Genomic DNA, 115,343 nt, shown 5'->3' with positions numbered 1-115,343 from the left:
AACTCTACTTCAGTTTTCCCTTTTTGAAGGAGCTTTGCAATTTCATCCACAGACTTCCCGCTACGATAATATTTTTTTACCGTTTCTTCCATTGTTAATGGTTTGGGCTGTTCCATGTTTACGGCCAAATGATCTTGAAAAGTTGCTTTTGGCGTATTTTTTTTAGTATTTTTTTGGTAGGCCTTTGCCACGCTATTACGTGGCATTTTAAAGTTATTGAAGCTGCTTTCTTCTACTAGAGGGTGGTCCTTCTTCTGACCTTCTTTTTCATTGCTAGTTCTGTTTTCAAACGTTTGATGTGTTTTGGTTGCCAACTCTGCAATGAGACGGTCATTCTCATCTCTTATCTCCGCTAAATAAGCACCAAGGGAAGCCTCCAATTCATCTCTGACTTTTGTCTGATGAGTTTCTATATCTCTTAAACGAGAAATTTTGACATAAAGTAATGCAATAAAATAAAAGCTTAAAACTTGAGTGATAAACAAAAAGACTATACCTATTACCATATTTTTACCTACCCTTTAAAATCTACTAAATGTCCTGCAAAAGGATGCGTTAAATCATTGATCTTAGCGCTGTTTTTTTCATTATTTTCCTGGGAGGCAGACTCAGTTCTATGAGCGACAGCTTCCTTTTTAGCTTTTCCAGTTGGACTGGATTCTGAGACAGATGTCCTCTTTCTAGCTTCTTGTTTTTGATGTGCTCTGCTTGCTAATTCCTGTCCTAGCAGGGCTTGTTGCTGGTGTTGTTCCGATATTTTGCCTGCTTCAAAGGTTTTAGGCAAGGCTATTTGCAACTCAACAAATTTCAAACTCATCCTACTGTCCCCTATCGGCTATTCATTTGGCATTTCAGCAGATAATATTTTGCGCAACTTAAAGATTGCTTTTGAATGGATTTGTGAAATGCGGGAAGTGGAAAGATGAAGCATTTCCCCAATTTCAGTAAGTGTCAGTTCCTCTGTATAAAATAAGCTGAGGACTTGCTGTTCCTTTTCATTTAATTTTAAAATACTTTCAACCAAATCCTGTAAAAGTTCTGTTCGTACTGCTTCCTCTTCAGGGGTTTTTGTAAGATGGTCTCTTATAGCAAAAGACTTAATCTCAGTATCGTCTTGGTCAGTATTATGTTCGTCAATTGACAATATATTAGACATAAAATGTTCTTGCATCGTCTGATACACATCATCAACATTTATATTTAATTGCTCTGCAACTTCTTCAGGGGTGACATGGCGCCCTAATTGTTGCTCCATTGCCTCAATTTGCAACTCCATTTTTTTAGACTTTTCCCTCGCAGAGCGTGGAAGCCAATCTTCTTTTCGTAGGCCGTCAATAATCGCGCCACGAACACGAAAAGAGGCATATGTATCAAACTTTAAATCTCTGTTAATATCAAATTTATTAAGTGCATCAAACAACCCCATCATTCCAAGACTCGTTAATTCATCTTTTGAGATATTCTTTGGTAGATTTGTACCTATTCGCTGTACATGATACGAAACGAGGGGTGTATATTTTTTTATTAGTAGATCACCTGCATGAGGATCGCGTGTTGCTGCCCAGTTTTGCCAAAGTTTCTGTTCTTCTTGTGTGGTTGTTTGCATTTCGTATCCCCCCTAATATTTAACCATATTATATCAAATACTTACTATAAAAGGGAGCCAAATTATATGCTCCCTTTTTAATATTATTCATCTTGCGCCATCATACTCTTCACTGCTTTCGCCAGCTCCTCTGCTTGGCTTTCTGTATTTACTTCTAGATCAGCTTTTTCCATCTCTTCATTGACTTCAATATGTTCATTGCTTGGATTTTCTTCTTGTTCAATTTCAGTGGGTGTGTACATAACAAAAGCAATCAAATAACGTACAAGAAAAGAAGCGATAAAAACGACTAACGCAATGATAAATGTTTGGATAAGAATTTGAGTGGGTGTATCACCCGATTGAAGGTTGCAAAAAAAGTAAATCGTGAAAGCAGCTAGTGCTGCCCACCAATTGTAAAAAATAGAACCCGCCATTAAATCTCCTTCACTCCTTGGTTGACCGTGCGAATCTGCAATAATGAATTGGCTGTATCAAACTCAATCGTTCTGCCGCTGTTACCGCCTGTATCCTCAGCTACAATAGGAATAGAGAAATTTTTCAGTTGTTGTTTGACTGCTTCTACATTTCTTGGCCCGATTCGCATTGATTCTCTATTTGTAGCGAATTGAAACATTTGGGAGCCTCCTGCAATTTTAGCCTTTAACCGAAAAGGATGAACGCCCTCTCTTTTTAACTGCTCAAGCATGGCCGGTATTGCCGTATCAGCGAATTTTGCTACATTTAGAGAATCGCTTCGTGAAAGGGATGAATCCGGCAACATTACATGGATTAACCCAGCAATACCCTTAAATTCATCGTATAAAACGACGCCAACGCATGAACCTAGGCCTGATGTGCGGATCGTGTGAGGCGACTTGACTATATCCATTTGTGCAATTCCAACTTTTATTACGGTGCTCACGCTTTCTATCATTTTACAAAACCCCTAATGCACTAAAGATTGTTTCGAAAGATTCAGGATCCGGTAATAAAAAGAAATGTCCATGTACGGATTCTGAGCCTTCCATATGTTCTTCAAAAATCGTCGTATCAATGACTATTGCATGGTCACCGATTTGCGAAAGTTCAATTAACCCATAACTTATAATGGCACCGAACATATCTACTGTCAGCGCAGGTGGGGTAGGCTGAATCTTTAACCCTGTAAAATCAGATAAGGATGATAAATAAGAACCTGATAATATGTTGCCAAGCTCTTGCATAGCTGAAATGCCCATATCCGATACATTTGTATCTTGAAAGTCAAATTTGTCATCATGTATTAATTTGCGAATAAAATGGTTGGCTTGTTCAACTGATAGGATGAAGAACATCCCTCCGGTTGCATCGCCTTCGATTCGAAGATAAATGCTTACAACAACACTTTCTGCACCGCCAACAAATTCCATAATTTCATTAAATGAAGCCATTTTAACATATGGAACTTTCATATCTATCTTTGTATTCAATAAATTAGAAAGAGCAGTAGCTGCATGCGCTGCTCCTATATTTCCAATCTCTTTCAATACATCTAAATGAACGGAGGTGATATTATTTTTAAAAGACAAGAAAATGCCCCCTTATTTTAAGGTATGAAGTACTTTCTCTAAATTTAATAGAATAAGAAGCCTTTTATCTGTCTTTGCTACGCCTGATATAAATTCTTCCTCGAATGAGCCGACCACTTCAGGCTGAGGTTCAATTGAACTCGTCGGGATATCCATCACATCATTGGCAGCATCTACAATAAAACCTACTTCCATATCATCTAGGGATATAATTATAATGCGTGTATCATCATTTTCTACCGTTGATTTCACGTTGAACCGGTCGCGCAAATCAATAATGGGTGTTACCACACCTCTTAGATTAATGACACCTTTAACGTAGCTGGGCGTTTTAGGTACGCGCGTAATATGCATCGCTTTTTCAATGCCTTGCACTTGGTTCACTGGAATGGCATACTCTTTTTCCCCTAATTGAAACACAATAACTTTCACACTATCCAAATCTACTGCTTTTTCCAAAGTGCTCACCTAACCTTCTAAACATTATTTAATTAGTGAATTACAGTCTACAATTAATGCTACTTGGCCGTTTCCAAGGATAGTAGCCCCCGAAATGGCAAATACATTTGTTAAGTAATTTCCTAATGATTTCAACACAATCTCTTGCTGGCCTATAAACGAATCGACCACTAATCCTGCCATTTTTTCTCCTTTTCGCACAAGAACTACAGAATGGAATTCATCATGCTTTGGTTCTGGGCGAGGTACATCAAAGAATTCATCAAGGAATAATAAAGGCACAACTTTCCCGCGAAAATCGATTACTTTTTGATTATGCGCATTCATAATGTCAGAATTCCGAATAATTGATGTCTCAATAATAGATGAGAGCGGAATAGCATAAATTTCTTTTTCAATTTCAACAAGCATCACTGAAATAATCGATAGTGTCAGTGGTAACTGTATAGAGAATAATGAACCTTTGCCTTCTACAGATTCAATCGTAATATTACCGCCTAATGACTCGATTGTAGATTTAACCACATCTAAGCCTACTCCACGACCAGATATATCAGAAATAACTGAAGCTGTTGAAAAGCCTGAAGACAAAATTAATTCATTCACTTGTTGATCTGACATTGATTCTGCAGCTTCAGCTGTAACAATTCCTTTAGCAATCGCTTTTTCTAAAACTCGTTCTCTATTGATTCCAGCTCCATCATCTTCAAGCTCGATAAATACATGGTTACCACTATGATAAGCGCGCAAAACGATATTACCTTGTTCTGTTTTGCCAGCTTTCTTACGTGCTTCTGGATCTTCTACACCATGATCTAAAGCATTGCGAATTAAATGGACAAGCGGATCACCTATTTCATCAATAACTGTTCTATCCAATTCAGTTTCTGCACCGATGATTTCAAGATTAACTTTTTTATGCAAATCGCGGGCTAACTGACGCACCATTTTTGGGAAACGATTGAATACTGTTTCAACTGGCACCATGCGCATGGTTAAAATAATATTCTGCAAGTCGCCAGAAATGCGTGCCATTCTTTCTACGGTTTCATTCAACTCGCCATGATTCAATTCACCAGCAATTGATTGTAAACGCCCACGATCAATTACAAGCTCTTCAAATAAGTTCATCAAAATATCCAATCGCTCAATGTTAACGCGGATTGTTTTACTACCTTGGGCACTTTTCTTCTCTGTGACCTTATTATTTGGTACTGAGTTTGCTGCTTTTTGGACTGGAGTCTCTTTGGTTGTTTTTTCATCTTTAGAAACTACTTCTGCTGTTTCTTCTGCCGTTGTAGCTGCAGCCTCTTCATTAGCCTTTGATTCATCAATTGGCGTGATAGTAATCCGTTCAACTTCAGAAACCTTCATTAGCTTACTTTGTAAGTCGTTAATTGGCTCTTTGGTTATAAAGGCAACGTGGAATTCTTGGTCGAATTGTTCTTCTTCCAATTTATCTACAGATGGCGAAGATTTCACCACATCACCCAATTTTTCAAGAATATCAAATACCATATAAACACGGGCAGCCTTTAAAAGACAGTCAGCACGTAGCATGACGGCAATCTCATATGTATGAAAACCTTGCTCGCGAGATTGCTGAAGCACTGTTAATTCAAATTCATCAAATTGCAAAGCCTCATTTGAAGATGGTCCAGATTCTTGTACTTCCTCTTTCGCATCAGAAGCTTGTACGATTTCTTCACCGTTCTCAATCATTTTTAATTTTTGTACAGTGCTCGTAACATCTCTTTTCCCATCACCTCCGCCAGAGATATCATCAATCATTGCTTCAAGATGATCCACGGATTCAAATACTACATCTAGAATTTCTGGCGTTACTGTAATTTTTTCATTGCGGATACCATCTAATACGTTTTCCATCTTGTGTGTTAAGTCTGCTAGGTCTTCAAATCCCATTGTGGCAGACATCCCTTTTAGGGTGTGGGCATTCCGAAATATTTCATTTACGATAGCTAGATCATGTGGATTTTGTTCTAGAGCCAGCAAATTTTCGTTACATGATTGAAGATGTTCTTTACTCTCATCAATAAAGACCTCTAAATATTGATTTGTATCCATGAAGAGTCCTCCCTTAAGTCAAATATTTCATTATTGTTTTTGAAATATCGTGTAAATCTGCTACTTCATCTACCAAACCTGTCGCATAGGCAGCTTTAGGCATTCCATATACAACACTTGTATTAGCTGATTCGGCGATTGCTTTCACATTTCCGTTTCTTTTCAGAGCCTGCAAGCCCTTTGTCCCGTCAGAACCCATACCAGTCATGATAACAGCTATTTTGTCGAGATCATTAAACTGGCTAACGCTATCGAACATAATATCGACAGAAGGACGATGACCTCCATTTGGTGGTTCTACATTGTCCAGTTCAATTGCATATGTTTTTGCGACTTTCCGAAGGCGAAGATGATAACCTCCAGGAGCTATATATGCTACACCATTTTGCAAAATGTCTCCTTGCTCTGCTTCCTTCACTCGAATTTTGGACAATTGATCCAACCGGTTAGCCAATGATTTGGTGAAGCCCATCGGCATGTGCTGAACGATAATGACAGGTGCTTTCATATCTTGAGGCAAGTAGGGGATGACCTCTTGCAGTGCACGCGGTCCTCCTGTTGAAGTGCCAATCAATACGATTTTTTTAGCATTTGTATGCCAACTTTTTTGTGTTGATGATGTACTCGTTTGGGTTTTAACATTTGATTCATTTAAAGGCTTTACTGTTTTTTGATCTCCCAATAAATTTTTTGAAATGTTGAACTTTTCATCTATTGGTGCTCTTTTTTTCGTCAACTTAGACACATGGACAGTAGCTGCATTTTCTACAATACGGATAATGTCCGATTTAATATCCTTTAAGTCAAGTGAAATAGCGCCGCTTGGCTTTGGAATAAAATCTACTGCACCGGCATCCATCGCTTCAAACGTGCTTTTTGCCCCACTTTGGGTTGCGCTAGACAACATAATCACAGGCAGTGGATGGTCCTTCATAATAACTTTTAAAGCTTCAAGGCCATTCATTAATGGCATTTCAATATCCATTGTGACAATGTCAGGCTTCAACATTTGAATCTTCTTTATTGCATCCATTCCGTTTCTCGCTGTGCCAACAACCCGAATATATGGATGATCTGCAAAAAAGTCAGACAACAACTTTCTCATAAATGCTGAATCATCGACAATTAATAATGATTTGGAATGAATAATAGACAACTAATCACGCCCTTTTAAAAAAATACTTCTTAATTTAGAAATAAACTTATTTGGCTGTTGCGTTATAAGGCCGTCATAAGCATGCCCTTCTATATATCTCTTCGTAATATCTTCCATTGTTTTAGCAATCTTGCTATTGGGATATAAGATTGTAAAAAGCTCTTGTTGTTTTACAGCTTTCGGAACTATAGGATCTTCAGGCAAGGATCCTAATATAGTTACGTCTTTTGACAAAAAACGCGCCATTGTTTGTTTAAGTCTAATTAATGTATCGGTTCCTTCCTCATTTGTTATTACTCTATTACAAAGCAAATAGAAATTTTTTTCTCGATCTTTAAAATGAATATACTTCATCATAGAATATGCATCTGTTATGGATGTCGGCTCTGTGGTAGAAATGACAATAATGTCATCAACAGCATTTAGTAAGTCTAAAGACCAGTTAGTGGCGCCAGCTCCCATATCAAATAAGATATAGTCGTAGTCTTTCTGTAGTTTTGCAAAAGCAAGAAGCAGACGATCAACCATTTCATCTGTCCATTCTAAAATGCTTGCTAATCCCGTCCCACCAGAGACATAATTCAAATTATTGGGTCCATCATATATCACTTCTTCAAGTGTCACTTCGCCTTGCAAGTAATCTTTTAAGCTATAGCGAGCACTTCTACCTAATAAAATATGGACATTTCCCATTCCAATATCCATATCAATAATAATCACTTTTTTTTCATAGGACATTAGCATATTAGAAAAGTTAGTAGTAAAATTGCTCTTTCCTACCCCACCTTTTCCGCTCACAACGGCAATTGATTTTCCTAACCGGGCATTTTGCTGCATTTTCATTCTTAATGATTGAGCTTGATCTTTCATAACTAATCTCCTTGAATGAGCAATTCGACTATATTTTCAGCAGTAGCTTCCTCAATATCCTCTGGTACTTCCTGACCATTCGTATAGTAAGCAAGTCCCTTCTTATATTTAACCATTAAATTGATCATTGAGCCAATGGAAATTGTCTCATCCATCTTAGTAAATATGAACTTTTCAATAGGAATCTCTGAAAATTGATCTATAATCTCTGTCATATCCTGTTCTTTCGCTGTCAATGAGAGCACCAGATAATTTTCCATATTATCTCCTATATCTATTAGTTCACGTAAATCATTGATATATTTTGCTTCTCGATAATTTCTTCCCGCTGTGTCAATAAAAACAATATCCAATGAATCAAACTTGACTAGTGCTTGTTCATAATCTTCTTTGCTATAAACTATTTCTACTGGTGATTGAAGTAAGTTCGCATAGACTTTTAATTGTTCAATCGCTGCAATTCGATACGTATCTGTTGTTATAAAACCAATTTTCTTCTTTTTCTGCAAAACAGCAAGTGCTGCCATTTTCGCAATGGTTGTCGTTTTGCCGACGCCAGTCGGACCTAAAACATTGATATATTTCTTGTTATACGAAAGTCCTCCAAATGGGAGCCCTTGTAATAATTTAATAAGCTCTTCTTTAGCTAGCTCTTTATAGTCCTCTTTCGCTAATTTCTCGTTTCCATTTTTCTTCACTTGAAAGAGCTCATCACCTACTGCTGTGATGAGCTCAGGATTTAGCTCTTGCTGCTCTAGTCGTTGAATGATTTCCTCATATTCATCAGGATATTGGTAACTGACCGATTGTCTTTGTATTGTTTTAACTAATGATTTTAAATCTGCCAACTCTTTATTAATTTTCTCTGAGTGTTCATTAGGAAGTACTGCATCTTTCGGCGAATCGTCTAAAGCAGGAATAGAAACGCTTGTAGTCTTTCTTACTGGTTCCTTACCCGCGATGACTTCTATACTCTTTTTTTTAAACATTCCTAAGAAGCCCTTTGAATAGACAACTTTCGAACTTACAATGATTGCATCATCACCTAAGTCTTGCTCCACTTTTTTCATTGCAAGAGCCATCGTTGATGCCGTATATTTCTTCATTTTCATTCTACATTCACCACCCCAACGCTTTGAATCTCAATCGATGCTTCTAATTCGTTATATGATAGGATTGGAATTTGTGGAAAATATCTTTCTGTTAGCTGCCTTACATACATGCGTACAGCAGGCGAACAAAGGATAAGAGGTGATTGCTCAAACAAGGCAATACGTTCCACTTCTTTTGCAATGGACTCTAAAATAGCTTGAGAGTCATTTGGATCCATTGCCAGATAATTCCCATGGTCTGTTTGTTGGATACTATCTGCAATCATTTTTTCTACTTTAGCTGAAACAGTCAACACTTTCAGCTCTTGTTCGCCATTTGAATACTGCGTCGTAATCTGTCGTGCTAATGACTGCCTTACATACTCTGTTAATACATCCACATCAGATGTTAACTTGGAGTAGTCAGCCAATGTTTCAAATATAATAGGCAAATTCCGTATAGATACATTTTCCGCCAAAAGCTTCGCTAATACCTTTTGGATCTCGCCAATAGACAGCGGACTTGGCGTTGTTTCTTCAACCAAGATTGGTGCTGTCTCTTGTAAATGGTCTATCAATTGTTTAGTCTCTTGTCTGCCTAATAATTGAGCTGCATTTGCTCGAATCACTTCAGTTAAATGCGTAGAGACAACGCTAGGCGGGTCAACAACTGTATAACCAAGCATCTCAGCCTCTTCCTTCACTTGTTCTGTAATCCATTTAGCTGGTAACCCAAATGACGGTTCTACTGTATCAATTCCTTCAATCGAATCATCATCGCCTGGGCTCATTGCTAGATAATGGTCAAGAAGCAATTCTCCATGTGCCATCTCACTGCCTTTTATCTTAATTCGATATTCATTAGGCTGAAGCTGAATATTATCGCGAATTCGGACTACTGGAATGACAATCCCTAATTCAAGGGCCAATTGCCTTCGAATCATAACAACACGATCTAGTAAATCTCCACCTTGCGTTGCATCAACAAGAGGAATCAACCCATAACCAAACTCAAATTCAATGGGATCTACATTTAATAGATTAACAACATTTTCAGGGCTTTTTAAATTGTCTGTTGTTTCTACTTCTTCGATTTGTTCTAATTCTTCAATATCTTCTTTATGTGCATTTTTCAGTCGATAGGCGATAAATGCAAGAATAGCAGCCACAGGAACGGTATAGATAAATTTTATCGGCGTTACTAGGCCTAAAGTAAAAATAGTACCAGCTGCTATATAAATCAATGTAGGATTTGTAAAGAGCTGTCCAGTAATATCTGTACTTAGATTACCCTCTGATGCAGCTCGAGTAACAACGATACCAGTCGCAGTTGAAATCAATAATGCTGGCACTTGCGAAACTAGACCATCACCAACCGTTAAAGTCGTAAATAAATGGACTGCATCCGAAAATTCCATATCCATTTGTACAATACCGATTACTAATCCGACAATTAAATTGATCATTACGATGATAATCGCTGCAATGGCATCACCTTTTACAAATTTAGTGGCACCATCCATTGATCCATAAAAGTCAGCTTCATTACTCACTTTTTCACGGCGTTCTCTTGCATCCGTTTCAGAAATTAAACCTGCATTCAAATCAGCATCAATTGCCATTTGTTTACCAGGCATTGCATCTAATGTAAAACGTGCTGCTACTTCTGATACACGCTCTGAACCTTTTGTAATAACAATAAACTGAATAATAACTAAAATAACAAATACCACTAATCCTACCAGAACATTGCCACGGACAACGAATGTTCCGAAAGTTTCTACCACATTCCCTGCATCTCCACCAGTTAGAATAGCACGTGTAGTGGAAACGTTCAGTCCTAATCGGAATAACGTTAACAATAATAAGAGCGAAGGGAAGATAGAAAATTCTAATGCTTCCTTCATGTTCATAGCTGTTAACAGAACAAGTAATGCAAGTGTTATATTCACAATGATTAAAAAACTTAATAACCATGGCGGCAAAGGGATGATGAGCATCGCTACAATCATAATAACCGCTGCTAATACCGCAATATCGCGAAATTTCATATTATCTCTCCCTCTGGCCCTTAAATTTTTTGCTTAATTCGATATACATACGCTAACACCTCAGCTACGGCCTTAAAAAACTCATCTGGAATATGCTTTCCGATTTCTACTTGATCGTACATTGCACGTGCGAGCGGGCGATTTTCTACCATCACAACATTATTTTCTTTCGCGATTAACTTAATTTTTTGGGCGATCAGATCTGTTCCTTTAGCAATGACTTGCGGGGCATCCATTGTTTGGTCATCATATTTTAATGCAATAGCATAATGTGTCGGGTTAGTAATCACCACATCAGCATGCGGTACTTCTTGCATCATCCGCCTCATAGCCATTTCGCGCTGTCTTTGCTTAATTTTGGACTTAATAAGCGGATCACCTTCTGAATTTTTATATTCATCCTTAATGTCCTGCTTAGACATTTTTAGGTTTTTTTCATAGTCAAATTTCTGATAAAGATAATCAAGTATAGCTATAATTAATAAAACAGCAGAAGCAGCAATCCCCATTAGTACAGTCAGTTTTGCTATTGTTCTTAAGGTTGCTCCTGGCGATTTAAAAGAAAGACTTAATACTTCATCAATATTCATCCAGAGAATGGCTGTTGTTACTGAACCAATCAAAGAAATTTTTAAAATAGATTTTAGTAATTCAATTATTGATCTCACGGAAATAATTCTTTTTAAACCTTTAATAGGATCTAACTTTGTTAAGTCAAATTTTAATGGCTCTGTCGTAAAGAGTAGGCCAAATTGCAAAAAGTTTCCTACTACGCCTGCTACAACAGCAATGGCCATAATCGGCAATAAAACATATGCCATTTCGACTACTACATCTTTATAAATCTGTACGGCAACCTCTATTGATAAAGAATCCATAAGCATGTATTTAGAAAAGGTTTGTTTAAAAAAAGAAAGGATTCTATCGCGCATGGATCCAGCACCAACGAGTAGAAATAGAAAAACAGATAGCAGGACAATAGCGCTGGTAACATCTTGGCTCTTTAGGACTTGTCCTTTCTTTCTGGCATCTTGTCTTTTTTTTGGTGTTGCTCTTTCCGTTTTTTCACCTGCAAAAAATTGCAAGTCTAATTGAAGCCATTCCATTCTATCCACCACCTAATAACGCCATAAATTCCCGCATTGCGATAAGCATCATATTAAATAGCCTTTGCATAACCATAACCATTACGCTCATCGTGACAATTAATACAATAAAACTTACCCCTATTTTAATTGGAAAACCAACCACAAATATATTTAATTGTGGAACAGTCCTCGCTGTTATACCTAAGGCAATATCTACAAGAAATAGGGTAGCTACAATTGGAATGGACATTTGAAAAGCAATCCCAAATGCACTTGCGAATGTTTTCATAATAAACACCGGCGTATTATTTCCTCCGAAATCGGGCCACACACTATCCATCGGTATATATTGATAACTATAATAAATTCCGTCTAATATTAAGTGATGTCCATTTGTGCCGATAAGAACTAGGAGTGCAAGTGTATTAAAAAATTGTCCCATCAGAGGTGTTTGTGCACCTGTTTGAGGATCAATGACATTCGCGATTGCAAAACCCATTTGAAAATCGATAAAACCGCCTGCAATTTGAATTGCCGTCATTATTATATAAGCCATTAGACCTATAGAAAGGCCGACAACAGCTTCTTTTAAAATCAGCAATATATAGTCTCCATTAATCTCGAAAGGCTTAATGTCCATGGTGTAATACATCATCCATGAAAGTACTAATGCAATAGCAATTTTTACTTTTGCAGGAATTGTGCGATAAGAATAAAAAGGCACAATCATAAAAAAAGAAGATATCCGAACAAGTATGAGCAATAATACGCTTATTTTAGGTAATAGTTCTTCCATCAAATCACCCTATAAAGCGGCCGAGATTTGCAATAATGTCTTTCGTAAAGGATGTCATTTTTGTAAGCATCCAAGGGCCAAAAAAAATAATGGCCACTAATACAGCGACAATTTTCGGCACAAAAGCTAGCGTTTGTTCTTGTATTTGGGTTGTAGCTTGAAAAATACTAACCAAAAGCCCTGTCACAAGTGCTACAAGCAAAAGTGGTCCAGAGACGAGCAATATGATTTTAATTGATTCTTCTGCTACTTTAATCACCATTTCAGCCGACATATATACTCATCCCCTAAAAACTTTCTAAAAGCGATTTTACTACCAGGTACCAACCATCTACCAAAACGAATAACAATATCTTAAATGGCAATGAAATCATAACTGGCGGTAACATCATCATCCCCATGGACATTAATATACTTGCAACAATCATATCAATAACTAAAAACGGAATGAAAATCATAAAACCCATTTGAAAGGCTGTTTTTAATTCACTGATGGTGTAAGCAGGCACCATTGTTGTAAGCGGAATATCCTCAATCGTTTTTGGACGTTCTTTCGCACCAGAATACTTTAAGAATAGGTCTAAATCTTTCTGCCTCGTATGCTTGCTCATAAACTCTTTAAATGGTTTGCTAGCTTTCGAGTATGCTTCATCTAATGTAATCTTTTCATCAAATAATGGTTGCAATGCATGTTTATTAACATCTTGAAATGTAGGAGTCATAATGAAAAAAGTTAAAAATAGCGCTAAACCAACAATCACCTGATTTGGTGGCATTTGTTGTGTGGCTAGAGCTGTACGCACAAACGATAAAATAATGACAATCCTAGTAAAGCAGGTCATTAAAATTAAAATGCTTGGTGCTAAAGATAAAACTGTCAGCGTAAGCAATAGCTTCACAGAAGATGAAACATTGGAAGGATCACTATCGGAGAAATAATGGATAAAATCATTCATTTTTTCTACTCTCCTTTTGCTTCCATTCTTCTAGTTGTTGATTGCGATGCTCTTTCATTTCTTGCAACTGTTCTTCTAATTCTCCTTTGAAGTCCAGATTTGCAAGATCCTTTTGATTGTTATTTTTCCGTCCCTTTTTTTTGTTTAAAAGTTCCAGTATATATGGCATTTGTGAGGAACGTTCCTGCCGTTCATTGTATAGTTCTAGCAGACGTTCCTTCTCATTTTGGTCCGTCACTTCTTTCAGCATATTAACATTTTCACCAACGCCTACAATATAGAGCGCTTGTCCAACTTTTAAGAGCTGAACAGACTTTTGCTGCCCCAATGAAATGCCACCTAAATTTTGCATAAGTTGATTTTGTTGATATTTACTATTTCGACTGTTCACAAGCTTTAGCACCCCGTAAAGGAGAACTACTACAAAGCCGAGAGCTAGCATCATTTTAATATACTCCCATGCCGACAAACCGACAGCTGTCCCGGAATCATCATCCGAGACAGGCGCCAAATTATCATCCTTACATGTATCCCGGTTTTTCAAACAATCATCAACTGAATCATGCGAAGCTGCATGAACAATAGATACATGTGGCGTAGTAAGGTTTGTAATTAAAAATAATGCCGTCAAACATAACATTATTTTTAGAAGTAACTTAGAGCGCATTTACTTAACCTAACGCTTTTTGGATAGCTTCTATTACACGATCTGCTTGGAAAGGCTTAACGATAAAGTCTTTTGCACCCGCTTGAATTGCATCGATTACCATAGCTTGTTGTCCCATAGCTGAACACATGATAATAATGGCACTAGGATCTTTTTGTTTAATTTCTTTCAAAGCAGCAATACCGTCCATTTCAGGCATTGTAATATCCATAGTGACTAAATCGGGTTTTAACTCGGCATACTTTTCGACAGCTTGTGCTCCATCTCCAGCTTCTCCGACAACCTCAAATCCATTCTTCGTTAGGATATCCTTGATCATCATTCGCATAAATGCTGCGTCATCTACAATTAAAATACGTTTTGACATTCTTATTCCCCCGTTTACTTCTATTTCAGATTATTGAGCCGGTCTGCTTTGCTTAAGATATCTGTAATACGCACACCGAAATTCTCGTCAATTACAACTACTTCTCCTTTTGCAATTAGACGACTATTGACTAGGATATCAACTGGTTCACCAGCTAATTTATCCAGCTCTATAATGGAACCGCTAGCTAGTTCTAAAATTTCCTTTACAGAACGTTTCGTACGACCTAATTCAACAGTAACTTGCAATGGTATGTCAAGCAACATATCTAAATTTCTAGCTTCTGATTGTTTCAAATTCGTATTTTCAAAGCTAGCAAATTGTGCTTGCTGTACGTTTGCAGGTTGTCTCTGTTCTCGCGTTTGTATCATATACGGCTCTTCTTGTGTCTGCTGATGATTCATCGGCGGTTGTGTATTTTGTTGTACTGGTCGTTCTTCTTGCTGTGTTTTAACTGGTGCAGCAGGAATTTCCTCTTGCTGATGCTGCATCGTTGTTTCGGGAAGTTCTGTCGCCGTTACAGCCGATTCTTCCTGTTCAGGATTCATTAATTGATGGACAAGAGATTTACTAAACTCTAAAGGCAGTAACTGCATAATATTTGAATCTATTAAATTGCCAATTTTTAATCTAAATGAGACTTTTACGAGCAATTCATCTGTTGGAATATTTTCTGTCCCCTCATTGTTAGAGATATTCATGAGGTCAATCATCGGCGGTGAAATATCTACTTTTTTATTAAAGATAGTAGACATTGACGTAGCAGCAGAACCCATCATTTGGTTCATTGCTTCTTGCACTGCACTCAAATGAATCTCTCCTAGATCTTCGGCGGGTGCTTGCCCGTCCCCTCCTAACATCAAATCAGCAATAATTGCTGCATCTGATTGTTTAATGACTAATAAATTCATTCCTATTAAACCGGTAGTATATTCGACCTGAATAGCTACATATGGATGAGGGAATTCCGCTTCAAGATTCGTGCGGTTAATCATCGTAATAGATGGTGTTGTAATTTCAACTTTCTGGCCCAATAATGATGAAAGGGCAGTAGCTGAGCTACCAAATGAAATGTTTCCAATTTCGCCAAGCGCATCTTGTGACATTGGGTCTAAATAGTCTGTCACATTATACGTTTCGGACGCTGAAGCATCATTATCGACGTGATCATCGTTATTATTAATTGACTCACCTCTCAGTAGGGCTTCAATTTCTTCTTGCGACAACATGTCATCACTCATCGTCGTCTCCTCCTTTCAAAGAATCAATAATTTGGACAGCCATTCTTTTCTTAATTGTACCGGGCTGTATTGTAAATTTAGGGATTCCTCCAACACTTAAAGTTAACGGATCGCTAATTTTTTGATCTAACTGCAACACATCACCATATTGAAGTGTGAGAAAGTCTTCAATGCTAATATCAGTATCACCTAATTGAGCTACCACTTCTAATTCGGATTGTTTCACCCTCTTTTCAATAATCGCGGTTTGTTCTGGTGAAACATCTGCTTTATTTGATTGCATCCAGTAGCGGACAGATAGGTTTGGAACAATGGGCTCCAGGACAACATGTGGTATACAAATATTAATCATGCCACTTGTTTCACCTATTATAGAGTTAAAAGAAATGACGACCACCGTTTCATTCGGTGATATCATTTGTAAAAATTGCGGATTAACTTCCAATTCATTTAATATGGGGTCAATGTCTGCTATATTGGCCCATGCTTCTCTTAAATTATCAAAAGAACGCTCAAAAAGGTTTGTCATAATTTTCGTTTCAATCTCAGTGAGGTTATCTACATTACTATGGCTTGAGCCGCTTCCTCCCATTAATCGATCCAACATAGAATATGCGATATTTGGATTGATCTCCATTAAGATATTACCGTCTAACGGAGGTACCTCAAATACATTAATCAACGTCATATTCGGAATGGACCTGATAAATTCTTCGAATGGGATTTGGTCTACGGATGCAACGGTAATTTGTACATATGTTCTAAGCTGAGCAGAAAAGAAAGTGGTAAGCAAACGAGCAAAATTTTCATGTATACGAGTTAAACTGCGAATTTGATCTTTCGAAAAACGAAGTGCACGTTTAAAATCATATACTTTTACCTTTTTCGCTTCCTCTTCCTTCTTAATATCATCTGCCGACATCTCTCCTGTAGACAAAGCTGATAGCAGTGCATCAATTTCAGATTGCGATAACACATCTCCTGCCATTCGATCACCTCCAAACAAATTAAATAAAACTTTTTAAAGTCTATTTCCGGCAAAGTAAATCAAAAAATTTTTATTGAATAATATAAGAAGTTATATATACTTGCTGAACTTCTCCTTCTTGCATTAATTCATTAATTTTTGTTTTTAAAGTACTTTCCAATAATTCTTTGCCTTTCTTACCTTCCAAATCTTCTCTGGACATTTCAGAAAGCTCATCAATAAGGATGCTTTTCACTTGGAAATCACGTTTTGTTAATTCCGCTGCTGCATCTTTATTTGATGTTTGTATTTTTAAAGCAATTTTAACATAATTATCATCTTTAATATTGGTAGTAATTTCTTCAATATCTACAGATGATGCTACGACATCATCAATACTTTCCACTTTAGGCTCTGCCCCTTTATTTAATTGTGTCACAACGACTACAGCGACAACCCCTAACAATGTAATGGAAACAAGGATAATCAACATGATTGTCAGTAGTTTATTCTTCTTCATCTTTCTCACCTCTTAGATGCGGGTTTGATAAAAGTTGAACTGAGCGGTAAAACGCGATTATTCTGCGTTGTACTTCTTCTTTTGATTCTAATACCACATATTTTCGCCCAGTTGTTAACGTGATGGTTGTATCCGGAAACTCTTCGACCGATTCTATGTATAAAGCATTTAAAGAAAATGCTTTTTTATTAAGCTTTGTTAAAGAAATCATAGGATATAAGGGCCGGGTGAATAGAGCCGGCCCAGCCCCCCTCCATAGTTAAAGTTATTCAATCTAAATTATCGTTTTAAATTCATTAATTCTTGTAAAATCTCATCTGATGTAGTGATAATACGGGAATTTGCTTGGAATCCACGTTGAGCTACAATCATATCAGTAAACTCTTCTGATAAATCCACATTAGACATTTCTAAGAATCCAGATTCAGTTGTACCTCTTCCTTCTTCATTTGGATTGCCAATTTGAGCTTCACCAGAGTTGTTAGAAACTTGGAAGTAGTTTCCTCCTACTTTAGTCAATCCAGCAGGGTTTGCGAAACGAGCAATTTGAATTTGGCCAGCTTGCACCAATGTATTATTTTCAGTGTAAGAAATTGTACCATCCTTACCGATTGTCAATTCAGTGGCAGTAGTAGGGATTGATACTTCTCCACCTACTTCTACTTTCTTGCCATCACTAGTTACTAACGTGCCATTGCTGTCTAAATAGAAGTTTCCTGCTCTTGTATAATATTCATTTTCTCCATCTTTCACGACAAAATAGCCATCCCCTGAAATTGCCACATCTAATGTACGACCAGTTGTCTGCATAGAACCAGCATCATGAATCGTATCAATGGCTGCTACTTGAGAGCCAAGCCCTATTTGCTTAGGGTTTACACCACCTAAATTATCACCAGGTGCTGTGGCTCCTTGAGTGGTTTGTGAGATTAAATCTTTAAAAACAACTCGCCCTTTTTTAAAGCCGTACGTGTTTACATTAGCAATGTTATTGCCGATTACATCTAATTTGGTTTGAAAATTTTTAAGACCGCTAATTCCTGAATACATAGAACGTAACATAATATGTTTTCTCCCTTCATAGTAAGCGTATTGCCTCTGTCATTCGGCAATACATAGGCACCCATTTCTGGTCCTGCCTAACTTAGCACTATAGCTCCGTTAATATTAGTAAATAATTGATTTTCTGCTTCTTGTAAATCCATGGCTGTAATGACGGTTGCATTTTTCGCGCTGACGATTAGTGCAGCGTTATTCAGTAAAACAAGTGATTCATTGACTCCCTTGGCTTTAGCTTCCTGTACTTTTGCTGAAATTTTGGCCCATTGCTTTTCATCAATATGAATATTGCGTTCATTGAGCCTATTCGATGCATGCTTACTAATTTTCAGCTGACCATTTGTCTGCTCTGCCAAAAGATCCCCAAAAGTTTGGGTTGATGTCTGCTTTGTTGTTTGAACATTTCTCGGCGGCAAACCTTTTTGCAACGGAAATGGTTGAGGGATAAAGTTGATTTTCGTCATATTTACTCCTCCCTAGGCAGAGATAGAGGTAAACTGATCTTCTTTTATCTCTTTTCCATCAGATAAAACAAACATGACAGCACCATTAGTTGATTTCTTCACAGATTGTATTTGGCCAGTTTTATCTGTATCACCATTTTCATCTTTATAAGTTACATTTTTTCCTATTAGCAAACTAGCTTCAACAAGGGAACTTGAATAGTTTGGAACAGAACCTGTTGATGATTCACCTACTACTTCAGAAATATTAGCGGGAGTTAATTTTTTGCCGTCTGCAAGAGTTAAGAAGACAGAATCACCATCATAGGTTATTTTGCTGACAACGCCCGTACCCGAATTGATGATAGGCTTGCCATCCTCATCCGTTTTTGACGTTATTTCATGCCAATTAACACTTTTGCCTATGAAACTGTTGTATTGCATAAGTTGCGATTGTTGTGCGATGGTTGACAAAGAATCAATTGATTTGGCGACATTTTGCATCTGTTCTAATGAAGAAAACTGAGCCATTTGCGAGATGAATTCTTTATCATCCATTGGACTTGTCGGGTCTTGATTTTGCAATTGTGTAACTAGAAGCTGTAAAAAAGCATCTTTATCTAGTGAACTATTGCCAGTTTGCTTCGCTGCACTTTTTTTGTTAGATAAATAGTAATTCGAGTTAACAGACTGGTTATTCACCTTAGCATCTTCCAATAATTAAACCTCCATTTCCATTAAGAAATCTTCAAAGCTTGATTTCTCTTCTTTATCTTCTGGTTGCCGCTGATCGTCATTTGTTTGCTGTTTAAAGGATTGTTGCTGGAATTGTTGTTGGCCCTTTTCATTTCTAGCTGGCTCACTCAAAGCTTGTGCCACATCAATTCGATCTAATTGGATATGCTGATTGACTAGCCCTTGCTTTAATTGCTGTATTTGACTTTCAAGCATGTCCTTACCAATAGCAGTAGATGCTAGAAAACGAGCTGTCAGTAACCCATCTTTTTGAGAGAGTTCTACACGAATGGATCCTAAGTTTTCGGGATATAGCTTAATTAACAGTTTGGTACCAGCCATATTTTTTGAAATTTGCATTCGTTCGATTATTGATTGGAATTCCTTCACAAATGTTTCAGCTTGCCCTGCTTTATTATCGGGTAAAGCTATTGAAATTGTATGGTTAGAAGTAATTTCTTTTGTTAATGGCTGTACAGTGCTTGCTTGATTATTTGTTGCCGCTTCTAAGTTTGTTTTTATATTCATATCTTGCGTGTTTTGCAATTTTGGCAACGTAAGCTTCGAAGTTTTACTTTGTTCAGCTTGTTGGCCTGCTTTTTCAGCAATAACATTTAGTATTTCTTTTGCTTGATATGTTAAATATTCTTGTTTTACTGTCATATCTGTTTTCTGTGAAACCAGTGCTACTACTTTCAAAACTTGGAGTAACTCTGATGTTTGCGCCTTTGGCAATTCAGGAGCCTTTCCTCCATTAATAGAAGAGACAATTTTTTGGATGAAAGAATAGGCATTCTGATCAAGTGAAGCTAGCAATTCCCAAATGTCCTGGGCTTTTGCATCATCTTCTGTTAATTGTTTGATTGTCTTTTGGAACTCTTCTTTTTGAATTCCTAGTGAAGATAGTATTTTATCTAACGTTAATGGTCCGTTTGTTAATTCATCTTCATCTATCTTTACATTTAAAAGCTGACCAAGTTCTTCTAACGTGTTTGTTTGCAAAATTGGCATCAAATCATCTGGTTTTACTTCATTACTTTCAACTTGAGCCTGTGTCTTTGAGAGCTTTAGGCTTGCGCCTAACAATCCTTCTAGACCTTGTTGCAAATTTACACGAAAAATATTTTTTTCTTCATCTTCTTTAGGTATTTCAACAACATTTGACTCAGTTTTACTTGCAGCCTTTTCTGTCGCTGTGGTCAGTTCATTTAAAAAGCCGGAATTCCCCTCCGCTTGTTGCTGAGATTTGGTTCCTTCATTTTCTACTTTCACTGGTTGAATTAAATCTAATCGGTCAATATTCAATTTGTTCACCTCCTCTCATCGAAACATGCGGAACATGCTCGATCTAATTTTTGGATAAAAGCGAAGTATAGTGAGCAGCCTTATCAGCAGGCATTTTTTCTAAGATGGCTGCGAGTGTATCCGGCTTAAGGTTTGTTAAGATTTTTAATGCATCTTTATCTTTCATATTTGTTATAACAGGTGCAGCTGATTTTGGCGCCATTTTCTCATATGTTGTAACAATATCGCCAAATTCCTTTGTTATTTCATTTTTATTGTTTTCCGCCTTCTTTAATTGCACTTCTAGACGATGCTTTTCAATCGACATTTTAGAAGTAGTACTATTAGCATCTTCTATTTCACCTTGCATCTTCGCTATTTCAGCTTCTTTTTCTTGGAGCTGTGCTTTTAAATCGGCTATTTGCTTTTCATTTTGTGAATTTCTTTTCGTTAAATTCTCTTCTTTGTCTTGCGAAGAAGAAATCGTCATATTTTTTGCTTTTTCAAACACATTAATTCCGCTAACTTCCGCCACAATCAGGAGCACAGCAGACACAAACAGCAGTGGAATAATGACCCAAAAAAATAACTTTTGGAAAAAACCAGGGTTTTTTTCTTCTATTGTTCTTTCATTGCTCTGTTGCGGTACACTTCTTTTTTTGGGCTTTTGCTTTGCCATATATTCACCTGATTTCTTTGTTGTAATAAGCTATTGAAGATAGCTCGTCCAACTGAATTAACTCTAGACGATCTTGTTCTTTCAAATAACTGCGATAATCTTTCTCTTTCATTTTTTCATATTTTCGATATTCTAAAGATGTTTCTAATAATTTATCTTTATGCCATTCCATTTTTGAACGGGCAAGTACAACTTTCTGTTGGGTCTCAGCAATTGAACGTTCGATACTTTCCAAAAACTTTGTATGATGGCGCATTTCATTAATACTTGAGCCACTTAAAAGTTTTTTTTCATGGTACTCTATTAAATCCTCTTTCTTCTTTAAAAGTGTATATAATTTTGTAGCTATATCTTCAAATGACTTCTGCGCTTCCTTAAAGGCAATTTCTGTTTGGTTTTTTTCTTGCTGTTTTACTGTCATTACTTTATCAAAACGATATTGATAAGCTTGCATCTACCTTGCACCGCCATTCGATAGTTTCACTAATTCTTCTACACTGTCTTCCATGCTGATTTTATCCATAAACCCTTGTTTTAAATAAGAGGTAATCAGAGGCTCATTGTAAATCGCTTCGTCGATTTCTCTAGAAGTACCTTTTTTATAAGCGCCAATATTGATTAAGTCTTCTGATTTATCATAAGTAAAATAAAGTTCTCTGATATGTTCCGCAGCTTTTACATGTTCTTTATCTGCAATATGATTCATTAAGCGACTCACACTTTTCAACACATTAATTGCTGGGTATTGTCCCTTATTTGCCAAAGCCCTGTCCAAAACAATGTGACCGTCTAGAATCCCTCGCACCGTATCGGCGATTGGCTCATTCATATCATCACCATCAACTAGCACGGTATAAAACGCTGTAATAGAGCCAAATTCATTAGTTCCTGTCCGTTCAAGCAATTTAGGTAGAATAGCAAAGACAGACGGCGTGTAACCTTTTTGTGCAGGTGGTTCACCTGTAGCTAGTCCTATTTCCCGCTGTGCCATCGCCACTCGTGTAACAGAGTCCATCATGAGCATGACGCTCATCCCCTTATTACGAAAATATTCTGCAATAGCTGTTGCGGTAAATGCGCCTTTGATACGCATCAACGCTGGCTGATCTGATGTAGCAGCAATTACAATTGACCGCTTTAGTCCTTCCGGTCCTAAATCTCGCTCAATAAACTCCCTTACTTCACGACCTCGTTCGCCAATTAATGCAATAATGTTTAGATCCGCTTTTGTATTTCTTGCAATCATACCGAGCAATGTGGACTTACCTACTCCCGAGCCAGCAAATATGCCCACTCTCTGACCTTTTCCAACTGTTAGCATCCCATCAATTGCTTTTACGCCTACTTCCAATGTTTCATTGATAGGTGGCCTAGTTAAAGGATTAGGGGGATCTTCTTCCGTTGGAACTGTCGATAGCCCCTTCGGCAATTTCGCTCCATCTATTGGGCGACCCATGGAATCTAACACCTTGCCAATCAATTCTGGCCCTACTTTTATTTCAAGTGGCGCATTTGTTCCTTCAACTAAACAGCCTATCGAAATTTCACGAAGTGACGTGTATGGCATTAATACCACAATTTCATCTTTAAACCCGACTACTTCAGCAAGAATTTCTTGATGTCCATGTTTCACAGTATTTACATGAATTTTACATACATCACCTATAGAACTTTCAGGTCCTTGTGATTCAATCATTAAGCCAACAACACGTGTAACCCTTCCAAACTTTTTAAAGGTTTGAATTCCAGATATATGTTTCATTAAATCTGCTGCTTTCATGAATCAATCCACACTTTCTAAGATTTCTACAAGTTTAAGTCTCAGCTCGTTTAATTGTTGATCAATGCCTACCATAATTCTTCCATGATTTGTTTCAATATAAGAATCTGTATTAGCAAGATCCTCATCTACAAATACCATGACAGGAACGCCTACAGGAAACATGGCTTTTAGCTCGTCTATATGTGCAGATACCAATTCGTAATATGCTAAAGACGTATAGATTTTAATTTCTTTCATCTCTCTCGCTTCTTTTAAGCCTCTGCGTACTATATCCATATAACGTTCTTCATTTTCCTCTAGTACAGATCCTAAAATCTTTTCTGCAGCATTAATTGCAATATTCAAGATAACAGCTTCTTGTTCTTGTAAATATTGTTGTGCATGTGATTTTGCCTGGATTACAGTATCATTCGCCAATTGAATAGCTTCACTCATATTAGATTCAGCTTTCAAACGGCCTTCTTCTATACCTTGCTGAAAGCCCTCTTCATATGCTTGTTGCTGCAATTCCATCTTTTCTTGTTCCCAGTTTGCTTTTGCATCTTCTATCTCTTGTTGTGCAACTAATCGAAACTGCTCAAACATCTCTCTTTCACGCTCAATTTCTTGGCGTGCGTCCGCCAGGAGACGTTCTCTTTCTTCAAATAGACTTTCAGGGGTAACTTCTATATTCTCTGTGCTTTGATGTGTAAACAAGTCTTTAATTTCAATTGTGCGGAATACTTCTTTAGAGCTTTCAGGATTGTCAAAACGAATAATTTTAGACAATAACGTCATCTCCTCCACCACGTGCGACAATTATTTCTCCTGCATCTTCTAATCGTCTAATCACTGCAACAATTCGGGACTGGGCTTCTTCCACATCTCTTAACCGCACTGGCCCCATAACATCCATTTCCTCTTTAAATGTTTCTGCCATCCGCTGTGACATATTTTTAAAGATAATTTCTTTCACTTCGTCACTTGATACTTTTAATGAAAGAAGTAAATCTTCATTTTCACAATCGCGGATAACACGCTGAATGGAACGATTATCAAGCGTAACAATATCTTCGAATACAAACATGCGTTTTTTAATCTCTTCAGCAAGCTCTGGATCTTGGATTTCTAATGCATCCAAAATGGTTTTTTCGGTTTGACGATCTACACCATTCAAGACTTCTACTACAGCATCTACTCCGCCTGTTTCCGTGTAATCTTGCGTTACAGTTGAAGAAAGTTTCCGCTCAAGTACTGATTCAATCTCACTGATGACTTCCGGTGAGGTAGATTCCATTGTAGCAATACGCTTGGCAATATCCGCCTGAACTTCTTGCGGCAATGATGACAGTATCACTCCCGCTTGCTGTGGTTCTAAATAAGACAGAATTAATGCAATGGTTTGAGGGTGTTCATTTTGGATAAAGTTAAATATTTGAGCCGGATCCGTTCTTCTAGCAAAATCAAATGGTCTTACTTGAAGAGAGGATGTCAATCGATTAATAATCGCTTGTGCTTGCTCATTGCCCAGTGCTTTCTCTAAAACAGTTTTCGCATAGCCTATCCCACCTTGGGATATATAATCTTGAGCTAACGCAATATTATGAAATTCTTCTATAATCTCTTCTTTTGCTTCTGGTTCCACTTTTTTCACACTTGAAATTTCAAGTGTCAGCCTCTCAATTTCTTCTTCATTTAAATGTTTATAAACAGCAGCCGAAACCTCTGGTCCTAAGGAAATTAACAGGAGTGCTGCTTTTTGTTTTCCAGTTAAATCTTTATCTTTCTTGTTCACAGCTAATTCCCCCTATTAATCTTCCGTTATCCATGTTCTAAGTAATTTCGCAAATTCCTCCGGCTTGTCTTTCGCCATTCTTTCTAACTGTTTTCGACGTAATGTCGTTTCAGTTTCTTTTTCTTCAGATATATCGTCTACATCAATTTCCTCTTCTTCATAGTAATCGTACTCTTCTTCCTCTTCCGTCTGTCTTCTAGAACGTAAAATAAAGAAGACTAAAATACCTATTGCAGCAAGAAGGATCCCGCCAATGACATAAACCCACCATGGAATTGAATTAGTTTGCGCTGTTGGAACAGTAGCTTTTCCATTCAATTTTTCTACAGCCACAATGACTTTTTCATTAATTTGCTGATTCGTTAGTTGTCCCGCTTCATTCTTATCGATTGATGTCCGAACGATTGAAGCTAGCATATTTTTGATATCGTCCTGCGTTGCGGCTGGCAATGATGTTGGATCGCCTGCTTTTGGAGGTTCGACCATTACCTGAATTCCTATATCGCGTATGCGGTATGGGCTTTCTGTAATTTTTCTTTTGATACGATTCACTTCATAGTTGACAGTATCTTCGCTCTTTTCGTAGTCGCCGTTCCCATTGCTTGAAGATTGATAATCAGTAAAATTATCTGTGTTGGAATCTCCTTCAGGTGTCCCGCCAGCTCCTGCACCGTCTCCTGTATAAGTCTCGTTAATTTTTTGAGCACTAATTTGGATTCCGGCCATGTTGTCCTTATCAACGGGTTCTACTAAATTTTCTTCTCTGTTTTCCTGAGTAAAGTCGATATCAGTCGTAACGCTGACAGCTGCTTTGCCAGGACCCATCAACTGGCCTAACATGGTTTGGACTTGGCGCCCTAAATCACGTTCAATCTGTTTTTTGATTGCCAACTGTTTTGTCGCACCTGTAGCAGATAAACCATCACCACTATCTGCTGTTTCAGTACCAAGATCGTAGTATTCAAAGTACTGGTTAGTAATCACAATATTCTCAGGCTTTAAATTCGGTATACTTTTTGATGCTAGATTATAAAGTGTTTTAATTTCCGCTTCGGTAAATTGATATCCAGGTTCAGTGTTTAATACAATAGATGCACTCGCCTCTTGCTGAGTATCGCTTACAAAAACACCTTTTTCTGGTAAATTAATCATCACTTTAGCATCTTTAACGCCCTTTACTTGCTTCATTAGATTTCCAAGCTCTGTTTGCATGGATGCAAGCTTAAGCATGTTAAACTCATTATCTGTCATACCAAAGCCAGCATTTTGGGAGAAGAATGAATAGTCAATTTGCCCTGACTGAGGTAATCCTTGTGATGCCAAATCAACCTTTAAATCATCTACTTGATCTTTTGGCACTTCTATCGCTGTCCCACCATTAGTGACTTGAAATTTCACCCCATCAGAAGTTAATTGTTCCTTGATTTGACCGACTTCAGCAGCAGACAAATCTGAAAATAAAGGGGCATAGGTTACTCTTGTAGCAAAGAAAGTAATAATAGCAGCAATCATTAGCACAGCTAAAATAGAACCGATAATTGTACCTTTTTGTACTTTTGATCGACTTTTCCAAAACTGACTGAAGTTAGTCTTAATTTTCGTTAATCTTTCATTCATTTTGATCCTCCGGTTATAGGTAATGTTTTTGTTTTCTCTCTCTAATAAACATTCCTATTAAACTGTCATTCGCATAATCTCTTGATACGCTTCTACTACTTTATTGCGAATTTGGAGGGCGGTGTTTAGTGTGATATTTGCCTTTTGAGCAGTAATCATTACATCATGAAGCTCTACATTTTCTCCATTGACAAGCCGATTCGTCATATTATCAGAAGCTACCTGACTATTATTCACAGCTGAGATTGCATCTTTTAAAACAGCACCGAAGTTTTCTTTCTCATTCGTTGACGTCTTTTCTGTTGCAGTTTGAGACATAGTTGGCTGCACTGGCTGTGAAATAGAAACTTGAGAAATTGCCAATCTTTATCATCCTTCCTGGTTGATTATTTTCCTATCTCTAATGCTTTTGAAAGCATAGATTTATTAGCATTAAAAACTGTTACATTTGCTTCATACGAGCGTGTGGCTGAGATTAGATTTACCATTTCTTTTAGCGGATCAATATTTGGCGCTTGAACATATCCATCCTCATTTGCATCAGGGTTGGTTGGATCATATACAAGTTTATAAGGTGTCTTTGTATCTTCATTGATACTAGCTACTTTTACACCATTGCCTACTGTTTGATCAGATCCAACAGCTTTATTAAGAAAGTTAGAAAATGAATTTCCTTTCGGGACTAAAGTAACTGTTTTTCGTGTGTAAGGAACCCATTTGCCATCAACCTGTTTTGCTCTTGTTGTATCTACATTGGCCATATTGGATGAAATAGTATCCATTCTCAAACGCTGTGCAGTTAATGCAGATCCAGTTGTATCCATACTTTGAAATATTGACACGATTAATTGCCTCCCTTAATAACTGTCAGAAGCGAATTTAATTTGCCATTTTCGCGTTCAATTAGTGTATTGTAAAAAATACTATTCTCTGCTAGACTCGCTTGTTCTTTATCCATATCAACACTATTCCCATTATTTCTGTAGCTTAATTGTCTATTGTTCACTACACCTGGAGTTTGGTTTGTAGATTGGAAATCAAAATGTTTTGTGTCAGTCTTATTTGCCTGAATCGAAGAATTCTTCGCATCTTCTAGCATTTTGTGAAAACTTACATCCTTTGCTTTATAATTCGGCGTATCTACATTCGCAATGTTTTGAGCGATTGTTTTCTGTTTTAAACTTGCATATGACAACCCATTCTCAATATTAGAGAGGGTTCCGTCGAAAATACCCAATTCATTCACCTCAATTCGACTTTATTCGTCAAATTCAACTAATTTTCTGATGTTATAATTGTAATAAAGATGTTATAAAGTGTCTATCGTATTTATCATATTTTTAATAGGTTTAACAGACCATTTTTACTGGCAGAAAAATCTTCCACATACAATAAACTTGATAAATGAAAGGCCTTATTACCTAAATCCTTTTTCACTATTTTAATAGTGTATATCTTTTAATACAGCATTTTTGATAGAATATATGTTTAAATGTACATAAATTTATAAATTTGCAAAGTAAATATTACTAAACCTTTTTTCCTAACGAAGAATATTATAAATGTTTTTCCTTATTTTTTCAATTGTCATATTCTTAATATTGTGAGCAATAAATTTATAAGACTGGTTGATAGCACATATTATACCATTTTAAGTTAATTTGGTGTATTTTTGCGAACTATGTATTTTAATTTGTCACATTCTGATAATCTTTTAAGGTGGGTGTATCTTAATAGTGAAGAGAGAGAAGGTGTTTTGAGTATCCGGGAAGTAGCAGGGTAAATAAAAAAGCTGTTTTGTCCCCTGTTAAGGACAAAACAGCAATTTCAACTTATCTCATTTTGATTTCTGCTAAAGCATTTAGGAATTTGTTGTTTAGTACTTTAATATAAGTACCTTTCATACCTAAAGAACGTGACTCAATCACACCGGCTGATTCTAACTTACGCAATGCATTGACAATCACTGAACGTGTTATACCGACACGGTCAGCAATTTTAGAAGCAACTAGTAAACCTTCAGAGCCATCTAGTTCTTCAAAGATATGCTCGATCGCCTCAAGCTCACTGTAAGACAATGAATTGATCGCCATTTGAACAACCGCTTTGCTTCTAGCTTCTTCTTCAATTTCTTCTGCTTTTTCACGTAAGATTTCCATACCTACCACAGTTGCACCGTATTCAGCTAGGATCAAATCGTCGTCTTCAAACTTATCTTCAAGACGTGCTAAAACAAGTGTACCCAAACGTTCGCCGCCACCATTGATTGGCACGATTGTTGTTAGACCGGATTTAAAGATTTCTTGAGCTTCTACTGGGAATGCACTGTGCTCATCCGAGACACCCAAGTTCGAAGCTGTTTCAGAGAAGTCATATAACTTACGTGTATATTCTTCTGGGAATTGACGCTCTTCTAACATTTTTTTGAAACGTTCGTTTTCAATTTGTTGTTTTACACCAATACCCAACAATTTCCCTTTTCGGCTTACTATATATACGTTACTCTCAATAACTTCACCAAGTTCTTCTGCCATCTCTTTGAAGTTTACTTGTCTTCCTGCTGACGCTTGCAGCATAGAGTTAATTTTTCTTGTTTTTTCTAATAAATTCATTACGAATGTTCCTCCTGTAATTTTTACCTCATTTTTGAAATATTCAAAAGGTTTCAAATTTTGTGCAATACATTAGATTATATACTATAAAATAAATTGTGACAAATCTTTATTCTTGACAATTTCATTAAGTTTTTCGTCTACGTAATTTTCTGTGATTTCAATACGGGCCGGTGATATATCCGACGCTTCAAACGAAAGCTCTTCTAACAAACGTTCAAGGATTGTATGCAGACGTCTCGCTCCTATATTGTCTGAATCTTGGTTTATATTAGTGGCAATTTCTGCAATACGATCAATTGCTCCGTCTGTGAATGAAATTTCTATTTCCTCGGTAGCAAGAAGCGCTTCATACTGAAGAATTAACGAATGGTCTGGTTCTTTAAGAATCCGTATAAAATCTTCTTTCGTTAATTTTTCTAGCTCTACGCGAATTGGAAAACGCCCCTGCAATTCAGGTATTAAATCGGAAGGCTTTGACATATGAAAAGCACCTGCCGCAATAAATAACATGAAATCTGTCCGTACCGGACCATATTTTGTATTCACGGTCGATCCTTCTACAATCGGTAAAATATCGCGTTGTACGCCTTCACGCGATACATTTGCGCTATTTCCTCCATTGCTTTTAGTAGCAACTTTATCAATTTCATCAATAAAGATAATACCTGTTTGTTCTGCCCGATGGATGGCTTCTACCGCTACCTCATCGCTGTCAATCAATTTATTGGCTTCTTCGATGGTTAAAGCTCGTCTTGCATCTTTTACTTGTAAACGGCGCTTCTTTTTCTTTTGAGGCATTAAACTTGAGAGCATATCTCCCATATTTGTACCACCCATATCAAATCCACCTGGGATCATACCCATCATGCCTGTTTGCTGTTCAGTCACTTCTATCGTAACCCATTCGTTCTCTAATTTGCCGTTCCTTAAATCATCAGCAATTTGAGATCTTTTCAAACGTACTTGAGTATCTTCTTCCGGCTGATCGTCAGAAGCCTCCACTTTTTGGCCAAATAATGCCTCAAATGGGTTCGGCGTATTCTGTTTCTTTTTCATGCTAGGCACAAGTAGTTTAACGATTTGATCATTTGCCAATCTTTCAGCCTGTTCTTTCACTTCTTCTTGTTTTTCTTCTTTTACAAGTCGATTAGAGATTTCGACTAAATCTCTTACCATTGATTCAACGTCTCGTCCAACATAACCCACTTCGGTAAATTTTGTAGCCTCTACTTTTAAAAACGGCGCTTTTACCAAGCGTGCGATTCTTCTTGCGATTTCTGTTTTTCCGACACCTGTTGGTCCGATCATTAAAATATTCTTTGGAATGACTTCATTCTTCATTTCATCCGGCAATAACTGTCTACGATATCTGTTACGAAGCGCAACTGACACCGCTCTTTTGGCTTGTTCTTGACCAACAATATAACGATTCAAATAGTCCAACATTTCTCTTGGCGTTTTTTGTAATGTCATTCGCTTAAGTCCTCCACAATAATATTATGGTTTGTAAATACACAAATATCTGCCGCAATTTCAAGCGATGCTTTTGCAATATCATGTGCAGTTAATGTATCCCCTGCATATTGCTTTAATGCCCTGCCTGCAGATAAAGCATAATTTCCGCCTGAGCCAATCGCTAAAATACCATCATCCGGTTCGATTACTTCACCTGAACCTGATACAAGCAATAATGTTTCGTTATTCATGACAAGGAGCAAAGCTTCAAGCTTTTGCAGCATTTTGTCTCCGCGCCATTGCTTAGCTACTTCAACAGCTGCACGCTGTAGATTGCCGTTGTATTCCATTAACCGACTTTCAAACATTTCAAACAACGTAAAAGCATCAGCAACAGAGCCTGCAAAGCCTGCAAGAACTTTTCCGTTATATAAACGACGCACCTTTTTGGCAGTATGTTTCATTACAACAGAATTTCCTAATGTGACTTGGCCATCGCCTGCCATGGCACTAGCCCCTTTATGTTGTATAGCGAATATTGTGGTTGCATGCAAATCCATCAAAAAACCTCCTTCAAAATTTTACGCTCGTGGATGAGCATTTATATACGTATTTCGTAAATGTTCTTTCGTTACATGCGTATAAACTTGAGTAGAAGATAAACTGGAATGGCCTAAAAGCTCCTGGACCGTTCGGAGATCAGCTCCGTTATTTAATAAATGTGTAGCAAAAGTATGTCTAAGCATATGCGGATGAATCGTTGTATGTAGTTCTGCTTTTGCAATCATCTCATTTAATATATAGCGTATTCCTCTTGAAGTGATTGCCCCTCCGTGCAGATTCACAAACACAAAATTGTGTTTATTCGACTTCATTAGCGCAGAACGCGCTTCTTCAATATATCGTGTTAGTGAATGTCCTGCATATTCACCGAAAGGAACATAGCGCTCTTTTCTACCTTTCCCCATCACTCTAATGATATTTAAGGAAAAGTCAATGTCTTTTATTTGTAGAGAAGTCAACTCGCTCACACGGATACCAGTAGCATAGAGTAGCTCTAGGATAGCCATATTGCGTAGCGATTTCCGATCTTCACCTTCATTGGCTTGGAATAATTGAGAAAGTTCTTCTTCATAAAAAAAGTGAGGGAGCCTTTTTTCCTTTTTGGGGTGATATAGCGCTTGGAATGCTACATCATCAATTTCATATTCTTTATTTAAAAATCTAAAGAAAGAACGGATTGATGATATCTTTCTAGAGACGGTGGTTCTTGCTTTTTTTTCTTCATACAATTTTGTTATATAAAGTCTTGCATGAACGTATTCAACTTGCGTCAATTCTTTTACATCTTCAGTATGAAGAAACGAAAAAAACTCTAGCAAATCTGTTCGATATTCTTGGACTGTTAACGGCGAATAATTCTTTTCAAGCTGTATATATGTCATAAATTGTTCAAGTGCATCATCAAACTGTAGGTTCATTTAAACACTCCAAACTAAAGCTTTCTTTTGTATTCTCCCACTGTCATTGAATTAAATAAAGCAAGAACACTTTTTAACAACTTAGAATATGGAAATTTTCAGTAGATTTATGGCGTTTTTGTGTCCAAAATGGATCTTTTAATAGTATGCCTAAAATTGGAATAGATTAACCTTAAATAAGAAAAAAACAAAAAAATATTGACAAAGCAAAAAGCCCTTAAAAGTATATCAACAATTAAGGACTTTAGCAAACTAATTATAATGTATTTAATTCTTTGAATTGTTTTAGCGCTGCTAGTGCACGTTCCGCATGTTTCTCTCCGCGTTCCTGCTTCGATTTAATCTTTTCTCCTAGTGGAGGGAATAAACCAAAGTTAACATTCATTGGTTGGAAATGCTTAGCATCAGTCTCTGTTATATAACGAGCCATACTACCAAGTGCAGTTTCAGATGGGAATATACACAAGTCCTGTTGCTGTGCTAACCGAGCAGCATTAATACCTGCAATGAGTCCGCTCCCCGCTGATTCTACATATCCTTCTACCCCTGTCATTTGACCTGCAAAGAACAAAGTAGGACGTGCTTTTAATTGATACGTCTTTGCCATCGCTTTAGGAGAATTAATAAATGTATTTCGATGCATAACACCATACCGTACAATTTCCAGGTTTTCTAAGCCTGGAATCATACTAAACACTTCTTTTTGAGCTCCCCATTTTAAATGCGTTTGGAACCCTACCAGGTTATAAAGTGTTCCTGCTGCATCATCTTGGCGAAGTTGGACTACTGCAAAAGGTCTTTTTCCTGTCTTTGGATCTTCTAACCCTACAGGTTTCATTGGACCAAACAGCATAGTTTTAGGTCCACGTTCAGCCATTACTTCAATAGGCATACAACCTTCAAAGTATTTTTCTTTTTCAAATTCATTTAGTGGTGCTTTTTCTGCATCTACTAAAGCTTTTTGGAAAGCATAGAATTCCTCTTCTGTCATAGGACAGTTTAGATATGCTGCTTCCCCTTTATCATAGCGAGATTTCAAATAAACTTTATCCATATTGATGCTCTCTTTTTCAATAATAGGAGCTGCTGCATCATAAAAGTATAAATATTCTTCGCCTGTTAATTCTTTAATTTTATCCGCAAGTGCTGGGGATGTTAATGGTCCAGTTGCGATAACAGTAATCCCCTCAGGAATCTCTGTTACTTCTTCATTCACCACTTCAACAAGCGGATGATTTTTCACCTTTTCCGTTATATAACCAGAAAATTCATGGCGGTCAACAGCTAGTGCACCACCTGCTGGTACTGAGCATTGGTCTGCTGCTTCAATAATAATTGAATCTAGTTGGCGCATTTCTTCTTTAATAACGCCAACAGCATTTGTAAGATTATTTGCACGCAATGAATTGCTGCAAACAAGTTCTGCAAATTTATCCGTGTGGTGGGCTGGTGTTTGTTTCACAGGACGCATTTCAAAAAGACGGACGTTAATACCTCTTTTCGCAATTTGCCATGCTGCTTCACTTCCTGCTAAACCCGCTCCAATAACATTCACAATTGTTGTCATAACTCTCTTTACCTGCTTTCTAATAGTGCATCATTGTGTAGGTTGTTCCTTGTAGTCGCAATTTGTACATTGGACTTGAATACCCTTTTTAATCTTTTTCTCCACCAATAATTCATTACATTTTGGACAAGGGCGATTAATTGGCTTATCCCAAGAGACAAAATCACAATCTGGATAGCGGTTACATCCATAAAAAATCCGCTTTGTTTTACTCTTTCTTTCAACAATCTCGCCCTCTTTACATTTAGGGCATTTGACTCCGATCTCTTTCACAATAGCTTTAGTATTCCGACAATCTGGGAAATTGCTACAAGCCATAAACTTGCCATATCGTCCTAGCTTAAAGACCATTGGCGAGCCGCAAACTTCACAATCTTCGCCAGCAGGTTCATCTTTTATTTCAACTTTTTCCATCGCAATTTCTGCATGCTGTAGATCTTTCTCGAATTTACGGAAAAAGTCATCGATAATTTTTTTCCATTTTACATCGCCATCTTCTATACTGTCTAAATCTTTTTCCATTTGAGCAGTGAATTCAATATTAATGATATCAGGGAAAAATTCTAGTACGAGTGAATGTACTATTTCCCCAAGCTCAGTTGGCACAAAGCGTTTAGCTTCTAACGTTACATATCCCCGCTTTTGAATTGTATCTAATGTAGGGGCGTATGTTGAAGGACGGCCGATCCCTAGTTCTTCTAACGTTTTTACAAGCCTTGCTTCAGAAAAACGTGGAGGTGGCTGCGTAAAATGTTGTTTTGGATTTATTTCTAGACTCTTAACCACGTCTCCCTTTTCAAGCGGCGGCAGTAGTTTGTCTTTTTCTTCTTTCTGGTCGTCTGATCCTTCTATATAAAGCTTCATAAAACCAGGGAATTTCACATTGGAGCCTGAAGCTCTAAAAATAACATCGCCATTTTGCAAATCTGCCGTAACTGTATCTAAAATAGCAGGAGCCATTTGGCTTGCTACAAAGCGATCCCAAATCAAACGATACAATCTTAATTGATCTCGTGACAATACTGTTTTAAGTTGATCTGGATGACGCATAGTGCTTGTTGGGCGGATTGCCTCATGCGCATCTTGCGCTTTTTCTGACTTCTTCGCCTGTTGATTGATCGGCGTTGTATATTCATTTCCATAAGTTTGATCAATATATTGAAAGGCTTCTTTTTTAGCCGTCTCTGAGATACGAGTTGAATCTGTTCTCATATATGTAATCAAACCGACTGTACCTTCTTTACCAACATCAATACCTTCATATAATTGTTGTGCTAGCATCATTGTTTTTCTTGCTCTAAAGTTTAGCTTTCGAGCTGCTTCTTGTTGCAGTGATGAGGTAGTGAAAGCAGGTGAAGGATTTCGTTTTCTTTCTCGTTTAACTACTTTAATAATTTCAAAGTCTTCACCATTTAGTTTCGCTAAAATTGCTTCAACTTCTTCTTTATTTTTTAATTTAATTTTTTCTTTGGCATTACCATAAAAGAGTGCATCAAAAGGTTTTTTTCCTTTTTGGAAATTACCTTCGATTGTCCAGTATTCTTCAGGCTGGAAATTTTTAATTTCATTCTCACGATCAATAATAAGCCTTAATGCAACTGATTGTACACGTCCTGCTGATAAACCCTTTTTGACTTTCTTCCATAATAAAGGGCTAATGTTGTAACCTACGAGACGGTCTAGTATTCTGCGTGCTTGCTGTGCATCTACTAAATCAATATCAATTGGTCTAGGATGTTTAAATGATTCTTTTATTGCATCCTTCGTTATTTCATTAAATACTACTCTGCAGTCTGATTCGATATCAATATTTAAAGCTTGCGCTAAGTGCCATGCAATCGCTTCACCCTCACGATCGGGATCGGCTGCTAGATAGATTTTTTTTGCTTTTTTCGCAGCTGATTTTAAATCCTGCAGTACAGGGCCTTTACCGCGAATCGTAATATATCTAGGCTCATAATTATTTTCAGTATCAATACCCATCTGACTGCGTGGAAGATCTCGCACATGACCAATTGATGCTTTTACTTTATATTTTTTTCCTAAGTAACGTTCAATTGTCTTCGCTTTTGCAGGAGATTCCACTATCACTAAATAATCCGACATATAAGTTCCCCCTTAGAGAGGCTGTTTAAGTTTTCAAAAGAAATACCTGTTGCAAAATGTATAACAGAAAATCAAATTTTGCAACCATTTTTCATTTCGAATGTAAAAATTCTTCTAATTCTTCTATTATTTGATAGCCATTCCATATAGGTTTAGCTCCTTCTGCAATCAGTTTGTGTGGCCCTTTTGAAAGTGGATTTGTAATATCGCCTGGCACAGCAAAAATTGTTTTGCCATTTTCTAATCCATGATCAATTGTGCTTAAAGTACCGCTTTTTTCAGCCGCTTCTGTTACCACTATTCCCGTCGATAAACCGCTAATGATTCGATTACGCATAGGAAAATGCCATTTTTGCGGCTTGACGTATGGTGGATATTCGCTTATAAGCAGCTGATTTATTTCCATTTGCTCAGCAAGTTTTTTATTTTCTTTAGGATATAAATGAAATAATCCATGTCCAAGTACCCCTACTGTTTTTCCAGAAAAACGAATAGTTGTTTCATGTGCCTTGCGGTCAGCACCTTTTGCCAAACCACTGACAATGACAAACTCATGCTCTATTAATGGCGGCACGATGAAGTTTAATACCTTATCTGTATAAGTAGTAGCATTTCTTGCTCCTATAATAGCTATCTTTCGTTTATTCTCTAAAATTGCAGAGTCGCCTTTTGTATAAAGTACTACTGGCGGGTCATATAATGCAAGTAATCTGGTGGGGTATAAGGGATGATTAAAAGGTATGGGGATAATTTTATGTGCTTTGTATGCTTGTAGGAGTGGGGTCTCCAACGTTTTTAAATAATTTTTTTGCAATTTTTTAGCTTTATCGACAGAGATATTTAATAGGATGGCTAATTCAGATGCTTCAGTATGCCCAATTCTCTCTAAATTTGGATCTCTTTGAAGAAGTGATGAAAGCCTGTTTAGGGGAACAGGGAACACATAATGCAATGCTAGTATTCTTTCAGAAAAGGTCAAATGACTCATGACCTTCCTCCCTTCACATTGAAATGAAAAAGTGTAGCACTTTAGAGTGCTACACTACACTATACATATTAATGGGTTTTGCACTTATCGTACAAGCCTTTTTCTTTAATAACACGGATAAATGTTTCGCCGATTACAGCTGGTGTTTCAGCTACTTCAATACCGCACTCTCTCATTGTTTTGATTTTTTCAGCAGCTGTTCCTTTACCGCCAGAAATAATAGCGCCGGCATGGCCCATACGTTTTCCTGGAGGTGCTGTTTGGCCACCGATAAATCCAACTACTGGTTTCGTCATGTTGGCTTTAACCCATTCAGCAGCTTCTTCTTCAGCAGTACCGCCGATTTCACCAATCATGATTACGCCATATGTGTCTGGATCTGCTTCAAACTCTTTTAATACATCGATAAAGTCCGTACCATTGACAGGGTCCCCACCAATACCAACAGCAGTAGATTGACCAATGCCCTCTACTGTTAATTGATGAACAGCTTCATAAGTCAATGTACCAGAACGAGAAACAACGCCTACATGGCCTTTTGTATGAATATAGCCAGGCATGATACCAATTTTACACTCATCCGCTGTGATAACACCTGGGCAGTTTGGTCCGATTAAACGTGTTTTCTTGCCTTCCATATAACGTTTAACTTTAACCATATCAAGTACTGGAATATGTTCAGTGATACAGATAACCATGTCTAATTCGGCATCTACCGCTTCTAGAATAGCATCTGCCGCAAATGGAGCAGGTACATAAATTACAGATACATTTGCACCTGTATTTTCTACTGCATCGCTAACCGTATTAAATACAGGAACCCCTTCCACTGTAGTGCCACCTTTACCAGGAGTTACACCAGCTACGATCTTTGTGCCATACTCAAGCATTTGTTTTGTATGGAAAAGAGCTGTCGAACCTGTAATGCCTTGTACCAATACTTTTGTATCTTTGTTGATGTAAATACTCATCCCGATTCCGCCTTTCTTAACCTACAAGTTCCACAATTTTTTGAGCGCCATCAGCCATTGAATCTGCTGCAACAATATCTAAGCCTGATTCATTTAATAATTTTTTGCCTAGTTCTACGTTTGTACCCTCAAGTCTTACTACTAGAGGTACCTTTAGACCTACTTCTTTAGCTGCAACAATGACACCTTCAGCGATTACGTCACACTTCATAATACCGCCGAAAATATTGACAAAGATCCCTTTAACATTCGGATCTGAAAGGATAATTTTAAATGCCTCTGTTACTTTTTCAGCTGTTGCACCGCCCCCAACATCCAGGAAGTTTGCGGGTCTTCCGCCGTAAAAGCTGATTGTATCCATAGTAGACATAGCAAGTCCTGCCCCATTTACCATACAACCAATATTGCCATCAAGTGTAACATAGTTTAAGTCATACTTTGATGCTTCGATTTCTTTTTGGTCTTCTTCATCAAAATCGCGCAATTCGACAACATCTTTATGGCGATACAATGCATTGTCGTCGAAGTTGAATTTGGCATCAAGTGCCATTACTTCTCCGTCTCCTGTAACAGCAAGCGGGTTAATTTCTAAGATGGAAGCATCTTTATCTGTAAACGCTTTATATAAACCTAACATTAAATTAGCAGTTTTATTGATTAACTTAGTAGGGATATTCATATTAAAAGCAAGGCGTCTAGCTTGGAAGCCTGTTAAACCTACTACTGGATCGATAACTTCTTTAAATATTTTTTCTGGTGTTTCTTCAGCAACTTCCTCGATATCCATACCACCTGCTTCAGATCCCATTAATGTTACGCGAGAAGTCGCACGATCAACTAAAAGACTTACATAGTATTCTTTTTGAATATCTGAACCTGCCTCTATGTATAGGCGTTTTACTTCTTTTCCTTCTGGGCCGGTTTGATGTGTTACAAGTACTTTGCCCAATAATTCTTTTGCGTAAGAGCGAACCTCATCTAAGTTTTTCGCAATCTTTACACCGCCAGCTTTACCGCGGCCGCCTGCATGAATTTGAGCTTTTACTACCGTAACTTTGGAATCTAATTCTTTCGCAATATTTACTGCTTCTTCTGGCGAGAAAGCAACCCGACCAGCAGGAACAGCTACCCCATATTTACGAAGAATCTCTTTCCCTTGATATTCGTGGATATTCATCCTTGTTCCTCCCAACTAAATTCCTTCATGTTCTCAAATACTAGTATTCTGAAATACAAGTTTATTGTATATAAATAAAACTATAATGTCCAGAGATTCTCTATTTTATGACATTTTTTATTTAAAAAATAACAATTTGTGCTACGAAAGAACAAAGAGATTTTATCACATTTTGTCGATTTTTGTCTTTTCATGGAGTTGATCTAACTGGTAAATAAATGCAAATACTTCTGCGACGGCTTGATAAAGTTCCTCTGGTATACTTTCATTGAGATCTAGCTGTCCCAATAATTGAACAAGTGACGGATCTTTTTGTATGGGAATGTGATTGGCTTCTGCCCGCTCTAAAATCTTTTCAGCAATTTGACCCTTCCCTTTTGCAATCACTTTAGGCGCATCTGCTTGGTTGGGATTATAAGTTAAGGCAACCGCTTCCTTACGCACACTTGGCTCTTTTGTCATATTTTGAAATCAACTCCCCTTTGTTCGGCATTTGAAGATTGGAAAAGATTGATGCTATTGCTTTTAGCTGTTTCCGGCTGGTCTTTGAAAATGAGACCGGACAGCTGGTAATCATGACGTGCTAGATTTTCTTTTAACAACGCTTTAAGGGGGGCTGCTAAGTTTTTTAGACCTTCGTTGTCATTGTAGATATTTACAGTTACTATCCTGCTTTGAACCTGCATGTCCACTACTGTTTCTTTTAATGAATGCAATTGCAAATAAAATAGGATGCGTGCAAAATCCGCATCAATCTTTCCATCTGCACCTTTCCGACCGCTCCACTGCAGTGTTGCCTCTGATTGCCTTCCTAAGAAATTAAGTGGTAATTGCATGATTAGCTGTTGCTCTGGCCCTAATTCAGTAGATAAATACTGCATTCCATCAAGCCTTGCTGACACTTGCTTTGCTAAATCTTTAGTTGCGTCAGATACCACTCCATTTTGCAAAAGCCCAATTAGTTGCGGTTTTAGTTGTTCAGCGAATTGGCGAATGTCAGATGAGGCGTCTGCTAATTTTGCTTCGTAACTTAGCCCTAGTCCCTTGAATAATTCCTTAATGGTCGCTTGAATAGCTTTACCGTTTAGATTATTTGCCAATTGATCCTCAGTCTCTTGTAGCATTCCTTTTAAATGTGTTGATTTCGACTCTAACGTATACTTTGTTAAATGGCTGAAAAGTTGTTCGGAATTACCCTCCTGGCCAAGCAATTGAAGCAGCTGGTGCTTAGCTGATGTGCCTTTATCATCTACTTCAAATGGTTTTACTATCGCGTTCTCACTAGCAGCCTTTAACAATTGCTCTTGCAATTGAGTTATGACAGCTTTAGTTTGGGCTATGTCTTTCGTTGATGTGGATTGTTGTGCCAATTGAATTAGGTTACTTTTTTGTTCTGTAGTAAGTAATGTATTCTTTTCAATGGCTGTTTGAATTTGCCCGATAAGCTGTCCCTTATCTTGGGTAGTCGGCTGCTGTTCTAGCGCCTGAAGCAGTTTCACTATTGTACGCAGCTCTATTGGCTGTTCCGTCTTGTTGTTTATGGGGTCGGAGGTTGCCCCACTGCTAGCCGGTTGTTGAAAAATCTCTTGCTGCCAATTGGACAACCTCGAATTTTGAGGTATTACTCCCACATCCTTCAACGCCTGCAAAATAGCCGCTTTATTTTCTGGCAACGTTTGCTCTGAAGATAAGGCTTCTACCATTTTCCCAAGCAGAATACCCCCTGTTTCCTTTAAAAGAGGATTGTTGATTTGTTCTAGCTGATTCAGTAGTTGATTTTTCATACCCATGGAGATTGTCTCATCCGTTTTTACGACTTGCTGGAAGTTTTTCAACAGGTCTGCAAATCCATTTTTCATATTTCCTTCCAGGACAGCTTGAAATGTACCTTGTTGAATAGGCAGCTTATGTGCTATAAGCTTTTGGATAATTTGTAAAGCTTCCTTTGTCCCTAGATTATCCGGCAAATTTTTCAATAATTCCTCTGCTTGCAAAAAAAGTTCTTTTGACAGCGGCAAATTATTTTTGAGAAAAAATGAAGCTAGTTCTTTCAGAGAAGTTGTTTGATTTAATCCAAGTGCATTTAATAGCTGATCTGCTTGTTGAGTTAGTGGCATTGCAGATGTCATAGGGTTTGATATTACTTTTAATTGTAAATCTGGTTCAGTACCTGACACTTGAAAATAATGCGCATTGCCTGCCTGCAAAGGAATTTCTAATTTTGCGATTAACTTTTGGCCACCAATTTGAATTTCTGCCATTTGGTTAGGAAAAAGTTGTTTTATCGTACCATGGATTACCTGGCCTTGCTTAAGTGTGAGCGGCTGCTGGTTATTAACCATTGTTTGGCCCAATTGAACTGAGTTCAATGATGGATAATTCACTACACTTCACCCTTTCGTTAAAAGAATAGATTTAATCGGTTCAAATGTCTTTCGATGAATCGGTGTAGGACCATGTTGTTCTAATGCATCTAGATGCTGCTTAGTACCATAACCTGCATGCTTTTCAAAGCCATAGAATGGGTACTTATCAGCCATTTCCTCCATGTAATGATCTCTTGCAGTCTTCGCTAATATGGATGCTGCTGCAATTGCCAAACTTTTGGCATCCCCTTTAATAATAGAAGCTTGTTCTATATCAATCGGCAAAGTCATGGCATCTGCCAGTACAAAATCGGGCTTTAACTGCAGCATTTCAACTGAGGACTTCATGGATTGTTTTGTCGCTTCATAAATATTAAGTTCATCAATAATATCAGCTGGTTGAAAGTGGATCGCTGTAGCTAATGCACACTCTTGAATTTTCTCTGCGAATTTCTCCCTGGCCTGCTTAGAAAGTTGCTTAGAATCGTTTAAGCCTATCAATGAGTCGCATTCATCTGGCAATATAACAGCTGCTGTTACTACCGGCCCTGCCAATGGTCCACGACCAGCTTCATCAATGCCTGCAATTAATGCCTGTTTATATGGCCTAAACGACTGGTCAAATGCTATTTTCTTTTGGTGCTCTTTAGCCAGTTCATTTTCTTTCTCTTTTCGTCGATACCATTGCTGCAAGGCTTTTTTGGCTCCTTGCCGTGGATCGTCTTTTAACTCTTCCATCCATTCCTGCCATTCAACAATAGTATCTAATTCTTCTTTAATATTTTTGATTGTTCTCATGTCTTGTTCTCCTAATCGTTATCTTATGTATCGGCTAAATCTATCAAAAATCCAGAAAAAAACCTTTTTTGCCTGTGGGCAAAAAAGGTTATGGTTTTGTTGCAAAATCTTCTACAAAATCGAAAGTCAGTTTACCAAGCTGCTGGCCCCTGATATCACGCACTATCAGCTCTGCTACTTGATCATAATCAATCTCGCCTCCGCTGATTATAACACGGCGTAACTTGCCGATATGATCAAAGGTTTTTACAATTTCATCATCCAATTGTGAAAGTTTATAGCGTTCTTCCATTCTTCCAGGATAATATTGATTTAAAAATTTCAAGCCATAAATCGCTAAGTCATCCATATTGGTAATAGCATCTTTAATCGCTCCAGTGAGCGCTAATTTATAGCCTACCTCTTGATCCTCAAACTTAGGCCAAAGAATCCCGGGAGTATCCAGCAACTCTAGTTCTTTTTCAACCTTAATCCATTGCTGCGATTTTGTAACGCCTGGGGTATTACCTGTTTTTGCAACGTTCTTCTTGGCTAGTCGGTTAATCAGCGTCGATTTTCCAACGTTCGGTATTCCAACTATCATAGCACGGATAGCGCGCGTTTTAAGGCCTTTTGCTCTCATTCTAGCCCATTTATCCGCCAACAGTTCTTGCGCCGCCTTTGTGACCTGTTTGAGCCCTTTACTATCTAATGAATTGATAGCTATTGCTTTTTGGCCCTGTTGTTCAAAAAATGACAGCCACTTTTTTGTTTGTGCTTCATCTGCCATATCTGCCTTGTTTAGAATAAGCAGCCTTGTTTTTTGGTGAATAACTTCGTCAAGCATAGGATTTCTAGAAGACATCGGAAGCCGCGCGTCAATTAATTCAAAAATAATATCAACAAGCTTTAGATTTTCTGTTACCTGCCTGCGCGCTTTGGCCATATGTCCAGGAAACCATTGAATCGTCAATTTGTTCACTCCTTATTTTACTTTGCCCATTTGATCGAGTGGCCAAAAGACAACGTTTGTTTTACCAATAATTTTGCTGATCGGTACAATGCCAATATGCCGGCTATCCTTACTATACCGTCTATTATCACCCATAACGAATACATAACCGTCCGGGATTGTATCACCTTTTGCATTAGGCGTATCCCTTAATGAGAAGTCCTCTGTTAAGGTTCCACCGTCCATGATTTCTTCTTTATATTTCTTTAAATATGGCTCGGCAATCTTTTTGCCATTTATATATAACTGATCATCTTTATACATTAATCGATCTCCAGGTAATCCAATAATACGTTTAATGTAATCTTTTTTCTCAGGAGCATGAAAGACAACAATATCGAAGCGATGAATATCACCAATATGGTAGCCAAACCGGTTGACAATCATACGATCTCCGTTTTCGAGTGTAGGCATCATTGATTCTCCGTCAACAACAATCGGTGTAAATAATAAATAACGGATACCTGCAGCCAGTACAAAGGCAATCACAAGTGCTTTTGTCCATTCCCACAACTCATTTTTTTCTTTTTTCTCTTTTTTCAAAAAGATGCCCCCTTGATATTAATCCAGAATATACATCTAGAGCGGTTTCACAAGCGTGCCCATTATATATCTATTGTACAGGGATTTGCCGTTTGAAGCAAAAAGAAAGAGAGCTAAAATGCAGCTCTCTTTTAACATATTTAAGCTTATCGAATTTCTTTAATACGAGCAGCTTTACCACGTAAATTACGTAGGTAGTACAATTTAGCGCGACGAACTTTACCGCGACGAGTAACTTCTAGTTTAGCGATTTTTGGAGTGTGTAATGGGAATGTACGTTCAACTCCAACGCCATAAGAGATTTTGCGAACTGTGAAAGTTTCGCTGATACCGCCACCACGACGTTTAATTACAACACCTTCGTATACTTGGATACGTTCGCGAGTACCTTCGACTACTTTAACGTCGATTTTTACTGTATCACCAGCACGGAATGCAGGGATGTCAGTACGAAGTTGATCTTTAGTGATTTCTGAAATAATGTTTGACATTGTTTTCTCTCCTTGGACAGATGCTCTTGCAGGTCACTTTGGTTGCTACAGCGGAACACCGTAATTCGGCATTTTCATAAAATGCATCTCAAATATTATCATAAATTTAGATGTATTGCAAGAGATCCTCTCTTTTATGCTTTGCCGTTTTTAAGTTTTTCTAAATATGTTTTTTGTTCTTTGCTTAGTTCAATATCTACTAATAAATCCGGTCTTCTCTCAAAAGTACGTTTTAACGATTGTTCCATACGCCATTGCTCAATTTTCGCATGGTTGCCTGATAAAAGAACATCCGGCACCTTCATTCCGCGAAAATCTGCTGGCCGTGTATAATGAGGATGTTCCAACATACCCGTTGAAAAAGAATCTAAAATGGGCGAATCATCATTGCCGAGCACTCCTGGCAATAAACGCACCACACTATCGATAATCGTCATAGCAGCTAATTCTCCGCCTGTTAGAACAAAGTCGCCTATGGAGAGTTCATCTGTTACTAAATGTTCTCTTATACGTTCATCGTAGCCTTCGTAATGGCCACATAGGAACAGTAAATCTTCTTCTTTGGCCAATTCTTCAGCTTTCTTTTGGGTAAACCGTTCACCCTGAGGGCACATTAAAATGACACGTGGTTTTTTGCCATCCTTCGAAAGCGCCTCAACCGCATTAAAAAGTGGTTCAGGTTTCAATACCATACCTGCACCACCACCATATGGATAATCATCCACCTGCGCATGTTTATTCGCGGCATATTCTCTAAAGTCAGTAACAGACAATCCGACTGCTTCTTTCTCTTGCGCCTTTTTTAGAATAGACGAGCCAAAGACGCCCGTAAACATTTCGGGAAATAATGAGAGTACATGGATGTTCATCATGATAGCAAACCTTCTATCACTTCGATTACAATCTTTCCTTCTTCAATATTTACTTCTTTTATAAATTCATCAACTACAGGGATATAGTGCATTTTGCCATCTTCACCCTTTACTGTCCATACATCATTGGCAGCTGTCTCAAAAATTTCTTTTACTTGGCCAATAGCTTGTCCCTCTTGGTTATAAACCGTGCATCCAATAATCTCATGATAATAAAATTCATTATCTTGCAATTCATCTTCTTCTAATTGCTCTTCATTTACCTTTAAAATGCCGTCTCGGAAAGGTTCTACATCATTAATATTAGGATAGCCTTCAAATGTAAGAAGAATAAAGTTTTTATGCTTGCGGGAGGATGCGACCGTCAATAATAGCGGCTTTGTATCCCCTTTTCTAAATAGCCCTAGTTGTTGGCCAACTGCATATCTTTCTTCTGGAAAGTCAGTTTGGGAGATGACGCGCACTTCTCCGCGTATGCCATGTGTATTAACAATTTTCCCTACGTTATACCATTCCATCTTTTTCACCTCTTTTAAATTATGAGATCTTTACATTCACTCTAGTTTATTATATCCATTTTCTCTATTGCCCCTACAGCAAAATTGGAGACTATTCAAAAATTATCATCAGCTCTTGGAAGTGAGTTTGCTACATGTCCTCAGGAAGTACAATAAGCCCCTCTTCCACTTTTCAATATAGTCTATAAAAACTAATATTCAATGAAAAACCTACTACAGCTTCACTTTTTCAGTGAACTCCAAAACTTTAAGGAAAAAGACAAATACTTATCCTATTTGCTTTAGAAAAAACACGATGTTAAAAATAAAACTAGGAAGGGATTATGCTCCTTCCTAGTTTCATTAATCTAAAATATCGATATAAATTTTCTTGCCGCGATGGTTGCCTGCTGCTGAGTAAACAATTGTACGAACTGCTTTTGCAACACGTCCTTGCTTGCCAATAACCTTTCCCATATCACTAGGGTGGACAGAAAGTTTATATACAATGCGATGATTATTTTCGTCACATGTTATCTTCACTTCGTTTGGATAATCGACTAAAGGTTTTACGATTGTCTCGATCAGCTGCTGCATAAGACCGCCTCCGATTATTTACCGATTTTAGAGTTATGGAATTTTTCCATGATGCCTTGGTCTGAGAACAAGTTACGAACTGTATCAGATGGTTTTGCACCATTTGTTAACCAAGCTAATGCTTTAGTTTCGTCGATTTTAACTTCTGCTGGAGAAGTTAGTGGGTTGTAAGTACCGATTGTTTCGATAGAGCGGCCATCACGTGGTGAACGTGAATCAGCAACTACGATACGGTAGAAAGGAGATTTTTTTGCTCCCATACGTTTTAAACGAATTTTAACTGCCATTTTTAATTGCACCTCCGAATAGTTTCACACAAGATAGTATGATATCAAGCTTTAAATACTTTGTAAAGTGTTTTTTCTTAACACACATTATTTTAACTTATTTTTTTTATTTAAACAAGGAGTCTAGCCCAGGAAGTTTCATTTTTTTCTTTCCTTTTTGAGCCATACCTGTCATTTGCTTCATCATTTTCTTCATATCATCAAACTGCTTAATCAGTCGATTGACTTCTTGTACAGAAGAGCCAGATCCTTTAGCAATTCTTTTTCTACGGCTGGCATTGATAATTTCAGGGTTCGTTTTTTCAGCAGGCGTCATAGACAATATAATGGCTTCTATATGGCCAATTTGTTTGTCATCTATCTTTGCGTTTTCTAAGCCCTTAATTTTATTTGCGCCAGGTAGCATTTTTAAAATTTCATCAAGCGGCCCTAATTTTTTCACTTGGCTCATTTGGTCTAAGAAGTCATCTAAAGTAAAGCTTTGAGTTTTGAACTTTTCCTCAAGCTCTCGAGCCTTATCCTCGTCAACTGTAGCCTGAGCTTTTTCAATTAGGGTCATAACGTCGCCCATGCCGAGAATACGAGAAGCCATACGTTCTGGATGGAATTGTTCCAGCGCATCCATTTTTTCGCCCATACCAACAAATTTAATTGGCTTTTCTGTTACAGAACGAATAGAAAGCGCCGCACCACCACGTGTATCGCCATCTAATTTTGTCAATATAACGCCAGTAATGCCTACAGCTTCATTAAAACTTTCCGCTACGTTTACAGCATCTTGCCCTGTCATTGCATCAACTACTAGGAAAACCTCATCTGGTTCCTTTAAGCCACGGATATCTTTTAATTCCTGCATTAGATTTTCATCGATATGCAATCGTCCAGCTGTATCGACCAAGACAACATCATGGTGTTCTTCTTTGGCTTTTTCTAATGCTTGGCGCACTATTTCCACAGGCGAAATATCTGTACCTAAAGCAAAAACAGGCAACGAAAGCTGTTTACCAAGTGTTTGCAATTGCTGAACCGCTGCAGGACGATAAACATCCGCTGCAACTAGCAATGGCTTACGATTGTATTTTTTACGCAATACATTAGCCAATTTACCGGTAGTCGTTGTTTTACCGGCACCTTGTAAACCTACCATCATAATAACAGTAGGCGGCTTAGTCGCAAATTTAATCGGGCTTTGCTCTCCGCCCATCAATTCTGTTAGTTCATCTTTTACGATTTTGATTACTTGTTGGCCAGGTGTCAAACTCTTCATTACATCCTGACCTACAGCACGTTCACTAACTTTTTTTATAAACGTTTTAACCACTTTTAAGTTAACATCGGCCTCGATTAAAGCAAAACGAACTTCGCGCATCATTTCTTTTACGTCTTGTTCGTTTACTTTCCCCTTACCTTTAATCTTATTGATCGTTCCTTGGAGCCGCTCCGCTAAACCTTCAAATGCCATAAAAATCGCCTCCTAATCCCATTCTTTAAGCTGTTCAATCAGCGATAATACCTCTTTGCTGTCTGCTTGGATATCTGCCATACTTTTTGAAAGCTTTGTTATTATTTTCTGTCGGTTTTGGAATTTCTCAAACAATTGAAGTTTTTCTTCATATTCTTCAAGCATCGCTTCAGTTCTGCGAATATTATCGTAAACTGCTTGACGTGACACCTCATAAGCTTCTGCTATTTCCCCCAATGAGTGATCATCTAGGTAATAAAGCTGCATATAACTTCTTTGTTTGTCCGTCAACAACGCTTGATAAAAGTCAAAGAGAAAGTTCATGCGTGTTGTTTTTTCAAGTAACATACTGAAACTCCCCTCGATTATACATACTCTACTGTATCTTAATTTCAAAACCTCTATCCGTCAAGTAAAATTACTTGTCTTTTCGACTTTCATTCAAAAAAAACGCAAGAATGCAGCAGTAGGAACATACGACATTCTTGCGTTTCGCTAACTATTCTTTTTCTTCAGCCAGTTGTTCATCTAAAGCATCCGCGAAAAGGCCGTAAACATATCGCTCAGAGTCAAACGGCTGCAAATCATCCATTTGTTCTCCGAGACCGACAAATTTAACGGGAATATGCAATTTATTGCGAATAGCAAGTACAATACCGCCTTTTGCTGTACCATCTAGCTTTGTTAATACAATACCAGTAACATTTGTCGCTTCTTTAAATATTTGAGCTTGTTGTAAAGCATTTTGTCCTGTTGTAGCATCGAGTGCAAGTAAAACTTCATGAGGCGCTGTCGGAATTTCCCGGGAAATGACACGATGAACCTTTTCCAGCTCATTCATTAAGTTTACTTTATTTTGCAGCCGACCGGCAGTATCGCAAATTAATACATCTGCTTTACGATTTTTCGCTGCACGGATTGCATCATACATAACAGCAGCTGGATCTGATCCTTCTGACTGTTTAATCACTTCAACGCCTACACGGTCTCCCCATACTTGTAACTGGTCTATAGCACCAGCTCGGAAGGTATCGCCGGCAGCGAGTATAACCGACTTCCCTTCTTGCTTTAAACGGTGAGCAAGTTTGCCAATAGTTGTGGTCTTGCCCACGCCATTCACGCCAACAAATAAAATAACCGTTAACTCATCTTCTTGTATATTTAAGCTTGTGATATCCTCTTCGCCTTGTTCATAAATTTCAACCAGCTTTTCGGAAATCAACGCTTGGATACCATCTGTATTTTTAATATTTTTGCGTTGTACTTCAAAACGCAATTTTTCCGTTAGCTCCATCACGGTCTCCATGCCAACGTCAGCTTGCAATAAAAGGTCTTCAAGCTCTTCAAAAAACTCTTCATCCACATGGCGGTAGCGTGCTACAAGATCATTTACCTTTGAGGTAAAGGAATTACGCGTTTTGGCTAAGCCAGATTTGAATTTTTCCGTAATAGAGAAAGCAGAAAAGCCCCATTTTGATTTTGCTTCTTCTTTATTTTCTTCTTCATCGGAGGATACTTCTTGTTCCTCTTCTAATTCTTCTTTTTCTTCTAGCCCTACCTGCTCGTCTTGTTTTTCTTCGTGATCATGTTCTTCAGTAGATTGTTCTACCTGTTCTTCCTTCACCGCTTCTTTGACATCTATATCATTTGACGGTGCATCTTCTACTATTCCCGCATTTTCACCCTGCTCCAGGTCTTCCATTTCAGCAGGATCATTTTTCGGACCGCCTGTGAGTTTTTCTTTCATACGTTTTAGAAAGCTCATATTATTCACTCCTTTGTACTATGTTGGTACGGGTACTTCTTGTTCAAGTTTGACAGAAACTAACTTAGAAACACCGGATTCTTGCATTGTGATACCGTACAATACATCCGCGCCTTCCATTGTACCCTTCCGATGGGTAATGACAATAAACTGTGTTTCTTGGCTATATCGCTTTAGATATTGGCTATAACGATTAACATTAGATTCATCTAATGCGGCTTCTACTTCATCTAGAATACAGAATGGTACTGGCCTTGTTTTTAAAATTGCAAACAGCAGCGCAATAGCTGTTAAAGCTCTTTCTCCCCCAGAAAGCAGGCTAAGTCTTTGAAGCTTTTTCCCTGGTGGCTGGGCAACAATCTCGATGCCTGTTTCTAATAAGTTATCAGGATCTAATAATTCTAAATCAGCATGACCTCCGCCGAATAATTCTCGGAAAACGCTTTGGAAATGTGCACGCGTTTCGAAGAAGGTTTCCTTGAAACGACTTGTCATCTCTTCATCCATTTCGCGAATCGCCTCGTGCAGAGTTTCTTTCGCTTCTAATAAATCATTACGTTGATTTGTTAGGAATGTATGGCGTTCCGAAACAGTCGCATATTCCTCAATTGCACTTAAGTTAACTGTCCCAAGTTCTGCAATCGATTGTTTCAATAGTTTGACTTTACGTCGTGCTGCCTCAATATCTGTATCATGGTCATGTTGCAATAAGGCATCTTCAAATGTTATATCATAATCTGTTTCCATTTGTTGTGCCAAATTTTCATATTCTACATCTAAACGACTTAGTTTTACTTCATAGTTTCGTATACCATCAAGCATACCTTGATGAACACGTTGTAATTCCTTTAAGTCGAGGTCGATTTGCTCTACCTGTTGCTGCATTTGCATGCGCTCTGTTTTAGTACGTTCTACCGTTTGTACAAGAGTCTCTCTTTGTTTTTGTAAACGTTCAATGGTCTCCTGGATTTCTTCCTCGCTTTGGCCATTTAGATCTCCGCCATTTAGCAGCCAATCCATCTCATTCGACGTATATTTCACTTCTTCTTTTGCTTGTTCAACTTGTGATGTAGCTTCCGCAACAGCTGATTTTAGCTGTGTGACTTGTTCGTTAAGGACTGCTAGTTGAGAACGTTTAAGGGCATATTCTTCTTTCAAGGCATCTCGCTTTGTCTCACTTTGCTGTTGTAAAGCATTCAACTCTTCGACTGTACGATTAATTTCCGTCAGTTCTTCTGTTAGTTCTTTTTGACGTTTTGCAAAGCTTTCTAATTGCTGTTCTAGAGTGGTTTTGCGGCCTGTTGCATCTTGCTGTTCGTCTGTGAACATGGAGACTCTTAGTGATAACCGCTTGATAGTAGTATCCATTTCACGCAAGTGAGCACTATATTCAACTTCTTTGGAACGCAATTCCTCACCCTGCAAGCGTAATTCTTCAAGCTGGGTAGACTTTTCTTCAAATTGCTTTTTCCAGTCAGCTACAATTTTTTCAGCTTTTCCAATCGATTGCTCCATTTGGACAAGCTGTTCAGATAGGCCTTCTAGTTCTGCTTTTCTGCTAAACAATGAAGCTTGTTGTTTAACGGACCCCCCTGTTAGAGAACCGCCTGTATTTACTACATCACCGTCCAACGTCACAACGCGATAGCGATAATTACAAGCTTTAGCTATTTGTGAAGCACCCTGTAAATCTCGTGCCACTAGGACGTGGCCTAATAAGCTTTCAGCAATTGTTCTTATGCTTGGATTGTAAGTAGCCAGTTCATCCGCCGTATTAATAAAAGAAGGATGGGTGTTAACAGTCTGCAAAACACTATCTGCTATTTTGCGAGATTTTATGACGTTTTTAGGCAAAAAAGTTGCTCTGCCAGCTTTTTGCTGTTTAAGCCATGAGATGGCTTTTCTTGCATCTCCATCTGTTTCAGTGACAATATGCTGCATAGCAGCACCTAAAGCTGTTTCTAATGCTTTAGCATACTCGCCATCTACGTGAATAAGTTCAGCTACCGCTCCGTGGATACCATTCAATTGATTTTTTTCGCGTGCGACCAATACAGCTTTTACACCTTGATAGAACCCCGAAAAGTCTGCCTCTAGCTCCGCAAGTGTTTCTTTTCTTGCTTTCAGCTGCTGCAGGTGTTGATATCCTTTAAAAAGCATTTCTTGTTGCTTATCATATTGTGCTTTCGCATGGTTGGCATCTTTTTGGCAAGCTTCATATTCTGCTAATTTTCGAGCAACTTCTTTTGTTACTTCATCATGCGATTTGACAGTTCGCTGTTGCTCTTTTTGTAATGTTTGAAGCTCTTCAGCCATCTCAATAGATTGGCTCGAAATCTTCACTTCATTTTGAGCTTGCTCTGCCAATAAATGCGTAATATTTTTTACTTCATTTTTCACAGTGGCTTCTTCATTTAAGCGATCAATATAGGTATTTTTCCATTGTTCAATTTCAGCATGTATCTCGGAAGAAGAGCGATTGAGAAGATCTTCTAACTGCTTTACTGCTCTTTTTAATTCTTGCAGATCCTTTTGACGCTCCGTTAACTGACCTTCACGAGTTACTTTTGCTTGTTCCCAATGAGAAAGCGATGCTTCTGCTTTTTGTAAGGATTGCTTTAGCTTCTCCAGTTGAGTATTAGCATTCATTCTTTTTTCTGCTACTAATACTTTTCTTCCTTCGAAACGCTCAGCCTCAGCACTTACTTCCACTAATTGATGTTGTGATTCGTCTAACAAGGAATCGAGATTACTAACCTTTTGACGAAACGCTGTAATAGTTTCTTCTTTTTCAGCAATCTGCTTGGAATAGGCTTGCTCTTGCGCCAAAACATTCTTTCTTTCGCTGACAATCTGTTCAATTGAACGTTTTAACTGCTCCATGTCATGAACTAAAACAGCTAAATCCATATCCTTCATTTCTTCGGACATCTTTAAATAATCTTCTGCGGCAGAAGCTTGTATATGCAGTGGCTCGATCCTTTTATCTAATTCATGCAAAATGTCTAGAACGCGATGCAAATTATCATCTGTTTCAAATAATTTGTGTTCCGCTTTTTTTCGGCGCTGTTTGTATTTCAATACGCCTGCTGCTTCTTCAAAAATAGAACGGCGGTCGTCTGGCCGACTATTGAGAATTTCATCTACTCGTCCTTGAGAGATAATAGAAAAGGCTTCTTTGCCTAAACCAGAATCTAAAAACAAATCCGTAATATCCTTTAATCGACATTGCTGTTTATTTAATAAATATTCACTGTCACCAGAACGATAGACACGACGAGTCACGCTTACCTCATTGTAAGAAATAGGCAAGCGTCCGTCTTCATTGTCTAAAATTAAAGAAACCTCAGCGAAGTTGAGCGGCTTACGTGAATCACTGCCGGCAAAAATAATGTCTTCCATTTTGATGCCACGCAGTGATTTGGCTGACTGCTCGCCTAGCACCCATCGAATAGCGTCTGTTACATTGCTCTTCCCACTACCGTTAGGCCCAACTACTGCTGTTACCCCAGGTACGAAATCTATTCCTACTCGATCAGCAAATGACTTAAAACCAATCACTTCAAGTCGTTTTAAAAACAAAATTAACCCTCCTGATCGTTCGCTAACTGGGCTTTAAATGCACGTATAGCATGTTCAGCAGCTTTTTGTTCTGCTTCTTTTTTTGATTTGCCATGACCAACGCCAAGCTCTTTGTCATTCAACAAAACTTTTGACTCAAATGTACGATTATGTGCAGGACCGTTTTCTTTTATAATCTCGTATTGCACGGTACCTGAGTTATTTTGTTGAATTAATTCTTGCAATTGGCTTTTGAAATCCATCACATGTGAAAAAGCACCGAGCTCCACTTTAGGGAACACAACTTTGTCTAAAAATGTTACAACTGTTTCTAATCCTTGATCTAAATATAATGCGCCTACGAAAGCTTCAAAGCAATCTGCTAGCAATGCTGGGCGTTCTCGGCCCCCTGTGATCTCTTCTCCTTTACCCAACAGTACAAATTCGCCAAAATTTAATTCATTGGCAAACATAACAAGTGAAGATTCACAAACTATAGCTGCACGTAATTTCGTCAGCTCACCCTCACTCATTTTTGGGAATTTTAGAAATAAAAATTTAGAAACAGTTAGCTCTAGCACGGCGTCTCCTAAAAATTCAAGGCGTTCGTTATCTTCAAACAGCTTTCTACGATGCTCATTTACAAATGATGAATGTGTAAATGCGTTATACAATAAATTCGCATTCTCAAAATGCACGTCTAATTGTTTTTGTAATTGAGCAAATTTTAAACGTGATTGTTCAGAAATTGCTCCATTTTTCTGTGAGAGTCCCTGTATTTTCATTTTTTATCAACCTTCTTATTTTCCATTTCATACACCTCTATTTTACCTTTTTCTTTTCTAATCTGCAAAGTATTATAGGAAAGCTGCGCTGAGTTGATTCTCCACTAGCAATGTTATTCCGGCAGTGATTAGCAATCAGTAGTCCCTCATCTTGTCATAGGTTTCCTTACAAATCAAGGCATGTACTTCGCTGCTGAATAATCCTAGATAAAAATATAACTTCCCCTGCAAGAATACTGCAAGGGAAGTTTCAAGTATAGTATGTGTTTAAAAACTTAAAATTAGCCTAATTTGCTTTCGATAAAGCTTACTGCATCGCCTACAGTGCCGATTTTTTCAGCGTCCTCATCATCAATTTGCATATCAAACTCTTCTTCAAATTCCATTACTAACTCAACTACGTCTAGTGAATCCGCACCTAGATCGTCGCGGAAAGAAGCTTCTGGCTTCACTTCGCTTTCATCAACACCTAGACGGTCAACTACTACTTTAGTTACACGTTCAATTACTGTTGCCAAATTGTTCACCTCCCCTCAATGATTATACAAAAAACATCAAATTATTAATAGTTAAAGTTACATGACCATTCCGCCATCTACATGCAAAGTTTGACCAGTCATATAGCTTGCATCATCGGACGCCAAGAATGCAACCACTTTCGCTACATCTTCTGGATTACCTAGCTTAGCTAACGGAATTTGACCAAGCATTTGTTCTTTAATATCCTCAGGCAATTCTTCTGTCATCTCTGTGTCAATAAAACCAGGCGCTACAGCATTGACATAAATATTACGTGCAGCCAATTCTTTAGCCGAAGTCTTAGTCAGACCTATAACGCCAGCTTTTGCAGCAACATAATTTGCTTGTCCTGCATTGCCGGAAACACCAACGATAGAGGCGATATTGACAATACGACCAGCACGTTGTTTCATCATTTGGCGAGAAACAGCCTTAGTGCAAAGGAAGACGCCTTTTAAATTGGTATTCATTACGGCATCCCAATCGTCTTCTTTCATGCGCATAAGTAAATTGTCGCGCGTAATGCCTGCATTATTAACTAGTATGTCGATTCTTCCAAATGCATCAATGGTTTCTTTCATAAGAGCTGAAACATCGTCACTATTGGCCACATTGGCTTGTACTGCTATAGCTGTACCACCATTTTCTTGGATATCATTCGCTACCGCTTCTGCTTTCTCTTTGCTACCGCTATAGTTGACAACTACTTTTGCTCCAAGTTTTGCTAGATATAGGGCAATCGAACGTCCAATGCCTCTTGAGGCTCCAGTGACAATTGCAACTTGATCTGTTAAATTAGCCATTTCTACCACTCCTTCGCAGCTTCTACAACTTGCTCTAACGTTGCCAAGTCATATACACAGTATGTTTTCACTTTGCGATCAACCTTTTTAATAAGACCACTTAATACCTTGCCAGGTCCGCATTCAATAAAGACATCTACACCTGCCTCTAGTAATGTGCGTACAGAATCTTCCCACAGAACAGGACTGTATAGTTGTTCTACTAACAATGATTGAATGTCTTGCTTCTTCGTTACAGGTTGTGCAGTGACATTAGCAATGACAGGGATTTTTGCATCTTGCATTTCGATGCTTGCCAACATTTCTTTCAATTCACCTGATGCCGGGCGCATTAATTCGGAATGGAACGGACCACTCACTACTAACGGAATAGCACGTTTCGCACCTGCTTCTTTCGCTTTCAAAGAAGCTTCTTCCACGCCTTTAGCTGTTCCAGAAATCACGATTTGTCCTGGGCAGTTTAAATTTGCTAACTGCACTAACTCACCATTTCGTGAGACTTCATCTGTTACTTCTTTTAACGCTGACCGATCAAGACCTAAAATGGCCGCCATAGCCCCTTCTCCAGCGGGTACAGCCTCATTCATGTATACGCCGCGTTTATGTACTGCTTGCACACCATCTTTAAATGACATCACATCAGAAGTCACTAAGGCCGCATATTCACCTAAGCTATGGCCTGCTGTATAAGAGGGATGTATGCCTTCTTTTTTCAATAGATCAGCAATCATAACGCCAGTTGTTAATAATGCAGGCTGAGCATGATATGTTAATGTGAGATCTTCTTTTGGGCCTTCTAGCATTAGTTTGGATAGCTCGAAACCTAATAATTGGTCGGCTTGCTTATAATAATTTTCAGACTCGTTGTCTGCAAGGAATTCTTGTCCCATTCCTACAACTTGAGAGCCTTGTCCTGGAAAAACAAAAGCAACTTTCACCATATTTTTCTCCCCTTGTCTTTCATTTTTAATCGTTTGTTGTTATTGTTTCATCAATTGTTTTACTAACGTTATATTCAACCATTTGACGAGCTTGACGTATCGCGCTCGCGAATGCTTGTGCATTAGATGACCCATGAGCTTTTATGACAGGTGCTTTAAGGCCAAATAATGCAGCACCCCCATATTCGGTGTAATCCATTTTGCTCTTTAAGTCTTTTAATTTATCTTTCATTAGCAATGCTGCTACTTTTGTTTTCGCGGAAGCCATAAACGCTTCTTTCAGCATACTAAAGACATTGCCAGCTGTACCTTCAATAGTTTTTAAAACCATATTACCTGTAAATCCATCTGTTACTACTACATCTGCTGCATGATTAAGCAATTCACGCGCTTCTACGTTGCCAATGAAGTTGACTGGTGCTTCTTTTAACAGAGGGAACGCATGCTTAGCCAGATCATTACCTTTTTTATCCTCTGTACCAATGTTCAATAAACCAACTGTTGGATTTTCAATGCCTCTCACTTTTTTGGCATAGATGCTACCCATTATTGCGTACTGTACAAGGTTTTCAGGTTTTGCATCAGCATTGGACCCTAGATCGAGCATATCAAAACCACTACCGTCAAGCGTTGGCAATGTTGTAGATAAAGCAGGACGGTCTATGCCATCAATACGATGTACAATAAATAATCCCGCAGCCATCAATGCACCGGTGTTACCGGCAGAAATGCAAGCATCTGCTTCCCCATCCGTAACTGCTTGTGCCATTTTAACCATGGAAGCATCTTTTTTGCGGCGTACTGCTCTTACAGGTTCATCCGTACCTTCAATGATGTCTTCACAATGGATTACCTTCAGACGAGGATGTTCCTTTAGATACGGCTGCATCTTCTCTTGATGGCCATATAGTAAAACCTCTAAATCCTGTGACGATTCAAGCGCCTGAAATACGCCTTCTATTATCGCTTTAGGCGCGTGATCTCCGCCCATGCCGTCTACGGCTAACTTCATTTATGTTCACTGCCTTTCGTGCGGTACATTTCAAATTCCCCAGTAAAAACTGTGTTTCCATCAACTGTTGATGTTACTGTCACAAACGTTCGTTTTCGTTCTTTGTCATTGCTTGTGACCACAGCTTTTGAAATAACGCGTTGCCCTGCTTTTACCGGCTTTAAAAAATATATATCAGAATGTGCGGTGAGAGCTAAATCATCATCAATCACGGCAACAGCCAATGAATTGGCTTGCGCGAATAAATGATGCCCCCTTGCAATGCGGTTCCGTTGAAATACGTGTTCTTCTCCCACATCAAAAATCGATAGGGCTCTTTCATCTAATTCAATATCAATGATGTCGCCGACAACTTCATCGATCGGCAGGGACTTTACTTCACTTTCAAAATTGTTTGCTGCGACATCTTTAATCCGTTCGCGCAATTCAGGGATAGACAACTCCATACGATCCAATCTTATTGTTTGAACGCTTACATGAAACTTTGAGGCTAGCTGTTCATCTGTGATGAAAGGGTTGTCTGTTATGGTTTGCTGCAATAATAATTGTCGTTCTTTCTTGGAGTACTTCATATTATTCTTCGTCGCCCCTTAATATTAGCACTTGGTACTAATATCAGTATATAAATATAAAAAAAAGAATGCAAGTGTTGTTTTCACTCCACCTTGCATCCTTTTAATCAATTCTCTCTCCATCTAGCGCTCCAGACACCCGTAGACGCTCTCGCAACGGGCCATATTCATCATCTTGCCAAAAATCAGTAGAATTAATTAGTTGTATTGCATCTTGCCGCGCAGTCTCTAATGCTCTGTAGTCGTGGACTAAATCCGCCATCTTAAATTCTGGTAAACCGCTTTGTTTTTTTCCAAAGAAATCGCCAGGACCACGAAGTTCTAAATCTTTTTCTGCCAATTGGAAGCCATCATTCGTTTCTGTCATTGAATGCATTCGAACTTTTCCTTCCTCACTTTTAGGATCGGCAATTAATACACAATAAGACTGAAAATCACTTCGTCCGACACGCCCCCTCAATTGATGAAGTTGAGCTAAACCAAAGCGCTCTGCATCATAAATCACCATAAAAGTGGCGTTCGGGACATTGACTCCAACCTCTACAACTGTCGTTGACACCAATACATCCAGTTCTCCGTCACTATATGCTCGCATGACAGCATCTTTTTCTTGAGCAGGCAATCTGCCATGCATCAAGCCAACCTTATATTTACCATTAAATAAAGTAATTAATTGTTGATACACATCAACTGCATTTTGAACATCTAGTTTGTCGGACTCTTCAATGAGCGGGCAAATCACGTATGCTTGACGGCCTTGAGAGAGCTCTTGCTCCATTTGTAGGAGGACCTGTCCAAATTGTTCATGTTTTACCCAACTGGTTTCAATCTTTTTCCTACCAGCAGGCATTTCATCGATAATGGATACATCCATCTCTCCAAATGCTGTGATTGAAAGAGTACGAGGAATGGGTGTTGCTGTCATGAAAAGAACGTCAGGATTTTCCCCTTTTTCACGTAATATCCTTCTTTGTTCCACACCAAATCTGTGCTGTTCATCTGTAATGACTAAGCCTAATCGTTTGAACATTACATCTGGCTGGATAAGCGCATGGGTCCCTATTAATATATCAACTTCGCCTTGTTTTAATCTCTGTAATAGCTCTTTCCTTGCTTTTTGCTTGATGGAGCCTGACAAGAGAGCAACTTCTACGCCGAACGGCCTTAGCCATTCATCAAGTGAAGCAGCATGCTGTTCAGCTAAAATTTCTGTGGGCGCCATTAGGGCACCCTGAAAGCCTGCTGTGACAGCAGAATAAAGTGCAATAGCTGAAACGACTGTTTTCCCAGACCCAACATCTCCTTGAAGGAGCCTATTCATACGTTCAGGAATCAACAAATCACGAGAGATTTCGTTCACCACTTTTTTCTGCGCCTGAGTCAGTTCGTAAGGCAGCGATTGGATGAATTGACGTACTTTTTTTAAATCATAATGGATCTCTATGCCATGTTCTTGTTGCTTTCTTGTTTTTCTGAGTGCTTGAATTTTCATTTGGAAAAGTAGCAGTTCTTCATAAACAAATCTTCGCCTAGCTTGTTTCGCATGAGCAGCATCTTGCGGAAAATGGACACCTTCCAAAGCATCCGGCAAATCTAGCAATTTATACTCCTTACGTATGCTTGCAGGTAATGTTTCCGGAAGATCCGCTTTGGCATCATCCAATGCCTGCCTCATAAATTGTCTGAACTTTTTCTGTGACAGCTTTCCTTTCAAACTGTAAACTGGTTCGAAATCCGCTTGATCTGTTTTCGGGCCAAATGTAATGTTGCTCACATTAATGACTTGTCTTCCACGATCCCATTTCCCTGTAACTGTCACAACCATGCCCGGCGACAATTTAGTCCGCAAGTAGTTTTGATTAAAAAATACTAGTTTAATTAGGTGGCGACCCACTAAAGCTTGCAGCTGCATTCTAGACTTATTTTTCCCTAGATAAAGTACAGCTGGTTCGCTTTCAATGCGCCCTTCTACAGTAACGCGCTCATTGTGAGGCGTTTCTGCTATATCTTTTAAGCGAAAATCTTCATGGCGATATGGAAATGTCCAAATGAGATTCTCGACTGTTTCAATGCCCATTGCCTGCAATGCTTCAGCAGAAGCTTTACCCACACCTTTCAGCTCTGTTACAGGGCTGAACAGATTAGCCACGTTCTAAAACAGCTCCACCGAAAATTTTTGCTTGTAGCGCTTTGCCGGTTGGTGTAGCAGCTAAACCGCCTTGCGCAGTTTCTTTTAGTGCAGTAGGCATTGTTTGACCAATACGGTACATGGCACCAATGACTTCATCTGTTGGAATTCGGCTAGTAATGCCCGCTAGAGCCATATCTGCAGCAACCATTGCATTGGCTGCACCCATAGCATTACGCTTCACACATGGTACTTCTACAAGTCCTGCAACAGGGTCACAAACAAGGCCGAGCATATTTTTCAAGGAAATAGCGAAAGCATGCGAACTTTGTGCAGGTGTACCGCCAGCCATTTCAACAATCGCTGCTGCTGCCATCGCTGCAGCTGAGCCAACTTCTGCTTGGCAACCGCCCGCTGCACCAGAAATAGAAGCATTATTAGCAACCACAAAACCAAATGCACCTGATGTGAACAAATAGCGTACCATTTGTTCTTTTGTTGGATTTAATTTATTCTTCACAGCAAAAAGCGTACCTGGAACTACGCCTGCAGATCCCGCTGTTGGTGTAGCGCATATTGTCCCCATTGCTGCATTAACTTCATTTGTCGCTACAGCTTTGCTAACAGCATCTAGCAAGATATCCCCTGATAGACCTTTGCCTGATTGAATATAATTTTGCATAAGAACGGCATCCCCACCTGTCAAACCTGTAACAGACTTTACGCCTTTTAAACCCTTCTCAAGTGCTTCTTCCATTACTTTTAAATTATTTTCCATTTGGGCAATAATTTCTTCTCTGCTTCTTTCAGACATTAACATCTCTTGTTCTATCATGATCTCTGAAATAAGCTTATTTTCATTTTCAGCGCGTTCAACTAATTCTCTTACATTATGAAATAAGACTTCCATCTTTTTTTCCTCCTATTTTTTTATGCGTGTCACCTTGGTGATATTTGGTAGAAGTTCGATTTCTTCCATTATAGATTGGTCAATATTTTGATCAATTTCAATGACCATTAACGCCATATTTCCTCTCTCCTTACGAGATACTTCCATATGGCCAATATTAATATCATATTCTGCAAGGCATTTCGCCACATTTGCAATACAGCCTGCACGGTCATTATGCACAACTAAAATAGCAGGCATGCCTCCAGACAATCGAAGCGGGAATCCATTAAGTTCTGTTATCTCAATTGTACCACCACCGATTGAAATACCGACGATTGACATTTCTGTTTCGTCATCTCCTATTACAATCCGGGCTGTATTTGGATGTTCGGTATGATCTGTTTCAGGTATAAATTCAAATTCCAAACCGGCATTCTTTGCGTCTTGGAATGCTGTTTTAATGCGTTCATCGTATGTCTCGTAATCTAGCAATCCACCAATGATCGCTACGTCTGTTCCATGTCCTTTATATGTCTCCGCAAATGAGCCATATAAATGAATCTTTGCCCATTTTGGAAGGCGTCCAAATAAATCTCTTGCAACTCGGCCGATGCGAGCAGCGCCAGCAGTATGAGATGATGATGGTCCAATCATAACAGGACCGATAATATCGAACACAGATGTATATTTCATATCATTTCTCTCCAATTTTTATGAATGTTTTATCCAATATTATTACCGGACGATACCTTCCCATCTAAGCTTAAATGAATAGTTGTCCGTAAGATTCCTTGTTCCTACTAATCTCGCATAAAGAGACATATAACCCCTAGTGCGTTAAGTTTAACTTTATCTCAATTTTACACGAATACTAGCGTTTAACCAAACTTTTTTGTTTCACCATAAGAAAAACAGCTAAGCGATCATCTTAGCTGTTCTTCGTCCTATTTTCTTATTCTACTGAGAAGATATAAGGATATAGCGGCTGTTTGCCGTTATGAACTTCTACTTCTACATCAGGATATTTTTCTTCAATGAAATGTACTAATTCGTCTGCTGTTTCTTTTTGAATGTCTTCACCATAAAGCACGGTTACGATTTCAGATTCCTCATCAATCATATCGCTAAGCAGAAGCTCTGATGCTACTTTCAAAGAAGGGGTTGCTTGAATAATGCTGCCTTCATTAATGGCCATAAAATCATCTTTATGAATTTCAATGCCATCAATTGTCGTATCGCGGACAGCAAAAGTAATTTGTCCAGACTTAACATTCGTACTTGCATTTGCCATATGTTTTTTATTTTCTTCAACTGTTTGGTCAGGATTGAAAGCAAGAACCGCCGCCAAACCTTGTGGAATTGTCTTAGTTGGCACAACTGCTGCCTCAATCTCTAATAGCTCTGCAGCTTGTTCTGCTGCCATGACAATATTTTTGTTATTCGGCAAGATTAACACTTTTTCAGCGCCAACTTTTTTAACAGCATTTACGATATCTTCTGTAGAAGGGTTCATTGTTTGTCCACCTTCTATGACATAGGATGCTCCAATACTTTCAAGAAGTCTTGCCACACCTTCGCCCATTGCCACTGTAACAATCGCATAAGGATGCTTCTTCACTTCTTTTTCTGCCGCTTTTTTTGTATCTCCTTGTGGATGATCTTCACCAACAATAGCTGTATGTTGTAGACGCATATTATCTACTTTTATTTTGACCAAGCTTCCATATTGATGGCCATAGGAGATTACTTCTCCTGGCGTTTCGGAATGCACATGGATTTTTACGACTTCATCATCTGAAATAACAAGTAATGAATCACCGAATTTGCTCATATCATTTCGGAAAGATTCCTCTTCAAATGGTTTCTTTCCTTCTTCAAACCGCACCATGAACTCTGTGCAATAGCCATATACAATCTCTGAAGTGTCCATGAAATCTTGCGCCTTGTGATGCTCTGCGTTGACTAAATCATCAAGTGATTCCACAACGGTAGCAGTAGGAATTTCCTCACCCTTTAATACCGCTGTAAATCCTTCATAAACAAAAACTAAACCTTGTCCACCACTATCTACTACGCCTACTTCTTTTAGAACAGGTAGCATTTCAGGAGTTTGGGCAAGCGCTTCCTTTGCCGCTGTTAACGTTTCTTCCATCACTACACGAATGTCTTGTTCATGTTCAGCGACTTCTACAGCTTTTTCTGCAGCAACGCGCGCAACAGTCAAAATAGTACCTTCTACAGGTTTCATAACAGCTTTATAAGCTGTGTCAACACCATGCTTTAGCGCTTGTGCAAATTTTATGGAATCCAATGTATCTTCTTTTTCTACTGCTTTTCCAAAACCGCGGAATAATTGAGAAAGTATGACGCCGGAATTACCGCGTGCCCCCATCAATAAACCTTTAGATAAGGCTTGTGCTGTATTACCGATGTTTTCTGTTTTATGAGCAGCCGTTTCTTTGGCGCCAGACGTCATCGATAAATTCATATTTGTTCCTGTATCGCCATCTGGCACAGGAAATACATTTAGCGAATCAACATACTCTGCATTTTGAGATAAATGGCGGGAGCCTGCCTCCACCATTTCCGCAAATTTGATCCCGTCTAATGACTTCATAAGTTTTTAGTTCCTCCTCTTACACGTTCGCCACACGAACACCTTGCACGAAAATATTTACAGAATGAACACTCATTCCCAGTGTTTGATCGAGTGTATATTTTACTTTGGATTGGACTTGATATGCAACCTCAGAAATTTTTGTTCCATAACTGATAATGACATACATGTCTATATGTATATCTTCGCCATCTTGGCGAACGATCACGCCTTTTGCAAAATTTTCTTTGCGAAGTATATCTGTTAAACCATCGCGTATTTGATGTTTACTAGCCATGCCGACAATGCCGTAACATTCAATTGCTGCACCCCCTGCAATCTGTGCAACTACATCATTAGAGATATCAATTCGACCGAATTCATTTTTCAATTCTACTGACATAATAACTCCTCCTGATTTTTCGACTATCTCTTATTGTACTATCAATTCTTTGCAAAGGACAACATTATCTAGACTCTTTGCACATTATACAATAGTTTTTTGCATTTGTACTATAAAACTACATTTAACTATAGACAGATAGAAATGAGCAACAGGTAAAGCGATTTTGTTATTTTCAATATTTTTCACAAGAATGTTTAAATGATTTTAAGTGTAAAGGCTTTTTTCTTGAAAGAGGGTCAAAATCAGTTGCAATGGCGAAAAGTGTGTGTTAAATTATTAAAGTATGTGAAATACCGAAGTGAAATCATAAATTTTTCAACTTCTTTATGAGGAGGGAATTAATATGCCAAAAAAATGTGTGATTACTGGACGTAAAGCAGTATCTGGTAACAATCGTTCTCACGCAATGAACGCTAACAAACGTACTTGGGGAGCTAACCTACAAAAAGTTCGTATCTTAGTAGACGGTAAACCGAAACGTGTATGGGTTTCAGCTCGTGCACTTAAATCAGGTAAAGTTGAACGCGTTTAATTTTAACATTAAAACGCCAAGTTGATTTTCTCAACTTGGCGTTTTTTCTTTCCCTTTTTTCTTTTTCGAGGCTGTTGCTGTTTTTTTAGGCCCTGCCGAATCATTAGATACCATTTGCAAACAAAAACGCGCAAAGTTACTCACTACTTTTGGTAATTGAAATGTGTATACTTTCAACTGGTCACTCCTTATCATCTGTACTTCTTATCATTAAACATATGCCATGTGTGAAAGAAATAGACGCATATTCACCCACTATTTCGTTACTCGTAAAACGAGTCGTCCCTAAATCAATGATTTCATCCGTTGTTTCGTACAGCATGTTTTTCAAAGTAACATTTAAGACATTGCTACCATACGCAAAAAAGGATATATACTTGAAATAGGAATCTGCTACTATCTTATGTTCGCCAGGCTGAAAAAATTGCAAAGAATTCATTTTATTTATAATTTTAAATTCAATAGATGGATGCATTTCTTGTAATCGATAGATCATTCGCATATTTGCCTCAAAATGGTCTAATCTTCCACCTGTTGCTCCAATTAATATAATTTTTTCCGGCTTGTATGCCAAAGCTCTGATAACGGCAAGCTCCGTATCCGTTTCATTTTTCTGCGGTGGATGATGTTCAATGCCTGATACGCGCTCTTGTATCCTAGACCATTCACTCTCTGTAAGCGAATCAAAATCTCCTATAGCCAGGTCTGGCATAATCCCATGATCCATCAATGTTATGCTACCGTGATCGGCTCCAATAAATACCGCATTTTTAAACGAAAGGAGGAAATCGCCTGTAACGATTTCCTCCTTCGGTCCGCCAGCACAAATAACGACAGTTGTCATTTGATCGCTTCTTCTCCTGCTGTTAAAATGCTTTGCAATGCAGCCTTACGGTCTTCTTGTCCGTATATGGCTGAACCAGCAACAAAAATGCTGGCGCCTGCTTGAGCGCAAGGTTTAATCGTTTCTGCATTAATACCGCCGTCAATTTCAATTTCCACATTCAAGTTCTTTTCTTTAATCATACCTGATAATGTTTCAATCTTCGGAACGACAGAATGGATAAACTTTTGTCCGCCAAAACCTGGATTTACTGTCATGAGCAGTACTAAGTCTATGTCTTCTAAGACATGTTGAATGGTTTCAACTGGTGTATGAGGGTTTAATACAACTCCTGGTTTTGCACCAAGTGAACGGATTAGCTGAATCGTGCGATGCAAATGTCTGCATGCTTCCACATGTACAGTAATATAGTCCGCACCTGCTTTTACGAACTCTTCTATATACTGATCAGGATTTTCAATCATTAAGTGAACATCTAATGGCAGATTTGTTACAGGACGCAACGCGTCAACTACAATGGGACCCATCGTGATATTAGGAACAAAATGGCCATCCATAACATCGATATGAATTAATTTAGCTCCTGCTTCTTCTACAGCTTTTACTTCTTCAGCCAATTTTGAAAAATCAGCTGCTAAAATAGATGGTGCGATTTTAATCATTACTAGTACCTCGGCTTTCTGTCCATGATTTCTTGTAAAAATTGCAAATAGTGTTCATAGCGATAACTTTTAATACCGCCAGATTCATACGCCTCTTTCACAGCACATTTTGGCTCTTTTAAATGCAGGCACCCACGAAACTTGCATCGTTCTGATAGTTCATCCAATTCAGGAAAACAACGAGTTAATTCTTCCTTTTCAATCTCATCAAAATCAAAAGAGCTAAATCCCGGAGTATCTGCGATAAGGCCTCCCGCAATCTCAATTAATTCTACATGCCGCGTTGTATGTTTTCCTCGGCCAAGGGCTTCTGAAATGATGCCTGTCTTTAGACCAAGTGCTGGCATGATCGAATTAAGCAGGGTTGATTTTCCAACACCAGATTGTCCAGCTAAAACTGTGGTTTTTCCTTGCAGCAATGGAGCCATTTTACTTAGTAATTCTGGATCTTCTTTATAGGTTTCCAAGATGGTGTAACCTATATTTTTGTAATCCTGCTCATATGATGCTATGTTTTCTTTTTCTTCTATCGATAACAAATCCGTCTTAGTTAGACAGATGATAGGATGGATGTGGAACGATTCCAACACCACTAAGAAACGGTCGAGCAGAAGCGAATTAAATGCCGGTTCTGTCGTTGAGAAAACGAGAATAGCCTGATCTATATTCGCAATCGGCGGACGGACAAGTTCATTTTTCCGGGGATCAATTGCTGTAATTGTGCCATCATTGTTGCCCTCTACCTCATATTCAACGTGATCACCCACAAGCGGCGTAATCCCTTTATTGCGGAAAACGCCTCGTCCGCGGCATTGAATTTGCTTCTCTCCATCCTTCACATAATAAAAACCACTTAATGCTTTTCGTATTTGGCCATTTGGCATACCATACCTCCTAATTCATCTCATTTATGCTATCTAATATTATGACAAATCATCATAAGAAACCGTTTCATCTATAATTACTTTATCATCTCGTATGATTCTGTATCGTGCTTGCTGGCCTTTTTCAACTTCAAATTGCAATCGTTTTTCCTGAGAGGAGAACAATTGAAATTCTTGGTAAACATCATTTATCTTATGCGTTTTATCTTGAATATAGATACGTACTTGTTGCGGCTCGCCTTCACTCTCTTTTTCATAAGGGATGTTCACTGTTTTTACGTATGTTTTTACAGGCTTTTCTTCAGGTCCCTTAGATAAAACTACTTCAATCGTACTACCGACAGCTAACGCTTCACCTGCTGATGGAGATTGTGAAATTACTTGACCCTTAGGAACATCATCTGAGTATTTTTCGCTGCCAATATGAATGTGGAATCCAGAGCTTTTAGCATAGGTATTAAGAGCCTCTTCGTCATAGCCAACGAGATTTGAAACATGTTCTTGTTCCTGCCCTTTGCTGACAATCAGTTTAATGGACGTATCACCTGGCACCACTTTCTTGCCTTCATCAATCGATTGCTTGATAATGATACCTTCCGTTTCGTCTGAATAGTCCTCCTCAACCTCAACATCTTTAAAACCTTGTCTTTCCAGAAGGTCCTTCACTTGGTCAATGTCTTTTCCCGTATAGTTTGAGATCTCCACTTTTTTGGGCCCTTTACTAATGACAAGATCAATTTTCGTTCCTTTTGCTCTTTCATTGTCTGGACCTGGGGAGGTCATAATAATATGGTTTCGTTTCACATCGTCCGAATTTTGCTTTGTTTTTTCACCGATTTCGAAACCTGCATTTTTCAAATTGGTAATTGCCTCATCTGTCTGTTGTTTGGAAACATCAGGAATTGGATATCTTTTTTCATTGAACAGATCTGGAAAGATAAACAATAATGACAGTAGAATAAGCACAAGTGCAATGAGCAATCCGCTGAGAATCAACCATTTTCTTTTCTTCTTTTTCTGCTTCTTTTTAATTGGTTGTGCTGGTTCTTCTATCGCCTTGTCTCTGATAGGCATTGCCATTGTTTTTTGCAAATCTTTTTCTTCAACAGGTTCTTTAATGATTGGAATAACTTTTGTCATATCATGATCAATTGGAGTCTGAAATTTCGCTTCATGGCTTCTTTCATCAGAAAGGACTGTTTCTAAATCTTCCGCCATCTCCCACACTGATTGGTAACGGTGCACAGGGTCTTTGGCAGTTGCTTTTAAAACCACGTTTTCTAAACTTTGAGGAATCCCCGGCACAATTGCCCGTACAGAAGGTGTTTCGGTTTGCAAATGTTTTAAAGCAATTGAGACCGCTGATTCTCCGGAAAATGGCAATTGACCTGTCAATAATTCATATAACAGGATTCCTAAAGAATAGATGTCCGATTTCTTAGTAGCTGTACCACCTCTTGCCTGCTCTGGTGATAAATAATGAACAGTTCCTAAAACTGAATTGGTACGTGTAAAAGAAGTATCTTCTAAAGCCATTGCAATACCAAAGTCTGTAATCTTCACATTACCTTCTTCATCCATCAAAATATTTTGTGGTTTGATATCTCGGTGGATAATTTGGTTTTGATGGGCATGAGCAATTGCTGAAGTTAATTGTTTCATGATTTGGACGCTTTTCGCTGCAGCTAACGGGGCATATTTTTGTATGTATTGTTTCAGTGTTTGCCCCTTCACATATTCCATTACCAGATAGTGCATATTGCCGTCCTCGCCAACATCATAAATGCTCACAATGTTCGGATGAGTAAGGCTAGTAGCAGAGAGCGCCTCTCTTTGAAACCGTCTTTGCATTTCCTGTTCATCATTAAAATTATAATGCAGTATTTTAATAGCAACATCTCGGTCAAGAATCATATCATGAGCCAAGTAGACATTCGACATGCCTCCGCCGCCTATTACTTCTAAGATTTTATAGCGGCCGCTAATTCTTTTTCCAGCTAGCATGCTTACACCTCCTCATGGCTTTGCGATAAAAGGATTAGTGTAATATTATCTTCTCCGCCCAAATCATTTGCTAATTGGACGAGCTCGTCACCTTTTTCTTCTATAGTTGATGTATTCATCACAATGGTTTGCATCTCTTCATTTGTTAGTTTATTGCTTAAGCCATCCGAACAAATCAGCATATAGGTATCATCCATCATCTCAACTTGATAACTATCAGGTTCAATAGTAGATTCTGTTCCTAATGATTTCAAAATATAGTTTTTCTTCGGATGACTCTTAGCTTCTTCTTCACTAATTTCCCCATTATCAACAAGTATGTTGACGTAAGAATGGTCCTTTGTGATTAAGCGAACTTCCTCAGATGATATTAAATACACACGGCTGTCTCCAACATGAGAAATAACAGCATTTGTGTCTTTGAAGACAACAGCAATTAATGTGGTCCCCATTCCCTGGCAGCCTTCGTGTGTTAAAGAGTACTTATAAAGTGAGCTATTGATGCTTTTAACTGTTTCTTTTAACCAAACTTCTGTTTTGGAAGTAGATTCAAAACTGGCACCATCTGCTTCTATAAAATACTCTTCTAATTGTTTAACAGCCATTTTGCTAGCAACATCCCCTGCATTATGCCCACCCATACCATCCGCTACAATAGCTAGCTGGTATGAGTCGGCGCGGGAGATGAATGCAGCACAATCTTCATTTAAAGCTCGTTTTCTTCCTATATCACTGACGATTGTATATCTCACTACAGATCACCTCATTAGTGGGTTGTTTCTTCTTTTCTCTCCTTCGCCCGCAATTGGCCACAAGCCGCATCAATATCCGACCCTTGTTCGCGACGGATTGTTGCGTTAATACCATGATTTTTTAATGTTTTTTCAAAATCAAAGATCTTATTGCGCGGTGTTCTAACATAATCGCGTTCTGGTACATAATTGACAGGGATTAAATTCACGTGGCATTTAATACCTTTGATCAGTTTTGCTAATTCTTCCGCATGTGCAACAGTATCGTTGACGCTACCAAAAAGCCCGTATTCAAAACTAATTCGACGACCCGTTTTTTCAGTATAATAACGTACTGCCTCCATTAATTCAGGCAATTTATATGCTTTTGCAATTGGCATTAATTGCTGACGCAGCTCTTGGTTAGGCGCATGCAATGAAAGTGCAAAGTTAATTTGCAATTGTTCGTCTGCAAATTTGTAGATTTTCGGAATTATGCCGCTTGTTGATACTGTGATATGTCTTGCGCCAATATTTAATGCTTTTTCATGGTTGATCACTTTTAAGAATTGCATCATAGCATCGTAGTTATCAAATGGTTCACCGATACCCATGATGACTACTGAGCTAACTCGCTGATCCTTTTCATCCAATGCTTGTTGTACCTTTACTACTTGTTCTACAATTTCACCAGGTAGTAAATGGCGTTTTAATCCTCCCAATGTAGAAGCACAGAAAGAGCAGCCAATTCTGCAGCCTACTTGGGTTGTTACACATACTGAATTCCCGTAATCATGCGCCATTAAAACAGTTTCGATGGAATAGCCATCTTGCAATTGGAAAAGGAATTTAATAGTGCCGTCTTTGGATTCTTGCTTGATTAGTGTATTTAACGTACTAAAAGCAAATGCTTGCTGCAATTTATCACGTAAGCCTTTTGAAAGATTAGTCATTTCATCAAAACTTTTTACGCGCTTCACATAGAGCCATTCAAAAATTTGGGCTGCTCTAAAAGGCTTTTCTCCGTTTTCTTTCAGCCAGTCTTGTAATTCGTCTGGTAATAGAGAATATATTGATTCGCGTAGCTGTGGTTTTTCTTTTTTTACTCTTGCTGTTTTTATTTCATGATCCATTAGTTTGTGGATCCTCCTTTTTTTCTAAAAGCCGCGACAAAAAAACCATCGCTGCCTAAATCTTGTGGAAAGACCTGTATCATGCCTTCCTCTTTCAATGGCGGAAACGCATCAGGTGCATTTTCAATTGGCGCTAGCTCCATATCTGGGTGCGCTTTTAAAAATGCAGCAACCGTCTCGTCGTTCTCCATTTTATCAATTGTACAGGTACTGTAAACCATTTTGCCTTGTTTTTTTAATAAAATATAGGCTGTATTTAATAATTCCAGCTGAATTTTTTGCAAAGACTCATGGTCGCTCTCATTTTTTGTATATTTTATATCCGGTTTCCGGCGTATGACACCAAGACCACTGCATGGTGCATCTACTAAAATGCGATCGAATGACTCTTCACCAAATTGTTCTGCAGCTTTCCTGCCATCCAATACTGCTGGTTCAATAATGGATAAGCCTAAACGCGTTGCATTTTGATCGATCAAGCGAATTTTATGTGCATGTAAATCTGTTGCTATAAGCTTGCCTTGATTGTTCATTTTTTCAGCTATATGTGTTGTTTTTCCACCTGGTGCTGCGCACATGTCTAATACTTTCATGCCTGGCGTAACATCGAGCGCATATGCAGGCAACATAGAGCTTTCATCTTGAATCGTAATTAAGCCCTCTTTGAAGGCGTTCGAGCGAGCTGCTTGTCCTTCTAAAATATGAAGGCATTCAGGTATTGCTTCACTCCGTTTGACTGAAAAGCCATCATCCCACAAACTGCGAAGTGCTTCTTCTACAGTCGCTTTCGCCGTGTTTACACGAACCGTTTGGTGTGGTGGCATATTATTTTCAAACAGCATTTCACCTGCTTTTTCTAATCCATAATCTTGAATATAACGGCGAACAAGCCATTCAGGATGGCTGGATTCAATCGACAATCTCAAAACATCATCCTCTATGAGTGTCGTATCACGGTATCCTTCTCTTAGTATAGAACGCAAAATGCCGTTTACTGTTGCGCTGACACCTCGATGTCGTGCACGCCTCTTGGCGATTTCAACTGCTTCGTTGACGGCTGCATGATCAGGTATTTTTGTTAAATATACAATTTGATAGAGAGATAAGCGCAATAGCCAACGTACCCAATTATCTAGCTTTCCTCTTACATATGGCTCTAAATAGTAATCAAGCGTCATCTTATGTTGGAGTGTGCCATACGTTATTTCCGTAAGGAGTCCGCGGTCTTTAGCATCAATTTTGTATTTTTCAATTGTTTGGTGTAACAGCAAGTTGCTATAGGCTTGCTGCTGGTCGACAGCCAACAAAATAGAAAGGGCGGCATCGCGGACATTACCGTCCCAAATAGCATTATTACTACTTTTTTTCTTACTCTTACTCATTCAAAAAGATCCCCAATCTGCAATTTTGAACCAACACCATTTAAGTAATTAACGGCTTCCATCTGTTTTTTACCCGCAGGCTGCAAGTCCAATATATCAATGGCTTGACCCTCTCCTGTAGCAACTGTAAAAGACTTTTTGCCAATCGCAATGACAGTGCCTGGTTTTTCAGTATGCGTAGCAGTCGATTTTTTAGCCCACCAAATTTTAACGTTTTGATTATCAAGGGTTGTATAGGCAATCGGCCAAGGATGCAGACCTCGGATTTGGTTATAAATCGCTGTACTGCTTTGTGACCAATCAATACGTTCTTGTTCACGGGAAATATTACGAGCAAACGACACTTTCGATTCGTCCTGTGGAATGCGCTCATTCGTCCCTTCGATGATAGAAGGCAATGTATCTTTTAATAAATCACGGCCGATAATGCTTAATTTATCAAAGAGTGTACCGGTTGTATCGTCTTCTTCTATTGGCATAGCTTGCTTTGCAATAATATCGCCAGCATCTAGTTTTTCTGCCATATACATAATTGTAACGCCTGTCTCTTTTTCACCATCTATCACCGCTTGATGGATTGGTGCACCGCCGCGATACTTCGGCAATAGTGATGCATGGACATTAATGCAGCCGAGTCTTGGCGTCTCAAGCAATTCTTTAGGTAAAAGCTGCCCGAATGCTGCTGTGACAATCAAATCAGGCTGTAGGTCAATAATCTGCTTTAGTTCTTCTGAACCTTTTAAACGTTCAGGCTGGATGACTGGCAACCCAAGTTCCACAGCCGCTTTTTTTACAGGTGGAGGCGTTAGGACCCGTTTGCGTCCGACTGGGCGATCTGGCTGTGTTACGACAGCTTGGATATGATAGCCTTCTTCCTGAATCATACGCAAAATCGGAACAGAAAAGTCTGGTGTTCCCATAAATACAATCGATGTCACTCTTCTTCCTCCTCGTCTGCGTACATCTCTTCGATTTCTTCAAGTGTATACGTTTTAGTTATTTTTTGATCAAATAAAATGCCGTTTAAATGGTCTACCTCATGTTGGATGACGCGAGCATCATAATCATGTGCTTCTAGTTCATATAAGTCTCCATTTCGGTCTTGCGCCTCTACTTTTACGTATACCGGACGTTCCACATCGCCATATACATCAGGGAAACTTAAGCATCCTTCAATATCCGTATCCGTATCTTCTGATATTGCCACAATAACCGGATTAATTAATTCGAGAACATCCCGTTCTTCTCCAAGCTCGACAACAGCCGCTTGAATACTTTTATTCACTTGAGGTGCTGCAATTCCAACTCCATCATTTTCTACCATTGTTTCATACATATCATCTAAAAGCTGCGCTAGGTTGTTATCAAATTGTGTAACTTCTGCTGCTTTTTTCTTTAAAATTTCTGCTGGGTTTTTAACAATCTCTAATAAGGCCATATTCTTTTCTCCGTTCTATCTATTAAATAACTGAAGGATCTAAATCAACTGTTAGCTGGATGCCTTTCTTAATCCAGTCCGTCCGATAAATCCGTATCAGTTGTTTTAACGTTTCGGTTAGGTTTGGTTCTATTTTATATTTTATCAAACATTGATAACGATATCGATTTTGGACGCGGCTTATAGACGCAGGTGTAGGCCCAATTAGCCCGACTTGGCTGGATAGTTTTAGCTTTAAAAAATCCATTGCCTTTCCTGCATATTCTGCTGCCATGAGTACATCTTCATGTGTAACTTGGATAAGCGCTACAAAATAATAAGGAGGATAAGCGAATTGATGACGCATCATCATTTCTTGGTCATAGAATGGTGCATACTGTTGCTCTTTCGACAGCTGGACTGCGTAATGTTCCGGACTGTATGTTTGGACAATGACTTCACCAGGCAAATCATGCCGTCCTGCTCGTCCGCTTACTTGTGTAAGCAATTGAAAAGTCCGCTCTGCCGCTCGAAAGTCCGGTAAATTCAATGAGGTATCAGCACTTAATACGCCGACAAGGGTGATTTTTGGAAAATCCAATCCTTTAGCAATCATTTGCGTACCAAGCAAAATGTCTGCTTTTAAGTTCCCAAAGTCTTCTAATATCTTCTCATGGGCACCCTTTTGCCTTGTTGTATCGACATCCATTCGAAGAACACGAGCTTCAGGAAATAGCTTATAAATTTCTGCTTCTATCTTTTGTGTGCCTGTGCCAAAGAATCGAATATGTTCGCTATGGCATTCTGGACATTCTGTTGGAACATGTTCTTCATAACCACAATAATGACACTTAAGCTTTTCAGAAGACCGGTGATATGTCATGGATATATCGCAATTTTTACATTGGACGACTGTTCCACAATCTCGGCATAGCACAAAAGAAGAAAAACCTCTACGATTCAGAAACAATACCATTTGTTCTTTTTTCTTCAACCGATCTTCCATTGCTTCCATTAATGCACCTGAAAACATAGACCGGTTGCCATTATGGAGCTCTTCTCGCATATCAACGACTTCCACTTTCGGAAGAGATTGCTGTTTCGCTCTTTTTTCTAGCGTTAATAATGTATAGACATTTTTCTTTGCACGCGCAAACGATTCAAGGGAAGGGGTAGCACTTCCTAATATAACGGGGCAATGATGATACTCGCTGCGCCAAATTGCTATATCTCTTGCATGATAACGAGGCGTGTCTTCTTGTTTATACGTCGATTCATGTTCTTCATCTAGAATAATCAGGCCCAAATTTGTAAAAGGTGCGAAAACAGCTGACCTTGCTCCAACTGCTACTTTAACTTCTCCACGACCAATTTTTCGCCATTCATCATATTTTTCACCCTTTGACAATCCACTGTGCATTACTGCAACCAAATCGCCAAAGCGAGCCCTGAAGCGTTCTGTCATCTGTGGTGTCAAGGATATTTCAGGTACCAATACAATGGCTTCTTGTCCCCTATTAATCGCTTCCTGGATTGCTTGTAGGTATACTTCTGTCTTGCCGCTTCCTGTGATGCCATGCAATAAATAGGTTGTTGCTTGACGTGATTTTACAGAATGTAAAATTTCTTTCAAGGCTACTTCTTGTTCATCTGTTAAGGCTAGAGGAATTGAACCCTTCACTTCTTTTGAAAATGGATCACGATACACTTCCTCTTGGAAATATGTGGCCGCTCCTTTTTCAATAACCGCATTTACAACCTGTGGCGTCACACTCACCGTTTCACATATTTCATTAGGAGTAAATTCCTCTCCCACATGCAAAGCCATCCATTCTACGACTTGCCGCTGTTTTTTAGCTCGTGGAGGGATACTTTCAGCAATCTCTTGCAATCTCTCATAATTGCTTGCTATTTTGACTTTGCGGACTTCTTTCACATTGCCTTGTTGTTTGACAACTGTTTTTTGCTCTACATACCCATTCTTCATACAAGATTTAAGCACCCTTAATAGATTGGCACTTTCTACTTTTTTATAAGGAATGGCCGTTTTATTTCCGAATAGCTGCTGTAGTTCCTCTGGCAAATAAGTAGGATCTTCTTTTAGAAGGATTGTTTTTTCATATTTCGCACGCAATGCGGATGGGAGCATAACTTGCAGAGCATCAATTTCATAACACAGCGTATGGTCTGTCATCCATTTAGCCAGCTCTAGCATTTCATTCGTTAAAATGGGCTCGATATCTAACAGTTCGGCAATGGGTTTAAGCTTGTCCTTCGGTACATCACTTTCACTTTGTAAAGCTGTAATAAATCCCAGAACATTTCTTTTGCCAAATGGTACTTTTACACGGCAGCCAACCTCGACTAGCTCTTGTAATTCTTCAGGCACTTTGTAATCAAAAGGCCGGTCGACAGGATATGCGGACACATCCACTATTACTTGCGCAATCATGTTAGGGTAATATCATTATTACCACTACCTTTCTATTGTTGAAATTAGCGGTTATGGTTATTTTACAGCTATCAAGCTTGAGTAATTTTTAATTCCACAATCCTTGCCTTTTTAATATAGTTTCAAACAATTTTAAAGCAAGCTCTTCTTTCGGAAGTTGTGAGAAGTTTACTTGATAGTCATTATTTCCGACAAGCGTAACTGTATTTAGATCTGTCCCAAATCCGCGGTCTGTTTTTGATACATCATTGGCTACAATATAATCGGCGTTCTTTTTTTCTAATTTACCTTTAGCATAATTGATGACATCATTCGTTTCAGCTGCAAAACCAATCAATAATTGGTGCTGTTTTCGTTCACCTAATGTCAAAAGAATATCGGTTGTCCGTTCTAATTCTATCGTTGAATCGCCTGGCTGCTTTTTCATCTTGCGGGAAAAAGTTTCTTTCGGTCGATAGTCTGCCACAGCTGCAGTTTTAACAACAATATCCGCTGTATCATACTCTTTTAGGATGGCTTGCAGCATTTCTTCAGCGCTTTCTACTGGTACTACTTGAACACCCTTTGGAGGATCTATTGAAACAGGACCAGAAACCAAGATCGTTTGTGCTCCCAATTTCGCTGCAGCCGCCGCCATTGCATATCCCATTTTCCCGCTTGAAAAATTCGTCAGAAAACGAACAGGGTCAATTCTTTCTCGTGTAGGGCCTGCAGACACTACCACTTTCTTTCCTTTTAAAGGCAAGTGTTTTGGCATGAAATAACTTTCTACCAGTGCAACAATTTTCTCTGGTTCTTCTAGTCGTCCTTTTCCAACATAGCCACATGCAAGATAACCTTCATCCGGTTCAATCCATTGGTAACCATCCTGTGTAAGTGTTTCTACATTGCGCTTTACAGCTGGATGATCATACATATGTACATTCATAGCAGGGGCTATCCACACTTGCCCTGTTGCTGCAAGTAATGTTGTTGTCACCATATCATCCGCTATACCATTTGCCAGTTTACCAATAGTGTTGGCTGTAGCCGGCGCTACGATGATCAGATCTGCCCAATCTGCTAAATCAATATGGGCTATCACATTTGAATCCTTTTCATCAAACGTATCCGTATAAACATCATGTTTAGACATTACTTGAAAGCTGAGTGGCGTTACAAATCGTGTTGCAGATTCTGTCATAATGACTTTTACATGCGCACCCTTCTGGGTTAATTTACTAACAAGAGCAACAGCTTTATAAACGGCAATGCCGCCAGTAACACAAAGTAAGATTTTTTTATTTGAAAGCATTTTTCTCTTCCTTTCAAAACACAAGCCCCCAAAGAAAGTTTTCCCTGGGAGCTGCGGCTGTTAATAGATCGTATGAATTAAAGAAGCCATATTTTCAACCTATATCATTCGGTTGTCGGGAAAATGTTTCGGAATACAAATTTTATGTATCCAATCATCCTAATTACATAGGATGCCCGAATAGATGCTTATACTTCGTCTTCGTAAATTTTTGTTTCGTCTTGTTCCTCTTTTGTTAAGACGCCTGCAGCTACTTCTTCAAGCGCTTTCCCAACATTTTTGTGAGATACATATCTCATTAGTAAATTTGGGCTTCCTTCCTGCATAGAGCGCGCTCTTTTAGCGGCAAGACTTACAAGTGAATATTTAGAATCAATTTTCGTTTTTAAAACGTCAACAGATGGGTATAACATCGTTTATTCTCCTCTCAACATAGCTAGGTATTGTTTTTCCACACGTTCGCGTCGGCAATGCTCTGCCAGTACAATCGCATTGATGCGGTCACAAGCTAATTGTACTTCATCATTTTCCACAACATAATCATACAAATTCATCATTTCTAATTCTTTATTTGCAGCGGCTATGCGTGTTGCAATCACTTCTTCCGTTTCTGTGCCACGGCCGACTAAGCGGTCCTGCAACTCTGAAAGGCTTGGTGGCGCAAGGAAAATAAATAAGCCATCCGGCACTTTTTCGCGTATTTGCGCTGCTCCTTGTACTTCAATCTCAAGAAACACATCGCGGCCCGCATCAAGTGTAGCATTTACATAATCAATTGGCGTACCGTAATAATTCCCCACATAATTGGCGAATTCAAGCAGTCTGCCTTGTTCAATTAATGTTTCAAATTCTTCTTTGCTCTTAAAGAAATAATCCACACCATCGACTTCACCCTCGCGCGGTTTGCGCGTAGTCATAGAAATCGAGTATTCATAATTGGTATCCGGCTGTGAAAACAGTTCTTTACGAACAGTGCCTTTGCCTACGCCTGATGGACCTGATAAGACAATTAGTAATCCACGTTCTTTTCTCATAACTCTCCCTCATGTTTCAAAAAAATAATCATACAATAATCCAAGCCACTATTCAATATTTTGAACCTGCTCACGCATTTTCTCAAGAATTGACTTAGCTTCAACAACCGCGCTTGCTACTTCAGCTGATTGGTTTTTAGCACCAATCGTATTAATCTCCCGGTTCATCTCTTGCATTAAGAAGTCTAATTTTCGGCCAATTGCAGCTTCATCTCTTAAGGTTTCATCCACCTGTTTTAAATGGCTGCTCAAACGGTCAATTTCTTCAGCTATATCCGCTTTTTCTGCAAATACAGCTACTTCCATCAGAACACGCTCTTCAACATGGTCAGCTTGGCAAATTTCTTGAATACGAGCCAAGAGTTTAGAACGATACTTTTCCACAGCCATCGCAGATCCTTTCTGTATAATCGTAATCTGCGCTTCTAGCATTGCTTTTAAACGTCGAACTGCTTCTAATAATTCTAAACCTTCTCTTTGCCTCATTCCAACTAGAACAGAAGCAGCTTCTTCAGTTGCAAGCTCGATGGCTGCTAAGACCTCTTCTTTAGACAGTTCCTTTGTTTTTACCGTGACGACTTCTTCTAAGCCTAATATCTCAGCCATAGACCACTGCTTTGTAAGCGGAAGCTTACTGCTAAGCTCCTCTTGCGCCTCAATATATGCATCGACTAATGGCCAATTAATATGTATTGATTGACCAAGTGGTTCCATTTCTTTCACATTTACGGATACATCGAGTTTTCCTCTTGCTACTTTTGTAGAGAGTAGCTTCTTTGCAAATACTTCTGCTTCCGTCCACTCTTTTGGAAATCTCGTTGAAATTTCCAAGAAACGATGATTTACCGAGCGGATTTCCACGGTCAACTGCAATTGTTCCGTTGTTGTGACACCCCTGCCAAAACCAGTCATACTTCGAACCAAGGCCCGTCACATCCTTCTTTGCATTCTATCTAATAAGTATAGCACAAGAAATAAATCTTGCGTACATTGACTAGTAGAGAAGTTTTAAATAATATATCATTCTAAAAACCTCTAATGGCTGAAACTAATTGTTTTAACTCATAGAAAAACCGAACACTCTGTAAAGTAAAATCTCACATTTGTCCGGCACTTCTTTTTATCATTATTCTATTGAAGCTCTAATAAATTGCTTGGTAGGACCTATCTACTCTTGTTTTATCCTTAATCTTTATTCAATAGATTTCCTAAATTGTTTTCTACATTACGACTTAATGCCTTTCCAAATAGTCCATCTATCCTTTTCAATAATAGGATTATTAGTTGTACTATTGATTTGGTCTTTAATGTATACCGCAAGCTCATCTACTTGTTCGTCGTTCAGTTCATAGAGAATGGAACGACCTGTTCGATTCTTAATATCTTTCATTAAATCATCGAGGTATTGATAAACTTTTCTAGTTTCCCATAAACTATATTCTTCGATAGGATGGAAACCATTTTCTTTAAGGAATTGCATCACATCATGACTCGGGTATCTTCTAGAAATTTCTTTATCGATCAAACTTGGATACTTCTCAAAAAAGTATCCTCTTATATTAGTGGCGCTGCCTTTCAGAAGACAATCCTCTCGCGTTCTGTCTTGAATAAGGAAGACACCACCTGGTTTTAGCAATCGATATCCCTCTTGAAAACACGCATTTAAATTATCAATATGATGTATAACTGCTCTTTCTAAAATAATATCATATTGCTCATCAGCCAATTTTGTATCTAAAGCATTTCCTAATTTGAAATTTATATTATCATAGTCCCTGCAGTTTTCTTTTGCCGTATGTAATAGCTGTTCTGAAAAATCTAAACCTGTAACTTCTGCAGCCCCCATCTTGGCCAATGCTTTTGTATAAATTCCTCCGCCACACCCAATATCTAAAACCTTTTTACCTTTCACTTCACATATTTCATTCACTTTATCAATCCACGTATGATCCGCTTCTCTAGTAGAATATGTAAAGCGATTAGCCGGTTTATTAAAATCTATTGCCATAAAAAATACCCCCTTCATTCTCACACTTCTCTGATTCCAGAAAAGTACCCCTCAGTTTTATATTCTAGAAAAGCTTCAGCTATCCCTTTTTTGTATTTTCTTTTATGGTCTATTGAGCACATAATAGGCTCCATAAATTCATATTGCCTTTAAAAAATGTTAAGATAGAACAAAACGTGTTGAAAGAGGAATACCATATGGCATATGACGGTTTATTTACATTAGCGATGACCAAAGAATTACAAAAGCTGACGACAGGTCGCATCGCAAAAGTGCATCAACCGAATGCACAAGAAGTAATTCTAACAATCCGGGCAAATGGAAAAAACCATAAACTATTATTTTCAATCCATTCATCATACGCCCGTGTCCATTTAACGGACCAATCAGTAGAAAATCCATCTGAACCGCCAATGTTTTGCATGCTCTTACGCAAACATATTGAAGGCGGAATTATCGAATCTATTCGCCAAATTGACGGCGACCGAATCATCGTCTTTACAATTACAAGTAAAAATGAAATTGGCGATCGTATCACAAGAGAATTAATTGCAGAAATCATGGGAAGGCATAGTAATCTTATTTTAATAGAAAAAGAGTCGCACAAAATTGTGGATAGTTTAAAACACTTGCCACCTTCCCTGAATAGTTACCGTACAGTGCTTCCTGGTCAAGCCTATATTGCACCACCGCCGCAAGATAAAGTAAATCCAACAGAGACGGATACAGTAGCATTACAATCATTCTTTGAGACGGAGAAAACAGCACAAGACATCGTTCAGCATTTCACAGGCTTTTCTCCACTTCATGCGAAAGAGTTCTTATATCGTATAGAGAATAATCATGACGCTGCCGCCGATTACTTTAACTCCTATATTAAATCGTTCCAGCACGGTGGCGACCAGCCTACATACGTAGAGGCGAATGGTAAAATTCATTTTTCCCCAACAGCCTTAACACATCTAGATGGCAAGTCTACATCATTTGATACATTAAGCTCATTGTTAGATCGTGTTTTCTTTGCAAGGGCTGAACGAGATCGCGTCAAACAACAGGCAGGCGATTTAGAACGTTGGCTGCAAAACGAAGTGAACAAGTTAAAGTTAAAACTAAAAAAACTGCAAAAAGATTTGCAGCAGGCAACACGGCTGGACCAGTATCAACTATATGGCGAGTTGCTAATGGCGAACATCTATAATTTTGATAAAGGCGCAAAAGAAATCACCGTTGAAAATTATTATGATGAAAATCAAGCAGCTGTAACTATACCTTTAAACGAACGAAAAACGCCTATTGAAAATGCGCAAAGCTACTATACAAGATATAACAAAGCAAAAAATGCGCTTATTATGATTCAAGAACAAATTGACAAGACAAATGATGACATTACGTATTTTGAGATGCTGTCTCAACAAGTGCAGCAAGCATCTCCTCATGACATTGAAGAAATCCGCGAAGAGTTAGCAGAGCAAGGATTTATGAAAATGCGTGCGAACAAACGAAGAAAAAAACCAACGAAACCAATGCCGGAAGATTTTATTTCTTCCACTGGTATACGCATTTCAGTCGGCAAAAATAATAAACAAAATGACTACCTGACCTTTAAAGTCGCCAAAAAATCTGAAGTATGGATGCATACAAAGGACATCCCAGGCTCTCACGTTGTTATACATGATGCCGATCCAGATGAAGAAACAATAAGAGAAGCGGCAACATTATCAGCTTATTTTAGTAAAGCTCGCGAATCTTCATCCGTTCCTGTTGATTATACGGAAGCTCGCCATGTTAAAAAGCCAAATGGTTCAAAACCTGGTTTTGTCATCTACTTTGAACAAAAAACTATTTTTGTTACACCAGATGAAGAGCTTGTTATGAAATTGAAAAAAGACTAAATAGTAAAGAACCGTCTAGCTCTTCAGCTGGCGGTTCTTTTTTCTACCTAATTCCCTTTTATTAATTATGCCAATGTAATAGCAGTATCATCATATAATAATTAATACCTACACAATCACTAGTCTGTCTCCAACCAACTTGCTTCAGGTTGCCCAGACTCATTGCGAATACCTTTTGCTACTCCTATAAAGCCAATAACTGAGCCAATCACCTCAATCCACCAACCGATTGTATTGATTGTTTCGCTTTCTTCTCCTCTAAGTGTTTTAATTCCAGCAAGAGCTACCATGGAGTATCCAACTGTTTCTAAAAAGCTACCATATATTTCATATAAAGCAAGGGGAGTTGGTTCCTCTTCTAGTGCCGCCACAAAGGAAAGACTCCCACCAGTTGCTTCAGTAAGAGATTCTTGAATCTCCAACTTTATCCTATCTTCTTCATTTGCCGTTGCGACAATGGCAATTATTGTGATTAGATTACCAATTACTTTTAGCTGTATACCCAATTTCCCTAATGAATATTGTTTGATACTATCTGCTACTAAAGCTCCTCCCGTAGCTTGTAAAGTTCCTCCGACTAACTCAAGAGAGGTTGATGCCTCTTCACTTTTTATTATTGATGGCGTGTTTCCAATTGCTGCGATTGTTGTACCTATTGCATTTATTAAAGATCCGAATAACGCTTGTATTTGATTGTCCAATTCTCCCCTCCTTCTAAAGCATCTTACTTATATATAATGCAGAACAGTTGACTTACGGAAGGGTAATGGCCTTTACAATGTTAGATTTTTTGATTGAATACAATTATCACATATAAGTAATACAAAAAGACTGCAAACAAAATTTAAATTTGTCTACAGTCTGCATAAGCCTACTACAATATTTCTATTGCTAGTTCTATTAAAGCTTTCCTTCTTTTAAATCAGCATGCCATTGAAGCAGTCCTGGAATATCAGAGGGTTGGATTTCCTGGTTCTCTTTCGCTGTTTCGACTAATGTTTCAAAGTTAGTCAGGCTTTTGTACGGTACGCCTGCTTCTGTGAAATTCTCATCTGCTCGGTTCAACATGTATGAATACACAGACACAACCCCTATGACTTCTGCCCCTTCACGTCGAAGTGCTTCTACTGCATTAATGCTTGAACCACCAGTAGAAATAATATCTTCCACAACAACTACTTTTTGTCCTCTATGTAGTTTCCCTTCTGTTTGATTGCCTTGTCCGTGCCCTTTTGGCTTAGAACGAACATAGACCATCGGCAAATCTAGAAGATCACTTACCCATGCAGCGTGTGGAATGCCTGCTGTGGCGGTCCCCGCAACCACTTCTGCCACTGGGAAGTTTTCCTGAATTAACTGTGCCAGTCCCTTAGCAATGGTCTTTCGTACGTTTGGATAAGAGATGGTTAGACGCGTATCACAATAGATTGGTGATTTAATGCCAGATGCCCATGTAAAAAGGTTGGTTGGATTGATGGAAACCGCCCCTGCCTTCAACATACCTTGCGCTACTTCTTTTTGAATTGTCATTGTCATATTATTGTCCTCCCCATTGCTCTAAAACCGTATGATAGCTTTCTACTGAATCAACACTTTGCGTAATCGCTCTGCCTACGACAATATGTGTCGAGCCTTTTTCTCTTGCAACTGCTGGTGTGGCAATACGTTTTTGGTCATGCGCTTCGCCGCCTTCTAAACGAATACCAGGTGTGACTTTTAAAAATTCTTTGCCGCAAGCTTCTTCGATTGCCTTTGCTTCCAAAACAGAGCAAACAACACCATCAAGGCCTGCATCTTTTGTTAGAAGTGCATAATTCAATACTGATTCCTCAAGTGTTGTCATGATCTTTTGCTCTTTTTGCATTTCTTCTTCCGTTGTAGAAGTAAGTTGCGTAACAGCGATTAGTAGAGGTCTCTTTTTTCCAACTGGAGTTCCTTCTTGCAACCCCTCAAGTGCTGCTTTCATCATCTCACTACCGCCTGCAGCATGTACATTTACCATATCAACACCTAATCTTGCTAACCCGCGCATAGCTGATTTAACTGTGTTTGGTATATCGTGCAATTTTAAATCTAGAAAAATTTCATGTCCTAAATCTTTTATTTTTTTTATGATTGAACTACCTTCTTGTAAAAAAAGTTCTAGACCTATTTTTACGTATAGAGGTTCATTATATTGTTCTAAAAAGGCAAAAACGTCTTCTTCCCCTGGGAAGTCTAAGGCAATAATAGGCTTATCTGTCATTTAACGATGGCTCCTTCCAATCAAATCTGTTAGTTTGCTGTATCCTATCTCATCTAGTTTTTGAGGAAGCTCTTCGATTATTTTTGGACAAACAAATGGGTCCACAAAGTTTGCTGTTCCTACTCCGACAGCACTCGCTCCGGCTGATAGAAAATCAATAACATCCTCAGCGTTTGTTACGCCACCCATGCCAATAATCGGAATCGAAATTTCTTTACTGACTTCATAAACCATTCGAATCGCCACAGGCTTCACGGCTGGGCCCGAAAGTCCACCTGTACCATTTGCAATAATAGGCTTGCCAGTTGAAGGGTGTAGGCGCATACCAACTAGTGTATTAATCATTGTAATTCCATCTGCCCCACTTGCCTCTACTTCTTTGGCAATCTCAACTATATTCGTGACATTAGGTGAAAGCTTAACATAAACAGGGACTTCAGAAACAGCCTTTACGGCTGCAGTCAACTCACCTGCTGTTTTGGCATCAGTGCCGAATTGAATACCTCCACATTTTACATTGGGGCAAGAGATATTTAGTTCAAGCGCCTTCACATTGTTGGCGGTTGATATTCTTTCTGCAACCGCTACATAATCGGTCATTTCTGTGCCAGCAACATTCGCAATAATGGGCACATCAAATTGTTCAAGCCATGGAAGTTCATGCTCCAGCACATGCTCTAACCCAGGGTTTTGAAGACCAATAGCATTCAGCATACCTGATGATGTTTCAGCTACACGCGGCGTAGGATTTCCTCTTCTAGTCTCCAGCGTCGTCGCTTTAATCATAATTGCACCTAATGTTGATAAATCGTATAAATTCGCAAACTCTTGGCCAAAGCCAAAGCACCCGGAAGCTGGAATGATCGGGTTTTTCAATGATAAACCTGGAAGTTCTATTTGAAGGCGGTTCATAGTGCTACAACTCCTCTCTTAAAAACGGGTCCATCGCTGCATACTTTTAAATAATCTTGCGACACAGCGTCAGTTGTTTCGCACACGCAGGCATAGCAAGCACCAATTCCACATCCCATACGCTCTTCGAAAGATAGAAATCCTAATTTATCAGGATACGTTTGTTCAATTGCTTTTAGCATTGGCGTAGGGCCGCAACTATAGAAAACGTCAAATTCAGGTTTCTCTTGCATTAATAAATCTGTTACAAACCCTTTTGAGCCGTAGCTTCCATCCGCTGTAACAATATGTGTTTCACCAAGAGCCTTAAATTGTTCTTCATAAAAAACATCACCGATTGACTGGAAACCAAGGACATGGATCGTGCGTACCCCTTTTTGCTGTAATCTAGATGCCAATTCATAGAGCGGTGGCACACCGATACCTCCCCCGATTAGTAATGCCGTTTCACCAGAGTTGCTGGCATCTAGTGGGAATCCATTTCCTAATGGTCCTAGCACGTCCACCATATCGCCTGGCTGCTTTAAAGAGAGCAGCTGCGTTCCTCTTCCTCCTGCACGGTATAGCAATGTACATTCTAAGTTTTCTTGGTCAATTGAACAGATGCTAATTGGCCTTCTGAGCAGAGGTTCATAACTATCTGACACTCGAATATGCACAAATTGTCCAGGGTTTTTCATTTCATTTACAAGCTGGCCATGCAAGACCAGCTCATAAATATTTGTTGCTATAGATCGATGATGAATGACTTTCATTTTTTCTTGTTGAATCATAAGGACACCTCTAACTCTGCTTTTGGCATTGCTGTTGCTGTAAAAGTCATAGATTCTATGACTTGGAGAATAGCTGCTGCTGTATCTAGTGATGTAAAGCTAGGTATACCATTTTCTACTGCTTCACGGCGTATTCTAAAACCGTCTCGCTCAGGCTGTTTTCCTTTTGTCAGTGTATTAATGACTAACTGAGCCTCTCCATTTTGGATGACATGAAGCAACGTTTTCTCGCTTGATCCGATTTTATCCACAACGATTGATTGAATCCCTGCACTTTCCAGCGTCTTTGCTGTCCCTGGTGTGGCAAGGATTGAGTAACCTACTTTCATAAATCGTTCAGCCAGTTCTACCGCCTCTGCTTTATCTTTATCCGCCACAGTCATCAAGACGGAACCATGATCGGCTATTTTCATTCCTGCTGCTACAAAGCCTTTATATAACGCTTTTTCTAATGTGCTGTCTTTCCCCATTACCTCGCCTGTAGATTTCATTTCAGGTCCTAATGTGGTATCGACACGACGAAGTTTTGCAAAGCTAAACACCGGCACTTTTACAAACACACCAATTTTAGAAGGTGCAAGCCCTGCTTTATAACCTTGCTCAATAATCGACTCTCCTAGGATTGCTTTTGTCGCAACATTGGCCATAGGGATATTTGTAATCTTGCTCAAGAAAGGAACTGTTCTTGATGCACGTGGGTTAACTTCAATTACATAGACCACATCTTTAGAAATGACATATTGGATATTCATTAAGCCTTTGATCCCCAAACCTTTTGCTAAACGTGTCGTGTAATCTACTAATGTATCAATATGCTTTTGGGCTAAGTTTTGCGGCGGATAAACGGCAATCGAATCTCCTGAATGCACTCCAGCACGTTCAATATGTTCCATGATGCCTGGAATGAGCACGTTTTCTCCGTCACAAATGGCGTCTACTTCAATCTCGCTTCCCGTCAGATATCTATCAATCAATACAGGATGTTCTGGTGAAGCTTCAACAGCATTTTCCATATAATGCTTTAGTTCTTTGCTGTTGTACACTATTTCCATCGCTCTACCACCAAGCACATAAGATGGACGCACAAGGACTGGGTACCCTATTTCCTCTGCAATGGCTACAGCCTCATGCGAATTTGTTGCTGTTTTCCCTTTTGGTTGAGGAATTCCTAATTCATGCAGTGCTTCCTCAAAACGGTCTCGTGATTCTGCTCTGTCAATCGAATCGAGTGTTGTACCTAGTATCTTCACGCCTCTCTCTTCTAATTGCTCTGCAAGATTAATTGCCGTTTGGCCCCCAAATTGGACTACCACCCCTAGTGGCTGTTCTAGATTAATAATGTGCATGACATCCTCAATCGTTAGCGGCTCAAAGTATAGTTTATCTGAGACCGAAAAGTCTGTTGATACGGTTTCCGGGTTTGAATTTATAATGATTGCTTCATATCCTGCTTCTTGTATTGCCCACACCGAGTGCACAGTTGCATAATCGAATTCCACACCCTGTCCAATGCGGATGGGTCCTGAACCGAGTACGATGACAGATTCACGGTTTGACCGTATTGATTCATTCTCAGAACCGTATGTCCCATAGAAGTAGGGTGTTTCTGATTCGAACTCTGCCGCGCATGTATCTACCATCTTATAGACCGGTAGAATACGGTTTTCTTTTCGGTAATCATATACTTCTCTCTCTGTCATGCCCCAGAGCCTTGCAATTATTTCATCTGCAAAACCTATTGTTTTAGCTTTTTTGAGCACTTCATCATTTTGCGGGTTATCTTTTATCACTTTTTCATAGTCAATGATATTTTTCAATTTATGAAGGAAGAAAAGATCGATCTTGCTCCAATCATGAATTTGCTCGATTGTTATGCCACGTCTTAAAGCTTCACCTATAAAGAATAACCGCTCGTCTCCTGCTTTTGTTATCCGCTTTTCGATCAGTTCACCCGTTAAATCATCTGCATTTTTTAACTCTATATGTTTTTGGCCTGTCTCCAATGAACGCACAGCTTTTAAAATGGCTTCTTCAAAGGTGCGACCAATTGCCATAACTTCTCCAGTTGCTTTCATTTGAGTCCCTAAGTTTCGCTTAGCTGTTTCAAATTTATCGAAAGGAAAGCGCGGAATTTTTGCCACGATATAATCTAGTGCTGGCTCAAAGCACGCATATGTTCTACCTGTCACAGGATTAATCATCTCATCGAGAGTTAATCCAACTGCAATTTTTGCCGCCAGTTTTGCAATAGGATATCCTGTTGCTTTAGAAGCAAGAGCTGATGATCTAGAAACTCGAGGATTAACCTCAATAATGTAGTAATTGAAACTGTATGGATCTAGTGCTAACTGAACATTGCAACCACCTTCAATACCGAGTGCACGGATAATTTTCAGCGATACATTTCGGAGCATATGGTACTCACGGTCCGATAATGTTTGGGAAGGTGCTACAACGATTGAATCTCCTGTATGTATGCCGACAGGATCCACATTTTCCATGTTGCAAACAACGATGGCATTGTCCTTTGAATCACGCATCACTTCATATTCAATTTCTTTGTATCCTGCAATCGATTTTTCAAGCAGGCACTGTGTAACAGGTGAATATTTTAGGCCTGACGCTACAGTTTCTTTCAATTCCTGCTCATCATGGCAGATGCCGCCGCCTGTACCACCTAATGTAAAGGCGGGGCGAACAATAATGGGATAACCTATACGGCTGGCAAATGTGTTAGCTTCTTCTAATGTATGTACGATTTCTGATTCGGGCGTTGGAACACCAAGCTCTTGCATAAGACTGCGAAATAGATCGCGGTCTTCCGCTTGGTTGATTGCGTCTAACTTTGTCCCTAAAATTTCTATGCTAAGTTCATCTAATATGCCTGACTTATGCAATTCAATTGCCATATTCAAACCGGTCTGCCCACCGAGCGTCGGCAGAATTGCATCTGGACGTTCTTTACGCAGGATGCGTGATACGAACTCTAACGAAATAGGTTCGATGTAAACAGTGTCAGCAATCTCTGTGTCCGTCATTATTGTTGCCGGGTTGGAGTTGATGAGGATTACTTTATACCCCTCTTCTTTTAATGCCAAGCAAGCTTGTGTACCTGCATAGTCAAATTCTGCAGCTTGACCGATAATAATAGGACCTGAACCGATTACTAGGATGGATTGAATGTCATGGCGTTTAGGCATGTTGCAATTGCTCCTCTCTCGTACTGTTGTTCATTAGCTCGATAAATTCGTCAAACAGGTGGTTGGGATCTTCTGGACCAGGTGAAGCTTCTGGATGATATTGCACGGTGAATACTGGGTGTTTTTTGTGGCGCATCCCTTCGCATGTGCCGTCATTTAATGCGATATGCGTTATTTCTAAGTCTGTGCCTTGAAGTGAATCCATATCAATTGCGAATCCATGGTTTTGCGATGTAAGTTCTGTCCGTCCCGTCCTTAAATCTTTGACAGGATGATTTGCACCTCGATGACCAAATTTCAACTTAAATGACTTAGCTCCAGAGGCAAGTCCGAAAAGCTGATGACCCAAGCAAATACCGAACATTGGTACCTTACCGATTAGTACTTTGATCGTCTCGATAGCTTCAGGAACATCCATTGGGTCTCCAGGACCATTAGACAGCATGATTCCATCTGGCTGATAGGTCATTATTTCTTCTGCACTTGTGTTATAAGGTACAACTATCACATCACAATCTCGCTTATTTAGCTCTCGCAGTATCCCGTGCTTCATTCCAAAATCGATTAACACGACACGTTTACCGCGACCAATAGATGGATACGCCTTTTGTGTTGAAACTTGTGCAACTTGATTCGTTGGAAACTTTACAGCGTTAAGCCATTCTATTATTTCCTCTAGATTGATTTCTTCTCCAGCTTTTGAAAGATAGCCTTTGACAGCACCTTCCTTACGAATCAGGCGTGTCAGTTTTCTTGTATCAATCCCTTGGATACCTGGAATGCCTTTCATTTTTAGGTATTCATCCAATGTTCCTTCATTGCGAAAGTTTGAAGGTACTGTTGCCAATTCGTGGATAACAAAACCTTTGATTGCAGGCGAGATGGCTTCAAAGTCATCTCGATTAATCCCGTAGTTGCCAATTAAAGGGTAAGTCATGGTCACAATCTGTCCGCAAAAAGATGGATCTGAAATCGTTTCTTGGTAGCCGGTCATTCCTGTTGTAAACACGACTTCACCAGCTGATTCTGTTTCACTGCCGAAAGCAATGCCTTCAAAAACTTCGCCCGATTCTAAGATCAGTTTTCTTTTTAGCATGATCCATCCTCCCAAACAATTTTGCCTTCACACATTGTAAGCATTGGCCAGCCTGTTGCTTTCCAGCCGTTAAACGGGGTGTTTCTTCCTTTAGACAGAAACTCTTCTGCATCGATTGTTTTCTCATTTTCGATATCAATTAAGACTAGATCCGCTGATTCACCGATTCCAAGTGTGCCATATGGCAAGTTGAATAGTTGAGCTGGTTTTACGGTCATCCAGTCAATCAACTGGCGCAATGTCCATTTTCCTGTTTTCACAAATTGTGTGTATAAAAGAGGAAATGCTGTTTCGAAGCCCACAATTCCAAATGGAGCTCCTACCATGCCACAACATTTTTCTTCTTTTGTATGAGGCGCATGGTCCGTTGCTATACAATCGATGGTGCCGTCTAGTAGTCCTTCATGTAGAGCCAGCCAATCCTCGTTAGCACGAAGTGGCGGATTCATCTTCCAGTTAGCATCATCGCTTGGAATATCCATCTCTTCTAAAAGTAGGTGATGCGGACAAACTTCCGCTGTTACGTGGATTCCTGCTGCTTTGGCATCCCGCACTACGCGTACAGATTCTTTTGTGGATACATGGCATACATGGTAATGCGCGCCTGCAGCCTCAGCAAGCAATACATCTCGTGCAATTTGGACAGACTCGCAAATAGAAGGAATACCAGGCAATCCTAATTCTAAATTGCGTTTACCTTCATGCATTACTCCATCATAAATTAATGAGTTATCTTCACAATGTGCAACTACAGTCATATTGAGAGCAGCTGCATCCTTCATTTGTTCATACATCGTTCTCGCTTCTTGTATGCCTACTCCATCATCTGAAAAAGCAACAGCTCCGTGTGCCTTCAGCGCCTTTAAATCTGTGCGAGCATCACCCGATTGATCAACAGTTAATGAACCATAAGGCAGAACACGCACGATCGCGCTCTGCTCAATTAATCCATTAATCAACGCTAAATTCTCAACTGAGTCCGGAACTGGCTTGGTATTTGGCATCGCACAAATGGTCGTAAACCCACCCTTTGCGGCTGAAAGAGAACCTGTTTCAATGGTTTCCTTATGTTCGAAGCCTGGTTCTCTCAAATGTACGTGGACATCCACAAAACCAGGTGATGCCATATATCCTTTCCCATCTATTATTTCATCTGCCTGCACATTTAATTTCTCGCCGACTGCTGCAATCTTCCCATCCTCAACGAATATTTCTCCTGCATAAAGATTTCCGTTCTTATCTACTAACTGCAAATTTTGAAGTAACACTGTCATTGTATTTTCTCTCCTTTAAGATAGTTTCTAAGATTGCCATTCGAATGTAAACTCCGTTATTTACCGCTTCGAAAATTCGTGAACGTTCACACTCTACTAGGTCGGAATCAATTTCTACTCCGCGGTTGAAAGGAGCAGGGTGCATAATAATCGCATTGTTTTTCATCATACTTTCTCTTTCTACTGTCAAGCCGTATTGTTGATGATAGTTTTCCGTGCTGTATCCTTCATATGTAACATTTCGTTCGTTTTGGACACGTAGCAGCATAATCACATCACTTGTTTTATGAAGATCGCCCCATTCATTATTCGCCTCTGGGAATTCTCCTTGCCATTGTTCTGGGCAAACTAATTGTACGTTTGCGCCTAATCTTTTAAGTGAAATCATATTGGATTTTGCTACGCGGCTATGTGAGATGTCTCCTACTATTGTGATATTTAAGCCCTTGAATCGGCCAAACTCTTTAAAGATAGTATAGAGATCGAGTAGAGATTGTGATGGATGTTGTCCGGTTCCGTCTCCACCATTGATGATTGGTATATTAATTCCCGGCAACAGGTCTTCATAGTAAGCATCTTGGTTATGGCGAATGACAACTGCGTCGATTCCCATAGATTCTAATGTTTTCACTGTATCGTAAAGCGTTTCACCTTTCAGTGTGCTTGAGAAACCTGATTCAAAAGGTATCACTGTGGCACCTAGTTTGCGCTCGGCAATTTCAAAACTTACCTTTGTTCTTGTACTTGGTTCAAAGAAGAGGTTGGCAACCATTGCATTCTGTGCAAGCTGTGGTTTGGCTCCTGCCTCAAGCTCAGCTGCTCGTGTTAAAATATCCTCAATTTGTTGTATTGATACTTGCTCCATCGATAATAAGTTTTTCATCATTTTGCCTCCTAGTTTTGTATTAAACTAAAAGCCTCCTTGGAATTTCAAGGAGGCTTTTGAAGGATATGACAAAATAAGCTTGTATACTTTATGCATGCTTATCGTATCGAATCACCCTTCTGTGCCTCTCTGGACAACCCTTAAAAGGTACTGCTACAAATTATTCAATTGAACTTTCTTTCATTTCCATCTCTTCTCTTTCCATCTCAACATCTGGCTGAGCTTTACCTGGTAGTATAAAGTTTAGAAGAACACCAATGATTGCTGCTAGAGCCATGCCTTCAATGGAAAACGTTTTGGTAAATGCTAGCTTTGCTCCGCCAATTCCTAAGATCAAGATGACCGATGCAATCACAAGATTACGCTTATCATCAAAATCAATCTTATTCTCGACAAGCATGCGCAAACCGCTTGAAGCAATAATCCCGAAGAGCAGGATTGATACACCACCAAGAACTGGAGTAGGAATCGTACCAACAAGTGCCATTAGTTTACCTGAGAATGAAAGGAGGATGGCGAATACTGCCGCACCACCAATCACCCATACGCTGAAGATACGTGTTAATACAAGGACACCGATATTTTCACCATAAGTCGTTTTAGGTGGACCACCAATCAATGAACTGATGAGTGTGCCTAGTCCATCACCAAGCAAGGACCGGTTTAAACCAGGGTCTTTAATAAAATTGCGGTGAACTACTTTTCCTAAAACAAGCTGATGCCCGATATGTTCGGAGATTGTCACAATGACAATCGGCACCATTGCCAGCAGCAATGTAGATGTGACATGGAATTCATAATCAACTCCAGGTATCAGGAAGTCTGGCGTTTTAAACCATTTTGCTTCTACTACCTTACTAAAGTTAATGAGGTGGGTATTAAACACCGCATCTGAGATCAGTGAAGCAATATAACCGCCAATCAATCCGATAAGTATCGGCATAGTGCTAATAACACCTTTAAAGAAGTTATTGCATAGGATTGAAATAGCTAGCGTGATCAAACCGATAACAAAGTAAGCTGCGCTATACACTTCTTTGTTGTCTCCCACTGTTTCGTACATCGTCATATGGACAGCAGTTCCTGCAAGCCCTAAACCAATGACCATGATGACAGGCGCTACTACGATAGGCGGCAATAATTTCATAATCCACTTGTATCCTGTTTTCCAAATTAATAAGGATACAATCCCATATACAAGCCCTACCGCCATTGCACCGATCATCGCACTACCAGGTCCGTCTCCTGTTGCTGATGCTACTTGGATCGGCGCTATAAAGGCAAATGATGATCCTAGATAAGCCGGTACTTTAAAGCGTGTTACAAGCAAGAATATAATTGTTGCTATTCCACTTGTTAATAAAGCGATGGCTGGTGACAAGCCTGTTAATGTTGGGACAAGGATAGTTGAACCAAACATTGCAAACATATGCTGCAAACTAAGTGTAACTAACTGTCCTCCCGAAGGTTTGTCGTTAATATCCAATACTGCATTTGACATCTCAATATTCCTCACATTCTAAGAAAACTACTGTTATTCGTAAATAGCTACTACGTCTGTTTGATCAGCTTCTACCATGTTGACTTCAATTCTTTCATTGCTAGCCGTAGGAATATTTTTACCTACGAAGTCTGCTCGTATCGGCAATTCTCTATGGCCGCGGTCTACTAAAACCGCCAATTGGATTTGTGATGGTCTGCCAATATCCATCACGGCATCCATTGCTGCTCGTACTGTACGTCCTGTATATAGAACATCATCTACTAAGATGACTTTTTGATTTGATACATCATACGTTATGTCAACGTCTTTCACTAAGGCTTCGCCATTATCTGTTTTAACTGTTAGATCATCGCGATATAAGGAAATGTCTAATTCACCAGAACGAATTTCTTTTTTCTCAATTAAGTTAATTTTTTCAGCTAATCGTTTGGCCAAAAATGCGCCTCTCGTTTTAATTCCAACAAGGATACATTCATCGATCCCTTCATTGCGTTCAATAATTTCATGTGCAATACGGGTAATCGCCCTATTCATTGCAGCTTGATCTAATAGTTCTGCTTTTTTCTTCATTATGGTTCTCCTTTCGTTGAAATTCTTTGCATAAAAAAACTCTTGAGCGAATGGCCCAAGAGGTTATAGGTATACTGATAGATTGTCAAGTAAGCAGTTACTGCATACGAACTTCACATTCATCGCATCCCTTTTCAGCCTCTCTGGACTGTTCTTAAAGGTGAATATTAACTTTTCACTGCAATTAGTATATGCCCTCACATTGACGATGTCAATAGTTGCTTTTTAATTCTTTCAAGAGTTCTTGATAATCCTCAGGCAGAGGTGCTTGGAATTCCATATACTCTTTTGTTATGGGATGAATAAAACCTAAAATGCCTGCATGCAACGCTTGTCCGCCGAAATCAATCGTTTTCTTTGGTCCGTATTTTGGATCGCCTACTAACGGGTAACCAATATAATTCAAATGCACACGAATTTGATGTGTTCTTCCAGTTTCAAGTCGGCATTGGATTAACGTATAGTCAACACCAAATCGATCAGCTACTTGGAAGTGTGTAACTGCGTGTTTTCCTTGATCGACAACTGCCATCTTTTGGCGGTCTTTTTGATCTCGTCCAATTGGTGCGTCAATCGTACCTTTATCATGAGGAATATGTCCATGTACAAGCGCAGTATATCGGCGCGTTACTGTTTTATCAACCAATTGTTGAACAAGTGATTCATGCGCCTTATCATTTTTGGCCACCATCAATAAGCCAGACGTATCTTTATCAATTCGATGTACGATTCCTGGGCGCATCACACCATTTATGCCTGAAAGATCTTTGCAATGGTACATCAGACCATTCACCAAAGTCCCTGTCGTATGTCCTGGTGCAGGGTGGACGACCATACCTTTTGGTTTGTTAACTACTAGCACATCACTATCTTCATAAACAATGTCTAAATTAAGATCTTCTGCGATAATTTCTAAAGGTTCAGGTTCAGGCGGTGTTACTGTGATTTCGTCACCCTCCTGGACTTTATATTTGGCTTTGATGGGACTTCCGTTTACAACTACCAGGCCCTCTTGTACAAAACCTTGAATTTGAGTACGTGACCAATCTTGTTGAATTGATGCAAGGGCTTTATCAATACGTTCACCTTGCATTTCATTTGTTATCGTATATGTGACTGACATTACTTCACCTTTTTCTTTTCTATTTTTCCTTCGAAGATTATATATAGTATGAGCATAATAACACCAAATGTTAACGCTGCATCTGCAATATTAAATATAGGGAAATCATAATTAATCACTGGGATGATCACATGTACAAAATCGACTACTTCTCCTCGGAATACTCGGTCAATAAAATTGCCAATTGCTCCGCCCAGCAGCAACATCAAACTCACTTGGAACAGTGGTTTTCCCTTTCCTTCTTTGTGATAATAATAAATGATGCCCAAAATCACAATAATGGTGACTAATGCAAATAACCAAAATTGTCCTTGCAGCATTCCCCATGCTGCTCCGCGATTACGATGGGAGTATAGCCCAAAATAAGGATCTATTAGCGAGATGCTCTCTCCATATTTCATATTCTCCACAATGCTCCATTTTGACAACTGATCAAGTATAATGACCAAAATCGCTATACCATAATATTTGTACATGGCAAACCCTCCGTTTACTGCCGAATCTAACCTATTCTATCATATAATACACGCAAGAGAAAAACACACCATACATTCAAGTCAAAAATCCTTATATTGCTTGATTCATGACAATGATTAAATGCAAAAAGCCGCTCACATTTCGTAAACGGCTTTTTGTTTATTGCTATTATTCAGCTTCGCTATAGTAATTCTCCACTACTTCTGCACAATGTGCACAAAGTGTTGGATGAGCAGGATTTTCACCAACTGTTTTTGAAATCGTCCAGCAGCGTTCACATTTTTCACCTTCTGCTTTTTCGACTACAACAGCAACATTTTCAACTTTCACTGCATCTGCAGGTGCGTTATCAACAACTCCGCCTACAACAAATTCTGATACAATGTTCAACTGAGCAAAATTGATTTGTGGATCCTGTAAAAGAGTAACTGTTTGTTCATCACCGAAGACTGTTACTTTTGCTTCTAATGATTTCCCGATTGTTTTCGCATTACGAGCTTCTTCTAATGCTTTTAATACTGTGTTTCGAATCGCCATAATAGAAGTCCATTTTTCTGATAGTTGTTCGAAATTCTCTTTTTGAACAGCATCAGGCATATCTGTCAATTGGACGCTTTCAGCATCTGCATAGCTTAGATAAGACCACATCTCATCTGTTGTATGCGGAATGATTGGCGTTAATAATTTCAATAACGCATTTAATGTATCATACATCACGGCTTGCATTGCACGGCGCGGCTGAGCATCTGCACCCTCGATATATACAACATCCTTTGCAATATCCAAATAGAATGAACTTAGCTCTGCTGCTACAAAGTTGTTGATTGCTTTATAAACAGTCGCAAATTCATAACGATCGTATGCATCACGTACTGTTTGAATCAGCTTTTGTAGCTCCATGTACATATATTGATCGACTTCACGTAAATTTTCATACGATACATAGTCTTGTTCTGGATTAAAGTCGTGTAAATTACCGTGTAAGAACTTTAATGTATTACGGATTTTACGATATACTTCTGACACTTGTTTCAACATATCCATCGAAATACGCACGTCTGCTGTATAGTCAACAGAAGCTACCCATAGACGTAAAATATCTGCTCCGTATTGGTTCATCACTTTACTTGGCGCAATGATATTGCCAAGCGATTTACTCATTTTTCTTCCATCTCCATCAAGTACAAAGCCGTGTGAAAGCAATCCTTTGTACGGCGCATGGCCATTGATAGCTACAGAAGTGATAAGAGAAGAGTTAAACCAACCGCGATATTGGTCAGAGCCTTCTAAATACAAGTCTGCAGGATAACGTAGTTCAGGTCGTTCAACTAATACACCTTGGTGAGATGAACCAGAGTCGAACCATACATCCATAATGTCTGTCTCTTTCGTGAATTCTCTATTTGGCGATCCCTCATGCGTGAATCCTTCTGGTAGCAATTCTTTCGCTGTTTTTTGGAACCAAATATTTGAGCCATGCTCACGGAATAATTTTTGTACGTGTGAGATGGTTTCTTCAGTGATAATTTCTTCCCCGTTCTCTGCATAGAAGACTGGAATTGGCACGCCCCATGCACGCTGACGTGAAATACACCAGTCTCCGCGGTCGCGAATCATGTTGTACAGGCGAGTTTCACCCCATACCGGCGTAAAATTCGTGTCACGGATAGCTTGAAGCAACTCTGGACGGAATTTATCAATAGATGCAAACCATTGTGGTGTAGCACGGAAAATAACAGGTTTTTTTGTACGCCAATCGTGCGGATATGAGTGTTCAAAGAATGTAAGATTCAATAACGCGCCAGCCTCATCCAATTTTTCGCAGATCGGTTTGTTGGCTTTATCGTAAAACATACCAGCAAACTCGCCCGCATCTTCTGTTAAGCAGCCTTTATGATCTACAACTGATAAAGTTTCCAGTCCGTAACGCTTACCGACTTGATAGTCATCTTCACCATGGCCAGGTGCTGTATGAACACAACCAGTACCAGCATCAAGCGTTACATGGTCGCCCAGCATAACAAGTGATTCACGATCAAATAGAGGATGTTTCGCCGTTACATTTTCAAGGTCCGTCCCTTTGATTTCACGATCGATTTCAGGATTTTCCCAGCCTAGCTTCTCAGCTACCGCTTCAAGCAATCCTTTCGCAATAATGTATTTTTGACCATTCTCTTTTACAACTACATACGTATATTCAGGATTTACAGAAATACCAAGGTTCGCAGGAATCGTCCAAGGTGTTGTCGTCCAAATAATGAATTTTTCCCCTGCATTTACTACACCTTTTCCATCTAAAACATCAAAAGCAACATAAATAGAAGGAGATTTAATATCTTTATATTCGATTTCTGCTTCTGCTAAAGCAGATTCACTTGAAGGAGACCAATACACTGGTTTTAATCCTTTATAGATATAGCCTTTTTTAGCCATATCGCCAAACACGCCAATTTGACGCGCTTCGAATTCCGGTTTCAAAGTGATATATGGGTTTTCCCAATCACCGCGAACTCCAATGCGTTTAAATTGTTCACGTTGGCGTTCTACTTGTTCGTATGCATACTCTTTACAAAGTTCACGGAATTCCGCTACAGTCATTTTCTTGCGGTCAACGCCTTTATTTGTTAAAGCTTGCTCAATTGGAAGTCCGTGAGTATCCCAGCCCGGTACGTATGGTGAATAGTGCCCAGTCATAGAACGATGGCGATTTACCATGTCCTTTAATACTTTATTGAGCGCATGGCCCATATGAATATCACCATTTGCATAAGGAGGGCCGTCATGCAAGATGAATGCTGGGCGATCCTTCGTACGTTCTAGAACTTTTGTATAGATGTCCATATCCTTCCACTTATCTTGAATTTTCGGCTCATTGTTTGGTAGATTTCCGCGCATAGGGAAATCTGTTTTTGGCATTAACAGGGTATTTTTATAATCCATTTTTATTCCTCCTTGACTACTTGAAACTCATTTTTAAAATAAAAAAACTCCTCATCCCAAAAAGGGACGAGGAGGAGATTTCTCGCGGTACCACCCTAGTTGCGCTGTAAAAGCGCCGCTTAAGACACCTTAACGCGGTGTTGACGAGATTGCCTACTTCCCTTTCAACAATCTAGTTCAGGAGTGATTTTCTTTTATAAGCGTTTCGTTTAGGCTTCCACTATCCCTAAATCGCTAGACGGCACTTATAAAGTACTCTCTCCATCATTACTTTTATATATGATGACATTATAGTTAAAATGGACGCTTCCAGTCAAGTACTAATCCTGTGGCAGGTCCAAATGCTCTAATTCTGCGGTATCCACTTCATATTCCATTAAATGATCCCAATCATCTGATTGAATTAAATCCAATTGAGCTTCGACAATCATTTTGAAACGATTGCGGAAGACTTTTGATTGCTTTTTCAATTCTTCGATTTCCATTGCGATGCGGCGAGCTTTGGAAAGGGCTTCATTGACTATACGATCCGCGTTTTTTTCAGCTTCTTTGACAATTAGCTTTGCTTCTTTTTGAGAGTTTCGACGGACTTCTTCTGCTGCTTCCTGTGCAATGACAATTGACTTTTGCAACGTTTCTTCAATTGAGTTATAGTGCCCAATCTGTTCGTTACTTGAAAGAAGTTTATTCTCAAGCTCCTTTTTTTCTTTTAGCACTATTTCATAATCTTTAATAACTTGTTCTAGAAACTCATTTACTTCATCTTCATTATATCCTCTAAAGCCGCGACTAAATTCTTTATTATGTATATCAAGTGGCGATAATGGCATGATTTGCACCTCTCCTTAACTACATTTACTCATTATTATACATTTCTCTATTTGGAAGTTCACTCAAATTCTGCATTTTTATAAGAAAATTACGATTTTCGGTCCATTTTCCCTACTTTCATGCGGTATTTATCTTTTTTTGTCTTACCTTCGATTGATTGAATGATAAAGCGGCCGAGTCCTCTTATGGATATCAAATCGGATTCTTGCAATTCGAAAGAAACTTGTTCACATAGGGCAAAATTCACTTTTACTTTCCCACCATTGATGAACGCAGCTGCTTTCTGGCGCGATATTGGATAAACCGAAGCTATGACAGTATCTAAACGTAAAGAACTTGTTGTTGTTGACTGCTCTTTCCAATCGGCATCAGGAGGCAATAAAGTATCAGACGTAGGCAATTGCCCCACTTCTACTTTAGCTTGGCCAACGCTAATCAGATTAAGCCTCACATATTCAAACACTTCTTTGGCCACAACAAATTGAACAGTTTCTGAGCCCACACGTATGTCGCCAAACTTAGAGCGCTCAAGTCCAATCGATAATAAGGCGCCCAGTACATCTGGATGTTTTAAATGAACAAATTTCGAAGGATAGCTAAGTTGACAAATAACTAGGTTGAAATCTTCTTCTGACGGTAAAAAGTAATCTGGATAAATGAGAGCTCTTTGTCGCTCCGCTCCATCAAATAAACCAGCCATAGAAACTTGTATATCGCCATTCTTCCCAATAATATTGTGGACAATCTGACTCATGCGTGGATCTAAAAAATCGGTTAGCTTTGGCGCATACTGATCCTCCACTTCTTTTTTCCACCCGATTACTTGTTCGATAAAGGCTCTCTCCGATGGCCTGAAATGTTGAAATACATCTTCCATTGTAGTGTCTCCCTTTTAATTTCTTATCTAACAAAAAAGCCCCACACTCGGGTGGTGGCAACTTGTAAAAGAGAGCCCTTTTAAGGGGCTCTTTTTTAAAACACTATATAGCTAAGTACATAAAATATGCCTGTTTGAATTAAATTTAAAGCAATTAGCGCCACAATCGGTGATACATCAATCATGCCAATTGGTGGTATGAACTTTCTAAAGAAATCCAGATAAGGATCACATATTTTAGCTAAAAATCTTCCTACAGCTGACTCATACGCTGAAGGAATCCAAGACATCAAAATATAGATAATTAATGCAATGGAATAGAACTCAAAAAAAACCTTCACTATTGTAAATGGTAGCATGAACAATTATTCTCCTCTATTGATCGTCATATAAGTATTCTGATATATTTCCGTCCACTTCCATGTTATCAGGCGTACATAAGAATATATCTTTGCCGATCTTTTTAATATCTCCGCCAAGGGCAAAAATCGTTCCGCTGATAAAATCGATAATTCTCATACCCTGATCGCGTTCAATCCTTTGCAGGTTTACAACCACTGCCCGCTTATTCTTTAGATTGTCAGCTATATCTTGCGCCTCTGAGTAGACTCGCGGCTCTGATAACACGAGCTTAGAAGTTTTTTGTGTAATACTAACGAGGTTTGGGACATTTGACGGATAATCAACTTGTTTTTGACGTTCTTTCATAGACTGCTTCTTAACAGCAGCAGGTCTATTAACGATTGGTGGCTGTACTTGTTGCTGTCTTGCTTGTTGTTGCGGCACAGCTTGCTGGCGTATCGGTTCTTTGCGTACAGTCTGTTCTTCTACGTATTCTTCTTCCTCTTCTAAATAGAAAAAGTTTTTGATTTTATCCTTCACCTTCATTAAGAGTCCCTTCTTTCGTCCCAACTAGAGCTGTGCCAATACGGACAAATGTCGCTCCCTCTTCAATGGCAATCTCATAATCATTCGACATTCCCATTGAAAGTTCGGTGCATGGTGCATAGCTATATCCTTTACTAGCAATCTCTAACTGTAAATTTTTTAATGATTTGAATACACTGCGAATAATTGCTTGATTTTCAGTATTAGGTGCCATTGTCATTAAACCGACAACGCGAATATGAGGGAATATTGATAGTTGCTCTATAAAAGGCAAAACTTCCTCTGGCGTTAAACCATGTTTGGAATCCTCACCAGATACATTCACCTGCACAAAACAATTGACATTAGAAGCTGCACGTTTATCTATTTCCTCAGCTAGGCTAATGCGGTCAAGGGAATGTAAGTAATCAATCTGATTGATTACTTTACGGACTTTTCTAGTTTGCAAAGAACCAATATAATGCCATGTTGCATTATTTTTAATCTCAACCTGCTTATCTAATAAACCCTCAGGACGATTTTCTCCTAAATGGGTCAGCCCTGCCTTTATTGCCTCTTTGGTCCGAGCTGTTGAAACTTGCTTTGTAACAGCAATTATCGAAATATCGCTAAGTTTTCTGCCAGCCTTTTTGCAAGCATCTTCAATTCTTTTTTGGATATCATGTAAATTATTTATTATTGAGTTCATGTTAGCCTCGACTTTTCAAAAAATCTTGTATCCCAATTAGGGATTTTTATTTTCACATCAAAATTTTATTATAAATAAAGAGTAAATTAGGATAGAGATATTGTTCTCAAATCCCAATATGATTCCACTTCCAAGCAGGTAGAGTTTTAAAGCAAGCACCGCTTGAAATTTAACTTTACCCTATTGTATCAAGCCTTTTGGTAATTATCAATGAATAGCCGAATTCTTCAATCTAATCCTTTAACTAGGATGACATCCTTCCCTACCACTACTATATCCTTTATTGGTATTTTTAAAGCTTCTTTATGCCCTGAATTGAAAGAAATGAATTTTTTAGGTTCTGCCACGACAAACGCTTCAACATACCCTGTGTCTTTTTGGACAACTGCATCTTCAACATATCCTAAAAACCGTCCACTATTTGCCGCAATAATCTCTTTTCGTTGAATATCCGAAAAACGCATTCAGTTTCCCCCTTTTTATATTAAGAGCGGGTTCATGCATACTATTCAGAATGTCTGTTGAATCTGCATGAAAAGATTAACTCCTATATGTATATATATATGAAAAAGAAGCACCATTCTTGATATGGATGCTTCTTATAATTTTATCTTGTATGGGCACCTGTATTCCTCAACACAAAAAATGTAGTGGCACCAGTCCGCCTAGTTGCAAGATGAATCTTTATACATGAACAATAGGAACGCTCCATCAGCAAGGAACGTTTTCTAATTCACTGATGGAAGCATTGCATCTTAGCAATCAATTCTTTTCGCTTGCATGCTCTTGAATGGTTTTTAGCGCGCTTTTTTCTAGCCTAGAGATTTGGGCTTGAGAGATGCCTAGATCTTTAGCTATTTCTGTTTGAGTATGACCATAATAATATCGTTTTGAGAGAATATTTTGTTGTCTTTTATCCAATTTCTGAACTTCTTCTTTAATTGAAACATAGGTTAGCCAGCGATCTTCCGAAACACTTTGATCCTTTAATTGATCCATCATATAAACTGGATCTCCTCCATCAGAATAAATCGGCTCATGAAGAGACATGGGTTCTTGGATAGCATCAAGTGCAAACAATATGTCTTCTTGGGGTAAACCTGTCATACGAGCCAGATCAGTTAAGGTAGGCTCCCGTAATTCTTCTGTTAGGAACTGTTCCTTTGCTTGCATTGCTTTATAAGCAATATCTCGTAAAGATCTGGATACGCGTACCGGATGGTGGTCTCTTAAGTGTCTTCTAATTTCACCGATAATCATAGGTACTGCATATGTTGAAAATCGTACATTATGTGAGAGGTCAAAGTGGTCGATTGACTTTAATAGCCCAATACAGCCTACTTGAAACAAATCATCAGCCTGTTCCCCTCGATATGCAAATCGGCCGACAATGCTTAACACTAACCGTAAATTCCCCATCACAAGTTGTTCTCTTACTTCTTCCTGACCACTTTGCAATGCGACAAACAACTCCCGCATTTCTTCATGCTTCAATACAGGTAAAGTGGATGTATCAACACCACAAATTTCAACTTTTGTTCGCATAATCTGCCTCCCGGATGCTTAATCACTGTTAGTAAATTAAGTGTGTCCGTCCGGGATAATTATATGCGTGATTTTTCTTACCAATTTCAACCGTTAAGACGTTAATTGATTTAAATGCGTACGCAATTCATGAATGATTTTTTTCTCTAAACGAGAAATGTAGGATTGAGAAATGCCTAAATGATCCGCTACTTCCTTTTGCGTCATCTCTTCTTTTCCTGCTAAGCCAAAACGACATTCCATAATATATCGTTCTCTTTCCTCTAATTTTTGAATGGCGTGAAACATATATTGACGTTCGATTTTCTTTTCTACGTCATCTGTAATTAGGTTTTCTTCTGTGCCTAAAATATCAGATAACAATAATTCATTTCCATCTCCATCTGAATTTAACGGTTCATCTAAAGACACTTCACCTTTCATACGGCTTGTTTTTCGCAAATGCATCAAGATTTCATTTTCTATACACCTTGAGGCATATGTAGCTAATTTAATTTTTTTATCAGCATTAAATGTTTCAATTGCTTTAATAAGGCCGATTGAACCAATGCTAATTAAATCCTCAATAGGGGTTTTCGCATTATCGAATCTTCTTGCAATATATACAACAAGTCTTAAATTATGCTCAATTAACACATCTCTTGCATGCATATCGCCATTTTTAAAAGCCAAAATCATTTCCTGTTCTTCTTCTTTCTTTAAGGGTGTCGGCAATGATTCATGACTGCCAATATAAAATGTCCCCGTCGCTCTAAACCTAGCAATTACTTCTGTTAGCCAACGCCATAATCGTAAAAACATTTAAATGCCCTCCCGTTCGTAAGATTGAAGTATATGGTGAAACTTTATTCAAGCTTCTTCTTTTTTTAATACATTGAAATCTGCTATAGCTATGCTGAAGAGTTGTAGTTTGCATTAAATACTGCCAACTCTCGATAAGGCAGTGAAGTGTAAGATTGCATCTGTCTCTTGTGGAAAATGAGTATTTTGCAGAGTTATGATTAAAAAGCCCGGAGCGATGGAGTGATGCTTGCCTTTTATTATTTGCCACTGGTCGTATTTAAGCGCAAGACTATATGTTTTCTTCTCTTGAACAGTTGTAATCGGAATGACTGCAACTTTCTTTTTATATTCATTTGGAAACATATCTAAATTATATGGATCGTTAACATCCCAATTATGCAATGCAATTTTTAAGTGTTCAGGCATTGATTGTTCGATAGCTTGATAACGCACAAAATGAACAGGACGTCCTGATAATGGTTCAACAGTCGTATTGCCAGTGTCAATAAAACATTTTAAAGAAACATCTATCTCGCCTAATTGAACTTTACACCATTGGACAAGTTGCTGTTGAAGGCGATCTCCCGTAAAGGCAAATAACCGGCTTTTTAAAATAAATAAACTAAATGAGGCAACAACTCCTGCTATTAGCATCAGTATAATAACTGAACGTCCAATTAATAATGGCTCAAGGGCTGTAAAAAGGCCTCCTGCAAATAATGCAGCAATGAAACACATCAGAGCAGTTTTCCAAAGTTGGCGAATATGAAATCCAAAGGCAAGAATCATCATGAGTAAAAATGCGACGACCATCATGAGAAACTGGTGACCAAATATGACAATCCATGCACCAGCAAATAATGCGCTTCCCATTAATCTTATTTTCTTTTTTCCCATATAACAGATTGAGTTGGTAAAAGAAAGAATAACGTAATTAAAAATGGCGTTTATTAATATTAATACCTCACCATACAATTCACCACCTCCCGCCTATTAACAACATACCATAGACAGATTTCAAAAATTGTCAAAGGGTGAAAGGTAAACAGGTGAAATTTCCGACATAAAGGGGCATTTTTTTAATTTCAGCATAAAAAAACTGTAGGCAAACACGAGGGATTTCATGTTTGCCTACAGTTTTTTATTTAACGACGTCTATTGCGATTACGCAAGAACGTTGGAATATCTAGACCTTCTTCTTGATTATTTGATTGGTAAGAAGTGTTTTGTTGTTGTCTTGGCGCCTCTTTCATTGTGTTCGCCATTTCTTCCGAACGTACTTCACGATTTGGCATTTGCTGCATTGGTTGTTGTTGACGTGGTGCACTCATACCGCCTCGGTTTGTATTACGGCCTTCAAATTGTTGTACTTCATCTTCTGTAAACTCTGTTGCAATGACTGTCACAACGATTTCGTCTTTTAAGTTATCATTAATGACAGCACCGAAGATAATGTTTACATCTTCATCAGAAGCAGATGAAACGATATCTGCCGCTTCTTGTACTTCGTATAAGCTTAAATTAGATCCGCCTGTCATATTCATTAGGACACCCTTCGCCCCATGAATAGATGTTTCAAGCAATGGACTTGAAATTGCTTTTTTCGCAGCTTCTACAGCGCGCGTTTCGCCTGATGCGATACCAATACCCATTAAAGCAGAGCCTTTATTGGACATGATTGTTTTGACATCGGCAAAGTCTAAGTTGATTAAACCAGGGACAGCGATTAAATCTGAAATCCCTTGGACACCTTGACGAAGTACATTATCCGCTTCACGGAAAGCTTCAAGCATTGGCGTATTTTTATCAACAATTTCTAACAAGCGATCATTTGGAATAACAATTAACGTATCAACTGCTTCTTTCATCGAGGATGTACCGGAAACAGCTTGTTTTTGACGTTTTTTCCCTTCAAAAGAGAATGGACGTGTAACAACGCCAACTGTTAATGCGCCAATATCACGAGCGATTTGGGCAATAACAGGAGCTGCGCCTGTACCTGTACCGCCGCCCATGCCGGCAGTAACAAATACCATATCCGCACCGCTAAGTGCTTCTTCAATTTGTTCTTTACTTTCCTCTGCTGCTTTTTTTCCTACTTCTGGGTTAGCACCTGCGCCAAGTCCGCGAGTAGATTTCGCACCAATTTGCAATTTAACTTCTGCATTTGATAGTTTTAATGCCTGTGCATCTGTATTCACGGCGATAAATTCTACCCCTTGCACTCCATGTTCAATCATTCGGTTGACTGCATTGTTACCGCCGCCGCCAACACCGATCACTTTAATTACAGCTAGTGAATCGTCATTTGTTTCAAATTCTAACATCCTAATTCCTCCTAGTTCAGCTATTAGTGTGTAGGGAAAATCGCCTATATATTATTCTAAGAATTTATTAAAGAACCCTTTTACTTTTGTAAGTACACCATCTCTATGTTCTTCCGTTTCATAGGATGCTTGTTTTTTGGGCTGTTCTACATGAGTGTCATATGGCACATTGCCTAGCGGATTATTATCGCTTACCTCATGGTTGAATTGCGATTCCTTATACGCATAGCGAATTAAATTTACAGCGGACGTATATTCAGGTTCTCTTACTCCTATATAATCAGGTGTATAAATCTTTACACTTGTCTGCAATACATGGCGTGCTAATTGAGGAAGGCCTTCTAATTTCGCAACACCGCCAGTCAAAACAACACCACCCGGCAAGTCTTGAATCCCCATCCGATACAATTCATCTATAATTAAATCGAAAAGTTCTTCTAGTCTTACACCTATAATTTCGGATATGTATCTTTGACTATACTGTTCTTTTGTATCTGCACCTATAACTGGTACTTCAAACAATTCATCATCAGAAGCATCATCATAATAAGCATGACCATATTCACGCTTAATCTTTTCTGCTTGTTCTGTTGGTGTTTTCAAAACGATTGATAAATCCTTCGTCAGATGATCGCCGCCAACAGGGATCATGGCTGTTCCAGTAAAATGTCCTTCTTCAAATACAGCAATAGTTGTAGAACCGCCGCCGATATCAACAAAAGCGGTACCTCTGTTGCGCTCATCCTCAGTAAGTGCAAATTCACCAGATGCTAATGGCTGCAAATAAATTTGTTGAATCTCTAAACCAGCCTTTTCAACGCAACGCAGTACATTGTGCAAGACTGTTTTAGATGTGGTAATCATTGTTCCGTCCATTTCTAAACGGATTCCGATCATACCTCTTGGATCCTTAATTCCATCTAAGCCATCAACAATATACTGAGTTGGTACAATGTTGATTAATTCTCGATCTGGCGGGATAGACATCAGTTGTGCTGATTCCATCACACGATCCAAATCTAAATCTGTGATTTCTCGGTTTTCGCTATTTACTGCCACAACGCCTTTAACAGCATGTAATTGTACTTGGTTTGCTGGAATACCTAAAATGACTTTATTGATAGTCATTCCTACCATTCTTTCAGCTTGATCTACTGCTTTTTTAATAGATTGGACTGTAGCATCTATATCTACAATGCTTCCTCTTCGGATACCTACCGATTTGACATTACCTACACCTATTACATGCACAGTCTCATCATTAACTTCTCCAATTAGCACTTTTACAGAAGAAGAACCAATATCTAGTGAAACATATAATTCTGAATGACTCAAACTGTGGCACCTCCTTCAATAACTCTTATGATTATTCTATTGTAAAATGTTAAACTTGTCTAAATAAATTCATGATTGACATACGAAAATCCTTCTATTCACCTGTTTTTTTTACTATATAAAACGGATTCATACACCATACACTTTAATTCCCCATTCACATAATAGGAAACTCTTCACCTATAAAAAGAGGTTTTCGGCAATTACCCATTTTATATAAATCTACTATTGCAATAAAATATAGGGAAGAAAAAAATAAAACTTTTTTCAATTAATTAATGCTTAAGCTAAGATTACTACATTTGTAAACTATTTAAAACTGATAATAATAGAAATAATGTAATTTTTAGATAAAAACACTGAATTAACCAAATGCTTGTACTGTATTTCTATTTTTTGCTGTATTCATCACGATAAGATCGATAGAATGTACCCACTTCTAAATCAATAACGCCTTTATCTTTATGTTTAATTTGAGAAATGATGGATGGATAAAATTTTAGCTTGGAAGCAAGAGATGAAATAGATCCCCTCACTTCAAAACCATCATTCATAAACATTTGAATAGCATAGGGATTTGAGTCGTTTGGTATTAGATTTACTTGTGATATCAATGCAGTTAATTCACTACTCAATTGTTTTAACTGACGAATCATCTTGACCCGGGTTTTTTTATTTTCAAAACCAACAAGTATTGGCATATCCAACCTTGTTGGTAGTTTACTTAAACGAAGGGTTTGTCCATTATCAAGAACTAAACTGTATTGATCATTTTCTTTTAAGAAAGCTACATCTTTATGCTCTTTAATGGAAAGTGTAACAGTATTGAGCCAGCTTCTTTTGACCTCAACACTTTTTACTATTTGCTTACTTTTTATAAGCCCTTCAATTTTGCTACTTTTAAAATCCCATAAAGAATTACCCTTTTTTAAACCACTATGCTTTATGTAATAGTCTTTACTTTGTAAATGGTTACCTTCTACTTTTATTCTTCCAATATGGCTATATGGCGATTGAAAATATAGAAGAGTCAGTAAGGTAATTAAGAATATAACTATAAGTATGATAAATCGTCGGTTTGTTCTTTTTTTTCGGCGTTCTCTTAATGTTGGAATTCGTTCTTCAATATCAATTACTTTATCCATACTGACCACTCCCTTCTATAAATTAGTCTTCCCTCGAAAAGTTCCATATGATGCCAATCGCAATCCATGTTACCACAAGAGATGTTCCTCCATAACTGATAAATGGCAATGTGACACCAGTAACGGGCAATAAACCTGATACTACACCAATGTTTAGGAATGCTTGAAATCCAATCATTCCTATTAATGTAGCTATGCTATACAGCGAAACTTTGAGACTCGACTTGTAAGCTAATCTTAAGCCTGCATAAATCAGCAACCCAAAAGCACAAATAATTGTCGCTGCCCCCAGAAAACCCATTTCTTCTGTAATAATGGAGAATATAAAATCATTTTGGGGTTCAGGTAAGTATAAATACTTTTGGCGGCTATTGCCAAAACCAAAGCCATATAATCCTGCCGGTCCTATAGCCATTAATGACTGAATCGCTTGAAATCCGCTACCTAAAGGATCTGACCACGGATCCAAAAAAGCCTCGATTCTTTTTAACCGATACGGTGCTGATAGGATCAATCCAACTAGCCCTGCGACGCCTGCAATAATTAAGAAAACATAAAACCGGAATGGATATCCTGCGATAAAGAATAACAAGAAGACAGATACAATTAAAATAAATGCAGATCCAAAATCTGGCTGTACCATTATAAGTGCCACTGGCAAAAACAGATAAAGAAAATGTTTCCAATGAATTTTAGATGCAGTTGCCTTTTGTTTAGACAGGATAAAACTCAACTTAATGATTGTAGCAATCTTCGTTAATTCCGAAGGTTGAAGACTCAGTGGTCCAAGCGCAATCCAGCTCTGGGATCCATTCCGGACAACACCAATCCCTGGAATTAAAACTGCTACTAGTAACAGTAATGATAACCAATAAAATAGTGTCCATGTTTTTTCTAGCTGAAGTCCTTTATAACGACCGCAAGCATAGAAAACGGTTAAAGCGATCGCTAAATAGATGAGTTGCTTTACTAAGAACGGCGCTGTTTGGCCATAATGGATTTTACCCCAGTACGAACCTGCCGAATATACAAAAACAATGCCAGAGGCAGTTAGAAATAACGCGGCAATGATTAACCATAAACGTTCACGCTGTAACAGGCAAGGCATCCTTCCTATTGTTAGTCTTTATATTCGTCTAATTCCATGACAGATTGGATAAATAAATCTCCTCTAGTTTCAAAGTTTGGATACTGGTCCCAACTTGCACAAGCAGGTGATAGAAGAATCACATCCCCTTCATTAGACAACTGAGCTGCCTTAGGGACAGCCTTCTGGATATCCGTTGCATATACAATGCTTTCAACACCGCAACTTTTCGCAAAATCTGCAAAACGCTCTGCGGTTTGACCGAATACAACTGTAGCATGAACATTTGCCATGACAGGTCGAAGTTCTTCAAAGGAGTGACCACGGTCTAATCCGCCCGCAAGTAGAACAATCGGTTGGTTGAACGCAGCAAGAGCACTTCGGGTAGCTAAGGTATTCGTCGCCTTAGAATCATTATAAATTTTTCTCTTTCTCCATTCGCGGACAAACTGTGTACGATGTCTTACACCGGCAAATGAAGATAGGACAGATGCCATATTCTCTTTTGGACAATCCATCAAAATAGCTGCTGCTACTGCTGCGAGGACATTTTCTAAATTATGCGCACCAGGTAATGCAATTGTGTCACGTTTTAAAATTGGTGCACCCTCCCAATAAATCATATCTTCGTCAGCGCTAATGCCCTCTTTGCTTATTGCTTTTGTTGTAAAAGGAATCAATTTCGCATTAGATTTTTCTGCATAGGAAGCTACAATTTCTTGGTCGGCATTATAAATCAAATAATCGCTACTATCCTGATTTCGCGTAATGTTGAATTTCGCTTCACCATATTCTTTCATGGTGCCATGGTAGTCAATATGTGCTTCGTATAAATTAGTCCAAATCGCAATTTTGGGTTTAAAAGTTTCAATACCCATTAACTGAAATGATGAAAGCTCCGTGACTATAACTTGATCAGCTTCTGCACTTTCAGCTACTGTGCAAGCCACTGTACCTATATTGCCAGCAATTAATGGCTTTAAACCGCCTTGTTGTAAAATTTCATATAGCAAGGTGGTTGTAGTCGTTTTTCCGTTTGAACCGGTAATACCAATAAAGGGTGCTTCGCTGATTAAATAAGCAAGCTCAACCTCTGTCCAAACTGGAATACCACGTTTTATAGCATCCTCTACAATAATATTGTTATACGGAATACCTGGATTTTTAATCACATATTCAAAGCCTTCATCCAATAAATTTCCCGGGTGATGACCACAAATAACAGTAATTCCTTGTTGAAGGAGCTTTTGAGCTTCTATATTTTCTTCGAATGGTTTGGCATCGTTGACTGTTACAAAAGCGCCCATTTTATGAAGCAATTCTGCAGCAGCCACCCCACTTTTAGCCAAACCTAATACTAGAACTTTCTTATGTTCCATCATAGATAGTTGTTTCATTACAATACCTCCGGAACCACTGCGAGCAATGCCGCCACTAATGCTGTTAACCAAAACGTTAGGACAATACGCCATTCCGACCAGCCTGATAGCTCAAAATGGTGATGTAGTGGACTCATTTTAAAAATTCGTTTACCTGTTAATTTAAAGCTTGCTACCTGTAAGATAACAGACAATGTTTCTAAGACAAAAATAATCCCGATGATCAATAGAAGAAGCTCTTGGCCAACAAGGATGGAGAGCATAGCTAAAGCTCCACCCAGTGCCAGCGAGCCTGTATCTCCCATAAACACTTTTGCCGGATTTGCGTTGAATAGTAAGAAACCTAATAGAGCTCCTACTACAGCAAACGCGAAAATAGCAATATCTAATTGGTCATTCAAGAGCGCCAATACTCCGTAAGCAGCAAAAGCAATAGATGCTGTGCCAGATACTAAACCATCCAATCCGTCTGTCAGGTTCACTGCGTTTGAGAAACCAACAAGCCAGAAAATCAGGAATAATACATAGATTGCTCCTAAATGGATTGCATAGTCAGTAAACGGTATTTGAATTGTATTATGGAAGGTACCTAATCTCATCAAGAAATAAGCTGCTACAGAAATAACGATTTGGCCAATCAACTTCTGTAAAGAGGTTAATCCCAAATTACGTTTAAAGATGATTTTTAAGCCATCATCTAAAAATCCGATCACCCCAAAACCTATTAAAACAATAATTAATATAATGGATTGTGAGGTGAACTCGCCTTTTATAAGGCTAATGATAAGGGTAGTCGCAATAATAGATAATAGGAAAATGACGCCTCCCATCGTCGGCGTACCCGCCTTTTTCATATGTGATTTAGGGCCTTCTTCACGGATGCTTTGGCCAAATTTAAATCGTCTTAACATGGGAATAATAATAGGGCCTAATATGACCGAGATAACAAAAGAAATTGCTAAAATAATTAGCATTGTTGCGATTGACATGAAAAAATTCTCCTTCTAAACTTCTTTAGTACATGTACTATCATAGTAGTTTCAGTTTCATTTTTAAAGACTAAGATTATTCTTTTTCTAAATAAACGTGAATAGTCCCATCTTTTACTATTTGTGCATCTGCTTCAGGTAGTTGAGAAACAATCTTCTCTCCCTCCCCATGCCATTCTATACGGAATGGATAAAGCATACCTGTAATTTCTTTTTTGCTTTGGCCCACTAAGTCTGGAACGCGCACCTTTTCCACATCTCCCCAACGATATGGCTTTTCAATCTGCTTTTTACGATTTTTAATTCCAACAATTGGATGGATATCTTCAATAATTTGACCTACGACCGGCGCAGCAATGACGCCCCCAAACTGAGGTCCCTGCTTCGGATTATCAATCGCTACATAGACAACTACTTCCGGATCATCTGCTGGTGCAAACCCGACAAATGATACAATATACTCTCCATCTTTATAGCGTCCATTTTCAGCTTTCTGTGCAGTTCCTGTTTTCCCGCCGATTCGAAGCTGATCACGGTAAGCGCCTCTACCTGAACCGTTTGCAACCACAGATTCTAATGCAGCTCTAACCTTTGCGCTTGTTTCTTTTCGTATCACCTGGTTCTTTTTGGTCGGTTCGTATGTTTTTAGGACTTCTCCATTTTCTCCGTTCACAATTCTTTTTACGATATATGGGGTCATTAATTTTCCACCGTTCACAGCTGCTGCGACTGCTTGCACTTGTTGAATTGGCGTTACCGAAATTCCTTGACCAAATGACGTGGTAGCATGCTCTACAGGACCATAATTTTTAGGTGAGAATAAAATGCCTGTCGACTCTCCAGCCATGTTAGAGCCTGTAACTTGGCCAAAACCAAAGTCACGGATATACTTTTGCAATTTAGTCGGGCCCACTCGTCTTCCCAATTCAATAAACCCTGGGTTACATGAATTTTCCACAACTTGCAAGAATGTTTCACTACCATGACCGGAGCGTTTCCAGCAACGTAGCTTTGCTCCTTCTACATTGGCGTAGCCTGGATCAAAGAAACTTTCATTTTCTAATTTGACTGCATTTTCATTCAGTGCTGCACTTAATGTAATGATTTTGAATGTTGAACCCGGTTCATATGTCATCCATACAGGCAAATTACGATTGTAGATACTTTGATCCACTTTCAAATATTCTGCCGGGTTATACGTTGGGAATGAAGCTAATCCCAAAATTTCGCCTGTATTTGGATTCATTGCAACACCAATTGCTTGATCTGCATTATATTTCTTCATCGCCTGCGCTAGTTCTCTTTCAATCACTTTTTGGACACCAACATCAACCGTTAATTCTAAAGTGGCACCGTCCTGTCCCTTTTTCCATCCATCCTCTACATGCGGTAGGTTTGCTCCCTTTGCATCAGTAAATAATCGAATGGCTGACTCTTTCCCTAACAACAAGTCATTATACTGATATTCAAGTCCTGCCAGCCCCTGCATATCGCTGCCTGTAAATCCTAATAACCTTGACAGCAATACACCATATGGATAGTCGCGCATATAATCAAGACCCGTATAGACGCCAGGGATTTGTAATTTTTGAATAGCTTCCGCTACCTCATTGGAAATGTTCTTTCCTTCTGGCGCCAGTTTAACAATAAAGTCTTTCTTATTCAGCTTTTTCTCTAAAGCCTCTTTACTCGTACCTAGTATAGGAGCTAATTGCTCTGCTACTTTATCAGGTTCTTTATTTTGTGCAGGCATAAAGTATAATGTAGGCGCCAGCTTGTTCCCGACCAACAGCTTACCGTTGCGGTCAGTGATATTGCCCCGCAGACTTTTCATCGGCACTTCCCTGTCCCAATTTTCTTCTGCTTTTTTGGTTAAAAAATCATGCTGGATAAACTGGACCACAATCAATTTTCCGATTAACATTGCACCTAAGCAGAAAAAAATCAGTACGACAATTTTCAATCTCATGCTTGCTTGTTTAGTAACCCACATAGTTCGACAAATCACACCTTTTTACATGTAAGATATGATTGCAAAAAGGTGACTATGCTTATCTTTGTTCATTTCACATTGTTCCGTAAAGAAACGGTTGTGAAAGAATCGAAGTGTGT

General features: G+C 38.8%; 117 protein-coding genes and 1 other annotated feature (1 of these 118 only partly in view). Of the genes, 2 read left to right on the top strand and 115 right to left on the bottom strand.

All coding sequences use genetic code 11. The features are described 5' to 3' along the window. From AC6CHJ_RS04120 to AC6CHJ_RS03780, 69 genes are all read right to left on the bottom strand, one after another. Positions 1 to 485 carry the 5' portion of a hypothetical protein gene (locus tag AC6CHJ_RS04120; protein ID WP_498287377.1) on the bottom strand. It extends 22 nt beyond the left edge of the window, so only the first 485 of its 507 coding nucleotides appear in the window; its start codon is at positions 483 to 485; its stop codon lies beyond the left edge, outside the window. A 29-nt stretch (positions 486 to 514) separates the two neighbouring features. Beyond that, positions 515 to 817, bottom strand: coding sequence for an RNA polymerase subunit sigma (locus AC6CHJ_RS04115; RefSeq protein ID WP_147194117.1), 303 nt, complete (start codon positions 815 to 817; stop codon positions 515 to 517). 18 nt (positions 818 to 835) lie between these two features. Continuing rightward, positions 836 to 1,606: a FliA/WhiG family RNA polymerase sigma factor gene (locus AC6CHJ_RS04110; RefSeq protein WP_147194119.1), complete on the bottom strand. Its 771-nt coding sequence runs from the start codon at positions 1,604 to 1,606 to the stop codon at positions 836 to 838. A gap of 83 nt (positions 1,607 to 1,689) precedes the next feature. Then, positions 1,690 to 2,022 (bottom strand): hypothetical protein, encoded by a 333-nt coding sequence (locus AC6CHJ_RS04105; protein ID WP_147194120.1) that lies wholly within the window; start codon positions 2,020 to 2,022, stop codon positions 1,690 to 1,692. After that, positions 2,022 to 2,522 carry a chemotaxis protein CheD gene (locus AC6CHJ_RS04100; RefSeq protein WP_147194121.1) on the bottom strand — a complete coding sequence of 167 codons (501 nt, stop codon included), beginning with the start codon at positions 2,520 to 2,522 and terminating at the stop codon, positions 2,022 to 2,024. Before AC6CHJ_RS04100 ends, AC6CHJ_RS04105 begins: the two co-directional genes overlap by 1 nt. A gap of 1 nt (position 2,523) precedes the next feature. Beyond that, positions 2,524 to 3,156 carry a chemotaxis protein CheC gene (locus AC6CHJ_RS04095; protein ID WP_066785654.1) on the bottom strand — a complete coding sequence of 211 codons (633 nt, stop codon included), beginning with the start codon at positions 3,154 to 3,156 and terminating at the stop codon, positions 2,524 to 2,526. A gap of 12 nt (positions 3,157 to 3,168) precedes the next feature. Next, the gene (locus AC6CHJ_RS04090) at positions 3,169 to 3,615 is read right to left on the bottom strand and encodes a chemotaxis protein CheW (RefSeq protein ID WP_147194123.1); all 447 of its coding nucleotides are present in this window, start codon (positions 3,613 to 3,615) and stop codon (positions 3,169 to 3,171) included. Positions 3,616 to 3,639: 24 nt separating this feature from the next. Next, complete coding sequence (locus AC6CHJ_RS04085) at positions 3,640 to 5,700, bottom strand: chemotaxis protein CheA (RefSeq protein ID WP_498287375.1); 2,061 nt, start codon at positions 5,698 to 5,700, stop codon at positions 3,640 to 3,642. 13 nt (positions 5,701 to 5,713) lie between these two features. Continuing rightward, complete coding sequence (locus tag AC6CHJ_RS04080) at positions 5,714 to 6,805, bottom strand: protein-glutamate methylesterase/protein-glutamine glutaminase (protein ID WP_498288509.1); 1,092 nt, start codon at positions 6,803 to 6,805, stop codon at positions 5,714 to 5,716. 51 nt (positions 6,806 to 6,856) lie between these two features. Continuing rightward, positions 6,857 to 7,726 (bottom strand): MinD/ParA family protein, encoded by an 870-nt coding sequence (locus AC6CHJ_RS04075; protein WP_066785648.1) that lies wholly within the window; start codon positions 7,724 to 7,726, stop codon positions 6,857 to 6,859. A gap of 2 nt (positions 7,727 to 7,728) precedes the next feature. After that, complete coding sequence (flhF, locus tag AC6CHJ_RS04070) at positions 7,729 to 8,838, bottom strand: flagellar biosynthesis GTPase FlhF (protein ID WP_498287372.1); 1,110 nt, start codon at positions 8,836 to 8,838, stop codon at positions 7,729 to 7,731. After that, complete coding sequence (gene flhA, locus AC6CHJ_RS04065; RefSeq protein WP_498287370.1) at positions 8,835 to 10,868, bottom strand: flagellar biosynthesis protein FlhA; 2,034 nt, start codon at positions 10,866 to 10,868, stop codon at positions 8,835 to 8,837. Before flhA ends, flhF begins: the two co-directional genes overlap by 4 nt. A gap of 20 nt (positions 10,869 to 10,888) precedes the next feature. Beyond that, complete coding sequence (gene flhB, locus AC6CHJ_RS04060) at positions 10,889 to 11,974, bottom strand: flagellar biosynthesis protein FlhB (RefSeq protein ID WP_392994612.1); 1,086 nt, start codon at positions 11,972 to 11,974, stop codon at positions 10,889 to 10,891. 1 nt (position 11,975) lies between these two features. Further along, on the bottom strand, positions 11,976 to 12,752 hold the full coding sequence (fliR, locus tag AC6CHJ_RS04055; RefSeq protein ID WP_498287368.1) for a flagellar biosynthetic protein FliR: 777 nt from the start codon (positions 12,750 to 12,752) through the stop codon (positions 11,976 to 11,978). A 4-nt stretch (positions 12,753 to 12,756) separates the two neighbouring features. Continuing rightward, a complete protein-coding gene (gene fliQ / locus AC6CHJ_RS04050; RefSeq protein ID WP_147194133.1) occupies positions 12,757 to 13,026 on the bottom strand; it encodes a flagellar biosynthesis protein FliQ in 270 nt (89 codons plus the stop codon). Positions 13,027 to 13,039: 13 nt separating this feature from the next. Further along, a complete protein-coding gene (gene fliP, locus AC6CHJ_RS04045; protein WP_498287365.1) occupies positions 13,040 to 13,708 on the bottom strand; it encodes a flagellar type III secretion system pore protein FliP in 669 nt (222 codons plus the stop codon). Further along, positions 13,701 to 14,339, bottom strand: a complete 639-nt coding sequence (locus AC6CHJ_RS04040; protein ID WP_498287363.1) for a flagellar biosynthetic protein FliO — start codon at positions 14,337 to 14,339, stop codon at positions 13,701 to 13,703. The genes fliP and AC6CHJ_RS04040 overlap by 8 nt, the downstream gene beginning before the upstream one ends. Positions 14,340 to 14,379: 40 nt before the next feature. Continuing rightward, on the bottom strand, positions 14,380 to 14,742 hold the full coding sequence (locus tag AC6CHJ_RS04035; RefSeq protein WP_066785630.1) for a response regulator: 363 nt from the start codon (positions 14,740 to 14,742) through the stop codon (positions 14,380 to 14,382). Positions 14,743 to 14,762: 20 nt separating this feature from the next. Then, entirely contained in the window at positions 14,763 to 15,983 is a 1,221-nt protein-coding gene (gene fliY / locus AC6CHJ_RS04030) for a flagellar motor switch phosphatase FliY (protein ID WP_498287360.1), read from the bottom strand. After that, positions 15,976 to 16,971, bottom strand: a complete 996-nt coding sequence (gene fliM / locus AC6CHJ_RS04025) for a flagellar motor switch protein FliM (RefSeq protein ID WP_066785624.1) — start codon at positions 16,969 to 16,971, stop codon at positions 15,976 to 15,978. Before fliM ends, fliY begins: the two co-directional genes overlap by 8 nt. A gap of 70 nt (positions 16,972 to 17,041) precedes the next feature. After that, positions 17,042 to 17,470, bottom strand: coding sequence for a flagellar basal body-associated protein FliL (fliL, locus tag AC6CHJ_RS04020; protein ID WP_147194141.1), 429 nt, complete (start codon positions 17,468 to 17,470; stop codon positions 17,042 to 17,044). Continuing rightward, the gene (locus AC6CHJ_RS04015; RefSeq protein ID WP_392994618.1) at positions 17,457 to 17,681 is read right to left on the bottom strand and encodes a flagellar FlbD family protein; all 225 of its coding nucleotides are present in this window, start codon (positions 17,679 to 17,681) and stop codon (positions 17,457 to 17,459) included. The genes fliL and AC6CHJ_RS04015 overlap by 14 nt, the downstream gene beginning before the upstream one ends. 68 nt (positions 17,682 to 17,749) lie before the next feature. Then, complete coding sequence (gene flgG / locus AC6CHJ_RS04010; protein ID WP_392994620.1) at positions 17,750 to 18,532, bottom strand: flagellar basal body rod protein FlgG; 783 nt, start codon at positions 18,530 to 18,532, stop codon at positions 17,750 to 17,752. 77 nt (positions 18,533 to 18,609) lie between these two features. Next, positions 18,610 to 18,993, bottom strand: a complete 384-nt coding sequence (locus AC6CHJ_RS04005; protein WP_498287358.1) for a TIGR02530 family flagellar biosynthesis protein — start codon at positions 18,991 to 18,993, stop codon at positions 18,610 to 18,612. 12 nt (positions 18,994 to 19,005) lie between these two features. Beyond that, a complete protein-coding gene (gene flgD / locus AC6CHJ_RS04000; protein WP_498287356.1) occupies positions 19,006 to 19,689 on the bottom strand; it encodes a flagellar hook assembly protein FlgD in 684 nt (227 codons plus the stop codon). Between the two features lie 3 nt (positions 19,690 to 19,692). Beyond that, positions 19,693 to 21,012: a flagellar hook-length control protein FliK gene (locus AC6CHJ_RS03995; protein ID WP_498287355.1), complete on the bottom strand. Its 1,320-nt coding sequence runs from the start codon at positions 21,010 to 21,012 to the stop codon at positions 19,693 to 19,695. A 43-nt stretch (positions 21,013 to 21,055) separates the two neighbouring features. Next, positions 21,056 to 21,670, bottom strand: coding sequence for a MotE family protein (locus tag AC6CHJ_RS03990; RefSeq protein WP_392994628.1), 615 nt, complete (start codon positions 21,668 to 21,670; stop codon positions 21,056 to 21,058). A gap of 4 nt (positions 21,671 to 21,674) precedes the next feature. After that, positions 21,675 to 22,124 carry a flagellar export protein FliJ gene (gene fliJ / locus AC6CHJ_RS03985; protein WP_498287353.1) on the bottom strand — a complete coding sequence of 150 codons (450 nt, stop codon included), beginning with the start codon at positions 22,122 to 22,124 and terminating at the stop codon, positions 21,675 to 21,677. Next, positions 22,125 to 23,450: a flagellar protein export ATPase FliI gene (gene fliI, locus AC6CHJ_RS03980; RefSeq protein WP_392994632.1), complete on the bottom strand. Its 1,326-nt coding sequence runs from the start codon at positions 23,448 to 23,450 to the stop codon at positions 22,125 to 22,127. A gap of 3 nt (positions 23,451 to 23,453) precedes the next feature. Next, positions 23,454 to 24,230, bottom strand: coding sequence for a flagellar assembly protein FliH (gene fliH, locus AC6CHJ_RS03975; RefSeq protein WP_498287351.1), 777 nt, complete (start codon positions 24,228 to 24,230; stop codon positions 23,454 to 23,456). Beyond that, a complete protein-coding gene (gene fliG / locus AC6CHJ_RS03970) occupies positions 24,214 to 25,227 on the bottom strand; it encodes a flagellar motor switch protein FliG (RefSeq protein WP_392994634.1) in 1,014 nt (337 codons plus the stop codon). Before fliG ends, fliH begins: the two co-directional genes overlap by 17 nt. Positions 25,228 to 25,242: 15 nt before the next feature. Continuing rightward, complete coding sequence (gene fliF, locus AC6CHJ_RS03965; RefSeq protein WP_498287349.1) at positions 25,243 to 26,844, bottom strand: flagellar basal-body MS-ring/collar protein FliF; 1,602 nt, start codon at positions 26,842 to 26,844, stop codon at positions 25,243 to 25,245. Between the two features lie 57 nt (positions 26,845 to 26,901). Continuing rightward, positions 26,902 to 27,162 (bottom strand): flagellar hook-basal body complex protein FliE, encoded by a 261-nt coding sequence (gene fliE, locus AC6CHJ_RS03960; protein WP_498288508.1) that lies wholly within the window; start codon positions 27,160 to 27,162, stop codon positions 26,902 to 26,904. 68 nt (positions 27,163 to 27,230) lie between these two features. Beyond that, positions 27,231 to 27,686 carry a flagellar basal body rod protein FlgC gene (gene flgC / locus AC6CHJ_RS03955; protein ID WP_066785591.1) on the bottom strand — a complete coding sequence of 152 codons (456 nt, stop codon included), beginning with the start codon at positions 27,684 to 27,686 and terminating at the stop codon, positions 27,231 to 27,233. A gap of 2 nt (positions 27,687 to 27,688) precedes the next feature. Beyond that, the gene (gene flgB / locus AC6CHJ_RS03950) at positions 27,689 to 28,081 is read right to left on the bottom strand and encodes a flagellar basal body rod protein FlgB (RefSeq protein WP_498287347.1); all 393 of its coding nucleotides are present in this window, start codon (positions 28,079 to 28,081) and stop codon (positions 27,689 to 27,691) included. Between the two features lie 595 nt (positions 28,082 to 28,676). After that, a complete protein-coding gene (codY, locus tag AC6CHJ_RS03945; protein WP_147194162.1) occupies positions 28,677 to 29,456 on the bottom strand; it encodes a GTP-sensing pleiotropic transcriptional regulator CodY in 780 nt (259 codons plus the stop codon). A gap of 84 nt (positions 29,457 to 29,540) precedes the next feature. Further along, complete coding sequence (gene hslU, locus AC6CHJ_RS03940; RefSeq protein WP_147194164.1) at positions 29,541 to 30,932, bottom strand: ATP-dependent protease ATPase subunit HslU; 1,392 nt, start codon at positions 30,930 to 30,932, stop codon at positions 29,541 to 29,543. Further along, on the bottom strand, positions 30,929 to 31,477 hold the full coding sequence (gene hslV, locus AC6CHJ_RS03935) for an ATP-dependent protease subunit HslV (RefSeq protein ID WP_066785582.1): 549 nt from the start codon (positions 31,475 to 31,477) through the stop codon (positions 30,929 to 30,931). The genes hslU and hslV overlap by 4 nt, the downstream gene beginning before the upstream one ends. A gap of 18 nt (positions 31,478 to 31,495) precedes the next feature. Further along, positions 31,496 to 32,395, bottom strand: a complete 900-nt coding sequence (gene xerC / locus AC6CHJ_RS03930) for a tyrosine recombinase XerC (RefSeq protein ID WP_498287346.1) — start codon at positions 32,393 to 32,395, stop codon at positions 31,496 to 31,498. Between the two features lie 256 nt (positions 32,396 to 32,651). After that, complete coding sequence (gene trmFO / locus AC6CHJ_RS03925) at positions 32,652 to 33,962, bottom strand: FADH(2)-oxidizing methylenetetrahydrofolate--tRNA-(uracil(54)-C(5))-methyltransferase TrmFO (RefSeq protein ID WP_147194167.1); 1,311 nt, start codon at positions 33,960 to 33,962, stop codon at positions 32,652 to 32,654. 30 nt (positions 33,963 to 33,992) lie between these two features. After that, positions 33,993 to 36,068, bottom strand: coding sequence for a type I DNA topoisomerase (topA, locus tag AC6CHJ_RS03920; RefSeq protein ID WP_147194169.1), 2,076 nt, complete (start codon positions 36,066 to 36,068; stop codon positions 33,993 to 33,995). Positions 36,069 to 36,159: 91 nt separating this feature from the next. Next, positions 36,160 to 37,056, bottom strand: a complete 897-nt coding sequence (gene dprA / locus AC6CHJ_RS03915; protein WP_498287344.1) for a DNA-processing protein DprA — start codon at positions 37,054 to 37,056, stop codon at positions 36,160 to 36,162. Positions 37,057 to 37,124: 68 nt separating this feature from the next. Continuing rightward, positions 37,125 to 38,027: a succinate--CoA ligase subunit alpha gene (sucD, locus tag AC6CHJ_RS03910; RefSeq protein ID WP_066785379.1), complete on the bottom strand. Its 903-nt coding sequence runs from the start codon at positions 38,025 to 38,027 to the stop codon at positions 37,125 to 37,127. A 16-nt stretch (positions 38,028 to 38,043) separates the two neighbouring features. Continuing rightward, positions 38,044 to 39,204 carry an ADP-forming succinate--CoA ligase subunit beta gene (gene sucC, locus AC6CHJ_RS03905; RefSeq protein WP_066785376.1) on the bottom strand — a complete coding sequence of 387 codons (1,161 nt, stop codon included), beginning with the start codon at positions 39,202 to 39,204 and terminating at the stop codon, positions 38,044 to 38,046. 165 nt (positions 39,205 to 39,369) lie between these two features. Further along, a complete protein-coding gene (locus AC6CHJ_RS03900; RefSeq protein ID WP_066785374.1) occupies positions 39,370 to 39,666 on the bottom strand; it encodes an EscU/YscU/HrcU family type III secretion system export apparatus switch protein in 297 nt (98 codons plus the stop codon). Continuing rightward, positions 39,663 to 41,588, bottom strand: coding sequence for a TP0910 N-terminal domain-containing protein (locus AC6CHJ_RS03895; protein ID WP_498287342.1), 1,926 nt, complete (start codon positions 41,586 to 41,588; stop codon positions 39,663 to 39,665). Before AC6CHJ_RS03895 ends, AC6CHJ_RS03900 begins: the two co-directional genes overlap by 4 nt. A gap of 6 nt (positions 41,589 to 41,594) precedes the next feature. Further along, complete coding sequence (gene rnhB / locus AC6CHJ_RS03890) at positions 41,595 to 42,368, bottom strand: ribonuclease HII (RefSeq protein ID WP_147194174.1); 774 nt, start codon at positions 42,366 to 42,368, stop codon at positions 41,595 to 41,597. An 88-nt stretch (positions 42,369 to 42,456) separates the two neighbouring features. Further along, positions 42,457 to 43,320 carry a ribosome biogenesis GTPase YlqF gene (ylqF, locus tag AC6CHJ_RS03885; RefSeq protein WP_066785368.1) on the bottom strand — a complete coding sequence of 288 codons (864 nt, stop codon included), beginning with the start codon at positions 43,318 to 43,320 and terminating at the stop codon, positions 42,457 to 42,459. A gap of 12 nt (positions 43,321 to 43,332) precedes the next feature. Next, entirely contained in the window at positions 43,333 to 43,902 is a 570-nt protein-coding gene (gene lepB, locus AC6CHJ_RS03880) for a signal peptidase I (protein WP_066785366.1), read from the bottom strand. A 146-nt stretch (positions 43,903 to 44,048) separates the two neighbouring features. Then, positions 44,049 to 44,393 carry a 50S ribosomal protein L19 gene (gene rplS / locus AC6CHJ_RS03875; RefSeq protein WP_066785363.1) on the bottom strand — a complete coding sequence of 115 codons (345 nt, stop codon included), beginning with the start codon at positions 44,391 to 44,393 and terminating at the stop codon, positions 44,049 to 44,051. 134 nt (positions 44,394 to 44,527) lie between these two features. Further along, a complete protein-coding gene (trmD, locus tag AC6CHJ_RS03870; protein WP_249775976.1) occupies positions 44,528 to 45,262 on the bottom strand; it encodes a tRNA (guanosine(37)-N1)-methyltransferase TrmD in 735 nt (244 codons plus the stop codon). Further along, the gene (gene rimM, locus AC6CHJ_RS03865; RefSeq protein ID WP_066785360.1) at positions 45,262 to 45,783 is read right to left on the bottom strand and encodes a ribosome maturation factor RimM; all 522 of its coding nucleotides are present in this window, start codon (positions 45,781 to 45,783) and stop codon (positions 45,262 to 45,264) included. Before rimM ends, trmD begins: the two co-directional genes overlap by 1 nt. A gap of 342 nt (positions 45,784 to 46,125) precedes the next feature. Further along, a complete protein-coding gene (locus tag AC6CHJ_RS03860) occupies positions 46,126 to 46,359 on the bottom strand; it encodes a KH domain-containing protein (protein WP_066785358.1) in 234 nt (77 codons plus the stop codon). Between the two features lie 14 nt (positions 46,360 to 46,373). Beyond that, positions 46,374 to 46,646 carry a 30S ribosomal protein S16 gene (rpsP, locus tag AC6CHJ_RS03855; RefSeq protein ID WP_147194176.1) on the bottom strand — a complete coding sequence of 91 codons (273 nt, stop codon included), beginning with the start codon at positions 46,644 to 46,646 and terminating at the stop codon, positions 46,374 to 46,376. 106 nt (positions 46,647 to 46,752) lie between these two features. Beyond that, positions 46,753 to 48,108 (bottom strand): signal recognition particle protein, encoded by a 1,356-nt coding sequence (gene ffh / locus AC6CHJ_RS03850; RefSeq protein WP_249775675.1) that lies wholly within the window; start codon positions 48,106 to 48,108, stop codon positions 46,753 to 46,755. A gap of 12 nt (positions 48,109 to 48,120) precedes the next feature. Beyond that, a complete protein-coding gene (locus tag AC6CHJ_RS03845; RefSeq protein WP_066785351.1) occupies positions 48,121 to 48,456 on the bottom strand; it encodes a putative DNA-binding protein in 336 nt (111 codons plus the stop codon). Positions 48,457 to 48,607: 151 nt separating this feature from the next. After that, positions 48,608 to 49,873, bottom strand: coding sequence for a signal recognition particle-docking protein FtsY (gene ftsY, locus AC6CHJ_RS03840; protein WP_498287339.1), 1,266 nt, complete (start codon positions 49,871 to 49,873; stop codon positions 48,608 to 48,610). A gap of 18 nt (positions 49,874 to 49,891) precedes the next feature. Beyond that, a complete protein-coding gene (gene smc, locus AC6CHJ_RS03835) occupies positions 49,892 to 53,455 on the bottom strand; it encodes a chromosome segregation protein SMC (protein ID WP_498287337.1) in 3,564 nt (1,187 codons plus the stop codon). Positions 53,456 to 53,457: 2 nt separating this feature from the next. Continuing rightward, positions 53,458 to 54,219, bottom strand: coding sequence for a ribonuclease III (gene rnc / locus AC6CHJ_RS03830; protein ID WP_147194185.1), 762 nt, complete (start codon positions 54,217 to 54,219; stop codon positions 53,458 to 53,460). Between the two features lie 281 nt (positions 54,220 to 54,500). Beyond that, positions 54,501 to 54,746 carry an acyl carrier protein gene (locus AC6CHJ_RS03825; RefSeq protein ID WP_304621408.1) on the bottom strand — a complete coding sequence of 82 codons (246 nt, stop codon included), beginning with the start codon at positions 54,744 to 54,746 and terminating at the stop codon, positions 54,501 to 54,503. 48 nt (positions 54,747 to 54,794) lie between these two features. After that, on the bottom strand, positions 54,795 to 55,541 hold the full coding sequence (fabG, locus tag AC6CHJ_RS03820; RefSeq protein ID WP_498287335.1) for a 3-oxoacyl-[acyl-carrier-protein] reductase: 747 nt from the start codon (positions 55,539 to 55,541) through the stop codon (positions 54,795 to 54,797). A gap of 2 nt (positions 55,542 to 55,543) precedes the next feature. Next, positions 55,544 to 56,482 (bottom strand): ACP S-malonyltransferase, encoded by a 939-nt coding sequence (gene fabD, locus AC6CHJ_RS03815; protein ID WP_147194189.1) that lies wholly within the window; start codon positions 56,480 to 56,482, stop codon positions 55,544 to 55,546. Between the two features lie 25 nt (positions 56,483 to 56,507). After that, positions 56,508 to 57,494, bottom strand: a complete 987-nt coding sequence (gene plsX / locus AC6CHJ_RS03810; protein ID WP_392994660.1) for a phosphate acyltransferase PlsX — start codon at positions 57,492 to 57,494, stop codon at positions 56,508 to 56,510. Next, positions 57,491 to 58,066, bottom strand: coding sequence for a transcription factor FapR (gene fapR, locus AC6CHJ_RS03805; protein ID WP_066785334.1), 576 nt, complete (start codon positions 58,064 to 58,066; stop codon positions 57,491 to 57,493). Before fapR ends, plsX begins: the two co-directional genes overlap by 4 nt. A 103-nt stretch (positions 58,067 to 58,169) precedes the next feature. After that, positions 58,170 to 60,215, bottom strand: coding sequence for an ATP-dependent DNA helicase RecG (gene recG, locus AC6CHJ_RS03800; RefSeq protein WP_498287333.1), 2,046 nt, complete (start codon positions 60,213 to 60,215; stop codon positions 58,170 to 58,172). Further along, positions 60,208 to 61,104 carry an L-serine ammonia-lyase, iron-sulfur-dependent, subunit alpha gene (sdaAA, locus tag AC6CHJ_RS03795; RefSeq protein WP_147194197.1) on the bottom strand — a complete coding sequence of 299 codons (897 nt, stop codon included), beginning with the start codon at positions 61,102 to 61,104 and terminating at the stop codon, positions 60,208 to 60,210. The genes recG and sdaAA overlap by 8 nt, the downstream gene beginning before the upstream one ends. Before the next feature lie 12 nt (positions 61,105 to 61,116). Further along, the gene (sdaAB, locus tag AC6CHJ_RS03790; protein ID WP_066785328.1) at positions 61,117 to 61,779 is read right to left on the bottom strand and encodes an L-serine ammonia-lyase, iron-sulfur-dependent subunit beta; all 663 of its coding nucleotides are present in this window, start codon (positions 61,777 to 61,779) and stop codon (positions 61,117 to 61,119) included. A gap of 259 nt (positions 61,780 to 62,038) precedes the next feature. Further along, positions 62,039 to 63,703, bottom strand: a complete 1,665-nt coding sequence (locus AC6CHJ_RS03785; RefSeq protein ID WP_498287331.1) for a DAK2 domain-containing protein — start codon at positions 63,701 to 63,703, stop codon at positions 62,039 to 62,041. Between the two features lie 19 nt (positions 63,704 to 63,722). Beyond that, positions 63,723 to 64,085: an Asp23/Gls24 family envelope stress response protein gene (locus AC6CHJ_RS03780; RefSeq protein ID WP_066785323.1), complete on the bottom strand. Its 363-nt coding sequence runs from the start codon at positions 64,083 to 64,085 to the stop codon at positions 63,723 to 63,725. Between the two features lie 346 nt (positions 64,086 to 64,431). Here AC6CHJ_RS03780 and rpmB point away from each other — a divergent pair, with 346 nt between their 5' ends. After that, positions 64,432 to 64,620: a 50S ribosomal protein L28 gene (gene rpmB / locus AC6CHJ_RS03775; RefSeq protein WP_066785320.1), complete on the top strand. Its 189-nt coding sequence runs from the start codon at positions 64,432 to 64,434 to the stop codon at positions 64,618 to 64,620. A gap of 30 nt (positions 64,621 to 64,650) precedes the next feature. On the opposite strand, the gene spoVM is transcribed toward rpmB, so the two are convergent. From spoVM to AC6CHJ_RS03695, 16 genes are all read right to left on the bottom strand, one after another. Beyond that, positions 64,651 to 64,797, bottom strand: a complete 147-nt coding sequence (gene spoVM / locus AC6CHJ_RS03770; protein WP_223823519.1) for a stage V sporulation protein SpoVM — start codon at positions 64,795 to 64,797, stop codon at positions 64,651 to 64,653. A 4-nt stretch (positions 64,798 to 64,801) separates the two neighbouring features. Continuing rightward, the gene (locus AC6CHJ_RS03765; protein ID WP_498287329.1) at positions 64,802 to 65,464 is read right to left on the bottom strand and encodes a thiamine diphosphokinase; all 663 of its coding nucleotides are present in this window, start codon (positions 65,462 to 65,464) and stop codon (positions 64,802 to 64,804) included. Further along, the gene (gene rpe, locus AC6CHJ_RS03760; protein WP_498287327.1) at positions 65,461 to 66,126 is read right to left on the bottom strand and encodes a ribulose-phosphate 3-epimerase; all 666 of its coding nucleotides are present in this window, start codon (positions 66,124 to 66,126) and stop codon (positions 65,461 to 65,463) included. Before rpe ends, AC6CHJ_RS03765 begins: the two co-directional genes overlap by 4 nt. Before the next feature lie 2 nt (positions 66,127 to 66,128). Beyond that, complete coding sequence (gene rsgA, locus AC6CHJ_RS03755; protein ID WP_498287325.1) at positions 66,129 to 67,010, bottom strand: ribosome small subunit-dependent GTPase A; 882 nt, start codon at positions 67,008 to 67,010, stop codon at positions 66,129 to 66,131. A 39-nt stretch (positions 67,011 to 67,049) separates the two neighbouring features. Then, positions 67,050 to 69,014: a Stk1 family PASTA domain-containing Ser/Thr kinase gene (gene pknB / locus AC6CHJ_RS03750; protein ID WP_498287323.1), complete on the bottom strand. Its 1,965-nt coding sequence runs from the start codon at positions 69,012 to 69,014 to the stop codon at positions 67,050 to 67,052. Positions 69,015 to 69,016: 2 nt separating this feature from the next. Next, the gene (locus AC6CHJ_RS03745) at positions 69,017 to 69,766 is read right to left on the bottom strand and encodes a Stp1/IreP family PP2C-type Ser/Thr phosphatase (protein WP_147194207.1); all 750 of its coding nucleotides are present in this window, start codon (positions 69,764 to 69,766) and stop codon (positions 69,017 to 69,019) included. Between the two features lie 14 nt (positions 69,767 to 69,780). Next, positions 69,781 to 70,878, bottom strand: coding sequence for a dual-specificity RNA methyltransferase RlmN (rlmN, locus tag AC6CHJ_RS03740; protein WP_066785305.1), 1,098 nt, complete (start codon positions 70,876 to 70,878; stop codon positions 69,781 to 69,783). Continuing rightward, the gene (gene rsmB, locus AC6CHJ_RS03735; RefSeq protein WP_498287321.1) at positions 70,878 to 72,260 is read right to left on the bottom strand and encodes a 16S rRNA (cytosine(967)-C(5))-methyltransferase RsmB; all 1,383 of its coding nucleotides are present in this window, start codon (positions 72,258 to 72,260) and stop codon (positions 70,878 to 70,880) included. Before rsmB ends, rlmN begins: the two co-directional genes overlap by 1 nt. Next, positions 72,257 to 73,198 carry a methionyl-tRNA formyltransferase gene (gene fmt / locus AC6CHJ_RS03730; RefSeq protein ID WP_147194212.1) on the bottom strand — a complete coding sequence of 314 codons (942 nt, stop codon included), beginning with the start codon at positions 73,196 to 73,198 and terminating at the stop codon, positions 72,257 to 72,259. The genes rsmB and fmt overlap by 4 nt, the downstream gene beginning before the upstream one ends. Then, positions 73,195 to 73,698 carry a peptide deformylase gene (gene def / locus AC6CHJ_RS03725; protein WP_249775663.1) on the bottom strand — a complete coding sequence of 168 codons (504 nt, stop codon included), beginning with the start codon at positions 73,696 to 73,698 and terminating at the stop codon, positions 73,195 to 73,197. Before def ends, fmt begins: the two co-directional genes overlap by 4 nt. A 22-nt stretch (positions 73,699 to 73,720) precedes the next feature. After that, a complete protein-coding gene (gene priA / locus AC6CHJ_RS03720; protein ID WP_498287319.1) occupies positions 73,721 to 76,129 on the bottom strand; it encodes a primosomal protein N' in 2,409 nt (802 codons plus the stop codon). A gap of 88 nt (positions 76,130 to 76,217) precedes the next feature. Next, positions 76,218 to 77,423 carry a bifunctional phosphopantothenoylcysteine decarboxylase/phosphopantothenate--cysteine ligase CoaBC gene (gene coaBC / locus AC6CHJ_RS03715; protein WP_249775661.1) on the bottom strand — a complete coding sequence of 402 codons (1,206 nt, stop codon included), beginning with the start codon at positions 77,421 to 77,423 and terminating at the stop codon, positions 76,218 to 76,220. A 188-nt stretch (positions 77,424 to 77,611) separates the two neighbouring features. Then, positions 77,612 to 77,836 carry a DNA-directed RNA polymerase subunit omega gene (gene rpoZ, locus AC6CHJ_RS03710; RefSeq protein WP_066785285.1) on the bottom strand — a complete coding sequence of 75 codons (225 nt, stop codon included), beginning with the start codon at positions 77,834 to 77,836 and terminating at the stop codon, positions 77,612 to 77,614. A 3-nt stretch (positions 77,837 to 77,839) separates the two neighbouring features. Next, a complete protein-coding gene (gmk, locus tag AC6CHJ_RS03705) occupies positions 77,840 to 78,457 on the bottom strand; it encodes a guanylate kinase (protein ID WP_066785282.1) in 618 nt (205 codons plus the stop codon). 48 nt (positions 78,458 to 78,505) lie between these two features. Beyond that, positions 78,506 to 79,381 (bottom strand): YicC/YloC family endoribonuclease, encoded by an 876-nt coding sequence (locus AC6CHJ_RS03700; RefSeq protein WP_147194220.1) that lies wholly within the window; start codon positions 79,379 to 79,381, stop codon positions 78,506 to 78,508. A 301-nt stretch (positions 79,382 to 79,682) separates the two neighbouring features. Next, on the bottom strand, positions 79,683 to 80,465 hold the full coding sequence (locus AC6CHJ_RS03695) for a class I SAM-dependent methyltransferase (protein WP_498287316.1): 783 nt from the start codon (positions 80,463 to 80,465) through the stop codon (positions 79,683 to 79,685). A gap of 197 nt (positions 80,466 to 80,662) precedes the next feature. Between AC6CHJ_RS03695 and AC6CHJ_RS03690 the strand changes: the two genes are divergently transcribed. Beyond that, the gene (locus AC6CHJ_RS03690) at positions 80,663 to 82,357 is read left to right on the top strand and encodes an Rqc2 family fibronectin-binding protein (protein WP_498287314.1); all 1,695 of its coding nucleotides are present in this window, start codon (positions 80,663 to 80,665) and stop codon (positions 82,355 to 82,357) included. Positions 82,358 to 82,476: 119 nt separating this feature from the next. Here the strand turns inward: AC6CHJ_RS03690 and AC6CHJ_RS03685 are convergent, their stop codons facing one another. The 30 genes from AC6CHJ_RS03685 to AC6CHJ_RS03540 form a co-directional block, all read right to left on the bottom strand. Then, positions 82,477 to 83,058 (bottom strand): DUF6944 family repetitive protein, encoded by a 582-nt coding sequence (locus AC6CHJ_RS03685; protein ID WP_498287312.1) that lies wholly within the window; start codon positions 83,056 to 83,058, stop codon positions 82,477 to 82,479. Positions 83,059 to 83,257: 199 nt separating this feature from the next. Next, entirely contained in the window at positions 83,258 to 83,887 is a 630-nt protein-coding gene (gene pyrE, locus AC6CHJ_RS03680; RefSeq protein ID WP_147195089.1) for an orotate phosphoribosyltransferase, read from the bottom strand. 7 nt (positions 83,888 to 83,894) lie between these two features. Continuing rightward, complete coding sequence (gene pyrF / locus AC6CHJ_RS03675; protein ID WP_498287311.1) at positions 83,895 to 84,602, bottom strand: orotidine-5'-phosphate decarboxylase; 708 nt, start codon at positions 84,600 to 84,602, stop codon at positions 83,895 to 83,897. Then, positions 84,603 to 85,514, bottom strand: a complete 912-nt coding sequence (locus AC6CHJ_RS03670; protein ID WP_249775654.1) for a dihydroorotate dehydrogenase — start codon at positions 85,512 to 85,514, stop codon at positions 84,603 to 84,605. Continuing rightward, positions 85,511 to 86,287, bottom strand: a complete 777-nt coding sequence (locus AC6CHJ_RS03665) for a dihydroorotate dehydrogenase electron transfer subunit (RefSeq protein ID WP_147194233.1) — start codon at positions 86,285 to 86,287, stop codon at positions 85,511 to 85,513. Before AC6CHJ_RS03665 ends, AC6CHJ_RS03670 begins: the two co-directional genes overlap by 4 nt. After that, positions 86,284 to 89,487: a carbamoyl-phosphate synthase large subunit gene (gene carB / locus AC6CHJ_RS03660; protein ID WP_498287309.1), complete on the bottom strand. Its 3,204-nt coding sequence runs from the start codon at positions 89,485 to 89,487 to the stop codon at positions 86,284 to 86,286. The genes AC6CHJ_RS03665 and carB overlap by 4 nt, the downstream gene beginning before the upstream one ends. After that, the gene (gene carA, locus AC6CHJ_RS03655; protein ID WP_498287307.1) at positions 89,480 to 90,583 is read right to left on the bottom strand and encodes a glutamine-hydrolyzing carbamoyl-phosphate synthase small subunit; all 1,104 of its coding nucleotides are present in this window, start codon (positions 90,581 to 90,583) and stop codon (positions 89,480 to 89,482) included. The genes carB and carA overlap by 8 nt, the downstream gene beginning before the upstream one ends. Continuing rightward, the gene (gene pyrC, locus AC6CHJ_RS03650; RefSeq protein WP_392994693.1) at positions 90,577 to 91,857 is read right to left on the bottom strand and encodes a dihydroorotase; all 1,281 of its coding nucleotides are present in this window, start codon (positions 91,855 to 91,857) and stop codon (positions 90,577 to 90,579) included. Before pyrC ends, carA begins: the two co-directional genes overlap by 7 nt. Further along, entirely contained in the window at positions 91,820 to 92,740 is a 921-nt protein-coding gene (locus AC6CHJ_RS03645; protein WP_147194240.1) for an aspartate carbamoyltransferase catalytic subunit, read from the bottom strand. Before AC6CHJ_RS03645 ends, pyrC begins: the two co-directional genes overlap by 38 nt. Before the next feature lie 163 nt (positions 92,741 to 92,903). Then, positions 92,904 to 94,244 (bottom strand): uracil-xanthine permease family protein, encoded by a 1,341-nt coding sequence (locus AC6CHJ_RS03640; RefSeq protein WP_498287305.1) that lies wholly within the window; start codon positions 94,242 to 94,244, stop codon positions 92,904 to 92,906. A 33-nt stretch (positions 94,245 to 94,277) separates the two neighbouring features. Next, entirely contained in the window at positions 94,278 to 94,817 is a 540-nt protein-coding gene (pyrR, locus tag AC6CHJ_RS03635; RefSeq protein ID WP_066785252.1) for a bifunctional pyr operon transcriptional regulator/uracil phosphoribosyltransferase PyrR, read from the bottom strand. A 211-nt stretch (positions 94,818 to 95,028) separates the two neighbouring features. Next, positions 95,029 to 95,940, bottom strand: coding sequence for an RluA family pseudouridine synthase (locus tag AC6CHJ_RS03630; RefSeq protein ID WP_147194244.1), 912 nt, complete (start codon positions 95,938 to 95,940; stop codon positions 95,029 to 95,031). Then, positions 95,940 to 96,416 (bottom strand): signal peptidase II, encoded by a 477-nt coding sequence (gene lspA, locus AC6CHJ_RS03625; RefSeq protein WP_066785246.1) that lies wholly within the window; start codon positions 96,414 to 96,416, stop codon positions 95,940 to 95,942. The genes AC6CHJ_RS03630 and lspA overlap by 1 nt, the downstream gene beginning before the upstream one ends. A gap of 169 nt (positions 96,417 to 96,585) precedes the next feature. Continuing rightward, positions 96,586 to 99,357, bottom strand: a complete 2,772-nt coding sequence (ileS, locus tag AC6CHJ_RS03620; RefSeq protein ID WP_498287303.1) for an isoleucine--tRNA ligase — start codon at positions 99,355 to 99,357, stop codon at positions 96,586 to 96,588. 59 nt (positions 99,358 to 99,416) lie between these two features. Further along, positions 99,417 to 99,634 (bottom strand) — a binding site (T-box leader). A 43-nt stretch (positions 99,635 to 99,677) separates the two neighbouring features. Beyond that, on the bottom strand, positions 99,678 to 100,187 hold the full coding sequence (locus tag AC6CHJ_RS03615; RefSeq protein WP_066785239.1) for a DivIVA domain-containing protein: 510 nt from the start codon (positions 100,185 to 100,187) through the stop codon (positions 99,678 to 99,680). A gap of 89 nt (positions 100,188 to 100,276) precedes the next feature. Next, the gene (locus AC6CHJ_RS03610) at positions 100,277 to 101,065 is read right to left on the bottom strand and encodes a YlmH family RNA-binding protein (protein WP_147194248.1); all 789 of its coding nucleotides are present in this window, start codon (positions 101,063 to 101,065) and stop codon (positions 100,277 to 100,279) included. A 95-nt stretch (positions 101,066 to 101,160) separates the two neighbouring features. Continuing rightward, positions 101,161 to 101,424, bottom strand: a complete 264-nt coding sequence (locus tag AC6CHJ_RS03605) for a YggT family protein (protein WP_066785234.1) — start codon at positions 101,422 to 101,424, stop codon at positions 101,161 to 101,163. Between the two features lie 16 nt (positions 101,425 to 101,440). Beyond that, positions 101,441 to 101,953 (bottom strand): cell division protein SepF, encoded by a 513-nt coding sequence (locus tag AC6CHJ_RS03600; protein ID WP_498287301.1) that lies wholly within the window; start codon positions 101,951 to 101,953, stop codon positions 101,441 to 101,443. Next, positions 101,937 to 102,641, bottom strand: a complete 705-nt coding sequence (locus tag AC6CHJ_RS03595; RefSeq protein WP_498287300.1) for a YggS family pyridoxal phosphate-dependent enzyme — start codon at positions 102,639 to 102,641, stop codon at positions 101,937 to 101,939. Before AC6CHJ_RS03595 ends, AC6CHJ_RS03600 begins: the two co-directional genes overlap by 17 nt. A gap of 227 nt (positions 102,642 to 102,868) precedes the next feature. Next, the gene (locus AC6CHJ_RS03590; RefSeq protein ID WP_147194253.1) at positions 102,869 to 103,105 is read right to left on the bottom strand and encodes a PRC-barrel domain-containing protein; all 237 of its coding nucleotides are present in this window, start codon (positions 103,103 to 103,105) and stop codon (positions 102,869 to 102,871) included. Positions 103,106 to 103,403: 298 nt separating this feature from the next. Beyond that, on the bottom strand, positions 103,404 to 104,186 hold the full coding sequence (gene sigG / locus AC6CHJ_RS03585; RefSeq protein WP_066785222.1) for an RNA polymerase sporulation sigma factor SigG: 783 nt from the start codon (positions 104,184 to 104,186) through the stop codon (positions 103,404 to 103,406). Between the two features lie 93 nt (positions 104,187 to 104,279). Further along, a complete protein-coding gene (sigE, locus tag AC6CHJ_RS03580) occupies positions 104,280 to 104,987 on the bottom strand; it encodes an RNA polymerase sporulation sigma factor SigE (RefSeq protein ID WP_066785219.1) in 708 nt (235 codons plus the stop codon). A 114-nt stretch (positions 104,988 to 105,101) separates the two neighbouring features. Beyond that, positions 105,102 to 105,944: a sigma-E processing peptidase SpoIIGA gene (locus AC6CHJ_RS03575; RefSeq protein ID WP_066785216.1), complete on the bottom strand. Its 843-nt coding sequence runs from the start codon at positions 105,942 to 105,944 to the stop codon at positions 105,102 to 105,104. Between the two features lie 170 nt (positions 105,945 to 106,114). Then, the gene (gene ftsZ / locus AC6CHJ_RS03570) at positions 106,115 to 107,296 is read right to left on the bottom strand and encodes a cell division protein FtsZ (RefSeq protein ID WP_147194255.1); all 1,182 of its coding nucleotides are present in this window, start codon (positions 107,294 to 107,296) and stop codon (positions 106,115 to 106,117) included. 51 nt (positions 107,297 to 107,347) lie between these two features. Continuing rightward, positions 107,348 to 108,631 carry a cell division protein FtsA gene (ftsA, locus tag AC6CHJ_RS03565; protein WP_066785209.1) on the bottom strand — a complete coding sequence of 428 codons (1,284 nt, stop codon included), beginning with the start codon at positions 108,629 to 108,631 and terminating at the stop codon, positions 107,348 to 107,350. A gap of 389 nt (positions 108,632 to 109,020) precedes the next feature. After that, on the bottom strand, positions 109,021 to 109,776 hold the full coding sequence (locus AC6CHJ_RS03560) for a cell division protein FtsQ/DivIB (RefSeq protein WP_249775645.1): 756 nt from the start codon (positions 109,774 to 109,776) through the stop codon (positions 109,021 to 109,023). Positions 109,777 to 109,798: 22 nt separating this feature from the next. Beyond that, the gene (ftsW, locus tag AC6CHJ_RS03555) at positions 109,799 to 110,884 is read right to left on the bottom strand and encodes a putative lipid II flippase FtsW (RefSeq protein ID WP_066785205.1); all 1,086 of its coding nucleotides are present in this window, start codon (positions 110,882 to 110,884) and stop codon (positions 109,799 to 109,801) included. 11 nt (positions 110,885 to 110,895) lie between these two features. Then, positions 110,896 to 112,260, bottom strand: coding sequence for a UDP-N-acetylmuramoyl-L-alanine--D-glutamate ligase (gene murD / locus AC6CHJ_RS03550; protein ID WP_147194259.1), 1,365 nt, complete (start codon positions 112,258 to 112,260; stop codon positions 110,896 to 110,898). Beyond that, positions 112,260 to 113,231 carry a phospho-N-acetylmuramoyl-pentapeptide-transferase gene (mraY, locus tag AC6CHJ_RS03545; RefSeq protein ID WP_066785199.1) on the bottom strand — a complete coding sequence of 324 codons (972 nt, stop codon included), beginning with the start codon at positions 113,229 to 113,231 and terminating at the stop codon, positions 112,260 to 112,262. The genes murD and mraY overlap by 1 nt, the downstream gene beginning before the upstream one ends. Positions 113,232 to 113,307: 76 nt before the next feature. Beyond that, positions 113,308 to 115,200, bottom strand: a complete 1,893-nt coding sequence (locus tag AC6CHJ_RS03540) for a stage V sporulation protein D (protein WP_498288507.1) — start codon at positions 115,198 to 115,200, stop codon at positions 113,308 to 113,310. Between the last annotated feature and the right edge of the window lie 143 nt (positions 115,201 to 115,343).

This window comes from Rummeliibacillus sp. GQ308 (assembly GCF_059759115.1).
This window is presented reverse-complemented; position numbering and strand designations above follow the sequence as displayed.

What these genes read in the sequence shown, in the direction of transcription:
- AC6CHJ_RS04115 (WP_147194117.1), bottom strand. Translation starts at nt 817, where the DNA reads ATGAGTTTGAAATTTGTTGAGTTGCAAATAGCCTTGCCTAAAACCTTT.
- AC6CHJ_RS04110 (WP_147194119.1), bottom strand. Translation starts at nt 1,606, where the DNA reads ATGCAAACAACCACACAAGAAGAACAGAAACTTTGGCAAAACTGGGCA.
- AC6CHJ_RS04105 (WP_147194120.1), bottom strand. Translation starts at nt 2,022, where the DNA reads ATGGCGGGTTCTATTTTTTACAATTGGTGGGCAGCACTAGCTGCTTTC.
- AC6CHJ_RS04100 (WP_147194121.1), bottom strand. Translation starts at nt 2,522, where the DNA reads ATGATAGAAAGCGTGAGCACCGTAATAAAAGTTGGAATTGCACAAATG.
- AC6CHJ_RS04085 (WP_498287375.1), bottom strand. Translation starts at nt 5,700, where the DNA reads ATGGATACAAATCAATATTTAGAGGTCTTTATTGATGAGAGTAAAGAA.
- AC6CHJ_RS04080 (WP_498288509.1), bottom strand. Translation starts at nt 6,805, where the DNA reads ATGAGAAAGTTGTTGTCTGACTTTTTTGCAGATCATCCATATATTCGG.
- AC6CHJ_RS04075 (WP_066785648.1), bottom strand. Translation starts at nt 7,726, where the DNA reads ATGAAAGATCAAGCTCAATCATTAAGAATGAAAATGCAGCAAAATGCC.
- flhF (WP_498287372.1), bottom strand. Translation starts at nt 8,838, where the DNA reads ATGAAAATGAAGAAATATACGGCATCAACGATGGCTCTTGCAATGAAA.
- flhA (WP_498287370.1), bottom strand. Translation starts at nt 10,868, where the DNA reads ATGAAATTTCGCGATATTGCGGTATTAGCAGCGGTTATTATGATTGTA.
- flhB (WP_392994612.1), bottom strand. Translation starts at nt 11,974, where the DNA reads ATGGAATGGCTTCAATTAGACTTGCAATTTTTTGCAGGTGAAAAAACG.
- fliR (WP_498287368.1), bottom strand. Translation starts at nt 12,752, where the DNA reads ATGGAAGAACTATTACCTAAAATAAGCGTATTATTGCTCATACTTGTT.
- fliQ (WP_147194133.1), bottom strand. Translation starts at nt 13,026, where the DNA reads ATGTCGGCTGAAATGGTGATTAAAGTAGCAGAAGAATCAATTAAAATC.
- fliP (WP_498287365.1), bottom strand. Translation starts at nt 13,708, where the DNA reads ATGAATGATTTTATCCATTATTTCTCCGATAGTGATCCTTCCAATGTT.
- AC6CHJ_RS04035 (WP_066785630.1), bottom strand. Translation starts at nt 14,742, where the DNA reads ATGTCAAAACGTATTTTAATTGTAGATGACGCAGCATTTATGCGAATG.
- fliY (WP_498287360.1), bottom strand. Translation starts at nt 15,983, where the DNA reads ATGAGTGATGACATGTTGTCGCAAGAAGAAATTGAAGCCCTACTGAGA.
- fliM (WP_066785624.1), bottom strand. Translation starts at nt 16,971, where the DNA reads ATGGCAGGAGATGTGTTATCGCAATCTGAAATTGATGCACTGCTATCA.
- fliL (WP_147194141.1), bottom strand. Translation starts at nt 17,470, where the DNA reads ATGAAGAAGAATAAACTACTGACAATCATGTTGATTATCCTTGTTTCC.
- AC6CHJ_RS04015 (WP_392994618.1), bottom strand. Translation starts at nt 17,681, where the DNA reads ATGATTTCTTTAACAAAGCTTAATAAAAAAGCATTTTCTTTAAATGCT.
- flgG (WP_392994620.1), bottom strand. Translation starts at nt 18,532, where the DNA reads ATGTTACGTTCTATGTATTCAGGAATTAGCGGTCTTAAAAATTTTCAA.
- AC6CHJ_RS04005 (WP_498287358.1), bottom strand. Translation starts at nt 18,993, where the DNA reads ATGACGAAAATCAACTTTATCCCTCAACCATTTCCGTTGCAAAAAGGT.
- AC6CHJ_RS03990 (WP_392994628.1), bottom strand. Translation starts at nt 21,670, where the DNA reads ATGGCAAAGCAAAAGCCCAAAAAAAGAAGTGTACCGCAACAGAGCAAT.
- fliJ (WP_498287353.1), bottom strand. Translation starts at nt 22,124, where the DNA reads ATGCAAGCTTATCAATATCGTTTTGATAAAGTAATGACAGTAAAACAG.
- fliI (WP_392994632.1), bottom strand. Translation starts at nt 23,450, where the DNA reads ATGAAAGCAGCAGATTTAATGAAACATATATCTGGAATTCAAACCTTT.
- fliH (WP_498287351.1), bottom strand. Translation starts at nt 24,230, where the DNA reads ATGACGTTATTGTCTAAAATTATTCGTTTTGACAATCCTGAAAGCTCT.
- fliF (WP_498287349.1), bottom strand. Translation starts at nt 26,844, where the DNA reads ATGAATGAAAGATTAACGAAAATTAAGACTAACTTCAGTCAGTTTTGG.
- fliE (WP_498288508.1), bottom strand. Translation starts at nt 27,162, where the DNA reads ATGTCTCAAACTGCAACAGAAAAGACGTCAACGAATGAGAAAGAAAAC.
- codY (WP_147194162.1), bottom strand. Translation starts at nt 29,456, where the DNA reads ATGAATTTATTAGAAAAAACAAGAAAAATTAACTCTATGCTGCAAGCG.
- hslU (WP_147194164.1), bottom strand. Translation starts at nt 30,932, where the DNA reads ATGACATTACAAAAAACGCCAAGAGAAATGTTGGACTATTTGAATCGT.
- xerC (WP_498287346.1), bottom strand. Translation starts at nt 32,395, where the DNA reads ATGAACCTACAGTTTGATGATGCACTTGAACAATTTATGACATATATA.
- trmFO (WP_147194167.1), bottom strand. Translation starts at nt 33,962, where the DNA reads ATGACAACAATTGTGAATGTTATTGGAGCGGGTTTAGCAGGAAGTGAA.
- topA (WP_147194169.1), bottom strand. Translation starts at nt 36,068, where the DNA reads ATGTCGGATTATTTAGTGATAGTGGAATCTCCTGCAAAAGCGAAGACA.
- dprA (WP_498287344.1), bottom strand. Translation starts at nt 37,056, where the DNA reads ATGAGTCATTTGACCTTTTCTGAAAGAATACTAGCATTGCATTATGTG.
- sucD (WP_066785379.1), bottom strand. Translation starts at nt 38,027, where the DNA reads ATGAGTATTTACATCAACAAAGATACAAAAGTATTGGTACAAGGCATT.
- sucC (WP_066785376.1), bottom strand. Translation starts at nt 39,204, where the DNA reads ATGAATATCCACGAATATCAAGGGAAAGAGATTCTTCGTAAATATGGG.
- AC6CHJ_RS03900 (WP_066785374.1), bottom strand. Translation starts at nt 39,666, where the DNA reads ATGACAAAAGAGCCAAGTGTGCGTAAGGAAGCGGTTGCCTTAACTTAT.
- rnhB (WP_147194174.1), bottom strand. Translation starts at nt 42,368, where the DNA reads ATGAGAACAATCAAAAATATTAAAGAAGAATTAGATACTATTGTTGAA.
- rplS (WP_066785363.1), bottom strand. Translation starts at nt 44,393, where the DNA reads ATGTCAAACATTATTTCAGAAATCACTAAAGATCAACTTCGTACTGAC.
- trmD (WP_249775976.1), bottom strand. Translation starts at nt 45,262, where the DNA reads ATGAACATCCATGTACTCTCATTATTTCCCGAAATGTTTACGGGCGTC.
- rimM (WP_066785360.1), bottom strand. Translation starts at nt 45,783, where the DNA reads ATGGAATGGTATAACGTAGGGAAAATTGTTAATACACATGGCATACGC.
- AC6CHJ_RS03860 (WP_066785358.1), bottom strand. Translation starts at nt 46,359, where the DNA reads ATGCAGCAGCTGATCGAGACAATCGTAAAACCTTTAGTCGATTATCCA.
- rpsP (WP_147194176.1), bottom strand. Translation starts at nt 46,646, where the DNA reads ATGGCAGTTAAAATTCGTTTAAAACGTATGGGAGCAAAAAAATCTCCT.
- ffh (WP_249775675.1), bottom strand. Translation starts at nt 48,108, where the DNA reads ATGGCATTTGAAGGTTTAGCGGAGCGGCTCCAAGGAACGATCAATAAG.
- AC6CHJ_RS03845 (WP_066785351.1), bottom strand. Translation starts at nt 48,456, where the DNA reads ATGTTACTTGAAAAAACAACACGCATGAACTTTCTCTTTGACTTTTAT.
- ftsY (WP_498287339.1), bottom strand. Translation starts at nt 49,873, where the DNA reads ATGAGCTTTCTAAAACGTATGAAAGAAAAACTCACAGGCGGTCCGAAA.
- rnc (WP_147194185.1), bottom strand. Translation starts at nt 54,219, where the DNA reads ATGAAAATACAGGGACTCTCACAGAAAAATGGAGCAATTTCTGAACAA.
- fabG (WP_498287335.1), bottom strand. Translation starts at nt 55,541, where the DNA reads ATGGCTAATTTAACAGATCAAGTTGCAATTGTCACTGGAGCCTCAAGA.
- fabD (WP_147194189.1), bottom strand. Translation starts at nt 56,482, where the DNA reads ATGGTGAAAGTTGCTTTTGTTTTTCCAGGACAAGGCTCTCAAGTTGTA.
- plsX (WP_392994660.1), bottom strand. Translation starts at nt 57,494, where the DNA reads ATGAAGTTAGCCGTAGACGGCATGGGCGGAGATCACGCGCCTAAAGCG.
- fapR (WP_066785334.1), bottom strand. Translation starts at nt 58,066, where the DNA reads ATGAAGTACTCCAAGAAAGAACGACAATTATTATTGCAGCAAACCATA.
- sdaAA (WP_147194197.1), bottom strand. Translation starts at nt 61,104, where the DNA reads ATGGAAGTCTTATTTCATAATGTAAGAGAATTAGTTGAACGCGCTGAA.
- sdaAB (WP_066785328.1), bottom strand. Translation starts at nt 61,779, where the DNA reads ATGAAATATACATCTGTGTTCGATATTATCGGTCCTGTTATGATTGGA.
- AC6CHJ_RS03785 (WP_498287331.1), bottom strand. Translation starts at nt 63,703, where the DNA reads ATGAAGTCATTAGACGGGATCAAATTTGCGGAAATGGTGGAGGCAGGC.
- AC6CHJ_RS03780 (WP_066785323.1), bottom strand. Translation starts at nt 64,085, where the DNA reads ATGTCAGTAGAATTGAAAAATGAATTCGGTCGAATTGATATCTCTAAT.
- rpmB (WP_066785320.1), top strand. Translation starts at nt 64,432, where the DNA reads ATGCCAAAAAAATGTGTGATTACTGGACGTAAAGCAGTATCTGGTAAC.
- AC6CHJ_RS03765 (WP_498287329.1), bottom strand. Translation starts at nt 65,464, where the DNA reads ATGACAACTGTCGTTATTTGTGCTGGCGGACCGAAGGAGGAAATCGTT.
- rpe (WP_498287327.1), bottom strand. Translation starts at nt 66,126, where the DNA reads ATGATTAAAATCGCACCATCTATTTTAGCAGCTGATTTTTCAAAATTG.
- rsgA (WP_498287325.1), bottom strand. Translation starts at nt 67,010, where the DNA reads ATGCCAAATGGCCAAATACGAAAAGCATTAAGTGGTTTTTATTATGTG.
- pknB (WP_498287323.1), bottom strand. Translation starts at nt 69,014, where the DNA reads ATGCTAGCTGGAAAAAGAATTAGCGGCCGCTATAAAATCTTAGAAGTA.
- rlmN (WP_066785305.1), bottom strand. Translation starts at nt 70,878, where the DNA reads ATGGATCATGAAATAAAAACAGCAAGAGTAAAAAAAGAAAAACCACAG.
- rsmB (WP_498287321.1), bottom strand. Translation starts at nt 72,260, where the DNA reads ATGAGTAAGAGTAAGAAAAAAAGTAGTAATAATGCTATTTGGGACGGT.
- def (WP_249775663.1), bottom strand. Translation starts at nt 73,698, where the DNA reads ATGGCCTTATTAGAGATTGTTAAAAACCCAGCAGAAATTTTAAAGAAA.
- priA (WP_498287319.1), bottom strand. Translation starts at nt 76,129, where the DNA reads ATGATTGCGCAAGTAATAGTGGATGTGTCCGCATATCCTGTCGACCGG.
- coaBC (WP_249775661.1), bottom strand. Translation starts at nt 77,423, where the DNA reads ATGCTTTCAAATAAAAAAATCTTACTTTGTGTTACTGGCGGCATTGCC.
- rpoZ (WP_066785285.1), bottom strand. Translation starts at nt 77,836, where the DNA reads ATGTTATACCCATCTGTTGACGTTTTAAAAACGAAAATTGATTCTAAA.
- gmk (WP_066785282.1), bottom strand. Translation starts at nt 78,457, where the DNA reads ATGAGAAAAGAACGTGGATTACTAATTGTCTTATCAGGTCCATCAGGC.
- AC6CHJ_RS03695 (WP_498287316.1), bottom strand. Translation starts at nt 80,465, where the DNA reads ATGGCAATAGATTTTAATAAACCGGCTAATCGCTTTACATATTCTACT.
- AC6CHJ_RS03690 (WP_498287314.1), top strand. Translation starts at nt 80,663, where the DNA reads ATGGCATATGACGGTTTATTTACATTAGCGATGACCAAAGAATTACAA.
- pyrE (WP_147195089.1), bottom strand. Translation starts at nt 83,887, where the DNA reads ATGACAATTCAAAAAGAAGTAGCGCAAGGTATGTTGAAGGCAGGGGCG.
- pyrF (WP_498287311.1), bottom strand. Translation starts at nt 84,602, where the DNA reads ATGACAGATAAGCCTATTATTGCCTTAGACTTCCCAGGGGAAGAAGAC.
- AC6CHJ_RS03670 (WP_249775654.1), bottom strand. Translation starts at nt 85,514, where the DNA reads ATGAACCGCCTTCAAATAGAACTTCCAGGTTTATCATTGAAAAACCCG.
- AC6CHJ_RS03665 (WP_147194233.1), bottom strand. Translation starts at nt 86,287, where the DNA reads ATGATTCAACAAGAAAAAATGAAAGTCATTCATCATCGATCTATAGCA.
- carB (WP_498287309.1), bottom strand. Translation starts at nt 89,487, where the DNA reads ATGCCTAAACGCCATGACATTCAATCCATCCTAGTAATCGGTTCAGGT.
- carA (WP_498287307.1), bottom strand. Translation starts at nt 90,583, where the DNA reads ATGCTAAAAAGAAAACTGATCTTAGAATCGGGCGAAGTTTTTGAAGGC.
- pyrC (WP_392994693.1), bottom strand. Translation starts at nt 91,857, where the DNA reads ATGACAGTGTTACTTCAAAATTTGCAGTTAGTAGATAAGAACGGAAAT.
- AC6CHJ_RS03645 (WP_147194240.1), bottom strand. Translation starts at nt 92,740, where the DNA reads ATGAAAAACTTATTATCGATGGAGCAAGTATCAATACAACAAATTGAG.
- AC6CHJ_RS03640 (WP_498287305.1), bottom strand. Translation starts at nt 94,244, where the DNA reads ATGTCAAATGCAGTATTGGATATTAACGACAAACCTTCGGGAGGACAG.
- pyrR (WP_066785252.1), bottom strand. Translation starts at nt 94,817, where the DNA reads ATGAAGAAAAAAGCAGAACTATTAGATCAAGCTGCAATGAATAGGGCG.
- AC6CHJ_RS03630 (WP_147194244.1), bottom strand. Translation starts at nt 95,940, where the DNA reads ATGTCAGTCACATATACGATAACAAATGAAATGCAAGGTGAACGTATT.
- lspA (WP_066785246.1), bottom strand. Translation starts at nt 96,416, where the DNA reads ATGTACAAATATTATGGTATAGCGATTTTGGTCATTATACTTGATCAG.
- ileS (WP_498287303.1), bottom strand. Translation starts at nt 99,357, where the DNA reads ATGGATTATAAAAATACCCTGTTAATGCCAAAAACAGATTTCCCTATG.
- AC6CHJ_RS03615 (WP_066785239.1), bottom strand. Translation starts at nt 100,187, where the DNA reads ATGCCATTATCGCCACTTGATATACATAATAAAGAATTTAGTCGCGGC.
- AC6CHJ_RS03610 (WP_147194248.1), bottom strand. Translation starts at nt 101,065, where the DNA reads ATGGAAGATGTATTTCAACATTTCAGGCCATCGGAGAGAGCCTTTATC.
- AC6CHJ_RS03605 (WP_066785234.1), bottom strand. Translation starts at nt 101,424, where the DNA reads ATGCTACCATTTACAATAGTGAAGGTTTTTTTTGAGTTCTATTCCATT.
- AC6CHJ_RS03600 (WP_498287301.1), bottom strand. Translation starts at nt 101,953, where the DNA reads ATGAAGGTGAAGGATAAAATCAAAAACTTTTTCTATTTAGAAGAGGAA.
- AC6CHJ_RS03595 (WP_498287300.1), bottom strand. Translation starts at nt 102,641, where the DNA reads ATGAACTCAATAATAAATAATTTACATGATATCCAAAAAAGAATTGAA.
- AC6CHJ_RS03590 (WP_147194253.1), bottom strand. Translation starts at nt 103,105, where the DNA reads ATGCGTTTTTCGGATATTCAACGAAAAGAGATTATTGCGGCAAATAGT.
- sigG (WP_066785222.1), bottom strand. Translation starts at nt 104,186, where the DNA reads ATGCGAACAAAAGTTGAAATTTGTGGTGTTGATACATCCACTTTACCT.
- sigE (WP_066785219.1), bottom strand. Translation starts at nt 104,987, where the DNA reads ATGTTTTTACGATTATGGCGTTGGCTAACAGAAGTAATTGCTAGGTTT.
- ftsZ (WP_147194255.1), bottom strand. Translation starts at nt 107,296, where the DNA reads ATGTTAGAATTTGAAACAAATGACGATTCACTAGCTGTAATTAAAGTG.
- AC6CHJ_RS03560 (WP_249775645.1), bottom strand. Translation starts at nt 109,776, where the DNA reads ATGGATAAAGTAATTGATATTGAAGAACGAATTCCAACATTAAGAGAA.
- ftsW (WP_066785205.1), bottom strand. Translation starts at nt 110,884, where the DNA reads ATGCCTTGCCTGTTACAGCGTGAACGTTTATGGTTAATCATTGCCGCG.
- murD (WP_147194259.1), bottom strand. Translation starts at nt 112,260, where the DNA reads ATGAAACAACTATCTATGATGGAACATAAGAAAGTTCTAGTATTAGGT.
- mraY (WP_066785199.1), bottom strand. Translation starts at nt 113,231, where the DNA reads ATGTCAATCGCAACAATGCTAATTATTTTAGCAATTTCTTTTGTTATC.
- AC6CHJ_RS03540 (WP_498288507.1), bottom strand. Translation starts at nt 115,200, where the DNA reads ATGAGATTGAAAATTGTCGTACTGATTTTTTTCTGCTTAGGTGCAATG.